This window comes from Mumia flava (assembly GCF_002797495.1).
Taxonomy (GTDB): domain Bacteria; phylum Actinomycetota; class Actinomycetes; order Propionibacteriales; family Nocardioidaceae; genus Mumia; species Mumia flava.
Genome location: NZ_PGEZ01000001.1, coordinates 2660772 through 2776114, shown reverse-complemented (window position 1 = coordinate 2776114; position 115343 = coordinate 2660772). Strand labels below are relative to the sequence as shown.

Annotated in this window: 101 protein-coding genes, 4 tRNA genes and 1 pseudogene (2 of these 106 cut by a window edge); 27 read left to right on the top strand and 79 right to left on the bottom strand. The window is 71.7% G+C overall.

The window, feature by feature from the left end; translation table 11 throughout:
- From rplF to rpsJ, 17 genes and pseudogenes are all read right to left on the bottom strand, one after another.
- Positions 1-33, bottom strand: partial view of a 50S ribosomal protein L6 gene (gene rplF / locus CLV56_RS12935; RefSeq protein WP_039345443.1) — the start only. It extends 510 nt beyond the left edge of the window; only the first 33 of its 543 coding nucleotides appear in the window; its start codon is at positions 31-33; its stop codon lies beyond the left edge, outside the window.
- Between the two features lie 16 nt (positions 34-49).
- Positions 50-457, bottom strand: a complete 408-nt coding sequence (rpsH, locus tag CLV56_RS12930; RefSeq protein WP_039345440.1) for a 30S ribosomal protein S8 — start codon at positions 455-457, stop codon at positions 50-52.
- Positions 458-529: 72 nt separating this feature from the next.
- Positions 530-715, bottom strand: a complete 186-nt coding sequence (locus CLV56_RS12925) for a type Z 30S ribosomal protein S14 (RefSeq protein WP_039345438.1) — start codon at positions 713-715, stop codon at positions 530-532.
- Between the two features lies 1 nt (position 716).
- Positions 717-1286, bottom strand: coding sequence for a 50S ribosomal protein L5 (gene rplE / locus CLV56_RS12920; RefSeq protein WP_039345436.1), 570 nt, complete (start codon positions 1284-1286; stop codon positions 717-719).
- Entirely contained in the window at positions 1286-1654 is a 369-nt protein-coding gene (rplX, locus tag CLV56_RS12915; protein ID WP_039345433.1) for a 50S ribosomal protein L24, read from the bottom strand. Before rplX ends, rplE begins: the two co-directional genes overlap by 1 nt.
- Positions 1654-2022, bottom strand: coding sequence for a 50S ribosomal protein L14 (gene rplN, locus CLV56_RS12910; RefSeq protein WP_039345429.1), 369 nt, complete (start codon positions 2020-2022; stop codon positions 1654-1656). The genes rplX and rplN overlap by 1 nt, the downstream gene beginning before the upstream one ends.
- 85 nt (positions 2023-2107) lie before the next feature.
- Positions 2108-2380 (bottom strand): 30S ribosomal protein S17, encoded by a 273-nt coding sequence (rpsQ, locus tag CLV56_RS12905; RefSeq protein ID WP_039345427.1) that lies wholly within the window; start codon positions 2378-2380, stop codon positions 2108-2110.
- Positions 2377-2601 carry a 50S ribosomal protein L29 gene (gene rpmC / locus CLV56_RS12900; RefSeq protein ID WP_039345424.1) on the bottom strand — a complete coding sequence of 75 codons (225 nt, stop codon included), beginning with the start codon at positions 2599-2601 and terminating at the stop codon, positions 2377-2379. Before rpmC ends, rpsQ begins: the two co-directional genes overlap by 4 nt.
- Positions 2601-3020 carry a 50S ribosomal protein L16 gene (gene rplP / locus CLV56_RS12895; RefSeq protein ID WP_039345422.1) on the bottom strand — a complete coding sequence of 140 codons (420 nt, stop codon included), beginning with the start codon at positions 3018-3020 and terminating at the stop codon, positions 2601-2603. The genes rpmC and rplP overlap by 1 nt, the downstream gene beginning before the upstream one ends.
- A 3-nt stretch (positions 3021-3023) precedes the next feature.
- The gene (gene rpsC / locus CLV56_RS12890; RefSeq protein ID WP_039345419.1) at positions 3024-3851 is read right to left on the bottom strand and encodes a 30S ribosomal protein S3; all 828 of its coding nucleotides are present in this window, start codon (positions 3849-3851) and stop codon (positions 3024-3026) included.
- Positions 3851-4282 (bottom strand): 50S ribosomal protein L22, encoded by a 432-nt coding sequence (gene rplV, locus CLV56_RS12885; protein ID WP_100414932.1) that lies wholly within the window; start codon positions 4280-4282, stop codon positions 3851-3853. The genes rpsC and rplV overlap by 1 nt, the downstream gene beginning before the upstream one ends.
- A gap of 32 nt (positions 4283-4314) precedes the next feature.
- Complete coding sequence (rpsS, locus tag CLV56_RS12880; protein ID WP_039345416.1) at positions 4315-4596, bottom strand: 30S ribosomal protein S19; 282 nt, start codon at positions 4594-4596, stop codon at positions 4315-4317.
- Positions 4597-4609: 13 nt separating this feature from the next.
- Positions 4610-5440 (bottom strand): 50S ribosomal protein L2, encoded by an 831-nt coding sequence (gene rplB, locus CLV56_RS12875; protein ID WP_039345413.1) that lies wholly within the window; start codon positions 5438-5440, stop codon positions 4610-4612.
- 21 nt (positions 5441-5461) lie between these two features.
- Positions 5462-5767: a 50S ribosomal protein L23 gene (gene rplW, locus CLV56_RS12870; protein WP_039345410.1), complete on the bottom strand. Its 306-nt coding sequence runs from the start codon at positions 5765-5767 to the stop codon at positions 5462-5464.
- A 59-nt stretch (positions 5768-5826) separates the two neighbouring features.
- Positions 5827-6426 (bottom strand): annotated as a pseudogene (rplD, locus tag CLV56_RS12865) (50S ribosomal protein L4); the annotation flags it as partial.
- Positions 6423-7082 carry a 50S ribosomal protein L3 gene (gene rplC / locus CLV56_RS12860; protein WP_039345405.1) on the bottom strand — a complete coding sequence of 220 codons (660 nt, stop codon included), beginning with the start codon at positions 7080-7082 and terminating at the stop codon, positions 6423-6425. The pseudogene rplD and the gene rplC, both read right to left, overlap by 4 nt.
- A 13-nt stretch (positions 7083-7095) precedes the next feature.
- Positions 7096-7404 (bottom strand): 30S ribosomal protein S10, encoded by a 309-nt coding sequence (gene rpsJ / locus CLV56_RS12855; RefSeq protein WP_039345402.1) that lies wholly within the window; start codon positions 7402-7404, stop codon positions 7096-7098.
- Positions 7405-7819: 415 nt separating this feature from the next.
- Between rpsJ and CLV56_RS12850 the strand changes: the two genes are divergently transcribed.
- The 4 genes from CLV56_RS12850 to CLV56_RS12835 all read left to right on the top strand — a co-directional run bounded on the left by CLV56_RS12850 (position 7820) and on the right by CLV56_RS12835 (position 13002).
- Positions 7820-8791 (top strand): class I SAM-dependent methyltransferase, encoded by a 972-nt coding sequence (locus CLV56_RS12850; RefSeq protein ID WP_039345399.1) that lies wholly within the window; start codon positions 7820-7822, stop codon positions 8789-8791.
- A gap of 115 nt (positions 8792-8906) precedes the next feature.
- On the top strand, positions 8907-9431 hold the full coding sequence (locus CLV56_RS12845; RefSeq protein ID WP_100415157.1) for a nucleoside deaminase: 525 nt from the start codon (positions 8907-8909) through the stop codon (positions 9429-9431).
- Positions 9431-10303 carry an FAD binding domain-containing protein gene (locus tag CLV56_RS12840; protein WP_039345397.1) on the top strand — a complete coding sequence of 291 codons (873 nt, stop codon included), beginning with the start codon at positions 9431-9433 and terminating at the stop codon, positions 10301-10303. Before CLV56_RS12845 ends, CLV56_RS12840 begins: the two co-directional genes overlap by 1 nt.
- Complete coding sequence (locus CLV56_RS12835; protein WP_039345395.1) at positions 10300-13002, top strand: molybdopterin-dependent oxidoreductase; 2703 nt, start codon at positions 10300-10302, stop codon at positions 13000-13002. The genes CLV56_RS12840 and CLV56_RS12835 overlap by 4 nt, the downstream gene beginning before the upstream one ends.
- Positions 13003-13167: 165 nt before the next feature.
- Here the strand turns inward: CLV56_RS12835 and CLV56_RS12830 are convergent, their stop codons facing one another.
- A complete protein-coding gene (locus CLV56_RS12830) occupies positions 13168-14265 on the bottom strand; it encodes a sulfotransferase family protein (RefSeq protein WP_039354846.1) in 1098 nt (365 codons plus the stop codon).
- A 168-nt stretch (positions 14266-14433) separates the two neighbouring features.
- On the opposite strand from CLV56_RS12830, the gene CLV56_RS12825 reads away from it, so the two are divergent.
- Entirely contained in the window at positions 14434-15480 is a 1047-nt protein-coding gene (locus CLV56_RS12825; RefSeq protein WP_039354849.1) for a sulfotransferase family 2 domain-containing protein, read from the top strand.
- Between the two features lie 40 nt (positions 15481-15520).
- On the opposite strand, the gene CLV56_RS12820 is transcribed toward CLV56_RS12825, so the two are convergent.
- Positions 15521-19030 carry a bifunctional glycosyltransferase/CDP-glycerol:glycerophosphate glycerophosphotransferase gene (locus CLV56_RS12820; RefSeq protein ID WP_170224791.1) on the bottom strand — a complete coding sequence of 1170 codons (3510 nt, stop codon included), beginning with the start codon at positions 19028-19030 and terminating at the stop codon, positions 15521-15523.
- A gap of 172 nt (positions 19031-19202) precedes the next feature.
- Between CLV56_RS12820 and CLV56_RS12815 the strand changes: the two genes are divergently transcribed.
- Genes CLV56_RS12815 through CLV56_RS12790 form a run of 6 tightly spaced genes read left to right on the top strand, consistent with a single transcriptional unit; the run spans position 19203 to position 28440 of the window.
- Positions 19203-19964: a 2,3-dihydro-2,3-dihydroxybenzoate dehydrogenase gene (locus CLV56_RS12815; RefSeq protein WP_211288062.1), complete on the top strand. Its 762-nt coding sequence runs from the start codon at positions 19203-19205 to the stop codon at positions 19962-19964.
- Entirely contained in the window at positions 19961-21205 is a 1245-nt protein-coding gene (locus tag CLV56_RS12810; RefSeq protein ID WP_100414930.1) for an isochorismate synthase, read from the top strand. The genes CLV56_RS12815 and CLV56_RS12810 overlap by 4 nt, the downstream gene beginning before the upstream one ends.
- Positions 21202-22893 (top strand): (2,3-dihydroxybenzoyl)adenylate synthase, encoded by a 1692-nt coding sequence (locus CLV56_RS12805; protein ID WP_245857804.1) that lies wholly within the window; start codon positions 21202-21204, stop codon positions 22891-22893. The genes CLV56_RS12810 and CLV56_RS12805 overlap by 4 nt, the downstream gene beginning before the upstream one ends.
- A complete protein-coding gene (locus CLV56_RS12800) occupies positions 22893-23774 on the top strand; it encodes an isochorismatase family protein (protein WP_211288061.1) in 882 nt (293 codons plus the stop codon). The genes CLV56_RS12805 and CLV56_RS12800 overlap by 1 nt, the downstream gene beginning before the upstream one ends.
- Complete coding sequence (locus CLV56_RS12795) at positions 23771-27796, top strand: non-ribosomal peptide synthetase (protein ID WP_100414929.1); 4026 nt, start codon at positions 23771-23773, stop codon at positions 27794-27796. The genes CLV56_RS12800 and CLV56_RS12795 overlap by 4 nt, the downstream gene beginning before the upstream one ends.
- Entirely contained in the window at positions 27787-28440 is a 654-nt protein-coding gene (locus CLV56_RS12790; protein ID WP_100414928.1) for a 4'-phosphopantetheinyl transferase family protein, read from the top strand. Before CLV56_RS12795 ends, CLV56_RS12790 begins: the two co-directional genes overlap by 10 nt.
- A gap of 15 nt (positions 28441-28455) precedes the next feature.
- On the opposite strand, the gene CLV56_RS12785 is transcribed toward CLV56_RS12790, so the two are convergent.
- Positions 28456-30957 carry a YncE family protein gene (locus CLV56_RS12785; protein WP_100414927.1) on the bottom strand — a complete coding sequence of 834 codons (2502 nt, stop codon included), beginning with the start codon at positions 30955-30957 and terminating at the stop codon, positions 28456-28458.
- Positions 30958-31076: 119 nt separating this feature from the next.
- On the opposite strand from CLV56_RS12785, the gene CLV56_RS12780 reads away from it, so the two are divergent.
- The 3 genes from CLV56_RS12780 to CLV56_RS12770 are packed head-to-tail and all read left to right on the top strand — an operon-like array spanning position 31077 to position 35166.
- Positions 31077-33653 (top strand): alpha/beta fold hydrolase, encoded by a 2577-nt coding sequence (locus CLV56_RS12780; protein ID WP_100414926.1) that lies wholly within the window; start codon positions 31077-31079, stop codon positions 33651-33653.
- Positions 33650-34282, top strand: a complete 633-nt coding sequence (locus CLV56_RS12775) for a DUF98 domain-containing protein (protein WP_100414925.1) — start codon at positions 33650-33652, stop codon at positions 34280-34282. Before CLV56_RS12780 ends, CLV56_RS12775 begins: the two co-directional genes overlap by 4 nt.
- Complete coding sequence (locus CLV56_RS12770) at positions 34264-35166, top strand: glycoside hydrolase family 16 protein (RefSeq protein ID WP_211288060.1); 903 nt, start codon at positions 34264-34266, stop codon at positions 35164-35166. Before CLV56_RS12775 ends, CLV56_RS12770 begins: the two co-directional genes overlap by 19 nt.
- 19 nt (positions 35167-35185) lie before the next feature.
- Here the strand turns inward: CLV56_RS12770 and CLV56_RS12765 are convergent, their stop codons facing one another.
- Genes CLV56_RS12765 through CLV56_RS12740 form a run of 6 tightly spaced genes read right to left on the bottom strand, consistent with a single transcriptional unit; the run spans position 35186 to position 43852 of the window.
- Positions 35186-36325 carry a glycosyltransferase gene (locus CLV56_RS12765; protein ID WP_245857905.1) on the bottom strand — a complete coding sequence of 380 codons (1140 nt, stop codon included), beginning with the start codon at positions 36323-36325 and terminating at the stop codon, positions 35186-35188.
- Positions 36326-36330: 5 nt separating this feature from the next.
- Positions 36331-37311 (bottom strand): glycosyltransferase family 2 protein, encoded by a 981-nt coding sequence (locus CLV56_RS12760; RefSeq protein WP_039353715.1) that lies wholly within the window; start codon positions 37309-37311, stop codon positions 36331-36333.
- Positions 37308-39419 (bottom strand): hypothetical protein, encoded by a 2112-nt coding sequence (locus CLV56_RS12755; RefSeq protein ID WP_100414923.1) that lies wholly within the window; start codon positions 39417-39419, stop codon positions 37308-37310. The genes CLV56_RS12760 and CLV56_RS12755 overlap by 4 nt, the downstream gene beginning before the upstream one ends.
- Positions 39416-40729 carry a lipopolysaccharide biosynthesis protein gene (locus CLV56_RS12750; protein WP_100414922.1) on the bottom strand — a complete coding sequence of 438 codons (1314 nt, stop codon included), beginning with the start codon at positions 40727-40729 and terminating at the stop codon, positions 39416-39418. Before CLV56_RS12750 ends, CLV56_RS12755 begins: the two co-directional genes overlap by 4 nt.
- A complete protein-coding gene (locus CLV56_RS12745) occupies positions 40726-43008 on the bottom strand; it encodes a glycosyltransferase (protein ID WP_170224790.1) in 2283 nt (760 codons plus the stop codon). The genes CLV56_RS12750 and CLV56_RS12745 overlap by 4 nt, the downstream gene beginning before the upstream one ends.
- Before the next feature lie 10 nt (positions 43009-43018).
- Positions 43019-43852, bottom strand: coding sequence for a glycosyltransferase family 2 protein (locus CLV56_RS12740; RefSeq protein ID WP_100414920.1), 834 nt, complete (start codon positions 43850-43852; stop codon positions 43019-43021).
- 195 nt (positions 43853-44047) lie between these two features.
- Here CLV56_RS12740 and CLV56_RS12735 point away from each other — a divergent pair, with 195 nt between their 5' ends.
- Positions 44048-44725 (top strand): FadR/GntR family transcriptional regulator, encoded by a 678-nt coding sequence (locus CLV56_RS12735; protein WP_039353695.1) that lies wholly within the window; start codon positions 44048-44050, stop codon positions 44723-44725.
- A gap of 14 nt (positions 44726-44739) precedes the next feature.
- Here the strand turns inward: CLV56_RS12735 and CLV56_RS12730 are convergent, their stop codons facing one another.
- From CLV56_RS12730 to CLV56_RS12665, 14 genes are all read right to left on the bottom strand, one after another.
- A complete protein-coding gene (locus CLV56_RS12730; protein ID WP_170224789.1) occupies positions 44740-45867 on the bottom strand; it encodes an enterochelin esterase domain-containing protein in 1128 nt (375 codons plus the stop codon).
- A 53-nt stretch (positions 45868-45920) separates the two neighbouring features.
- Complete coding sequence (locus tag CLV56_RS12725; RefSeq protein WP_039353698.1) at positions 45921-46736, bottom strand: ABC transporter ATP-binding protein; 816 nt, start codon at positions 46734-46736, stop codon at positions 45921-45923.
- A complete protein-coding gene (locus tag CLV56_RS12720) occupies positions 46736-47782 on the bottom strand; it encodes a FecCD family ABC transporter permease (protein WP_245857803.1) in 1047 nt (348 codons plus the stop codon). Before CLV56_RS12720 ends, CLV56_RS12725 begins: the two co-directional genes overlap by 1 nt.
- Positions 47779-48822: a FecCD family ABC transporter permease gene (locus CLV56_RS12715; RefSeq protein WP_100415155.1), complete on the bottom strand. Its 1044-nt coding sequence runs from the start codon at positions 48820-48822 to the stop codon at positions 47779-47781. Before CLV56_RS12715 ends, CLV56_RS12720 begins: the two co-directional genes overlap by 4 nt.
- Entirely contained in the window at positions 48819-49715 is an 897-nt protein-coding gene (locus tag CLV56_RS12710) for a hypothetical protein (protein ID WP_100414917.1), read from the bottom strand. Before CLV56_RS12710 ends, CLV56_RS12715 begins: the two co-directional genes overlap by 4 nt.
- A complete protein-coding gene (locus CLV56_RS12705; RefSeq protein WP_039353701.1) occupies positions 49715-51754 on the bottom strand; it encodes a hypothetical protein in 2040 nt (679 codons plus the stop codon). The genes CLV56_RS12710 and CLV56_RS12705 overlap by 1 nt, the downstream gene beginning before the upstream one ends.
- On the bottom strand, positions 51751-52743 hold the full coding sequence (locus CLV56_RS12700) for an ABC transporter substrate-binding protein (RefSeq protein ID WP_245857802.1): 993 nt from the start codon (positions 52741-52743) through the stop codon (positions 51751-51753). The genes CLV56_RS12705 and CLV56_RS12700 overlap by 4 nt, the downstream gene beginning before the upstream one ends.
- Before the next feature lie 129 nt (positions 52744-52872).
- Entirely contained in the window at positions 52873-53784 is a 912-nt protein-coding gene (locus CLV56_RS12695) for a cation diffusion facilitator family transporter (protein ID WP_039347142.1), read from the bottom strand.
- A 201-nt stretch (positions 53785-53985) separates the two neighbouring features.
- The gene (tuf, locus tag CLV56_RS12690; RefSeq protein WP_039347145.1) at positions 53986-55179 is read right to left on the bottom strand and encodes an elongation factor Tu; all 1194 of its coding nucleotides are present in this window, start codon (positions 55177-55179) and stop codon (positions 53986-53988) included.
- Between the two features lie 78 nt (positions 55180-55257).
- Positions 55258-57366 carry an elongation factor G gene (gene fusA, locus CLV56_RS12685; protein ID WP_039347147.1) on the bottom strand — a complete coding sequence of 703 codons (2109 nt, stop codon included), beginning with the start codon at positions 57364-57366 and terminating at the stop codon, positions 55258-55260.
- A 74-nt stretch (positions 57367-57440) separates the two neighbouring features.
- The gene (gene rpsG, locus CLV56_RS12680) at positions 57441-57911 is read right to left on the bottom strand and encodes a 30S ribosomal protein S7 (RefSeq protein ID WP_039347150.1); all 471 of its coding nucleotides are present in this window, start codon (positions 57909-57911) and stop codon (positions 57441-57443) included.
- Positions 57911-58285: a 30S ribosomal protein S12 gene (gene rpsL / locus CLV56_RS12675; RefSeq protein ID WP_039347154.1), complete on the bottom strand. Its 375-nt coding sequence runs from the start codon at positions 58283-58285 to the stop codon at positions 57911-57913. Before rpsL ends, rpsG begins: the two co-directional genes overlap by 1 nt.
- 199 nt (positions 58286-58484) lie before the next feature.
- A complete protein-coding gene (locus tag CLV56_RS12670; RefSeq protein WP_245857801.1) occupies positions 58485-61397 on the bottom strand; it encodes an FAD-binding and (Fe-S)-binding domain-containing protein in 2913 nt (970 codons plus the stop codon).
- Entirely contained in the window at positions 61394-62686 is a 1293-nt protein-coding gene (locus CLV56_RS12665; protein ID WP_039347160.1) for a hydroxyacid-oxoacid transhydrogenase, read from the bottom strand. Before CLV56_RS12665 ends, CLV56_RS12670 begins: the two co-directional genes overlap by 4 nt.
- Before the next feature lie 151 nt (positions 62687-62837).
- Between CLV56_RS12665 and CLV56_RS20630 the strand changes: the two genes are divergently transcribed.
- Positions 62838-64028, top strand: coding sequence for a hypothetical protein (locus CLV56_RS20630; protein WP_039347163.1), 1191 nt, complete (start codon positions 62838-62840; stop codon positions 64026-64028).
- Here CLV56_RS20630 and CLV56_RS12655 read toward each other — a convergent pair.
- The 3 genes from CLV56_RS12655 to rpoB form a co-directional block, all read right to left on the bottom strand.
- Complete coding sequence (locus CLV56_RS12655) at positions 63951-65204, bottom strand: acyltransferase family protein (protein WP_157805156.1); 1254 nt, start codon at positions 65202-65204, stop codon at positions 63951-63953. The two genes, CLV56_RS20630 and CLV56_RS12655, sit on opposite strands and share 78 nt — an antisense overlap.
- A 146-nt stretch (positions 65205-65350) precedes the next feature.
- On the bottom strand, positions 65351-69229 hold the full coding sequence (locus tag CLV56_RS12650) for a DNA-directed RNA polymerase subunit beta' (protein ID WP_039347166.1): 3879 nt from the start codon (positions 69227-69229) through the stop codon (positions 65351-65353).
- An 83-nt stretch (positions 69230-69312) separates the two neighbouring features.
- Positions 69313-72774, bottom strand: a complete 3462-nt coding sequence (gene rpoB, locus CLV56_RS12645) for a DNA-directed RNA polymerase subunit beta (RefSeq protein WP_039347170.1) — start codon at positions 72772-72774, stop codon at positions 69313-69315.
- Between the two features lie 297 nt (positions 72775-73071).
- Between rpoB and CLV56_RS12640 the strand changes: the two genes are divergently transcribed.
- Positions 73072-73788, top strand: a complete 717-nt coding sequence (locus tag CLV56_RS12640; RefSeq protein ID WP_245857799.1) for a class E sortase — start codon at positions 73072-73074, stop codon at positions 73786-73788.
- Positions 73789-73797: 9 nt separating this feature from the next.
- On the opposite strand, the gene CLV56_RS12635 is transcribed toward CLV56_RS12640, so the two are convergent.
- The 20 genes from CLV56_RS12635 to CLV56_RS12540 all read right to left on the bottom strand — a co-directional run bounded on the left by CLV56_RS12635 (position 73798) and on the right by CLV56_RS12540 (position 90966).
- Positions 73798-74523 (bottom strand): hypothetical protein, encoded by a 726-nt coding sequence (locus CLV56_RS12635; protein ID WP_039347173.1) that lies wholly within the window; start codon positions 74521-74523, stop codon positions 73798-73800.
- Positions 74520-75134: a hypothetical protein gene (locus CLV56_RS12630; protein WP_039347176.1), complete on the bottom strand. Its 615-nt coding sequence runs from the start codon at positions 75132-75134 to the stop codon at positions 74520-74522. Before CLV56_RS12630 ends, CLV56_RS12635 begins: the two co-directional genes overlap by 4 nt.
- On the bottom strand, positions 75101-76381 hold the full coding sequence (locus tag CLV56_RS12625) for an MCE family protein (protein WP_039347179.1): 1281 nt from the start codon (positions 76379-76381) through the stop codon (positions 75101-75103). The genes CLV56_RS12630 and CLV56_RS12625 overlap by 34 nt, the downstream gene beginning before the upstream one ends.
- Positions 76378-77469 carry an MCE family protein gene (locus tag CLV56_RS12620; RefSeq protein WP_100414912.1) on the bottom strand — a complete coding sequence of 364 codons (1092 nt, stop codon included), beginning with the start codon at positions 77467-77469 and terminating at the stop codon, positions 76378-76380. Before CLV56_RS12620 ends, CLV56_RS12625 begins: the two co-directional genes overlap by 4 nt.
- Positions 77469-78662 (bottom strand): MCE family protein, encoded by a 1194-nt coding sequence (locus tag CLV56_RS12615; RefSeq protein ID WP_157805155.1) that lies wholly within the window; start codon positions 78660-78662, stop codon positions 77469-77471. The genes CLV56_RS12620 and CLV56_RS12615 overlap by 1 nt, the downstream gene beginning before the upstream one ends.
- A 41-nt stretch (positions 78663-78703) precedes the next feature.
- A complete protein-coding gene (locus tag CLV56_RS12610; RefSeq protein ID WP_039347266.1) occupies positions 78704-79675 on the bottom strand; it encodes an MCE family protein in 972 nt (323 codons plus the stop codon).
- Entirely contained in the window at positions 79672-80778 is a 1107-nt protein-coding gene (locus tag CLV56_RS12605; protein WP_100414909.1) for an MCE family protein, read from the bottom strand. The genes CLV56_RS12610 and CLV56_RS12605 overlap by 4 nt, the downstream gene beginning before the upstream one ends.
- Complete coding sequence (locus CLV56_RS12600; RefSeq protein WP_039347182.1) at positions 80775-82094, bottom strand: MCE family protein; 1320 nt, start codon at positions 82092-82094, stop codon at positions 80775-80777. The genes CLV56_RS12605 and CLV56_RS12600 overlap by 4 nt, the downstream gene beginning before the upstream one ends.
- Positions 82094-82921 carry an MlaE family ABC transporter permease gene (locus CLV56_RS12595; RefSeq protein WP_039347185.1) on the bottom strand — a complete coding sequence of 276 codons (828 nt, stop codon included), beginning with the start codon at positions 82919-82921 and terminating at the stop codon, positions 82094-82096. Before CLV56_RS12595 ends, CLV56_RS12600 begins: the two co-directional genes overlap by 1 nt.
- A gap of 2 nt (positions 82922-82923) precedes the next feature.
- The gene (locus CLV56_RS12590; protein WP_245857797.1) at positions 82924-83703 is read right to left on the bottom strand and encodes an MlaE family ABC transporter permease; all 780 of its coding nucleotides are present in this window, start codon (positions 83701-83703) and stop codon (positions 82924-82926) included.
- On the bottom strand, positions 83700-84674 hold the full coding sequence (locus CLV56_RS12585) for an ABC transporter ATP-binding protein (RefSeq protein ID WP_039347188.1): 975 nt from the start codon (positions 84672-84674) through the stop codon (positions 83700-83702). Before CLV56_RS12585 ends, CLV56_RS12590 begins: the two co-directional genes overlap by 4 nt.
- Before the next feature lie 70 nt (positions 84675-84744).
- A complete protein-coding gene (locus CLV56_RS12580) occupies positions 84745-85773 on the bottom strand; it encodes a DUF6801 domain-containing protein (protein ID WP_039347191.1) in 1029 nt (342 codons plus the stop codon).
- 294 nt (positions 85774-86067) lie between these two features.
- Positions 86068-86463, bottom strand: coding sequence for a 50S ribosomal protein L7/L12 (gene rplL, locus CLV56_RS12575; protein ID WP_039347195.1), 396 nt, complete (start codon positions 86461-86463; stop codon positions 86068-86070).
- 57 nt (positions 86464-86520) lie between these two features.
- On the bottom strand, positions 86521-87105 hold the full coding sequence (gene rplJ, locus CLV56_RS12570) for a 50S ribosomal protein L10 (RefSeq protein ID WP_039347198.1): 585 nt from the start codon (positions 87103-87105) through the stop codon (positions 86521-86523).
- Between the two features lie 290 nt (positions 87106-87395).
- Positions 87396-88205, bottom strand: a complete 810-nt coding sequence (locus CLV56_RS12565) for an SCO4651 family lipoprotein (protein WP_039347200.1) — start codon at positions 88203-88205, stop codon at positions 87396-87398.
- 127 nt (positions 88206-88332) lie between these two features.
- Positions 88333-89043: a 50S ribosomal protein L1 gene (gene rplA, locus CLV56_RS12560; RefSeq protein ID WP_039347203.1), complete on the bottom strand. Its 711-nt coding sequence runs from the start codon at positions 89041-89043 to the stop codon at positions 88333-88335.
- A gap of 80 nt (positions 89044-89123) precedes the next feature.
- Positions 89124-89552: a 50S ribosomal protein L11 gene (gene rplK / locus CLV56_RS12555; protein ID WP_039347205.1), complete on the bottom strand. Its 429-nt coding sequence runs from the start codon at positions 89550-89552 to the stop codon at positions 89124-89126.
- 78 nt (positions 89553-89630) lie between these two features.
- Entirely contained in the window at positions 89631-90557 is a 927-nt protein-coding gene (gene nusG / locus CLV56_RS12550) for a transcription termination/antitermination protein NusG (protein WP_100414908.1), read from the bottom strand.
- A 32-nt stretch (positions 90558-90589) separates the two neighbouring features.
- Entirely contained in the window at positions 90590-90817 is a 228-nt protein-coding gene (secE, locus tag CLV56_RS12545; protein WP_039347208.1) for a preprotein translocase subunit SecE, read from the bottom strand.
- Positions 90818-90893: 76 nt separating this feature from the next.
- Positions 90894-90966: transfer RNA gene (locus tag CLV56_RS12540), tRNA-Trp, on the bottom strand.
- A 186-nt stretch (positions 90967-91152) separates the two neighbouring features.
- Between CLV56_RS12540 and CLV56_RS12535 the strand changes: the two genes are divergently transcribed.
- Complete coding sequence (locus tag CLV56_RS12535; protein WP_211288143.1) at positions 91153-92178, top strand: adenosine deaminase; 1026 nt, start codon at positions 91153-91155, stop codon at positions 92176-92178.
- A gap of 167 nt (positions 92179-92345) precedes the next feature.
- Here CLV56_RS12535 and CLV56_RS12530 read toward each other — a convergent pair whose 3' ends face one another.
- The 4 genes from CLV56_RS12530 to CLV56_RS12515 all read right to left on the bottom strand — a co-directional run bounded on the left by CLV56_RS12530 (position 92346) and on the right by CLV56_RS12515 (position 93884).
- Complete coding sequence (locus CLV56_RS12530; protein ID WP_039347211.1) at positions 92346-93377, bottom strand: UDP-N-acetylmuramate dehydrogenase; 1032 nt, start codon at positions 93375-93377, stop codon at positions 92346-92348.
- A gap of 93 nt (positions 93378-93470) precedes the next feature.
- Complete coding sequence (gene rpmG / locus CLV56_RS12525; protein WP_039347214.1) at positions 93471-93641, bottom strand: 50S ribosomal protein L33; 171 nt, start codon at positions 93639-93641, stop codon at positions 93471-93473.
- A gap of 44 nt (positions 93642-93685) precedes the next feature.
- Positions 93686-93759, bottom strand: a tRNA-Met gene (locus CLV56_RS12520).
- Between the two features lie 52 nt (positions 93760-93811).
- Positions 93812-93884: transfer RNA gene (locus tag CLV56_RS12515), tRNA-Thr, on the bottom strand.
- Between the two features lie 105 nt (positions 93885-93989).
- On the opposite strand from CLV56_RS12515, the gene CLV56_RS12510 reads away from it, so the two are divergent.
- Both CLV56_RS12510 and CLV56_RS12505 read left to right on the top strand, forming a co-directional pair.
- Positions 93990-95159 (top strand): serine hydrolase domain-containing protein, encoded by a 1170-nt coding sequence (locus CLV56_RS12510; protein ID WP_039347217.1) that lies wholly within the window; start codon positions 93990-93992, stop codon positions 95157-95159.
- A gap of 129 nt (positions 95160-95288) precedes the next feature.
- Entirely contained in the window at positions 95289-97358 is a 2070-nt protein-coding gene (locus CLV56_RS12505; RefSeq protein WP_039347220.1) for a CARDB domain-containing protein, read from the top strand.
- Between the two features lie 59 nt (positions 97359-97417).
- Here the strand turns inward: CLV56_RS12505 and CLV56_RS12500 are convergent.
- Positions 97418-97499, bottom strand: a tRNA-Tyr gene (locus CLV56_RS12500).
- 97 nt (positions 97500-97596) lie between these two features.
- On the opposite strand from CLV56_RS12500, the gene CLV56_RS12495 reads away from it, so the two are divergent.
- Entirely contained in the window at positions 97597-98091 is a 495-nt protein-coding gene (locus CLV56_RS12495; RefSeq protein ID WP_039347223.1) for a YajQ family cyclic di-GMP-binding protein, read from the top strand.
- A gap of 25 nt (positions 98092-98116) precedes the next feature.
- Here CLV56_RS12495 and rnhA read toward each other — a convergent pair whose 3' ends face one another.
- The 11 genes from rnhA to CLV56_RS12440 all read right to left on the bottom strand — a co-directional run bounded on the left by rnhA (position 98117) and on the right by CLV56_RS12440 (position 107611).
- On the bottom strand, positions 98117-98566 hold the full coding sequence (rnhA, locus tag CLV56_RS12490; protein ID WP_039347226.1) for a ribonuclease HI: 450 nt from the start codon (positions 98564-98566) through the stop codon (positions 98117-98119).
- A gap of 124 nt (positions 98567-98690) precedes the next feature.
- Entirely contained in the window at positions 98691-100145 is a 1455-nt protein-coding gene (locus tag CLV56_RS12485) for an NADH-quinone oxidoreductase subunit N (RefSeq protein ID WP_100414906.1), read from the bottom strand.
- Positions 100142-101653, bottom strand: coding sequence for a complex I subunit 4 family protein (locus CLV56_RS12480; protein ID WP_039347229.1), 1512 nt, complete (start codon positions 101651-101653; stop codon positions 100142-100144). Before CLV56_RS12480 ends, CLV56_RS12485 begins: the two co-directional genes overlap by 4 nt.
- Positions 101650-103482, bottom strand: coding sequence for an NADH-quinone oxidoreductase subunit 5 family protein (locus CLV56_RS12475; protein WP_100414905.1), 1833 nt, complete (start codon positions 103480-103482; stop codon positions 101650-101652). The genes CLV56_RS12480 and CLV56_RS12475 overlap by 4 nt, the downstream gene beginning before the upstream one ends.
- On the bottom strand, positions 103479-103811 hold the full coding sequence (gene nuoK, locus CLV56_RS12470) for an NADH-quinone oxidoreductase subunit NuoK (protein WP_100414904.1): 333 nt from the start codon (positions 103809-103811) through the stop codon (positions 103479-103481). The genes CLV56_RS12475 and nuoK overlap by 4 nt, the downstream gene beginning before the upstream one ends.
- Positions 103811-104314 carry an NADH-quinone oxidoreductase subunit J family protein gene (locus CLV56_RS12465; protein WP_039347232.1) on the bottom strand — a complete coding sequence of 168 codons (504 nt, stop codon included), beginning with the start codon at positions 104312-104314 and terminating at the stop codon, positions 103811-103813. Before CLV56_RS12465 ends, nuoK begins: the two co-directional genes overlap by 1 nt.
- Positions 104311-104892 carry a NuoI/complex I 23 kDa subunit family protein gene (locus CLV56_RS21440; RefSeq protein ID WP_039347235.1) on the bottom strand — a complete coding sequence of 194 codons (582 nt, stop codon included), beginning with the start codon at positions 104890-104892 and terminating at the stop codon, positions 104311-104313. The genes CLV56_RS12465 and CLV56_RS21440 overlap by 4 nt, the downstream gene beginning before the upstream one ends.
- Entirely contained in the window at positions 104889-105842 is a 954-nt protein-coding gene (gene nuoH / locus CLV56_RS12455) for an NADH-quinone oxidoreductase subunit NuoH (protein ID WP_039347238.1), read from the bottom strand. Before nuoH ends, CLV56_RS21440 begins: the two co-directional genes overlap by 4 nt.
- Positions 105835-106584: an NADH-quinone oxidoreductase subunit C gene (locus CLV56_RS12450; RefSeq protein WP_039347242.1), complete on the bottom strand. Its 750-nt coding sequence runs from the start codon at positions 106582-106584 to the stop codon at positions 105835-105837. Before CLV56_RS12450 ends, nuoH begins: the two co-directional genes overlap by 8 nt.
- Before the next feature lie 2 nt (positions 106585-106586).
- Entirely contained in the window at positions 106587-107246 is a 660-nt protein-coding gene (locus CLV56_RS12445; protein ID WP_100414903.1) for an NADH-quinone oxidoreductase subunit B, read from the bottom strand.
- Positions 107237-107611, bottom strand: a complete 375-nt coding sequence (locus tag CLV56_RS12440) for an NADH-quinone oxidoreductase subunit A (protein ID WP_039347245.1) — start codon at positions 107609-107611, stop codon at positions 107237-107239. Before CLV56_RS12440 ends, CLV56_RS12445 begins: the two co-directional genes overlap by 10 nt.
- A gap of 92 nt (positions 107612-107703) precedes the next feature.
- On the opposite strand from CLV56_RS12440, the gene CLV56_RS12435 reads away from it, so the two are divergent.
- From CLV56_RS12435 to rarD, 6 genes are all read left to right on the top strand, one after another.
- Positions 107704-109734 (top strand): S8 family peptidase, encoded by a 2031-nt coding sequence (locus CLV56_RS12435; RefSeq protein ID WP_100414902.1) that lies wholly within the window; start codon positions 107704-107706, stop codon positions 109732-109734.
- A 77-nt stretch (positions 109735-109811) separates the two neighbouring features.
- The gene (locus tag CLV56_RS12430; RefSeq protein ID WP_039347248.1) at positions 109812-110477 is read left to right on the top strand and encodes an HAD family hydrolase; all 666 of its coding nucleotides are present in this window, start codon (positions 109812-109814) and stop codon (positions 110475-110477) included.
- 97 nt (positions 110478-110574) lie between these two features.
- Entirely contained in the window at positions 110575-112179 is a 1605-nt protein-coding gene (locus tag CLV56_RS12425; RefSeq protein ID WP_211288059.1) for a M20/M25/M40 family metallo-hydrolase, read from the top strand.
- Between the two features lie 176 nt (positions 112180-112355).
- Positions 112356-114257: a 2-oxoacid:acceptor oxidoreductase subunit alpha gene (locus CLV56_RS12420; protein ID WP_039356347.1), complete on the top strand. Its 1902-nt coding sequence runs from the start codon at positions 112356-112358 to the stop codon at positions 114255-114257.
- On the top strand, positions 114254-115336 hold the full coding sequence (locus CLV56_RS12415) for a 2-oxoacid:ferredoxin oxidoreductase subunit beta (protein ID WP_039356344.1): 1083 nt from the start codon (positions 114254-114256) through the stop codon (positions 115334-115336). Before CLV56_RS12420 ends, CLV56_RS12415 begins: the two co-directional genes overlap by 4 nt.
- Positions 115321-115343, top strand: the 5' end (the start) of a protein-coding gene (gene rarD / locus CLV56_RS12410; protein WP_342745035.1) for an EamA family transporter RarD. The gene runs 922 nt beyond the window's last position; the window shows 23 of its 945 coding nt (coding positions 1-23); its start codon is at positions 115321-115323; its stop codon lies beyond the right edge, outside the window. The genes CLV56_RS12415 and rarD overlap by 16 nt, the downstream gene beginning before the upstream one ends.

Genomic DNA, 115343 nt, shown 5'->3' with positions numbered 1-115343 from the left:
GACGGTCACCGGCTGCTTGCCAATGCGTGACATCTGTTCCGTCCTCCCGTCACCAGACGTAGGCGAGGACTTCTCCGCCCACGCCCTTGCTCTTGGCCTGGCGATCGGTGAGGAGGCCCTGGCTGGTGGAGATGATCGCCACTCCCAGGCCGCCGAGCACCTTCGGCAGGTTGTTCGACTTGGCGTACACGCGCAGTCCGGGCTTGCTGATCCGGCGGATGCCGGCGATCGCCCGCTCGCGGTGGTTGCCGTACTTGAGGGTGATCGTGAGCGTCTTGCTCACCTCGCCCTCCGACGGGTCGGCCACCGCGTACTCGCTGATGTAGCCCTCTTGCTTCAGGATGTCCGCGACGCCGGCCTTGAGCTTGCTGTAGGGCATGCTCACCTCGTCGTGGAAGGCCTGATTGCCGTTGCGGACACGCGTCAGCATGTCCGCGATCGGATCGGTCATCGTCATGGTGGTGTTTCCACTTTCCTGCCACGGTTTCCGCGCGTGCGCGGACCTGCGGCGATCAGGGTCGAGTTGGGATTACCAGCTGCTCTTCGTGACGCCCGGGAGCTCACCGCGGTGAGCCATGTTCCGCAGGCAGATCCGGCACAGGCCGAACTTGCGGTACACGGACTTCGGGCGGCCGCAGCGCTGGCAGCGGGTGTAGGCGCGCACGGCGTACTTCGGCTTGCGCGCGGCCTTCACCTTGAGGGAGGTCTTCGCCATGTCAGTTCTCCTTGAACGGGAAGCCGAGCTTCTTGAGGAGCGCGCGCCCCTCCTCGTCGTTGGTCGCCGTGGTCACCACGGTGATGTCCATCCCGCGGCTCCGGTCGATCTTGTCTTGATCGATCTCGTGGAACATGACCTGCTCGGTGAGACCGAAGGTGTAGTTCCCGTTGCCGTCGAACTGCTTCGGCGACAGACCGCGGAAGTCACGGATACGGGGCAGCGCGATCGTCAGCAGACGGTCGAGGAACTCCCACATCCGGTCGCCGCGCATCGTCACGTGCGCGCCGATCGGCATGCCCTCGCGCAGCTTGAACTGCGCGATCGACTTGCGGGCGCGGGTGACCTGCGGCTTCTGGCCGGTGATCGCGGCCAGGTCGCGGATCGCACCCTCGATCAGCTTCGAGTCGCGCGCGGCCTCGCCGACGCCCATGTTGACGACGATCTTCGTCAGACCGGGCACCTGCATGACGTTCTCGTGCGAGAACTCCTCGCGCAGCGCCGGGAGGATCTCCTCGCGGTAGCGCGTCTTGAGCCGCGGCGTGACCTTCTCGATGGTCTCGGCGCTCATCAGATCTCCTCTCCGGTGCGCTTGGCGATGCGCACGCTGCGCTGCGCCGTGTACGTGGACCCGTCGGGCCGCTTCTTCGTGACCTCGTCGCGGCGGAAGCCGATCCGGGTCGGGACCTTCTCGCCGTCGACCTCGACGAGCAGCGCGACGTTGGAGACGTGGATCGGCGCCTCCTTGGTCACGATGCTGCTGGTCGCGCCGGGCTGGATCGCGCGCTGGTGGCGCTTGATGCGGTTGACGCCCTCGACGATGACGCGCTCGGACTCGGGGAACACCCCGATGACCTTGCCCTCGACACCGCGGTCCTTGCCGGCGAGCACGCGCACGTGGTCGCCCTTCTTGATCGTGAGGCTCTTGCGGTCGCTCATCACAGCACCTCCGGAGCGAGCGAGACGATGCGCATGAACCGCTTGTCGCGCAGCTCGCGGCCGACGGGGCCGAAGATGCGCGTGCCGCGGGGCTCACCATCGTTCTTCAAGATGACGGCGGCGTTCTCGTCGAACCGGATGTAGGAGCCGTCCGGACGACGGCGCTCCTTCGCGGTACGGACGATGACGGCCTTCACGACATCGCCCTTCTTGACGTTCCCGCCCGGGATCGCGTCCTTGACGGTGGCGACGATGGTGTCGCCGATCCCTGCGTATCGACGACCGGAGCCGCCGAGCACGCGGATGCACAGGATTTCCTTGGCACCCGTGTTGTCGGCGACCTTGAGTCGCGACTCCTGCTGGATCATCGGTTCTCTCCTGTTGTCTCGCCGGTTCTCGCGGTGGAGCCGCGAGCCTGACGGAACGAGTGGTTTCTATGCCTGGAAAGGCGTCTTACTTGGCCTTCTCGAGGACCTCGACGAGCCGCCAGCGCTTGGTCGCGGAGAGCGGACGCGTCTCGGCGATCAGCACGCGGTCGCCGATGCCGGCCTCGTTGGCCTCGTCGTGCGCCTTGAGCTTGCTGGTGCGGCGGAGCACCTTGCCGTACAGCGCGTGCTTCACGCGGTCCTCGACGCTCACGACGACGGTCTTGTCCATCTTGTCGCTGACGACGAGGCCCTCACGCACCTTGCGGCGGTTGCGCTCGCCTGCGGGGTTGTTCGTCATGCCTCTTCGCTTTCGATGATGCCGAGCTCGCGCTCCCGGACGACGGTGTAGATCCGCGCGATGTCCTTGCGGACCGTACGCAGCCGAGCGTTGTTCTCGAGCTGACCGGTCGCGGCCTGGAAGCGCAGGTTGAACAGCTCTTCCTTGGCCTCGCTCAGCTTGGTCGCGAGGTCGTCGGCACTCAGCTCGCGGAGGTCGTGAGCAGTGGTGCTCTTCGCCATCAGAAGTCACCTGCCTCGCGGGTCACGATCTTGCACTTCATGGGGAGCTTGTGGATCGCGCGACGCAGCGCCTCGCGGGCCACCGGCTCGGAGACGCCCGAGAGCTCGAACATCACGCGGCCGGGCTTCACGTTGGCGATCCACCACTCCGGGGAACCCTTGCCGGAACCCATGCGGGTCTCGGCCGGCTTCTTGGTCAGCGGACGGTCGGGGTAGATGTTGATCCACACCTTGCCGCCACGCTTGATGTGACGGGTCATCGCAATACGCGCCGACTCGATCTGGCGGTTGGTCACGTAGTGACCCTCCACCGCCTGGATGCCGAAGTCTCCGAACGCCAGCGACGTGCCGCCCTTGGCGGCGCCGCGACGCTTCGGGTGGTGCTGCTTGCGGTGCTTGACCCTGCGCGGGATCAGCATGGTTCAGCTCTCCGTTCCGTTGGCCGCGTCCGCCGGAGCGGCAGCGGCCTCACTGCTCGCGGGAGCGGCCTCGGCGGCCTGCTCCTGCTGACGGGCGGGACGCTCGGCGCGCTGACCGTCACGCGCCGGACGGCGACCACGACCGGGGCGCTGGCGACCCGGAGCGGCGGCACGGGCAGCGGCCTGGGCCTCGCGCTCGGCGCGGGTCCCGGCGACCTCACCCTTGTAGATCCAGACCTTCACGCCGATCCGGCCGAAGGTCGTCCGGGCCTCGTAGAAGCCGTAGTCGACGTCGGCACGCAGCGTGTGCAGCGGGACCCGGCCCTCGCGGTAGAACTCGGAGCGCGACATCTCCGCGCCGCCGAGCCGACCCGAGCACTGGATCCGGACGCCCTTGGCGCCGGCACGCATGGTCGACTGCAGCGCCTTGCGCATCGCGCGGCGGAACTGCACGCGACCCGCGAGCTGCTCGGCGACACCCTGGGCGACCAGCTGCGCATCGAGCTCGGAGTTCTTGACCTCGAGGATGTTCAGCTGGATCTGCTTGCCGGTGAGCTTCTCGAGGTCCGCGCGGATGCGGTCGGCCTCGGCGCCGCGGCGACCGATCACGATGCCCGGACGCGCGGTGTGGATGTCCACACGCACGCGGTCACGGGTGCGCTCGATCTCGACCCGGCTGATGCCGGCGCGGTCCATGCCCTTGGTCAGCATCCGACGGATCTTGATGTCCTCGCCGACGTAGCTGCCGTAGAGCTTGTCGGCGTACCAGCGGCTCTTGTGGTCGGTGGAGACGCCGAGACGGAAGCCGTGCGGGTTGATCTTCTGTCCCACTAGCGGTTCCCACCCTTCTTGTTCTGGCCCGCGACGACGTCACGGGGCTGCACGACGACCGTGATGTGGCTCGTGCGCTTCAGGATGCGGTTGGCGGCGCCGCGCGCCCGGGGGCGCCAACGCTTCATGGTCGGGCCCTCGTCGACCCTCACGGTCGAGACGACCAGGGTCGAACGGTCGAGGCCCTCGGTGGTCTCGGCGTTCGCGACCGCGCTCGCAACCAGCTTGTAGACGTCGCTCGCCGCGCCCTGCGGCGCGAACTGCAACAGCGCCAGCGCCTCGTCCACGTCCAGGCCACGAACCAGGTCGACGACCCGTCGCGCCTTCTGCGGAGTGACGCGGACGAAGCGTGCGACCGCGAAGGCGCCGGGCTCGTCGCCGAGCAGGCTCTCGCGCCGGGCGCTGACGCCCTTACGCTCCAATGTGCTCATCTCTTCGAACTCTTCCCTCGTTGTCGCCCGCGTCAGCGGCGGCGGCTCTTCCGGTCGTCCTTGACGTGTCCGCGGAAGGTACGCGTCGGTGCGAACTCGCCCAGCTTGTGGCCCACCATCGCGTCGGTGATGAACACCGGCACGTGCTTGCGGCCGTCGTGGACCGCGACGGTGTGGCCGATGAAGGACGGGAGGATCATCGAGCGGCGCGACCAGGTCTTGATCACCTGGTGGGTGCCGGCCTCGTTCTGAGCCTCCACCTTCTTGAGCAGGTGGTCGTCGACGAACGGCCCCTTCTTCAAACTGCGTGGCATGTCAGGTTCTTCCTCAGCGCTTTCCGGTCTTGCGGCGACGGACGATCAGCTTGTCGCTGGCCTTCTTCTTGCGGGTGCGGCCTTCCGGCTGACCCCACGGCGACACCGGGTTGCGTCCACCCGACGTCTTGCCCTCGCCACCGCCGTGCGGGTGGTCGATCGGGTTCATCGCGACACCGCGCACGGTCGGGCGCTTGCCCTTCCAGCGCGAGCGGCCGGCCTTGCCCCAGTTGATGTTCGACTGCTCGGCGTTGCCGACCTCGCCGATGCTCGCGCGGCAGCGCACGTCGACGTAGCGCATCTCGCCGGACGGCAGCCGCAGCTGTGCGCGGGTGCCCTCCTTCGCGACGAGCTGGACGCGAGCGCCGGCCGAGCGACCCATCTTGGCGCCGCCACCGGGACGGAGCTCGATCGCGTGCACGACCGTGCCGACCGGGATGTTGCGCAGCGGCAGGTTGTTGCCGGGCTTGATGTCGGCGGCCGGGCCGGCCTCGACGTTCATGCCCTGCCTCAGGCCCTCGGGCGCGATGATGTAGCGCTTCTCGCCGTCGGCGTAGTGCAGCAGCGCGATCCGCGCGGTGCGGTTCGGGTCGTACTCGATGTGCGCGACCTTCGCCGGGACGCCGTCCTTGTCGTAGCGACGGAAGTCGATGACGCGGTAGGCGCGCTTGTGACCGCCACCCTGGTGCCGGGTGGTGATCCGGCCCTGGTTGTTGCGGCCGCCCTTCTTGGGCAGCGGCTTGGTCAGGGACTTCTCGGGCGTCGAGCGCGTGATCTCGCTGAAGTCGGCCACCGACGAGCCACGGCGGCCCGGGGTGGTCGGCTTGTACTTACGGATTGCCATGCGTACTCAGTCCTCGTTCCCTCAGGCGCCCGGCGCAGCGAAGATGTCGATGCTCTGGCCCGGGGCGACGCTCACGATCGCCCGCTTGACGGCGGCACGCTTGCCGACGCCGAAGCGGGTGCGACGCGTCTTGCCCTTGCGGTTCTGGGTGTTCACCGCCGTGACCGTCACGCCGAAGACCTTCTCGACGGCGATCTTGATCTCGGTCTTGTTGGCGTCCGGCCGCACGATGAACGTGTACTTGTTCTCGTCGAGCAGGCCGTAGCTCTTCTCGCTCACGACCGGCGCGATCAGGACGTCGCGCGGATCCTTGTGCAGCGTGCTCACTTGTCGTCACCGTCCTTCGCGGTCGCGGCGGCGCTCAGCTTGACGGTCTCGGCCTCGCCGCTGGAGCGCAGCGCGACGAACGCGTCGAACGCTGCCTTGGTGAAGACCACGTCGTCGCTGAGCAGCACGTCGTAGGTGTTGAGCTGGTCGGCCGTCAGCAGGTTCGCGCCCGGCACGTTGCGCAGGCTGCGCACCGTGACCTGGTCGTCGCGGTCGACGACCACCAGCACCCGCGGGCGGGCGGTGATGTCGCGGAGCGCGGCGAGCGCCTGCTTGGTCGACGGCACGTCGCCGTCGATCAGGCTCTCGACCACGGTGAGGCGGCCGTTGCGGACCCGGTCCGACAGGGCACCGCGGAGCGCGGCGGCCTTCATCTTCTTCGGGGTGCGCTGGTCGTAGCTGCGCGGCGTCGGCCCGTGGACCGTGCCACCGCCGGCGAACTGGGGCGCGCGGATCGATCCCTGACGGGCGCGGCCGGTGCCCTTCTGGCGGTACGGCTTGCGGCCGCCGCCGGCGACCTCGCCGCGGGTCTTGGTGTCGTGGGTGCCCTGGCGCGCGGCAGCGAGCTGGGCGACGACGACCTGGTGGATCAGCGGGATGTTGGTCTGCGCGTCGAAGATGTCCTTGGGGAGATCGACGTCGAGGACGTTCGCGGTCACTTCGCGGCTCCCTTCTTGACGCCGGTGCGGATCATGACGACCCCGCCCTTCGGCCCGGGGACAGCACCCTTGATCAGGATGAGGCCCTTCTCGGTGTCGACGGCGTGGACGGTCAGGCTCTGGGCGGTGACGCGGTCCGAGCCCATGCGGCCGGCCATCCGCAGCCCCTTGAAGACGCGGCCCGGGGTGGCGCAGCCACCGATCGAGCCCGGCTTGCGGTGGTTGCGGTGCGCGCCGTGCGAGGCACCGACGCCGGCGAAGCCGTGGCGCTTCATGACGCCCGCGAAGCCCTTGCCCTTCGTGGTGCCGGTGACGTCGACGAAGTCACCGGCGGCGAAGATCTCGGGGCTGAGCTCCTGGCCCACCTCGTAGTCGGAGACGGCCTCGGTGCGGATCTCGGCGAGGTGACGGCGTGCGGTGACGCCGGCCTTGCCGAAGTGCCCGGACTGCGGCTTGTTGACCTTGCGCGGGTCGATCTCGCCGAAGCCGATCTGGACCGCGGTGTAGCCGTCGGTCTCGGCCGTGCGGATCTGCGTCACCACGTTGGTGTCGGCGGCGATCACGGTCACGGGGACCACGCGGTTGTTCTCGTCCCACGTCTGGGTCATGCCGAGCTTGCGCCCGAGCAGCCCGACGGGTGCGTTCTGCTTGCTCATCAGTGATCGGTCCTCAGAGCTTGATCTCGATGTCGACGCCGGCAGGCAGGTCGAGGCGCATCAGCGAGTCGACGGTCTTCGGCGTGGGGTCGATGATGTCGATCAGGCGCTTGTGGGTGCGCATCTCGAAGTGCTCGCGGCTGTCCTTGTACTTGTGCGGCGAACGGATGACGCAGTAGACGTTCTTCTCCGTCGGCAGCGGCACAGGACCAGCGACCGTGGCGCCCGTACGGGTGACGGTGTCGACGATCTTGCGCGCCGAGGTGTCGATCACCTCGTGGTCATAGGCCTTGAGCCTGATGCGGATCTTCTGTCCCGCCATGCTCTCGCTTCGTCCTTCTCTTCGTCCTGCCTCGGTCTCTCCACCTCGAGGTCCGAGGTGAAGCTGTGCTCCCCTCCGACCCCCGAGGTCGGGCGTGTCGCGCGCGCTGAGCACGCGCGTATCCGTCACACCTCTGGAGTTTGATGGTTGGGCCCAGTCCGTCAGCCGCGCTCTTCGGCGCGATCGCCGTCCTCCTGGCCAGGCTCGGCCGCAGAGCAGCCGTACCGGAGCAACTTTCCAAGTTTGACAGACCCGACCCCGCGATGCCAAATCCAGGCCCGCTCGATCGGGAGAGATGCGTCTCACCCGGAGTTCTCGACCATCGTACGGGACCGCCCAAGCGCGCGGGACGGCGGACGTGTCCGGACTCCGTCGCCGGCGCGCCGCCGGCACCGCGAGCGGCTAGGCTCGACCGATGCCGAACGCGTTCCGAGGTGTTCGCGCGGCCACCGGGCGGATCCGCCGGGTGGCCGCCGGCCTGACCGACCCGGTCTCGCGTCCCGCCTACCTGGACGCCCTGCGTCGCGCTGCACGCTCGCGCCGGACGGGCACGCCGCCCGGAGGGTGTCGCGTGTGCGGGTCCCCGCGCGTGCGGAGCCGGACGATCACGTCGGCGCACTTCAGCGACCGCACGATCCGGATCGTCGAGTGCCGGGTCTGCGGTTTCATCGGCATCCCGAAAGGTCGCAGCAGCTACCACGACGTCACCGACCTCGACGAGATCCGGGTGAGGACCTCGGGGACCGTCCGGGTCGGCACGCACGAGACGCCGGGCCGCGAGTACCAGATGGCGCGCATGGCGGTCGACATCCTCGCCCGCCGCGACCCCGTCGACGTCCTGGTGTACGGCGCCGGCCGCAGCGTCGACAACGTCCACATCGCCCGCCTCGACGGCGTGGACCACGTGGCGATCGGCGACATCGTGCGGCTGCGCGACGACGCCGACTTCGTCGACGTGGGCCGCCCCTCGTCGGGTCGCCGCTTCCACGTGGTGATCGCGAGCGAGGTGGTGGAGCACTTCCGTGAGCCTCGGGCCGACTTCGACACCCTGTTCTCGTTCGTGGCCTCGGACGGGCTGCTGGTGTGCGGCACGAACGTCTACGGCGGCTGGAGGCTCAGCAAGGACCGCTACCCGTTCTTCCACGACCACACGGCCTACTACTCGCCCGAGTCCCTGCTGAGGATCGCGACGCGCGCCGGCTACCGGATCGACTTCCGTCCGACCGGCCTGTCCCGCGGACGCAAGCGCTACGTGCTGCTGTCGCGGTCCGAGCGGGTGATGAGCCGGGTCGCGTGCTACTTCGGCACCCGCACCTACGCACCCTCGGAGGCGCGCCCCGAGCCCGAGCCCGGCACCCCGCGGGCGCCTCGTCGAGAGACCTCGTGAGCCGTGATCCGGACAAGGCGAGGATGACGGACGGGCACGTACGGCAATCTGGGGGTTACGCGGATGGAGTCGGGGCTTAACGCCTGTCTCCGATGCTGTGCGGATGGAGAGTGCGATGACGAGCAGACAGCCCGACCACCGTACGGCCGGGACTCCGGCCGCGGCGACCCGTACGACCCGGGCCCTGCTCGAGCGTGCGGTCGCGCTCGCGGAGTCCAACGTCGCCGAGGGCGGCGGGCCGTTCGGGGCGGTGATCGCGGTCGGCGACCGGGTCGTCGCCGAGGCCGGCAACCGGGTCACCCGTGACCTGGACCCGACCGCGCACGCCGAGGTCACGGCGATCCGAGCCGCGTGCCGTGAGCGCGGCGACTTCCGGCTGGACGGAGCGGTCCTCTACTCCTCGTGCGAGCCGTGCCCGATGTGCCTGGCCGCCGCGCTCTGGGCGCGGCTCGACGCGGTCCACTTCGCCGCCGACCGGCACGACGCCGCGCGCGGCGGCTTCGACGACCTGGCGTTCTACGAGGAGCTGGCCCGGCCCCGCGAGGGCTGGAGCCGCACGGTGGTCCGGCAGGTCCTGGTCGCGGGGGCGGTCCGTCCGTTCGACGCCTGGCTCGCCACCGACCGCCGGACGGAGTACTGATGGACCTCCTGGACGTGGAGGCGCACGAGCTGGTCACCGACCGCGGTCAGCTGTCCGACGTGCGGCCGGGCGACGCGTGGCTCGCGGGCGGCACCTATCTCTTCTCCGAGCCGCAGCCCGGCCTGCGGCGGCTGCGGGACCTGACCGCGATGGACTGGCCGGCACTCGTCGTGGACGACGACGGTCTCGAGATCGCGGCGACGTGCACGCTGGGGACCCTGGCCGCTGCCTGCGGCGACCCCGCGCCGCTGCTGCGGGCGGGGGGCGTGAGGGCCGCCGGCCCGACGGCGCTGCCCGACGGGTGGACCCTCCCGGCGCTCGCCCGGCAGTGCCTCGACGCCCTGCTCGCCGGCTTCAAGGTCTGGAGCAGCGCCACCGTCGGCGGCAACGTCTGCCTCGGCCTCCCCGCCGGCGCGATGACCTCGATGCTCGCGGCGCTGGACGCCGAGGTGCTCGTCTGGCGTCCCGACGGCACCAGCCGTACGACGCGCGTCCCGGACCTCGTGATCGGCGACGGCGTGACGTCGCTGGGGCCGGGTGAGCTGGTCCGGTCGTTCCGGGTCCCTCTCCCCTCGTGCACCGCGCCGGTCGGCTTCCGCCGGGCCTCGCGTGCCACCCGGGGGCGCTCGGGCGCGGTGCTGATCGCGCGGCGCGACGGTGACGAGGCGGTCCTGACCGTGTCCGCTGCGGTGCCCCGACCACTCGTCCTGAGACTGCCGGCCGACGCCGACGCGGACCTGGTCGCCGAGCGCGTCGACGAGCGCGTCGGTGGCGCGTGGCTGGACGACGCGTACGGCGCGGCCGACTGGCGTCGGCACTGTGCGCGCCGTCTCGGCGCCGAGGTGGTCGCCGAGGTCGGAGCAGCGCGATGAGCATCCGGGTCAACGGCGCCGAGGTCGACGCACACCCCGAGGCGGGCCGGTGCCTGCGGACGTTCCTGCGCGACGTCGGGTGCGGCGACGTGAAGAAGGGGTGCGACGCCGGCGACTGCGGCGCCTGCACGGTGCTCCTCGACGACGTCCCGGTGCACTCCTGCATCACCCCGGCGGTGCGCGCCGTGGGCCGCGACGTCACCACCGCCGCGGGCCTCTCCCCCGGCGAGGACACCGCCGACGTCGCGCGCCGGTTCCGCGAGGCGCAGGGCTTCCAGTGCGGGTTCTGCACGTCCGGGATGGTCACGACCGCCGCGTGCCTCTCGGAGGCCGACGGCGACGACCTCGAGCGGCTGCTCAAGCAGAACCTGTGCCGCTGCACCGGGTACCGCGCGATCCGCGACGCGATCGCGGGCCGACGCAACACCGAGCCCGACGACGTCGAGGGTCCGGTCGGTCGGAGCATCGGCTCGGCCGCAGGACCGGACCTCGTGCGCGGCCGGGCTCGGTTCACCCTCGACGACCCGCCCGCCGGGCTGCTGCACGCGGCCGTGGTACGCTCGCCCCACCCGCACGCCCGGATCCTCGAGGTCGACACGGCGGCCGCGCTCTCCCGACCGGGCGTCGTCGCCGTGCTGACGCACCACGACGTCCCGGACGTCGCCTTCTCCACGGCCCGGCACCACCACCGCACCGACGACCCCCTCGACACCCGGGTGCTGGACTCCCGCGTCCGTTTCGTCGGGCAGCGCGTGGCCCTGGTCGTGGCGGAGACCCCGCAGGACGCGCAGCGAGCCGTACGCGACGTCGCCGTGCGCTACGAGCCGCTGCAGGCGGTGACCGATCCCGAGGCGGCACGCCGGCCGGGAGCGCCTCTGCTGCACGCGGACGCGCCGGACGACGCCGGGATCGCCGATCCGGCCCGCAACGTCGTCGCCCGGATCGACTCCGAGATCGGCGACGTCGACGCGGCGCTCGCCGGCGCGGCCCACCTGGTCGAGGCCACGTTCTCCACCGGCCGCGTGCAGGCGACGCACCTGGAGACGCACGGCGCCGTCGGCTGGCTCGAGGGCGAGACGCTCGTGGTGCGCACCAGCAGTCAGGTTCCCTACCTCGTCCGCGACGAGCTCGCGCTCCTGCTCGGTCGCGACCCGACGACCGTGCGCGTGGAGACCACCCGGGTCGGCGGCGGGTTCGGGGCCAAGCAGGAGATGCTGGTCGAGGACCTGGTCGCGCTCGCGGTGCTGCGGACCGGACGGCCGGTCCAGCTCGAGCTGTCGAGGACCGAGCAGCTGACGGCGACGACGACCCGGCACCCGATGCGGATCCGGGTCCGCGCCGGCGCCGACGCCGACGGCCGGCTGTGCGCCCTCGACGTCGACGTGCTCTCCGACACCGGCGCCTACGGCAACCACGGGCCGGGGGTGCTCTTCCACGGGTGCAACGAGTCGATCGCGATCTACCGCTGTGCCGCCAAGCGGGTCCGCGGCGAGGCCGTCTACACCAACACCGTGCCCGCGGGGGCGTTCCGCGGCTACGGCCTGGGGCAGGTCGTCTTCGCCCTCGAGCAGGTCGTCGACGAGCTGGGGCGCAGGGCCGGGCTCGACCCGTTCGAGACGCGTGCACGCAACGTCGTCCTGCCGGGCGACCCGATGGTCGCGTGGTCGACGGAGCCCGACGACGTCGTGTACGGCAGTCACGGTGCGCTCGAGTGCCTGCGGCTCGCATCAGACCGGCTCGAGAGCCACGCGCCGCCGCCCGGTCCGCAGTGGCGGGTCGGGCGCGGCGTCGCGCTGGCGATGATCGACACGATCCCGCCCCGCGGACATCGAGGCGAGGCCACCGTGCGGCTCCTGCCCGGCGGGACGTACGAGGCGCGGTGCGGGACGGCCGAGTTCGGCAACGGGAGCACGACCACCCACCTCCAGCTCGTGGCCCAGACGCTCGCCACCACGACCGCGCGGGTCCGGCTCGTGCACGGCACCACCGCGTCGGTCGGCCACGACACCGGCGCGTTCGGCTCGACCGGGATCGTCGTCGCCGGCGCCGCGCTGCAGGCGGCGGCGCGCGATCTGGCGGAACAGCTGGTCGCGGCAGCGGCGGCGCGGGTCGGCGGCGACCCGGGGTCCGCTCGGCTCGAGTCCGACGCGGTCGTCGTCGACGCGACGCGGGTCCCGCTCGCCGACCTCGTCGCGACGGACGACGGGCCACTCGTCGGGCGCGGGCACGCCGACGGCTCGCCGCGCTCGGTGGCGTTCAACGTCCAGGCGTTCGAGGTGGCGGTCGACGTCGAGTCGGGCGAGGTCCGGATCCTCGGCTCGGTGCACGCCGCCGACGCCGGGGTGGTCCTGAATCCTGAGCAGTGCCGCGGGCAGATCGAGGGCGGCATCGCCCAAGGGATCGGCACCGCGCTCTACGAGGAGGTCGTGGTCGGCGCCGACGGAGTGGTCCGGACGCCGGTGCTGCGCACGTACCACGTGCCGCAGATCGGGGACGTGCCGTCGACCGACGTGCTGTTCGCGACGACGTACGACACGGTCGGACCCCAGGGCGCGAAGTCGATGAGCGAGTCCCCGTACAACCCGGTCGCTCCGGCCCTCGCGAACGCGATCCGCGACGCCGTCGGGGTCCGGATGACCGAGCTGCCGATGTCGCGCGACCGGGTCTGGCGCGCGATCGCGGCGCAGTCGCAGTCGTAGCCGGATGCGTCTCGACATTGCGGCGCTGTGGACCGGCATCTCGACATTCCCGTTGCCCGAGCACCGTCGATGTCGAGACCCACGTCGATGTCGAGACCCACGTCCCCCGGTCCGGCGGCGCGCACCACCGTCCAGACCCACCGACGCGACGGCCCGGGCGCCGTTCTAGGAGCGGATGCGACGGGCCGCGGCCCGGAGGCGGGCCCGTACGGTCCGGGACTCGGCCTCGCGTCGCGCACGGGTCGCGGCCTTCTCGGCCCCCTGGCGCGCACGCTCGGCGCCCGCGGCGCGGGCGGCCCGCTCCCCTGCCTTGCGCGCGGCCTGGGTGAGGTCGAGCGCGTCGGTGAAGTAGCGGTCGTAGTCCTCGCGGAGGCGGTCGAACGCGGCCGGGTCCCCGTCCGCGCCCGTCGTGAGCGGCTCGAAGGCGTCCCAGGTCCGCTGCGCGAGGTCGGCCAGGGCGACGGGGACGTCGAGGTCGTCCCAGGAGACCGTGACGCGACGCAGACCCGGGTCGATGAAGTCCTCGACCGGGTGCGGCGAAGCATCGGCCGGCGGCTGCAGCCGCAGATCCAGCTGGTCGGCGACACGGGTGAGCTCCGGACGCCAGTCGGCGAGCAGGTCCTGGTAGCGCACGAAGACGCGGTCGTACGACCGCGAGGCCCGCTCGGCCTCCAGCGCGGCGTTCAGCCATCCCGCGACCTGGCGGATCGCGCCGGCACGACGCTCGGCGGGGTCGGTGACCTGGAAGTAGTAGGTGTTGCGGCTGCCGGAGACCTCCGCGGGGTGCCGCAGCATCGTGAGGAAGCGCGGCTTCACCCCGAGGTCGTCGCACGCCTCGGTCCACAGGTCGACGAAGTGCACGGTCCGCGGGTCCTTGAGCACGACCTGGTCGTGCTCGTCGAGCGCCGAGCCGATCCACGCGCGCACCTCGGCCCGGACCTCGCCCTGGGCGTACGGGCGGAGGCGGTCGGCGATCCGCGGCGTGGGGTCGAGGTCCCCGACGCGCGCCTCGGTGAGGATGCGGTGCTGGAGCCCGACCATCCAGCTCGGCTCGAAGTGGCCACGAGGATTGCTGTCGTCGGCCGAGATCGCCGGGCCCGGGACGGCGACGCCGGACATGCTCAGGGCGCCCGCGATCGAGCTGGTCCCGCTGCGACCGGGGCCGAGCACGATCACCACCCGCGCGTCCTCACGTGAGCTCGTCTCACGTGAGCTCGTGTCACGCGAGCTCGTCTCACGAGCATCGGTCGGCTGGTCGTCCATGGAGGTCCTCGGGTCGTCGGGCGGACGCGGCGATCCTACCCATCCCACACCCCGACCACGGCCTCGGTCGAGCCTCGCACGCACCCGCAACGTACTGTTCACCAACCGGTCGCCGAACTGTCGCTTGCCGCGCGTGACCGCCGGGTCGGGACCCAGCATGCTTGACCCATGAGTCCCTCGCCGCTGGCCCGCAACGCGTTCATCCTGCCCGAGCACCGCATCGAGTTCGTCTCGATCGCCAAGAACGCCTGCACGAGCCTCCAGTGGATGCTCGCGGACCTGGCGGGCGAGGACCTCGCGGCCTTCCGGGGCAGCACCCGGGCCGAGGTCTCGCCCCGGATGACGATCCACGACCGGTCCCGCTACCGCCACGTCCTGCGTCCGGCCGAGCTCGACGACGACCAGCAGGCTCAGGTCCGGCCCGACAACGGCTGGTTCTGCTTCGCCGTCGTCCGCGACCCGCGCGTGCGCGCGTTCTCGGCGTGGCAGTCGAAGTTCCTCCAGCGCGATCCGATCTACATGAGGCTGTACGGCGGCGAGCCGTGGATCCCCCGCATCCCCCAGCGTCCCGAGGACGTCCTCGAGGACTTCGCGTCCTTCGTCCGCGTGTTCGCCTCGGATCGGGGCCACCGGCTGCACGACGATCCCCACTTCCGGCTCCAGACCTCCCGGATCGACGACCAGGCGGCCGGATTCAGCCGCGTCTACGACGTCAGCGAGCTCGGCGAGCTGACCTCGGACCTCGCAGCCCACCTCGTGCGGATCGACAAGCCGGCAGAGCCGACGCTCGGCCGGGAGAACGACACCGCGCTCGCCGTGCACGGGGCGCTGTTCGCCGACGGGGTGCGCGAGCTCCTCGAGCAGGTCTACGCCCCGGACCTCGCGGCCTACGGTGAGCGTTGGGACTTCGACCGTGTGCTCGCGCGGGAGCCCGTCTGGGCGCCTGAGGCCTTCCGCGACATCGCGTCGCGCGCGACGATGGGCGAGCGGATCGGGGACCTGGCGCGGATCGCGAACGCGCTGCGGGCCGAGAACCGCGACCTCGCGGACCGCCTCGCCCGGGCCGAGGCCCGGGTCGAGCGCCTGCGCAGCGCGAAGGAACAGCTCCGGTCCGCGCGGGAGCAGCAGGCCGACCGTCTGAGGACGCTGGAGCGGCGCGACCCGCTGACGCTCCTCGCGCGCGGCTCGCGCAAGGTCCGCCGACCCGGCGCGTAGGGCCGCCGCCCCGGCGTCGCCGAGCGGGGGTGACCCGCCCTCAGCGCAGGACGGCGTCCAGCACCCGTCCTGCGGCCTTGCCGTCGTCCCACGGCGCGAACCGCTGCCGGAGCTCGGCGTACGCCGCTCCGTGGCGATCGTGGTAGGTGGCGTGCTCCGCGACGTCGCCGGCGAGCTCCTCGACGTCGACGTGCAGCGCGCTCGGCGCGATCTCGGCGAGGTCGTGGTACGCGGGGCGGGTCTTGAGGTGGTCGGCGAGATCCGGGGTGAAGAAGTACAGCGGCTTGCCGGTCACCGGCACGTCGAACATCAGCGACGAGTAGTCGGTGACGACCACGTCGACAGCGACCACCAGCGGGGCGACGTCCGGGTGGTCGGTGACGTCCACGACCTGGGCGGACCGGCCGATCCGGTCGGCGGCTCGGGCGTTCAGCGGGTGGCCGCGGTGGAGCACCACCCAGTCGGGTCCGAGCGCGGCCGCCAGTCGCTGCAGGTCGAGCCCGTCGTAGCGCTTCGCTGCCCACCCGACGCGCAGGGTCTCCCGGTAGGTCGGCGCGTACAGCAGGACCCGACGGTCGCCCGGGATCCCCAGGGCATCCCGCACCCGTGCGGTGTCGTGGCCCGTCGCCGACACGAGCAGGTCGTTGCGAGGGGAGCCGACCTCGAGGATCGTGCCGTCGAAGGCCAGGTCCTCCCCGAAGAGCTTGGTGCAGAACGGGCTCGACGACAGCAGCAGGTCCCAGGTCGCGGCCTCCTCGCGGATCTCCTCGAGGACCGTCGGCGACTCCTTCTCGTGCCGGGCGGCGGCCAGCCCGATCAGCGAGAACGGCGTGCCGTGCCAGGTCTGCACGTGGGTCTGGTGCGGGTGGGCGGGGTACTCCCACATCCCCGAGGTGCTGTTGTTCACGACGAGCCGCGACCGCGCGAGCTTCTCGTACCACGCACGGGAGCCGTCGAGCACCGGCGTCGTGCCGGGCGGCACCGGGACCGACAGGTCCCGCACGCCCCAGTAGACCTGCAGGTCCAGGCCGCGGCGCTCGATCTCCCGCTGCAGGGCGAGCGCGGAGTCGGCGGCCCGGTGCCCGTCGTCGGTCCTGAGGAAGACGGCGTCCTCGGGACGGACCACCGAACGGCGCCCGTGATGCTCGAGCATCTGGCGCCGCGCCCAGCCGCCGCGATCCTCGAGCGGGATCGGGGCCGTGATCTTCACACCGACGTCCTGGCCGGCGATCCTCAGCACCTCGACGTCGGCAGCCTGCTGACGGCTGATCGTCCGGAAGGCGGCCATCGCCGACGCCGACGCCGCGACCGGGATGGGCCGGGCCGCGACCACCGACCCCGCCGCGTCGCGCACGATCGTCCGGGCACGCAGCAGGTAGAGCCCCTCGGACCACGGTCGACGCACGCCGTACGCGTCGGTGCGGGCAAGGTCGAACGTCACCGACGGCCGGCCGTGGTGCGTCGCCGGCTCGTGCCACTGCGGGTTCGTGTCGTCGACCCGGCACAGGGCGAGCTCCACCGACCGCGATCCGAGCGCGACGACGGAGAAGCGGACGCGCAGGTCGGCTCCGACCCGAGCGTCGGTGACGGTCACCGCGTCGGCCGCCTCCTCCACCAGGAGCCAGCCGTTGGCGCTCGGACGCGCGGCGAGCCCGTCGGCCTGCTCCGGCAGGATCGGCTCCACCTGGTTGCCCCAGGCGACCGGGCCCTCGCGTCCCGCCAGGTCCATCCGCAGCCGCCACATCGCCCGCGGGGAGGGGTCGGGGACCTCGAAGCGCGCCCGGACCCGGTCCTCGCCCAGCACCTCGACGGGAGAGACCTCCTGGCACAGGAGCACCGACTCGCGCAGCCGGGCGGTCCCGACCGGGTCGGAGGCGAGCCGCTTGCGGTCCGACGGGCTGGTCAGGCGGGCCTCGACCGTGAGCGTACGGTCCTCGACGTCGACCCGCTCGGCGATCAGGCGCGGGCGACGGAGTTCGATGCCGACGTCCTCGCCGGGAGCGAAGACCGGCGCGACCTGGAGGTCGTCGCCGACGATCCGCGGGGCCAGCGCGGACAGCGGGCCGCCGCGGAGCACGCCGCGGACCCGGTCGACGACCTCGCCCGACTCGGTGGTGATGCCGACCACGAGGTCCCACCGCTCGGGACGCCTCCCCTTCTTGAGCGGCGCCACGACGTCGTAGGAGATCTCGACCTCGAACCCGACGTCGCCGAGGTGGTGGTGCGGGTCGCTGCTGGTCGCCATCGCCTGCGGGGACGGGATGCGCCGCACGACCAGCGGTGCGCGCCGTGAGGTCTCCACGTTCTCCAGCCAGATCGACAGGCGCTGGTCGGCAGGTCGCCGGAACGGGAGGTAGGCCCATCCCGACAGCACCAGGGAGTCGGTGTCGGTCCACAGCCCGTCGTTGATCTGCACCCGCGGTCGCGCCTCGAGCGTCAGCTCGCGGTCGATCTTGGCGAGGCTCGGCCAGTCCTCGGGGACGGCGGCGCCGTCGAGGAACACCTTGCGCCGACGACGCACGACCGGGAGGTCGTCACGGTTCTCGGTGTACCAGCGCTGGATCGCCGGGATCATCTCCGGTCGGCCCTCGCAGAGAGCGCGGTAGTGCACCCGCCGCTCCTGCGGGAGCGTGCGCTTGACCCGGTCCGGCGCCTTGCCCCAGTAGTGCCGCGCCGCCCGGACCACGACCTCGTCGAAGGCGTGGTCGATGCCACGGACGTGCTTGACGTGCGTCCACAGGTCGCCCTCGAGCGTGCGCTGGAAGAAGATGTCGAGCAGGTCCCGCTCGGAGCCGCCCGCGAGCTCGCGGTAGACGACGTCCATCATCTCGAGCTTGTCGGTGATCGTGCGCAGGTCGGACTTCTGCTGGGTGATCGAGCTCTGCTCCGACCGGACCCGCCACTTGTACGTCGGGATCCGCAGGACGTCGACGCTCGCGGCGGCACGGTAGGCCCGGAACATCGGCACGATGTCCTCGTACAGCTTGCCCTCGGGGAACGACAGGTCGGCGCCGTCCCAGAAGTCGCGTCGGTACACCTTGTTCCAGGTGACGGTGTCGTAGAGCAGCGTGGTGTGCTTCGCGAGGCTGGTCGCCGTCCGGTCGGCCTGGTGCGACAGCTTCTGGTTCCACGACTGCCACGAGGACTGATCGTCGAAGCGGTACACGTTGCCGGTGACGAAGTCCGAGCCCGACGTCAGCAGGCTCGAGACCTGACGACGATAGGCGTCGTCGTACAGCAGGTCGTCGCTGTCGATGAAGGTGAGGAGCTCGCCGGTCGCCTCCTTGACACCGTTGTTGCGGGCGTTCGACAGACCGCCGTTGGGCTGGTGCAGCACGCGGACCCGCGAGTCGGACGCTGCGTAGTCGTCGCAGATGTCCCCGCAGGTGTCCGGCGACCCGTCGTCGACCAGGACCAGCTCCAGGTTGCGGTACGACTGGCCCAGAACGCTGTCGACCGCCGAGCGGAGGTAGCGCTCGACCTTGTACACGGGCATCACGACGCTGAGCAGCGGGTCGGCACTCGGACGGGCTGGGGGGACTGAGGCCATGCGGGCACAGTAGGGCGCGAATGATCCGTACAGGCTTCGGTCGGACGAACGCCTGACCAACGCCAGGTGAACGGCGCTCCGGGCCGCCTGCCGGACGGAGCAGCCGACGGTCCGACGACCAGCAGATGAGACCAACATCTGATGAAGCAAAGCCTTGCCTTACCATCGAAGGGTGAGCTCCTCCACCCTCATCACGGGCGCCGCCGGAGGGATCGGGCGTGCGGTCGCGCGCCGCGTGCTCGCCGCCGGCGGACGCGTCGCTCTGCTGGACTCCGACCACGAGCAGCTCGAGCGGGTCGCCGCCGAGCTGGGCGCGGGCGACCGCGTCGCCACCCTCCCGACCGATGTGACCGACGCCGAGGCCGTCCAGCGGTCGCTCGCCGCCGCGACCGCCCGGTTCGGCACCGTCGACCACGCGGTGTGCGCTGCCGGGGTCCTGCGACCGGCGACGGTGCTCGACGGCTCGCCGGCCGACTGGGAGCACCACTTGCAGGTCAACGCGACCGGGACCTTCCACACCCTGCGCGCCGTGGTCCCGCCGATGATCGACCGGCGCCGGGGCGCGGTCGTCGTGGTCGGCTCGAACGCCGCTCAGGTCCCGCGCCGCTCGATGGCGGCCTACGCGGCCTCGAAGGCCGCGGCGGCAGCGCTGACCCGCTGCCTCGGGCTCGAGGCCGCCCCGTACGGCGTGCGCTGCAACGTCGTCGAGCCGGGCTCGACCGACACCGGGATGCAGCGTGACCTGTGGCGCGATCCGGACGACGGCGCCCGGCGCGCCGTCGACGGCGACCCGGCCGAGTTCCGGCTCGGCATCCCGCTCGGGCGGATCGCCGAGCCCGACGACGTCGCGGGCGTGATCACGTTCCTGCTGTCCGACGACGCCCGCCACGTCACGCTCCAGCGCGTCCTGGTGGACGGAGGGGCGAGCCTGTGACCCGGCCCGAGCCGCAGCACCAGGCCGCGCGCCAGGAGCGGGACACGACGCCGACGGCGGTCTTCGGGAGCCTCGGCGGGTTCCTCGTCGGACACGGCCGGGCGGACCTCGTCACCTCGGCCCGCAGCGACGACCCGACGCTGCCGGCCCGGGTCGGGGCCCGTCTGCGCGCACGAGCCGCGGACGGAGGCGGTCTCGTGCCGACGGCTCTGGGCACGCTGAGCTTCCGGCACGACCGCCCGGCGGCATTCGTCGTCCCGGCCCACCTCGAGCGCGTCGACGCGGTCACGCTGACCGAGCGGATGGACGACGGTGGCTGCGCACGACCGGGTGCGTTCGACGGCGCGCCGCGTGCGCTGGTCGAGCACCTGCTCCCCGACGACGCCGCCTACCGCTCGGCTGTGCGCAGCGTGCTGGACGAGCTCGACGAGCCGCGCTGCGGGCGCGACGGTCCCGCCCGCGACGGCGGGCTGCGCAAGGTCGTGCTGGGTCGCTGGCTCGACGTCGTCACCGCTCCCCGGGTCACGGCGACCGCGCTGCTGTCACGGCTCGTCCGGCGCGCCGGCCACGCCTACGCGTACCTCCTCTCCCCCGACGCCGTCGCGGGCAGCGACGCGACCCTGGTCGGCGCGAGTCCGGAGCTGCTGGTCTCGCGCCGCGGCCGTACGGTGCGGTCGGTGCCGCTCGCGGGCTCCGCGCCGCGCTCCGACGACCCGGGCGAGGACCGTCGGCGGGCTGAGGCGCTCGTGCGCTCGGCCAAGGACCGCCACGAGCACGCCTTCGTCGTCGACGCGATCGCCGAGGCTCTCGGGGGACCGTGCCGCGCGCTCGACGTCCCCGCGTCCCCCCACCTGATCGCCACCGACCGGATGTGGCACCTGGCCACCGACATCCGCGGCGAGCTCGCCGCAGGTGCGAGCGCCGCACCGTGCGCGCTCACGCTCGCCCAGCTCCTCCACCCGACCCCCGCGGTCTGCGGGACGCCGCGCCACCTGGCCGCCGACGCGATCGAGCGCCTGGAGCACCAGGAGCGAGGCGTGATGACCGGAGCGACCGGGTGGGTCGACGCCCGCGGTGACGGCGAGTTCGCCCTCACCATCCGGTCGGCGCTGATCGACGGTGACCTCGCCCGCCTGTACGCCGGCGCGGGGATCGTCGCGGGCTCCGAGCCGGCCCGGGAGGCCGACGAGACCGCCGCCAAGCTGCGCACCGTCCGCGACGCGCTCGAGGCCGCCCGATGACTCCCCGACCGATGACTCCCCGACCGAGCCGACGCAGCCCGTTCGCGCCGTGCACCCCGTACCCGCCCGACGTCGCCGCGCGCTACCGCGCCGCCGGGCACTGGCGGGACGACACGCTGGGCGACCTGCTGTCCGAGACCGCCCGCCGGCACCCCGGTGCCACCGCCCTGGTCGGGCCGTCGGCCCGCTCACGGCACACCCGGGTCCGGCTGACCTACCAGGCCCTGGTCGACCGCGTGGAGCGGGCCGCCGCGGTCCTCGCGTCGCAGGGTCTCGCGCCCGGGGACCGGGTGGTCGTCCAGCTGCCCAACGTCGCCGAGCTCGCCGTCGTCGTGATGGCGCTCTTCCGGCTGGGGGCGCTCCCCGTCTTCGCGCTCCCGGCGCACCGTGAGTCCGAGCTCGTCGCCTTCTGCCGGATCACCGACGCCGCCGCGCACGTGGTCGCCGGACAGGGGTGGGGCCACGACTACCTCGCGACCGCCGCCCGCGTCGCGGACACCCTGCGCGCGGAGCACCGCGACCCGCCGGTCGTGATCGACGTCGAGCGGTGCGACCTCGAGGCCGCGGACCCGGTGCCGCTGCGCCGCAGCACCCCGCACGGCGCACGTGCGTCCGAGGCGGTCGCGTTCCTGCAGCTCTCCGGCGGCACCACGGGGGTCCCGAAGCTGATCCCGCGCACGCACGCCGACTACCTGTACTCGGTGCGCGAGTCGGTCCAGATCTGCGGGGTCGACGCCACGACGGTGATGCTGGTGGCGCTCCCGGCCACGCACAACTTCCCGATGAGCTCACCCGGGATGCTCGGAGTCTGGATGGCCGGCGGGACGGTCGTGCTCGCCGGCGACCCCAGTCCGCGCACGGCGTTCGGGCTGATCGCCGCCGAGGGCGTCACGACGGCCCCCCTGGTCCCGCCCCTGGTGCAGGCGTGGCTCACCCGTGCCGAGCGGGACCGCGCCGCGCTGCACAGCCTGCGCACCCTGCTCGTCGGCGGGGCCCGCCTCCCCGACAGCGTCGCCCGCCGGGTCGGGCCCGAGCTCGGTGCGCAGCTGCAGCAGGTGTTCGGGATGGCGGAGGGCCTGGTCTGCTACACCCGCCTCGGCGACCCCGCGGACCTCGTGGAGACCACCCAGGGTCGACCGATCAGCGAGGCCGACGAGATCCTCGTGGTCGACGACCTCGGCACTCCGGTCGCCGAGGGCGACGAGGGCGAGCTGCTCACCCGCGGTCCGTACACGATCCGTGGCTACTACGGCACCGACGACCGGTCCTCGTTCACCTCCGACGGGTGGTACCGCACCGGGGACCGGGTGCGTGTGCTGCCGAGCGGTCACCTGCGGGTGACGGGCCGGTCGAAGGACCAGATCAACCGAGGCGGCGAGAAGATCGCGGTCGCCGAGGTCGAGGACGCCCTCCTGCGCCACCGGGCCGTCCACGACGCGGCCCTGGTCGCGGTGCCGGACGCCTACCTCGGCGAGCGCACCGTGGCGTTCGTCGTGGGCGAGCCGCTGGCGAACGACCTCACCGCGGGCTCGCTGACCGCCCACCTGCGGACGATCGGCCTGGCGGGGTTCAAGATCCCCGACCGGATCGAGATCGTCGACCGGTTCCCGACCACGGGGGTCGGCAAGACCAGCCGGGCCGAGCTCCGCCGTGCGCTCGCCCGCGGCTACACCGAGAGGAGCCAGTGATGACCCTGCCCCAGACCGTCTCCTACACGCCGGACGAACCGACCTGGTCGAACCGGCTGCCGTGGCGGCTCGACCCGGCACGCTCGGTCCTGCTCGTGCACGACATGCAGCGCTACTTCACCCGCGTCTTCGCGCCGGACTGCGTGGCCTACACCGACGCGGTCCGCCACTGCGCGGTCCTGCTCGACGCGGCACGTCGCGCGGGCGTCCCGGTCGTCTACACCGCGCAGCCCGGCGACCAGCCGGCGCACGCGCGCGGGCTCCTCGCCGACCGGTGGGGACCGGGGATCGGCGCGGACCCGGACCAGACCGACATCGTGACCGCGCTCGCGCCGCGCCCGGGCGAGACGGTGCTCACCAAGCACCGCTACAGCGCGTTCGCGCGCACCGACCTGGCGGAGCGGGTCCGCGCCGCCGGTCGCGACCAGCTGATGGTCTGCGGGATCTACGGACACATCGGGATCGCGGCGACCGCGACCGACGCGTTCATGCTCGACATCGCCCCGTTCGTCGCGGCCGACGCGGTCGCCGACTTCAGCGCGGCCGACCACACGCGCGCGCTGCACCACGTCGCCGCGACCTGTGGTGTCGTGCTCACCACGGCCGACGCCGTCTCGGCCTGGACACCACCGTCGGCGTGGGACGACTGGCTCGCGACCCGGCTCGGCCGGCTGCTCGACGACGAGGCGGCCGGCGCCGCGCTCGTCGCCGAGCCGTCCCGCAGCGTCTTCGACGCCGGGTTGGACTCGGTCCGCGCGTTCGACCTCCTGGACGAGCTCGCGGACCTCGGGGTCGACGTCGACTTCGTCGACTTCGCGACGAGCGGCTCGACGGGGTTCCTGCTCACCCGCATCGCCCGGGCGGGCGTCGCGACCCCGTGACCGGACCGGTGCAGGACCAGCCCGAGGGCGCCTGGTTCCCGCTGACCTCGGCACAGCAGGGCCTGTACTTCGCCCAGCTCCTCGCACCCGGCAGCCCCGCGTACATCACGGCCGAGGTCGTCGAGGTGGCCGAGGGCCTCGACGTCGCGCGGCTGACCGACGCCCTCGCCCGGACCTACGCCGACCACGAGCAGCTGCGGGTGCGGGTGCGCGTGGGACCGGACGGACCGCAGCAGCAGGTCCTCCGGCCGGGTCCGGTCGTGGTGCCGGTGCACGACGTGACCGACGAGGCCGACGCCCGATCCCGGGTCGGTGCCGCGATCCGTCGCCCGATGGACCTGGAGGCCGGCGAGGTGACCAGGACGGCGGTGCTGCGCTTCGGCGACGGACGGTGCTGGTGGCTGCACGCCGCCCACCACCTCGTCGTCGACGGGTTCGGGTTCGTCCAGCTCGCCCGCCGGGTGGCCGCGTACTACCGCGGCGCGACACCCGACCCGGTGACCGCCGGGGTCGCGGACCTGGTCACCGACGACGCCGCCCTCGCCGAGGTTCGGGAGGCCGACCGACGGCACTGGGAGGAGCGGACCGCGGACGCCACCGGCCCGTCGAACGTCGCGGGCCAGGTCGCCGAGGTCGCCGATCGTGCGTTGCGGGTCACCCTGGACCTTCCGGACGCGGTGCAGCAGGCCCTCCTCACGCAGGCGCGCGGCCTCGGCGCACGCTGGACCGAGGTCGTGGTGGGGGCTCTCGCCGCCTACCTCGCGCGGCTGGTCGAGCCGGGCACGACGGCGGTCCGGGTCGGTCTCCCGCTGATGAACCGCGCTGCGGCCGGTGAGCGCCCGCCGGCACGGGCCCGCACCGTGTGCACGGCCACGAACGTCCTCCCCGTGACCGCCCCGACCGACGTCAGGGTCGGCGACCTGGTCGGCGTGATCGCCGCCGAGATCGCCGACGCCGGCGCGCACGCGTGCTACCGGCAGGAGGACCTCGCTCGGACCCTGCGGCGACGCGGCGTCCCGGCGCCCTTCGGCCCGCAGGTGAACCTCGTGCCGTTCGCGCCGGTCCTCGACCTCGGCGACGCCCGCGGACGCATCCGCAACGTCACCGCGGGCCCGGTCGAGGACATGACCTGGTGCCTGCGCGGCGTCCTGGGGCGGGGCCCGGTGGCGCTCGAGATCGACGCCAACCCACGTCTGTACGACCGGGCGAGCACCGAGGCCCACGCCCACCGGATCGCCGCGTGGCTCGGGCGGTTCGCCGCGGCTGCGCCCGAGACCAGGATCGTCGACCTCCCGCTGCTGCCGCCGCAGGAGCACCACCTGGTCGTCGAGACGTTCAACGACACCGCCCACCCGGTCGCACCCCGCACGCTCGCGGAGGCGTTCGACGAAGCCGTCGGCGCCGGTCCCGACGCCGTCGCGCTGGTCTGGCGCGGACGGACGCTCACGTACGCCGAGCTGTCCGCCGAGGCCGACCGGGTGGCGGACGCGATCGAGCAGGCCGGGGCCGCCCACCCCGGCGCCGTGGTCGGGGTCGCGCTCGAGCGCTCGCCCGCGCTGTTCGCCGCCGTGCACGGGGTGGTCCGCTCCGGCGCCGCCTTCTGCCCCCTCGAACCGGGTCTGCCGCCCGCGCGGATCGCCGCGATGGTCGAGGACGCCGGGATCTCCGTGGTCGTCACCTCCGACGGGTCCGACGGCGCGCTGCCGTCCGGCGTGCACCGGATCGACATCGCAGGCCCGCCGTACGCGGAGGAGCCGCGCTCGGTGGAGCGCCGCGGGCGTCCGCCCGGCCGTCGCGCCGGCCCCGACGACCCCGCGTACGTCCTGTTCACCTCCGGATCGACCGGACGGCCGAAGGGCGTCGTCGTGAGCCACCGCGCGATCGACAACCGGTTGGCCTGGATGCAGCACCATCTCCCGCTGGCGCCGGGCGACCGGGTCCTGCACAAGACCCCGATCTCGTTCGACGTCTCCGTCTGGGAGCTGTTCTGGCCGCTGCAGGTCAGGGCCGGAGTCGTGGTGGCCGAGCCGGGTGCGCACCGCGACCCGCGTGCGCTCGCGGACGTCGTCGTCAGGGAGCGGGTCGACGTGCTGCACTTCGTGCCGTCGATGCTGCGGGTGCTCCTCGCCGACCGGCGGGCCCGCGAACGGCTGCAGGGCGCTCGGGTGCGGCACGTCGTCTGCAGCGGGGAGGCGCTGACGCCGGACCTCGTCGAGGGCGCGGCGACCGTCTTCGGGACCGCTCCGGTCAACCTCTACGGACCGACCGAGGCAGCCGTCGACGTCACCGTGCACGACACCGACCCGCGCCGGGACCGCACCCTGGTCCCCATCGGACGGCCGGTCTGGAACACCCGTGCCTACGTCCTCGACCCGGCCGGTCGTCCCCTCGGGATCGGGATGGCCGGTGAGCTGTGCCTGGCCGGCGTGCAGCTCGCCGACGGATACGCCGGTCGGCCGGACGCGACGGCCGCGGCGTTCGTGCGCCATCCGCTCGCGGGCGGCAGCCGCCTGTACCGCACCGGCGACCGCGCTCGCTGGCGTCACGACGGGACGCTCGAGTACCTCGGCCGGCTCGACGACCAAGTGAAGATCGCGGGTCAGCGGATCGAGCTCGGCGAGGTCGAGCAGGTGCTCGGTGCCGTCGCGGAGGTCGACGACGTCGCCGTCGTCGTGGTCCCCCGCGCTGCGGGCGCCGACGAGCTCGTCGCCTGCTACGTGCCGACGCGGCCCGCTGACGTCGTCGCGGCGGGCGGACCGCCCCCGGCCGGCACGACCTCCGACGACCACGCCACGTCCGACGAGCGCGCCGTGCGGGCGCTCACCCGTGCGGCGCGGGCGAGTCTCACCGACGCGATGCGCCCGTCCCGCTACGTGCCGCTGGCGGCGGTCCCGACCACCGCCAGCGGCAAGACCGACCGACGCGCTCTCGCCTCGACCGCCGCCCGCGCACCGGTCCCCCGACCGACGGCCGTGCCGCAGGACCGGACCACCGAGGAGGTGTGCCGTGCAGCCGGTCGCCTGCTCGAGACGAGCGTGGGCCCCGACGACGACCTCTTCGCGCTGGGCACCACCTCGCTGCTCGCCTTGCGGCTGCTCGGCGAGATCGAGGACGTCACCGGAGCGACGCTGCGGCTGTCCGACCTGTTCGAGAACCCACGCCCCTCCGCGCTCGCTCGCCTCGTCACCGCGACCCCGGACCGCGCGCGCGGCACGGACCGGCGTCACGACCTCGCCCGGATGATCACGCTGCGACCCGGGCGGTCCGGCCCACCTCTGATCGCGCTCCCGCCGGCAGGCGGCCTCGGCTGGTGCTACACGAGTCTGCTGCGCCACCTGCCACCGGACCTCCCGGTGCACGCTCTGCAGGCACCCGGCCTGGACGGCGCTCAGGACGAGGAAGGCGGCTGGCCGGAGAGCCTGACCTCCTGGGCGCGACTGATGCTCTCCGACATCCGGTCGCGCGCCGGCGACGGCCCTCTCCATCTGGTGGGCTGGTCCGTCGGGGGGATGGCCGCGCACGAGGTGGCGCGGCTCGCCCTCGCGAGCGGTGGCGAGGTCGGTGCCGTCGTCCTGCTGGACGCCTACCCCTCGGACCAGTGGCAGCACCTCGGTGCGCCGACCGAGACCGAGGCCCTCCGCGGTGTGCTGCGGATCGCCGGTCTGGAGGAGCGCGCCGACGAGAGTCTCGACCGCGCGCGCACCGTGGAGATCCTCCGCGAGGGTGCGAGCGCGCTGGCGGCGCTGCCGCCGCAGACGCTGGAGGCGAGCATCCGCAGCGTGCACGCGTGCGCGGCGATGGTCCGCAACGCCCGGCACGAGGTCCTGCACCACGACCTCGTGCACGTCACCGCAGCGGCACCGCGGGAGGAGCACTGGTTGAGCGCCAAGGCCTGGGAGCGGTACGTCGACGGCACGGTCGACGTCCGTAGGCTCGAGGCCACGCACCCCGACCTGGTCCGCGAACCGCACGTCGCGAGGGTGGGCGCGATCGTCACCGAGGAGATCGAGCGTTGGAGCTGAGCAGCCGCGTCGCGAGCACGGCCTCGGTCCTGGCCACGGCTCCGGACGCTCCCGACTGGCTGACGCCGCTCGAGCGGGACCGCTGGTCGGCCCTGCGGCGCGCCGACGACCGGGACGCGTTCGCGGCCGCGCACGTGCTCGTCCGCCAGGTCGCCGGCGAGGCTCTCGGACGCGACCCCCGGCGCCTGGTCGTCATCCAGTGCTGCGCGACCTGCGGCGGCCCGCACGGTCGCCCCCGGATCGACGGCGAGTCCCGGCTGCACGTGAGCCTGGCCCACACCCGCACCCACGTGGCCGCGCTCGCCGCCGACGAGGCCTGCGGCATCGACGTGGAGGATCTGGGTCGGCTGCGCGGTCGGGCGCTCCCGGCCCGGGCCCTGACCGCGCAGGAGCGGGCATGGGTGAGCGGCGCGGACGATCCCGCGAGGCGCTTCGGGATGATCTGGGTCCGCAAGGAGGCCCTCGTGAAGGCGGGCGCGATGACGATCGACGAGCTCGGCGAGGTCACGGTCGTCGGCGGCGACGGACAGTGGGCCCGCTGCGTCCGGGACACGTCCGTCGAGTCCCTCGACGCCGTCGGCGCGCTGGTCGCGGCGACGGCGCGGCGGGTGGCCGAGCCCGAGGCCCGACCACCCGCCGCGTAGCGAGGCTCCGCCAGGTCAGCGCCGCACCTTGAGGCGCAGCACCTGCTTCGCGCTCGTGTGCTTCACGCTTCCGTGGTAGCGCACGACGACCTTGTACGCCTTCTTGCGGGGCTTGAGGCGCGGCAGCCTCACGACCTTCTTGCCCCGCTTCAGGCTCGCGCGCACCGTGCCGCGCTTGCCCTTGACGGACACGCTGATGCGCCCGACCGGTCGCTGGGCCTGGCCCTTGACGACGACCTTGACCTTGCCGCGCCGCTTGCGCGTCGCCTTCTTCTTCACCTTCGTCGCGACCTTGGAGGCGCCGAAGACCCGGACCCGCCACCCGCTCGACGACGCGCGGTTGTCGGCGTCCCCTGCGTAGGCGACCCGGAGACGCTGGTAGCCGAGCGGGCCTCGCGCGGCGTACCGCACGGTCGCCTTGCCGTTGCCGCCGAGCTTCGCCGACCCGAGGGTGGTGCTGCGGCCGTTGCGGGCGCCGAGGACCCGCACGGTCCCGGTCGGGTCGTCGCCGCGCACGGCGACCCGTACGGCGCCGCGCTTGCCGAGGCGCACGCTCTTGGCGCCCGAGACACCGATGGTGGTGGCGACCGGGTTGCGGGGCGCCGCGGCGACCGCGAAGTCGGCCGTCTTCACCGAGCGAACCTCGTCGCCCGGCTTCAGCGAGCCCGTGAGCAGCCGCAGCGAGTGCGTGCCGGCCCCGAAGGCGGGCGTGCTGCCGCGGGCCCCCGAGGTCGATCCGTCGGGGAGCGCGACGTCGAACGAGAACGAGCCGTCGTCCCCGACCTCGATCGTCTGCCAGATCGTCCGGTTGCCGCTCCCGGAGGTGTGGGAGTACGCACCGTCGTCGATCTTCACGGCGATCGTGGACCCGCTGGAGCCGTCCCGGACCAGCCAGTTCTCACCCGACAGACGCACGGTGCCACCGACCTGGGCGTCGGCCGCGTCGAGCGTCACCGTCGGCTCGGCGGCCTCGTCCTCCGCGGCGGCCACCGTGAAGTCGGCCGTCTTGACCGAGCGGGTGGTGTCGCCGGTCTTGAGCGAGCCGGACAGCAGCCGCAGGGAGTACGTGCCCGGTTCCGCGGCCGGAGCGCTTCCCCGAGCACCGGCGTCGGTGCCGTCGGGCAGCGGCACGTCGACGGAGAACGAGCCGTCGTCCGCCGCGTCGACCGTCTGCCAGATGCTCAGGTTGCCGCTGCCCGCGACGTGGGAGTACGCCCCGTCGTTCAGCTTCACGGCGATCCGCGACCCGCTGGAGCCGTCGCGGACCAGCCAGTTCCGGCCCGTCAGCCGGACGGTGCCGCCGAGCTCGGCGTCGTCCGCCGCGACGCTGACGCTGGCCTCGGCCGGCTCGGGGTCCGGGTCCGGATCCGGGTCGGGATCCGGGTCGCCGGAGCCGGTCGGTGCGATCCGCCAGACCCGGGAGCGGTTGCCGTCCGCGGCCACGCTGTCCTCACGGTCGACGGCGTAGATCACATCGCCCACGGCCACCACGTCGTTGGGGGCGTAGCCGACGTCGATCGCGCCGACCCGCGCGCCGGTGTCGGCGTCGGTCACGAGGACCTGGCTGCCGCCGAAGACGGCCGTGAAGACCAGCCCGGCGTCGTGGTCGACGGCGACGTTCAGTGCAGCCGCGCCGGCGTCGACCGTCTCCAGGACGGTGCCGGTCGACAGCTCGACGGTGCGCAGGTCGCGCGAGTCCTGGCTCGCGACGTAGGCGCGGTCGCGGTCGAGGTCGACGGCGATGCCGGAGGCGCGCTGTCCTCCGGTCTGGGACACCACGCGGGTCTGCCTCGCGAGCGAGTCGAGCTCGACCAGCGCCCCGTTGTTCAGGTTGACCGTGTAGAGCAGCGCCGTGTCCTCGTCGACGACGAGGTCGAGCGACATCGGCGAGAAGCCGGCGGTCACCCCGCTGATCGTCTCGACCACGTCGTACGTCGTGGTCGAGATCTTCGTGATCGTGCCGCCGAGCGGGTCGGAGACGTAGGCCACGTCGCGGTACGGATCGATCGCGATGTCACGGCTGTGCCCCGCCTCGACGGTGGCGACGCGGTCGCCGCTGTCCTGGTCGAAGACGACGACGGCGTCCTCGCGGGTGGTCGACGTCCACACGGTGTCGTTCTCGTCGTCGACGGCGACGCCGTACATCCCCTCGACCCGCTCGCTCGCGGTCCCGGCGCCGAGCTCACGGGCCTCGATCGTGCGGCGGACCTCGAGCGTGTCGGGGTCGAGCGCGTTCAGCTCGGACTCGGCCGCCCGCGGGACGCCGTCGACGAACGCGTGCGCGGTGCTGGTGACCCAGAGGAGGTCGTTGGTCTCGGAGTAGGCGGCTTGGTAGTGGTACTTCCCGGCGACCGCACTGGTGACGTCGTAGGAGGTGCCGCCGACGTCGACGGTGGCGGCGGTCGCGGGCGCCGCCGCGACCAGGGCGCCGCCGGCGAGCGCGCCCGCCAGTGCCCCGGCCACCGTCACGCGGAGGCCTCGCGGCCGTACGCGGAGGGAGTTGCTGGTGCGTGTCATGACTTCCAAGGTGTCCTTTCACGGATCGCGTGAGGAGAAGTCCTCGGGAGGACCGTAACATCTGATGAAGGGTAGGCTAAGGTAACTTCGATCTGTCTCAGCCATCGGGAGAGCCCCACGTGTCCAGCACCGCCGTTCCCTCCGCGGTCGCCACGCCGGCCGGACCCCTCGACGCTTCGCCGGACCGCCGGCCGCTGCTGGACCGCCTCCACGCGGTCGTGGAGCGCCACGGCCCTGCCGACGCCGTCGTCGCGCACGACCACCGCCTCACCTACGCCCAGCTCGCCCGGCTCGCGACGGCGCTGGCGCGGCGCACGTCCCGCGGCGAGGGCCCCGTCGCCGTCCTGGCGGAGCAGGATGTCGCCGGGATCGTGGCGATGCTCGGCGTCGTGCTGTCCGGCCGCCCGCTGGTCGCCCTCGACGCGACCCTCCCCGACGACCGCCTCCGGGCGATCCTCGACGGCGCGGCCGCGACCCAGATCGTCGCGAGCGAGGCGACCCGCCACCGCGCGCGCGACCTGGCCGGCTCCGAGCCCACGATCCTGTCGGTGCACCCGAACGACCCGGCGGCACCGGACCCGAGCCCGGCCGCGTGGCCCACGGCCGTCGGACACGCCGACGACCCCGCCACGCTGGTCTTCACCTCCGGCTCGAGCGGCGCACCGAAGGGCGTCGTGCTCAGTCACGCGACCGTCGCGAACGGCGCACGGCTGTCGGCCCGTGCGATGGGCATCGTGCCGGGCGACCGCGTCGCGCTCGTGCTCCCGAGCGCGTTCGCCGCCGGCCAGGAGGTCGTCTTCATGACCCTGCTGAACGGCGCGACCCTGGTCTGTCACGACCCGCGTACGCACGGCACCCGCTCCCTGCCCGCCCTGCTCGAGCGGGTCACCACCCTCCACGCCACCCCCTCGCTGCTCCGGTCGCTGACCGCTGCGGTGCCCGCCGGCACGACCTACCCGACCGTCCGGCAGATCTCGACCTGCGGGGAGCCGGTGCACGGACGCGACGTCGCGGCAGCCCGCGCGGCGCTGCCCGCGGCACGGTTCTCGAACTACCTCGGCTCGTCCGAGACGGGCCACCTCACGTTCTTCCACCTCGAGCCGCACGAGCCCGCTCCCGAGGGCATCGTCCCGGCGGGCCGCCCCGTCGAGGGCAAGGAGGTCCTCGTGCTCGACGAGGCCGGCGCAGCCGCACCGGCGGGCACCGTGGGCCGGATCGTGGTCCGGTCCCACCACCTCGCGAGCGGCTACTGGCGCGACCCCGCACGGACCGCCGCCGCCTTCGGCACCGAGCCCGACGGCCGTACGTCGTACACCTCGGGGGACCTCGGCCGCCTGTTGCCCGACGGATCGCTGGTCCTCGGCGGACGGGCGGACTCGGCCGTCAAGGTCCGCGGGTACCTCGTCGAGCCGGCCGAGGTGGAGGCCGTGCTACGCGACGTGCCCGAGATCGTCGACGCGGTCGTCCTGGCCCGCGGAACCGGCCGCGAGACCGCACTCGTCGCCTACGCCTGTCCCGACCCCGACCGCCGTACGCCGTCCGTCGCCGCCCTGCGCGCGGCGCTCGCCGCACGTCTCCCGGCCTGGATGGTGCCGCAGCACGTCGTCCTGCTCGCCGACCTCCCCCGCACCGAGCGCGGCAAGGTCGACCGGCAGGCGCTGCCCCGGCCGCCGACACGCGCCCTCCGTCCGGGCCCCGCCGACCAGTGGGAAGCGCTGCTCGCCGGGATCTGGTGCCGGTGCCTCGAGCTGGAGGAGGTCGGACGCGACGAGAGCTTCACCGCGCTGGGAGGCGACTCGCTCGCCGTCGAGGAGATGCTCGACGCGGTCCGCGACGCCACCGGCGTGGACCTGCCGACCTCGGCGCTCGGCTCCGCGGCGACGCTGCGCGAGCTGGCCGCGCTGGTCGCCTCCCGGACCCGGCGTCGCCGGCGCACCGCGGCGGCCGGCGACCCGGCCGTCCTGCTCCGCCTGAGCTCGGCGGGCGACGCGGCGCCGGTCGTCTGCCTGGCCGGAGCCGGCGGGACCGGCCTGCTGTTCTCCGACCTCGCCCGTCTGGTCGGCACCGACCGGCCCGTCCACGCGCTGCAGACCCACGGGCTGGAGAACCTCGGGATCCCCGACTGGTCCGTGGCGGCCGCCGCCCGCCGCTACCACCGACACGTCGACCGGCTCCACCCCGACGGACCGCTCGTCCTGGTCGGCCACTCGCTCGGCGGGCTCTTCGCGCTCGAGCTCGCCCACCGCCTCCAGGCCGCCGGGCGACCGACCCCGCTGCTCGTGCTGCTCGACACCGTGCTGCCGCCGTCGGCGGCCGTCGCCTCCGGCGACCCCGCCCCCCGGATCAGGATCGCGGGCGGCCGCGAGCAGACCCGGACCGAGCTGTGGCGGACCCGCCTCCAGCTGCTCGGCGCCGGGCTCTACCCGTACTCCGTGCCGACCCGCAACGACGTGTTCTTCCAGCACGGACTACGGCTGACCGACCGCTACCGGCCGCGGCCGTGGGACGGCCCCACCGAGCTCTTCCTGACTCGCGAGAACATCGACGACCGACGCTGGTGGGACCAGGTCCTGGTCGGACCGCGGCGGGTGCACGAGCTGGAGACGAACCACGTCGGCATCCTCAAGCCGCCCTACGTCGACGCCGTCGCCGCGCGGATCGGCGACGCCGTCGCCACGTGGGAGGACGCCCGATGAGGACGTCGACCGAGCCGAGTGCGCGCGGAGCGTCCGACGACATCCCCGGGCTGGGACGGGTCGAGCAGCTGGTGCTGCGCGGCGACGGCCTGACCACGACGTCGCTGGAGATCCTCACCGGGACCCCGATCGACGTGGTCGTCGACGAGCACTGGCTCCTCCCGCTCCACGACGCCCTGGAGACGCTCGCAGACCAGGGCTCCGGGTACACCGGGACCAGCGCCCACCAGACGGGCGAGGCGGTCCGGGACGCGTACGACCTGCTCGACGCCCACGGCGACGAGACGCTCCTCGTACGCGAGATCGGGCACCGCGGCCGCGACGGCCGCCGGTACGGCGCGTCGCGCGCCGTGATCGTGCTCGACCGGCTGCCGGTCGACGTCGCCCGCCGACTCGCGTCCAGCGACGAGCCGATCGGACGCGCGCTCGCCGCGAGCGCCGTGACGGTCGATCGCGAGCTGCGCCGCTGGGGCCTCAGTCCGTGCGGCCCGCGGGCACGGCGGTTGTCGGGCGCGGTCCGCGCCGGCGACCCGCTGCCGTCGCGGCGCTACCTGATGCGGCGACGCGACGACGGCCGGCCGATGGCCGGGTTCACCGAGTGGTTCGCCCCGTGCGTCTTCGGCCGGTGATCCGCGTGCCGGCCCCTGCTCCGGGTCACCCACGCCAGACGCGCCGCCGCTCCGGCCGACTCCGTCCCCGCGTCGCCGCGGCGACGGCGGCGGCGCTCGCCGCGGTCCTCCTCGTCGGCTGCACCGCGTCCGGGGCCGACGAGCCGGCCGCACTGGTCTGGTCGGACGAGTTCGACGGCGATGCCGGGGCACCGCCGTCGACCGGGCGCTGGCGCATCCTGACCGGCGCCGGCGGTTGGGGCAACGACGAGCTGCAGGCCTACACCTCCGAGGCCGACAACGTCGCGCTGGACGGCGAGGGCCACCTGAGGATCCGCGCCCTCGCCGAGCCCACCCTCGACGCCGAAGGACGCCCGGCCGCGTACACCTCCGCGCGGATCGAGTCGCTGCAGGCGTTCACGTACGGACGGATCGAGGCACGGATCAAGGTCCCGGCGGGTCAAGGGCTGTGGTCGGCGTTCTGGACCCTCGGCCAGGACCACGAGTCGGTCGGCTGGCCGCGTTCGGGCGAGATCGACGTGCTCGAGACGTTCGGCGACACCCGCGACCTGCACGCCAACGCGCACGCGGCCTCGCGCGAGCCCGCCGACGGCGGCCGCTGGCAGGCCCTGGGAACCACGACGCTGGACGAGCCGCTGGCCGACGGGTGGCACGTCTACGGCGTGGACTGGACCGGCGACGCGCTGGTCTTCACGCTCGACGGGACGGAGCACCATCGGATCCTGCGCGCGGACCTGAGCGGCGAGCAGCGCTGGCCGTTCGACGGCCCGCAGGTCCTCCTGCTGAACCTCGCCGTCGGCGGCAGCTGGCCCGGGCCGCCCGACGACTCGACGGTGTTCCCGGCCGAGCTGCTGGTCGACTGGGTGCGCGTGCACGCCGACTGAGCCGAGGCCGCGTCGGGGCCTACCACCGCTCGGCGAGGAACGCCGCCCACTCGTCCAGCACGCGAGGCTCGTCGTGATGCTCGATCAGCCGGCGGGCCCCGGCGCCCAGCTCGGCTCGTAGCGCCGGGGAACCGACCAGCCCGTCGAGGGCCGCAGCGAACCCGTCGACGTCACCGACGTCGACCAGCACGCCGCTGCGGCCCGGGCGGACCAGCTCACGCACCCCCGCGCCCGCATCGGTGCTCACCGTCGGCAGGCCCGCGCACATCGCCTCCGCGATCACCAGCCCCATGCCCTCGTGGACGCTCGACAGCGCGTGCACGGAGCTGCGCGCGAACACGCCCTGCAGGTCGTCGGTCGGTCCGCACAGCCGCGCGGGCACCCCGAGGCGGTCGATCTGGCCGGCCAGCGGGCCGCGCAGCGGCCCGTCCCCGTAGAGGTCCAGGCGCCACCCCGGATGCCGCGGCGCCACCCGGGACCACGCCTCGATCATCACGTGCAGGGCCTTCTGGTCGTCGTAGCGGCTCCCGGAGACGATCACCGGCTCGCGCCGCTCGACGAGCCCGTCCCGGCCGAGCCCGGTGACGTCGACGGGATTGCGCAGGGTGACCGTCCCCGCGACGCCCGCACGCTCGAACGCCCGCCGGTCGGTCTCGTTGAGCAGTCCGACCGCGCCCGCGCGCCGGGCGAGCCGGCGCAGCCGCGCGACGTCGCGGTGCAGCAGCGCCGCCTCGTACGAGTCGTGGTACTGCACGACGAACCGTCGGCCACCCAGCCCGGCGGCGGCGAGGTACTCCGCGGAGCGCAGCTGCGTGGCGACCACCACCGCATCCGGCCGTGCGGCGAGGTAGTCGCGCAGCCGGACGACACCGCGGTCGAAGGCCCCGACACCGCCCCCCTGCCCGCGCACGCGCAGCTTGGCACGGCGCCACGGTGTCGTCGGCGAGTACAGCAGGGTCGGGGACGCGCCGACGAGCACGTGCTCGTCGGCGAGTCCCCGGCTCGGCATCACGTACGGATCGGCGTCGGGGAACAGTCCGAGCAGCTCGACCCGGACCCCGCGGTCGGCGAGGCCGTCACCGACCTGCCGCAGCACCCGCTGCACGCCCCCGAGCGCGTCCAGGCTGTCCATCGCGAGCACGAGGTGCCGGTCGGCCATCGCGCTCACCGGACCCTCAATGCACCGGAGTACAGCCTCGGCGAGGTGCGCAGGACCGCCGCCGCCCGCGCCAGCGGCCACGATCCTCGTGCCGCCAGCACGGCGAGGTCGCGGGTCCGTACGAGCGCGCGGGCGTCGCGCACGGCCCGGCTGTTCAGCGGGGCGCGACCGTCCGCGTGCTGCGCCCGCAGCGCCATGTTGGCGAGCGGGAGGATCACCTCGCGGTAGCGGTAGCGACGGAACGCGGCGCGCAGCTGCGGGTCCCGGTCCCCGCTCAGCGCCCGTTCGACGTCGGCCAGCTGGGCGAGGAGATCGAAGGTGTGCGGGCCGAACCGGCTCGAGAGCGACCCCGCGCTGCGGCGGTACCGGTAGAGCGGCTCGTCGACGACCGCGACCCGCTCCGACGCGAGCGCCAGACGCAGGACGGTCCCGAGGTCCTCGTACGCCACTCCGTCCGGGAACGGCGCGTCACCGAGACCGGTGCGGCGAAAGATCCGGTTCGCCGGATATCCACGCACGCGTCCGTCGAGGAGCGCGATCGCGAACGCACGCCCGGTCAGGACGTCCGCACCGAGCGGCTCCTCGACCGGACCCTCCGGAGCGCCGCCGCCGAAGCGCAGGGTCCGGCACGTCGCGGAGTCCGCACCGGACGCCTCCAGGGCCCGCACCAGCCGCTCCACGAGCCGTGGGGCGGCGACGTCGTCGGCGTCGCAGAACCAGACGAGGCTCCCGCCCGACGCCGCGAGCCCGGCGTTGCGCGCGGCACCCGGCCCCGCGTTCGCCGGCATCCGGACGATCGTCGGGTCCAGCCCGCCACGGCGCGCTGCCTCCACGGCGATCCGCACCGAGGCATCACCGCCGCGGTCGTCGACGAGGACCAGCTCGTCGACCCTGCGCGTCTGGGCCGCGATCGAGCGGACGCAGTCGGCCACGTACGCCTCGACGCGGTAGACCGGCACCACGACGCTGACGCGCTCAGCGGTCATCGTGCCCGCCACGTCGCAGCAGGCGTGTCGGTGAGCCCGCCCGGAAGGTAGCGGAGCACCAGCACGCCGTCCTCGGCGAGGACGACGTCCCACCCGGAGCGCGTCACCAGCAGGTCGCGCATCCGGTCGAGCGTCCCCGGAGGGTAGAGGCCGTAGTAGTCGGCGTAGGCGTCCATCGCGTCGGAGAAGATCAGATACGTCGGAAGCGCGGCGCTGCTCCGGATCGACCGCTCCAGCAGCACGGCGTCGACGACCGAGGTGAAGTCGAGGTCGGCCGCCTCGATGGCGTAGGCGGAGCGGTCGAAGTCCCACTGGTCCTCCAGCCGCCACGCGTACGCGCCGGTGGCGCGGTCGGGCCACCGCGGGACCGCCGCCGACAGGTACGCGTCGCCCGGCACCTCGTCGAGGAGCAGGCGCGACGTCCGGACCTCCGCCTCCGAGACCCGGTCGAGGAACCACGAGTCGTACGTCGCCTGGGCGCACACGGCCGCCAGCAGACCCAGCCACACGACCCCTGCCGTGAAGCGCACCCAGGACGCCCGCAGCAGAGCGACGACCGCGCCGGCGATCGCGACCGCGCAGCCGGGCACGGTGAACAGCATCACCCGCAGGACCGCCTCGCCCCCGTAGCTCTGGGCGAGCAGCAGCGCGAACGGGCTGAACGCGACGATCGCGGTGATCACCCAGCCCTCGCGGCGCCGCAGTGCCGCGACGGCGAGCACCGCGGCAGCCGATCCCCAGACGGCGAGGGCGGCTGCGCGGGCCACCGTGGAGTCGAGACGTTGCTGGTCGGACGGATCGACGCCGATCGTCGTCCGTGCATTCTGGACCGCGTCGCCGAACCCGCTGAAGATCCCGTAGTGCGCGACCGCGTCGTAGTGCAGGGCGAGGTAGCCGAGCGCGAGGGCGGCCATCGCGGCGGGCAGCCACCACCGTCGGCGGAGCACGAGGGTGAGGAGCAGGGTCGCCCCGAGCACCCAGTACGGGGTCAGCTGGTGGGACACGACCAGCGCCGCGTACAGCCCGAGCGCCGCCCAGGCCGCCGAGCGCGGAGCCTCACGGTCCACGACGAGCGCGAGCACCGCGGTCGCGAGCACGATCGCGACCGCCTGCGGCGCGAAGTAGTCCTGCCCGACCCAGTTCACCACGACGGCGACCAGACCCGCGGCCACGGCCACGTCCCGTGACCCGCCGAGCGCCCGCGCCAGCGCGGCGACCGCGAGCCCGAGCGCGAGCTCGAGCGCCGGGGTCGTCCACCGCGCCAGGTCGATCGCCGCGATGCCCGAGGCGTCCGACAACCACGCCGCCCCGGCGAAGAAGCCCGGCCACGCCTGGTACACGTCCAGCCCGCCCAGCACCGAGCCGCGGCTCTGCATCAGGTCGACGACGCCGAGGTGCTTGTAGGTCCAGTGGTAGACGGGGACGCTCGACGCGAGCGTGCCGGTGCCGCGCACGACCACGAGGAGCACGAGGGCCGCCAGTGAGGCGAGCCCGGTCCGTCCAGCGCGCAGCGCGAGCCCGAAGCCGACCAGACCGGCGGCCACAGCGATGCCGAACGGCCACCCGACGACCGCGAGCAGCCCGCCCGCACGGGCGTCGGCGTCGAGCGCACCCAGGACCGCGACCACCCAGGCGGCGAGCGCGACGGCCAGGCAGACCGCCACCGCGGACGTGGTCCGGCTCGGACGGACCGGCCCTCGGAGCAGGCGTCGACGACCCCCTCCCCAGCCGATCAGCGTCGAGCGGCGACGCAGCACCGTCCGTACGCTCACCACCACCACCGCGGCGCCGGCGAGGACGGTCAGGAGGCCCGGGGCCCACAGACCCAGCCACAGGGCGAGGCTGCCGCACGCGATCGTGGTCGCCAGGCCGACCGCGGGGACGAGCAGGGCGTAGCGCGACGCCGCGGCCGGGCGCAGGCTCAGCAGCAGGACGCCGGGGACGAGCAGGTACAGCCCGAGGACAGCCGGCCCGACGGGCCGACCGACGGCGACCGAGGCGGACGCGACCGCCCCGACCACGGCGCACGCCGCGGCTGCGACCACCGGACCGGCCGCCGCTGCCGGCGGGACCGACGCGACGTCGCTGCGGTCGAGCACGGTCGTCATCGCAGCGCCCTCCGATCGGCCGGGACGGTGGACCCCGCACCGACGGCGGGATGCCGGCCGGGTGCGTCGTCGCGCGAGGCCCCGGTGATCCGTCGCACGGCGAGCATCGTCGGGACGGCGACGATCGCGGCGCACGCCGACTCGGTGGCCAGCATCGCCACACCGACGCCGGTGACCCCGAGCGCGTCGACGAGCAGCAGCGTGCCCCCGATGATGCCGACGACGGCCACCACCTGGACGGCGACGAGCAGACGCAGCCGGCTCTCCAGCCGGCACAGCAACGCGTACGCCCCGACGAAGGTCTGCGGCAGCAGGGCCGCTCCGGCGACCTGCAGGTAGCGGCCGGACTCCGCGGCGTAGTCGACGCCGACCAGCCGCAGCATGAGGGGTCCGATCAGTGCCAGCCCTGCGGCGCCGGCCAGCCCGAGCGCGACCAGCATCCGGGCGAGCTGCCGCAGCGCCGCTCGGGGGTCGGCCCCGGGCTGGGCCGCCTCGGCGATGAACGAGGAGCCGCACGCCGCGATCATCATCGTCACCGCCACCACGATCACCTGGGCGACGTTGAAGTGGGCCGCGCTCTCGGGACCCAGGCGGTCGAGCACGATCAGCGGCAGGCACAGCGGCGTCACCGTGCCGACCAGCATGAGCGCGAGCACGGCGCCGTGGTGCGACAGCAGCAGCCGCACCCTCGGCAGGGTGGGGTCCGCGGCGGCGACGGCGCGGCTCCCGCGGGCCAGCGCCCACACCAGCGTCGTCGTCGTGGCGACCAGCGCGAGCAGCGTCCAGGATCCGTAGATCGCGACCGCACCCGTACCGGCGAGCGGGACGAGAACGGCGAGCTTCGCGACACCGAACCCGACGTTCTTCGCCGCGACCGCACGCGGCTCGCGCAGCCCCACCGCGATCGGGTCGGCGAGCGCGAACAGCGCGAGGGCGACGACGACCGCAGGGAAGGCGACGCGCTCGACCGACGCGTCGAACATCGCCGGCGACGGGTCGATCGCCGCGAACACGCAACCGATCAGCATCCCGCTGAGCCCGACCGCGCCGATCCCGCCGGCGATCAGCGCGCGCACGCGGTGGCCGGACGCAGGGAGGAACCGCTCGTACATCCCGCCGAGCGACAGGCACGCCAGCGTGCCGAGCATCGTCGCGGTGGTGACGACGGTCGAGGCACGACCGACCTCCGCCGTCGCGAACGTCCGCTCCGCCGCGTACCAGTAGGCGAACCCGAGGATGCTCGTCGCGGCCGACGAGAGCAGCAGGACGCCTGCGTTGCGCTCCATCCGCGACCCGGGCAGGACGCTCACCGCCCGGCCTCGCAGCCCACCGAGGCGGACGGCCGCTGCCGCCGCGTCGCCGCACGGGACCGGACGTACAGCCAGGGCCCCGCGACGTACCCCCGCACCTCGGCCCGCACCACGTCGGCAGGGTACGCGGCGGTGCGCGACTCGTTCTTCGGCGATCCGGGGTCGAGCAGCAGACGCGCCGCCGCGGGGAGGACGCGCAGCACCCGCAGAGCCGTGGCCGGCCGGGTCACGACGAGCTTGGTGACCGAGGCCGCCATCCCCGACCCGTAGCCGAACATCTGGGTGCGCAGCGCGTCGAGCGAGTCGCGGTGGTGGTGGCGGACGACGGCAGCCGGGAGGTAGAGGACGGTCTCCCCCTCGAGGTAGAGCGTGCGGAGGATGTCGAGGTCCTCTCCACCCCGGGTCGGCGTCCCGGCGCCGAGCGCGACGTCGAACCCCCCGACGCGGCGCAGCACGTCGGCACGGAACGCCATGTTGTTGCCGGACCCCATCTCCCCCGCGCCGTACGGGAACGCGACGCCGCGCCGACCCGGGCGGGCGGCGCCGCCGAGCGGGCGCTGCGCCGGCGTCCGCGCGGACCAGTACGTGGCGGCGAAGCCCTTGCCGAAGCCGCCGGTCTCCTCGAAGAGCAGCTGGGCCGACGTGTCGAACCCGGCCGGAACCACGAGGCCGGTGACGCACGCGGGGCCCGAGGCCAGGTCGGGCCCGAACCCGCGGAGCAGCGCCGAGACCCAGTCGGCGTCGGGCCGGGCGTCGTCGTCGGTGTAGGCGACGATCGCGCCGCGAGCCGCCGCCAGACCGGTGTTGCGGGCCTCGGACAGCCCGCGGCGGGGTTCGTCGACGATCCGCACGCGGGCGTCGGTGACCGGCGCGAGCAGACGGCGGACGGTGCCGCGCGCAGGGTCGTTGTCCACGACCACGACCTCGAGGTCGGGGTGGTCCTGGGCCAGCACGAGGTCCACGGTCGCGCGCAGGCGCGGGTCCTGTCCGAGCGAACAGACGACCACGGTGATCGACGCGTCGACGGGCGGCATGCCCCACGGCCAGCGCTCCGGGCGGGTCGTGGGTGAGTCTCCGACCACGTCCTTCACCTGCTCGCGGAGCCGCGGCGGGGTTGCCCGGTCCAGCCTGACGAAGGCGGTCGGCCAGCCGTGGTCGCGTACGAGCACCGCCGCCTCGCCGCGCGCGTTGACGGCCCCGTCCCCCGGGGCCTGGTCAGCGTCAGCCCCCAGCTCGAGGTCGGTGCAGGCGATCGGGACGAACCCGCGTGAGTCGGCACCCGCTCCCGGGTCGGCTCCTCCACGCGCTCGGAGCGCCGGCGTCGCGTGCGAGCGCGTACCGAGGCCGAGGGCCCGGCTGCCGAGGTACCCGGCTGCCGTCGCCAGCACGGCCGCGGCGAGCACGACGGCTCTCGACGGCCCGGCGACGTCACCGCGCCGCAGCGGCGCGACCAGGTGCGTGACCACGCCGGTGGGGACGACCCGGCGCAGGTAGTCGCGCTCCGACGCGAGCGCCGTCCCGGGGCCGGCCATCCTGGCCAGCCGAGCCTTGGAGCGCCCCTCGTGCCAGCCGCGACGCAGGACGTACCCGAGGCGAGCGCGCTCGGACGGTACGTCGTGGTCGACGACGGCGCCGGTGATCCGCACGATCCGTCCGTCGGGGACGGCCCCGGCGATCCGGATCGCCAGCTCGGTCTCCTCGCACCCCACCGGGAGCGCGCCGACCCGTCCGAGCTCCTCGCTGAACCCGCCGACGCGGTCGAGCGCGTCCGCGCGGACCGCCATGCTCGCCCCGATCGGGTTGCGGACCTGGGCCCCGTCCCCCGGCAGGCCCCGGTAGTCGCAGCCCACCACCCAGCCGAGCTCGACGGGGAACCAGCGTGGCGCGTCGTCGACCCACCGCGCTCGGACGGCACCACCGACCGCCACGACGTCGTCCTCGGCGAACGCGTCGCGCATCGCCGCCAGCCATCCGGCGCGCGGGCACGCGTCGTCGTCGAGGAAGGCCACGACACCACGCCCGACGGAGCGTGCGGCCCCGGTGTTGCGGGCGCCGGACAACCCGGGTCTGCCCTGCGACGCCACCACCTCGCAGTCCAGCGACGCACGGCACGCGCGCAGGAGCCCGGGGTTGTGGTCGATGACGACCACGAGACGGTCGTCGTCACCGAGCTGGGCGCGCACCGCCACGACCGCGCGCCGCAGGGCGGCCAGCCGACGCTCGGTGTACGCGCAGATCACGACCGTGACCGGTGGCGCAGACGGGGATGCGGGGGTCACGAGGGCCTCGTCACGCCGCGCGGTCGACGGGGACGTCGCCACCGCGGTCGACGTGAGCGGCCGTGGGCTCGACGACTGCGGGCGCGCTCGCCACGACCGCGGCCGCCGCTGCCAGGTCGGCACCGCGCATGCGGCGGCGCTCGGCCATGATCGTCCGCAGGACACGCATCCCGTCGCGGACGGCGTGCAGGTTGCTCGTGCCGTGGATCCGCGCCAGCTCGTGGCTCGGCACCTCGACGACGCGCATCCGCGCCGCCGCCGCCCGACAGTTCAGGACGGTCTCGATCTCGAACCCGTCCCCCCACAGCATCACGTCGTCGCGCGGTGCCGGGTCCGGCAGGTCGAACGTCGGCACCAGGTCGCGCCAGAACGCGTTGTAGCCGTAGCAGAGGTCCGTGTAGCCGGTGCGGAACAGCCGGTTGACGAGCCCGGTGAGAGTCCGGTTGCCGAGCGCCCTGATCGTGGTGAGGTCGACGCTGCCGCCGCCGGGCAGGGCTCGCGATCCCTTGGCGACGTCGGCACCGCTGACCAGAGCGTCGACCATCGGCGCGATCTCGGCCGGGTCGGCCGAGCCGTCGGCGTCGAACATCACCACGATGTCGCTGGTCGCCGTCGCGAACCCGCACGCCAGGGCGTTGCCCTTCCCGCGCCGGCTCTGCTGGACCAGCACCGCCTTCGGCATCACCCGCGCGACCACCGCCGCGGTGTCGTCGGTCGAGTGCCCGTCGACGACGACGACCTCGTCGACGGGAGGTAGCTGCGGCAGGACGACCTCGAGGTTGCGTGCCTCGTTGTAGGCCGGGACGACGACGGTGACGGTGGGCGCGGAGGGTCGCGAGGTCATGCGGCAGTTCCTTCGACGGGTCCGCCTGCACGGCGGAGATATGATCAGATGTTGATTAGCCTTGCCTAACCAAACTCTTTCATCTGATCTTGTTGCTGTCCAACACCCGTCCGAGAAGTGACGCAGGTCACCGATCCCGCCCGAGCCGCTACGATCGGCCCGAACCCTCGACGGACCGGCCAGGACGGGAGAACCGTGAACGAGACAGGCGGGCTGGGGACCGAGCGGGCGCGCGAGACCGTGCGCGTCCTGCGGGACAACATCACCAGCGGGCGCTGGCCGGTGAACTCCCGCATCCCCACCGAGAGCGAGCTCGCGGCCGAGCTCGGCGTCGGCCGCAGCACGATCCGCGAGGCCGTCCGTGCCCTGGCCAACCTCGGCATGCTCGAGCCGGCCCGCAGCCGCGGGACGTTCGTCCGCGCGCGCAACCCGGTCAGCTCCGTGCTGTCCGACGTCGTCACCCAGCACACCATCGACGACGTGCTGGCCGTACGCCGTGCGCTCGAGGTGGAGGCGGCCGAGCTGGCAGCGAAGAACCGCACCGACGACGACCTCGCGCTGCTGCGCTCCGCCCACGAGAGCGACGTCGCCGGCGCGAGCGCGCAGCAGATCGAGCGCGGGCTGACCCCGGGACAGTTCCACGCGCTGCTGTTCGCCGCCGCGCGCAACCCGTTCCTCGCCGAGCTCTACGCGGGGATCACCGCCGGCCTGCGGACCTGGATGCGGGACGGCTCGGTCGCCCACGCCGCCGACACCGCGCAGCGTCACTCCGACCACGCCGCGATCCTGGACGCGATCGCGGCACAGGACCCCAGCGCTGCCGCGGCAGCAGCGGCCGCGCACGTCGCCCGGGACCTCGTGGTCGGCGACTGAGCCAGCCCGGGCACTCACGTACCGAGCGCCCACACGAGACCCTCGGCGATCCCCGAGCGCCAGCAGGCGTAGTCGTGCCCGCCCTCGAACTCGACCGACCGGAACGGCGCACCGGTGCGCTCGAGCGCGGACACCAGGCGCCGGTGCGGCTCCACGAGCACCCACTCCTGCGAGCCGACCTCGAGGTAGGTTCGCGGGAGCGCCGTGCAGCGTTCGAGATCATCGACGAGGTCGTCGTGCCACAGTGACGCGGACTGTGAGACGACCGCCCCGACGGCGTCCGGACGGTGCAGGCCGGCACGCAGGGCACTGAGTCCGCCCAGGCTCTGCCCCGCCACGACCACGGACTCCGCACCGTGCGCGACGTTCTCCTGCTCGCGCGCCCAGGGCAGCAGGTCGTCGGCGAGGTAGTCCTCGAACCCGCCGTCGTCGCTCAGGTCCCGCCAGCGCTCCTCCCGGCTCCCGGAGTCCAGGAGGAACCCGTGGACCGGGGGGATCCGTCCGTCCGCGATCAGGTTGTCCAGCGACGTGGGCAGGTCCTGGGTCGACGTCCAGACGTCGCCGTCGAGCGCGACGACCGCGCCCGACGGCCCCCCGCTCCCCGCGTCACCGGGTGGCCGGTAGACCCAGACCGTCCGGCCACGCGGTCCGATCCGCCGCTCGACCGTGCCGGGCGGGACGCCCGGTCGGCGCTGGAGCCAGCTTTCGGCCGGTGCTCGTGGTCCCGCTGCCACCGACTGGACGACGCCGGCGCGGTTGCGGCAGGTCGACGGGTTCGTAGGGTCGCTCCGACCCCGGTCGAGCGCGGCCCGCAGCGCGACGTGGTCACCGGCCAACCAGGGAGCATGCTGCCCGGGGAACCGCGGGAGGAAGGCGTACGACCCGCGCCAGCGGGAGGAGACCTGGTACGACAGCGTCCACAGGTCGGTCCCCTCGATACGGCGCATCAGACTGCGACCGAGATCCGTCTCGTCGGTCAGCCTGTTCACGAAGAGCAGCACCTCGACCGCGTCGGCGTCCGACCAGACGAAGGTCACGATCGCGTCGTCGCCCTCGGCAGCCCTCTCGACCCAGGGGGTCGGCACCCGCGCGGCGTACGCCTCGAGCGCCGCCGCGCCGCCGCGTTCCAGCAGGCGCGCCACCAGGGGAGACTCCACCACACGCGCCGGGGTCGGACGTGGGACCTTCGGAGGCTTCAGTCGCATCGTCGGCTCCGGGCGAGCGGGACCACGAGCGGCGTCCGCGTCTCCGGATCGGGCACCACCCGGCAGGGGAGCGCGAAGACTCGCTCGAGCAGCTCGGCGTCCACCACCTCCGCTGGAGTCCCCTGCGCGACCAGCTCGCCGTCGTGCATCACCACCACGTGGTCGGCGTAGCGAAACGCCAGGTTGAGGTCGTGAAGGACCGCCACCACGGTGGTCCCGCTCTCGACCAGGTCGGCGCACAGGTCCAGGACCTCGACCTGGTGGGCCAGGTCGAGGAACGTCGTCGGCTCGTCGAGCAGCAGCAGGCTGGTCTCCTGGGCGAGAGCCATCGCGATCCAGACCCGCTGCCGCTGCCCACCGGACAGCTCGTCGACCACCCGGTCGCGCAGGTCGAGCACGCCGGCGCGCCGCATGGCGGACTCGACCGCACGCTCGTCGGCGCGGCTCCACTGGCGCAGCAGGCTCTGGTGCGGGAACCGGCCTCGCGCCACGAGGTCCTCCACCACGATGCCGTCCACCACCACGGGCGCCTGAGGCAGCAGACCGAGCGTCCGCGCGACCTCCTTCGAGCTGCGGTCGGTGATCGGCCGGCCGTCGAGGAGCACCGTCCCCTGGACCGGGCTCAGGATCCGGGCGAGCGTCCGCAGGAGCGTCGACTTGCCACAGGCGTTGGGCCCGACCACGGCGGTGAACCGCCCGGTCGGAAGCCGGATGTCGAGGTCGGCGAGCACCGCACGCCCGTCGTACGCGACCTGGAGGCCCCTCCCTTCGAGCCGGACCTCCGCGGTGGTCCTCACGGTCGTCATCACGCCCTCCGTCCTTCGATCACGAGCAGCCAGATCAGGTACACGCCGCCGAGGCACCCGGTCACGACCCCCACCGCGAGCTGCGTGGGCGCGAAGAGCCGCTGCGCGACGGCGTCCGACGCCAGGACCAGCGCCGCGCCGACCAGGCAGGACGTCCCGAGCCCGAGCCCCCCGGTCCAGGTCAGCCGACGCGCGAGCTGCGGCGCGGCCAGCGCCACGAAGGCGATCGGCCCGCAGACCGCGGTCGCGACCGCGACCAGCGCCACCCCGACGACGAGCGCCGCTCGACGCACCCGCAGGACTCCCACACCGAGCCCGCCCGCCAGCTCGTCACCGGCCCGCAGCACCTCGAGCGGCCGCGCGAGGACGACGGCCGGCGGCAGGAGCAGCGCCAGCGCGACGCCGATCACGGCAACGTCGCTCCACCCCGTGGCGTTCAACGAGCCGGCCAGCCACTGGGCGGCGTCCTGGGCGGACGCGAGCGATGCCCTGACCACGAGCAGGGTGTTCAGGGCCTCCAGGATCAGTCCGACCCCGAGCCCGACCAGGACGAGCCGGAACCCGCTCATCCCGCCGCGTCGGGTGAGCCGGACCACGAGGGCCGCGACGGCCAGCCCGCCGACGACCGCGGCCACGCCCACCATGCCCGGCCCCGAACCGACGAGCACGATCATCACGAGCGCCCCGGTCGCCGACCCGGTGGTGAACCCGATCACGTCCGGGCTGCCCAGCGGGTTCCCGGTCAGGGTCTGGATGATCGATCCGGACGCCGCCAGCGCCGCCCCGACCAGGATGGCGCAGACGACGCGCGGCAGCCGCTGCTCCTGCACGAAGTAGACCGCGAGCGGGTCCGCACCCTGGCCGAGCACGGCACGCACCGCATCGGCGGGTGCGATCGGGTAGTCGCCGAGCAGAAGCACCGCACACGTGGCGCCCATCACCAGCGCCACAGCCAGGCCCGCGGCGACGGCGACGGTCCGCACCTCCCACCGCAGCGCCACAGCACCGCGCCGGAGCACCAGCCGGCGCGTCGGCGTGCCCCTCACAGCGCCTCGATCCGTGGTCGGACCACGATCGCCAGGAAGAGCGGCCCGCCGAGCAGAGCGGTCACGATCCCGACAGGTACCTCCTGAGCGACCACGATGCGCGCGAGCACGTCGGCGACCAGCAGCACGACCGGCCCCAGCAGCACGCAGGCGGGCATCACCCAGCGCTGGTCCGAACCCAGCCACGCGCGAGCCAGGAACGGGACGCCGAGGCCGACGAAGGCGATCGGCCCGGCGGCGGCCGTCGCGCTCCCGCACAGCAGCACGATCGCGAGGAAGGCCAGCCCCCGGGTCCGCCGCGCCGACGCGCCCAGGGCACGGCCCGCTTCGTCGCCGAGAGCGAGCGCGTTCAGGCTGGGGGCGATCACGACCGCCGTCACGACCCCCAGAAGGACGAACGGCGCGATCAGGGCAGCGACGTCGTACCCGCGGCCCTGCAGACTGCCGGCGATCCAGAACCGGAACTCGTTGAACGCCTGCTGGTCCAGCAGCACGACACCCTGCACGATCGCCGTGACGGCGGCGGTGAACGCGATCCCGGCCAGCGCGAGCCGAGCCGGGGAGGCGGACCGGCGCCCCACGCTCCCCAAGGCGTAGACCGCGGCTGCGGCCAGACCGGCCCCGAGCCAGGCGGCCGACAGCGAGAGCAGCGCGGCGGCGACGCCGGTGAGGGCGAACACGAGCACGACCGCCAGGCTCGCGCCGGCGTTGATGCCGAGCAGACCGGGGTCGGCGAGCGGGTTGCGGGTCAACGACTGGGCCAGCGCACCCGCGACTCCCAGGGCCACGCCGACCAGCAGTGCCACCACCGTGCGCGGGACGCGCAGCTCCCGCAGGATCAGCGCTGCGTCGCTCCCGTCGTCGCGCCACAGCACCTGCCACGCACGCCCCGGACCGAGGTCGCCGGAGCCGACCAGCACGCTGAGCACGCACGATGCGACCACCAGGACGACCAGGCCGAGCAGGATCGTGCCTCGTGTCCGAGCTCCGCGCCGCGTCGGTGGTGCGGGAGCCGGCCTCGGCCGCTCGAGCGTCGTCACGGCCCTCGGTGCGGCGAGCTCGGGCCGGCCCGTCGCAGGGACCAGGTCCACAGCACGGCGGCGAGGACCAGCAGCGCGACGAACCCGACGGTGCCGACCACCGGGAAGTCGTCGGACGCGTCCGTCCCGGCGGCCGCCACGACCGGGGTGGAGGCGGGCTCGGGCGCTGTGCTCGGTTCGGCGGTCGCGGCGCTCGTCGGCGTCGCCGTCGGCTCGATCGTGACCACCCCGCTGCCCAGCGCGCTCGACGACGCGTCGCCCGTGGTCGCAGCGGCCGTACCCGCACCGGACCCGGAGGCTGACCCCGATCCCGAACCGTCCGAGGACGCGGACGACCCGCTCGCCGCGCTGCCGCCGGTGGACGACCCTGCCGCCGCTCCCCCGCCGCCGGACGAGCCGGCCTCTGCGCCGGATCCGCCCGGGGCGGCGACCACGGTGAAGGTGGAGCCTCCGCGGTTCGAGAAGCCCTTCACGCCGAGGTAGTTGCCGTCCTCGTCGAGCATCTCCGCGCTCGCGAGGTAGCGGAGCCAGTGCTCGCCCGCTGGCAGGTCGCCCGGGAGGACGAACGACCCGGAGGCCGTCCCCGACGCGCTGATCTTCTGCTGGTGGTAGACGCAGGCACCGTGGACCGCCTGCTGGCTGCACGCCTCGCCGTCGTCGATCTTGATCGACACGATCTCCCCGGCGGGGAAGCCGCTGACGGTGAAGCGGATGACGTCACCGGCACGCAGCCGGGAGGGAGAGACGCTCGACGACGTCCCGGCCGTGTCCGGGCTCGCCCCGCCCGGGGGAAGTGCGGACACCGGGGACCAGACCGCAGCGACCGTGCTCAGGGCGACGGCACCCAGGGCGCAGGCCGCGACGGCGGCCCGCAGCGAGGTTGTCCTCCGCATCACGAGACTCCTTCCGCCGGGATCTCCAGCCGGCGTCGTAGGGACAGGCGGGCGGCACCCGCCAGGACGAGCACGAGCGCGCCCGCCAGGAGCAGGACCCAGTCCGCGGGGGCGAGCCACGGCTCGGAGGGAGCAGCGGCCACCGGGGCCAGGGTCACCTCGGTCGGGGTCGCCGCGGGCGCGAGCCCGACCGGGTCCGCCACCCCGGGGACGCTGACCGGCGTCCAGCCGACCAGGGCTCCGGCGGCGTCCAGCACCGCCAAGGTGTGGTCGCCGGCGGGGAGCGCCGCCACGTCGACGGTGAAGCTCCGATCCTGATCGAGCTGGATCCAGCCGACACCGATCGGCTCGGAGTAGGCGTACAGGTAGATCCACGCGCCGGGCTCGGCCTCGGCGACCGTGACGGTGATCAGAGTCCCGTCCCGCACCGCTTCGAGGTCACCTGCGTTGCGGGCGGTGAACCCTGCGTCGTCCGGGAACGGAGCCGACGGTGTCGACGTCGGCATCGGCGTCGTGGTGGCGGCGGTCGTCGTCGGGACGCTCGTCCACGGTGTCCCGCCGGGCGGGCTCGAGACGCCCGGTCCGGGGTGCGACCCGCTGCCGCCCGAACCGCTCCCGTCTCCAGAGGCGCCTCCAGAGCTGCCGCCCGGACCAGCACCCGAGCCGCCGCCCGAGCCACCATCGCCGTGGCCCGGCTCGTCCTCGTCGAGGTCGTCGGCAGCGCCCGCCGGGATCCGCAGCGGTGCCCAGCCGAGCAGCGTGCCCACCTCGTCGCGGGCGCCGGACTGAGCCACGAGCTGATACGTTCCCGCAGCGAGCGCGTCCGCGCTGAGGGGTGCTCGGATCGCGCCGTTCGCGTCCGTGCGGAACCAGCGCTCACCCCACACCAGGCGTGGCGAACCGTCGGCCGCGTACGCGCTGAGGTACACCCAGTCACCGGCGCCGCGGCCGGGGACCGTCACCTGGACCGCACGCGGCGACCTCGACGCCTCGACGCCGCCGCGGCTGGAGCCGACCAGCTCGCTGCGGGCATCGAGAGGGTCCGGCACGCCCGTCGGGCGGTAGCGGCCGACCGTGAAGGCCGCGGACTGCAACGTCCGCGACGCGTCGCCGTCGGCGAGCGACCCGGTCAGCAACCGCAGGGTGTGCGCTCCCGTCGGGAAGGCCGGCGTGCTCCCGGACACACCGCTCGTCGTGCCGTTCGGGAGGTCGAGGTCGACCGCGAACGTCCCGTCGTCGGGATCGGCCTCGACGATCGCCCAGATGGTCCGGTTCACGTGCAGCGTGGAATCGAGCCGGCTGTAGGCGCCGTCGTCGATCTTGATCGCGATCACTGATCCGCCCGAGGCCGGATGACACCATCCCGTCCCGGTCACGCTCAGCGGTTCACCGAGGTCGACCGCGTCATCGGCCAGGGTCACCGTCGGCTCGGGCGTGGTCGGGACGCACACGTCGCCGCCGCCGTCGCCGCCGTCACCGTCGCCGCCGTCACCGTCGCCGCCGGTTCCGACGGTCAGGGGGTCGCTGAGGAGCGACCGCGGGACGTCGCCTGCCGCGAAGCGTCCCGACAGGAGCCGAACCGTGAGTCGCTCGCCGTCGACGAGCCCTCTCGGCGCATCGATCTCCACCTCGAAGGATCCGTCGGCGTCGATCGACTCGACTCCGGCGCCGGCGTCCGGGTCGGGGGGCGCGATCAGGGTCCAGATCGTCGGGTCCTCGACCACGCCGGGGTACCGGACGATGGACGAGCCGTTGCGCACGTGGTCGCGGTCGCCGGCCAGCTTCACGGCGACGACCGATGCGGCTGAGCCGTCGGAGATCGTCCAACCCTCACCACGGATGCGGATCGTCGCGTCGTCGCCGGCGTCGATCTCGCTCTCGACCCAGGCCGTGGCGGTCCGGCCCGATGCATCCGTGACGCTCAGCTCGTGCGCGGGCCAGGACGGAGCCGCCGCCGCGGGAGGAAGGGCCACGACGACCGTGACTCCGACCACTGCCACGAGCGCCGCGAGCGCGGGGACGATCCTGCGGGTGCTCATCCGACGAGTGCCTCCTCGACGTCGGTCACGATCCGGGTCATCAGGAGCGGACCTCCCGTCGAGGTCCACGCGGACCCGTCGACGGGGATCACGTGGCCGCTCTCATAGGCGGTGAGCCGGGTGAACCCGGGTGCTTCGAGCGCGTCGGCGAGCGCCGCCTGGGAGGCAGCGACGTCGGTGCCTCCGCCCGCCTGGGGGTTGTTGACGCTCGAGCCCCCCAGCGTGCCGAAGAACATGTAGTCGGCGTCGATCTCCGCGAGGTTCTCCAGCGAGACCGGCTCCGAGTGCCCGCGGCCTCGACGGTCCTGACCGGCAGGCCTGGCGAGCCCGAGGTCGGTCAGCGCCCGACCCGGGGGAAGCTCGGTCAGGATGAGGGCGGGCGCCCCGCCCTGCCAGCGCACGATCGAGAACGTGTCGTCTGCGAAGGCGTCGAGCTCGCCGGAGACCCTGTCCACCAGCGTCTCGTACTCCTCGACGACCTCGTCGCCCCCCTCGGTCCTCCCGAGGGCCTCGGCGACGAGCGCGAAGTTGGACCGCCAGTCGCCGCCGGCGAATCCGGTCACGACCGTCGGGGCGATGTGGCGCAGCGCCTCGATCGCCGCGGCGTTGTTGTTGATGCCGGTGCCGTCCACGAGGATCAGATCGGGTGCGGTCGCCCCGATCGCCTCGAAGTTGGGCTGACCGATCGAGCCGATCACCGGGACGTCGGCGGCACGGTCGGCCAGGTACGAGGGCACCGCGGCCTGTCCGCGACCGGAGACCGTCCCGACCGGGACGACTCCGAGCGCGAGAGCGCCGTCGAGAGTCGGCTCGCTCAGGGTGACGACGCGCTCCGGGGCTTCGGGGACGGCGACCTCCGTCCCTTCCGCATCGACGACCACCCGGGTCGGGCCCGAGACCGCGTCCGAGCTCCCGCCCCCGCACCCGGCCACGGCCGCCAGGCCGATCACCAGGGGCGCGATCCACATGACGGCTCGACGTACCAGCACCTTGCACTCCTTCCGACTTAGGCAAGGGTAGCCTTCATCAGATTAAAAGGGGCCAGCGGGACCACCCGCTGAGACGTCGCCCGGGTTGTCGGCCCCCGCCCGTCCGCGATGACATCGCGAGGTCGGCGCTCAGTGGTGGGTGTGACGCTCCGTGCGCGCGTGCTCGGCCGGCTCGAGCTGGAAGGTCGAGTGCGCGACGTCGAAGTGGTCCGCCAGGCACCCGCGCAGCGAGTCGAGCACCCCGTGGCCGCCGTCGGACGCGAGCACGGCGTCGTCGACGACGACGTGGGCCGACATCACCGGCATCCCCGACGTGATCGTCCAGACGTGGAGGTCGTGCACGTCGACCACACCCTCGACCTCGAGAACGTGGCGACGCAGGTCGTCGAGATCGACGTGCGACGGCGTGGACTCCAGGAGCACGTCGACGACCTCACGCAGCAGGCTGATCGCACGCGGGAGGATGAGCGCCGCGATCAGCAGCGAGGCCACCGGGTCGGCTGCGTACCAGCCCGTCGCCCAGATCACGCCCGCGGCGACGATCACGGCGACGGAGCCGAGCGTGTCGCCGACCACCTCGAGGTACGCACCCTTGACGTTCAGGCTCTCCTTCGCACCGGCACGCAGCACGAGCAGCCCGACGACGTTCGCGACCAGGCCCAGCGCGCCGGCGGCGAGCATCACGGGCGAGTCCAGGTGGGGAGCGTCGCCGAGGCGGTCCACCGCCTGGTAGACGATCCACGCACACAACCCGAGCAGCACCAGGCCGTTCAGACCCGCGGCCAGGATCTCGGTGCGGTGGTAGCCGAACGATCGCCGGTCGGTGCTCGGGCGCTGCGCGACGGTGACCGCGACCAGCGCCATCGCCAGCCCGAACGTGTCGCTCAGCATGTGGCCCGCGTCGGCGAGAAGGGCGAGGCTGCCGCTGAACCACGCAGCGACCACCTCCACGAGGAGCACGGTCACGGTCAGCGCGAGGACGAGCGCCAGCCGCGGCCGCTGCGCGGCCGACCTGGTCCCGTGTGCGTGATCGTGTCCCACGCGAGCCACGATACGCGGCCCCCTCGCCCGTCCGGGCCGGGTCCGCCCAGTCGCGAGTCACCGCCGGCGCGGTCGCGAGTCACCGCCGGCGCGGCCGCGAGTCACCGCCGGCGCGGCCGCGAGTCACCGCCGGCGGACGCACGAGGGCCCCGCCCTGCCGGAGCAGGAGCGGGGCCCTCGTCAGCGAGCCGAAGGATCAGCTCACTTGTTGATCTTCGTCACGCGGCCGGCGCCGACGGTACGGCCGCCCTCGCGGATGGCGAAGCGCAGGCCCTCCTCCATGGCGATCGGCTGGATGAGCTGCACCGACATCTCGGTGTTGTCACCCGGCATGACCATCTCGGTCCCCTCCGGAAGGGTCACGACGCCGGTGACGTCGGTGGTCCGGAAGTAGAACTGCGGACGGTAGTTGTTGAAGAACGGCGTGTGACGGCCGCCCTCGTCCTTGCTCAGGATGTAGACCTGGCCCTCGAACTCCGTGTGCGGAGTCGTGGTGCCCGGCGCGATCACGACCATGCCGCGCTCGACGTCCTCGCGCTTCGTGCCACGGAGCAGGAGGCCGACGTTCTCGCCCGCCTGGCCCTCGTCGAGGAGCTTGCGGAACATCTCGATGCCGGTGACCGTGGTGGTCTGCTTGTCGTCGCGGATACCGACGATGTCGACGGTCTCGTTGAGCTTGACGACACCACGCTCGATGCGACCGGTGATGACCGTGCCGCGACCGGTGATCGTGAAGACGTCCTCGACCGGCATGAGGAACGGCTTGTCCGTCTCACGCTGCGGCTCGGGGATGTACTCGTCGACCGCGTTCATGAGCTCCATGATGGAGTCGGCCCACTTCTCGTCGCCGTTCAGCGCCGGGAAGGCAGCCACGCGCACGACCGGCACGTTGTCACCGTCGAACTCCTGCTCGTTGAGCAGCTCACGGACCTCGAGCTCGACGAGCTCGACGAGCTCCTCGTCGTCGACCATGTCGCACTTGTTCAGGGCGACGACCATCGCGGGAACGCCGACCTGACGCGCGAGCAGCACGTGCTCACGGGTCTGCGGCATCGGGCCGTCGGTGGCGGCGACCACGAGGATCGCACCGTCCATCTGAGCCGCGCCGGTGATCATGTTCTTGACGTAGTCGGCGTGACCCGGGCAGTCGACGTGCGCGTAGTGACGGTTCTCGGTCTGGTACTCGACGTGAGCGATCGAGATCGTGATACCGCGCTGGCGCTCCTCAGGAGCCTTGTCGATCTGATCGAAGGCCGAAGCCTCGTTCAGCTCGGGGTACTTGTCGTGCAGCACCTTGGTGATCGCCGCGGTCAGCGTCGTCTTGCCGTGGTCGATGTGACCGATGGTGCCGATGTTCATGTGCGGCTTGGTCCGCTCGAACTTGGCCTTAGCCACTTGGGGCTCCTCCTCGATGGATAACTTCTACGTGCGCCGTGCGGTTGAGCTGATCGAAAGCCTATGCGAGGCCCGCGATCACTCGCCCCTGGCCTTCTTGATGATCTCGTCCGCGACGTTCTTAGGAACCTCGGCGTAGGAGTCGAACTCCATGGAGTACGACGCCTGGCCCGACGTCTTCGACCGGAGGTCGCCGACGTACCCGAACATCTCGGACAACGGAACGAGCGCCTCGACCACACGGTCGCCGGAACGCTCCGCCATCTGCTGGACCTGGCCACGACGCGAGTTGATGTCGCCGATGACGTCGCCCAGGAAGGACTCCGGGGTGGTGACCTCGACCTTGAACATCGGCTCGAGGAGCACCGGGTCTGCCTTGCGTGCCGCCTCCTTGAACGCCTGCGAACCGGCGATCTTGAAGGCGAGCTCGGACGAGTCGACGTCGTGGTACTGACCGTCGGTCAGCGTCACCTTGACGTCGACCATGGGGTAGCCGGCGAGCACGCCGAACTCCATGGCTTCCTGCGCGCCCTCGTCGACGGCGGGGATGTACTCCCGCGGGACGCGACCACCGGTGATCTCGTTCGCGAACTCGTAGCCGCCCTCGCCGCCGACGATCGAGCCGGTCGGCTCGACGCTGATCAGCACCTTGGCGAACTGGCCCGAGCCACCGGTCTGCTTCTTGTGGGTGTAGGAGACCTTCTCGACCTTGCGCTTGAGGGTCTCGCGGTACGCCACCTGCGGCTTGCCGACGTTGGCCTCCACGCGGAACTCGCGCTTCATCCGGTCGACCAGGATGTCCAGGTGGAGCTCGCCCATGCCGGCGATGATCGTCTGGCCCGTCTCGTCGTCCGTGTGGACGGTGAAGGTGGGGTCCTCCTCCGCGAGCCGCTGGATCGCGACGCCGAGCTTCTCCTGGTCGCTCTTCGTCTTCGGCTCAATGGCGACCTGGATGACCGGTGCCGGGAAGGTCATCGACTCCAGGACGACCGGGCTGGACGAGTCCGACAGCGTCTCGCCGGTGGTGGTGTCCTTCAGGCCCATCACGGCGACGATCTGACCGGCGCCGACCGAGGCGATCTCCTCACGCTTGTTGGCGTGCATCTGGTAGATCTTGCCGATCCGCTCCTTGCGGCCCTTCGTCGGGTTCAGCACCTGGGTGCCGGCCTCGAGACGGCCCGAGTAGAGACGGATGTAGGTCAGCTTGCCGAGGTGCGGGTCCGCAGCGATCTTGAACGCCAGCGCCGAGAACGGCTCGTCCTCGGTCGGCTCGCGCCGCATCTCGGTGTCCTCGTCGCCCACCTTGTGGCCGTGGACGGCGCCGACGTCGATCGGCGACGGCAGGTAGTCGACGACCGCGTCGAGCAGGGGCTGGACGCCCTTGTTCTTGAAGGCGGTGCCGCACAGGACCGGCACGATCGCGTCGGCCAGCGTGGCGCGACGGATCGCCGCCTTGAGCGTGTCGACGTCGAAGTCCTCACCGGAGAGGTAGAGCTCCATGAAGTCGTCGTCGGCCTCGGCGACGGTCTCGAGCAGCTTCTCGCGGTACTCGGCGGCCTTGTCGGCGAGCTCGGCCGGGATCTCCTCGACCGCGTAGTCCTCGCCCATGGCGGTCTCGCCGCGCCAGGTGAGCGCGCGCATGCCGACCAGGTCGACGACGCCGAGGAAGTCCGACTCCGCGCCGATCGGCAGCTGCAGGACGGCAGGGTTGGCGTTCAGGCGGTCGACGATGGTGTCGACGCAGTAGAAGAAGTCCGCGCCGGTGCGGTCGAGCTTGTTGACGAAGCACATCCGCGGCACGTGGTACTTGTTGGCCTGGCGCCACACGGTCTGCGACTGCGGCTCGACGCCGGCGACACCGTCGAAGACCGCGACCGCGCCGTCGAGGACGCGCAGCGACCGCTCGACCTCGACGGTGAAGTCGACGTGGCCGGGGGTGTCGATGATGTTGATCTGGTGGTTCTTCCACCAGCAGGTCGTCGCGGCCGACGTGATCGTGATGCCGCGCTCCTGCTCCTGCTCCATCCAGTCCATCGTGGCCGCGCCCTCGTGGACCTCACCGATCTTGTAGGTGATGCCGGTGTAGTACAGGATGCGCTCGGTCGTCGTGGTCTTGCCCGCGTCGATGTGCGCCATGATGCCGATGTTGCGCACCGTGGTGAGGTTGGTGGTGATGTCTACGGCCACCTTGACTGACTTCCCTTGCTCTCGAGATCGGTGAGGCGAACGGGTCCGGGCCGGCTAGGCGGCCCGGAGCACGATCACCAGCGGTAGTGGGCGAACGCCTTGTTGGCTTCGGCCATCTTGTGCGTGTCCTCGCGCTTCTTCACGCTGCCACCGAGGCCGTTCGAGGCGTCGAGCAGCTCGTTCATCAGGCGCTCGGACATGGTCTTCTCCCGACGCTCGCCGGAGAACCGGACGATCCAGCGGAGCGCGAGGGTGTTGGCGCGCGAGGCGCGCACCTCGATCGGCACCTGGTAGGTCGCACCGCCGACGCGGCGGGACTTGACCTCCAGGGTGGGCTTCACGTTGTCGAGCGCACGCTTCAGCGTGATGACCGGGTCGGTGCCGGTCTTCTCGCGGGTGCCCTCGAGGGCCGTGTAGACGATGCGCTGAGCGACCTGCTTCTTGCCGTCCACGAGCACCTTGTTGATCAGCTGGGTGACCAACGGGCTCGAGTAGACGGGATCAGCCTCGATCGGGCGCTTCGGCGCGGGACCCTTGCGCGGCATCAGCTCTTCTCCTTCTTCGCGCCGTAGCGGCTGCGAGCCTGCTTGCGGCTCTTGACGCCCTGGGTGTCGAGCGCGCCGCGGATGATCTTGTAGCGGACACCCGGGAGGTCCTTCACACGACCACCGCGGACGAGCACGATCGAGTGCTCCTGGAGGTTGTGGCCCTCACCGGGGATGTAGGCCGTGACCTCGATCCCGCTGCTCAGCCGGACGCGAGCAACCTTGCGCAGCGCGGAGTTCGGCTTCTTGGGCGTGGTGGTGTACACGCGGGTGCACACGCCACGGCGCTGCGGCGAACCCTTCAGGGCGGGCGTCTTGTTCTTCGCCACCTTGTCCTGACGGCCCTTGCGGACCAACTGCTGGATCGTTGGCACTACATGCTTCTTTCTGCTGTCCGGCTCTTTGTCTGTCGTTGCGTCGTGCTTCATCCCGCCGTCGCACCGGCGCGCCTCGGGCGCACCGCCACCGACGACGTGCGATGGTGGGTGCTGCCGTTCACGAGCGCAGTCCAGCGCCGCGACGACACGCGAAGCGGTGCACGCGGACACGAGTCCCACGGCACAAAGTCCAAGCCTACCGGGTGGCCTGTGGGCGGTCAAAACGGGTGGCCCCGTCCTGAGCGCGGTCGAGCAGCTCCGCGAGGTGGAGGGCCCGGGTGCCGGCCAGGTCGTCGAGCTGGGTCCGGCAGGAGAACCCGTCCGCCAGCACCACCGTACCCGGTGGGGCCGACTCCACCGCGGGCAGCAGCTGGTGCTGCGCGACCGCGACCGAGACCTCGTAGTGTCCCTGCTCGACCCCGAAGTTGCCTGCCAGGCCACAGCACCCGCCGAGCCGACGCACGCTCGCGCCGGCGCCCTCCAAGAGGTCCGCGTCAGCCTTCCAGCCCAGGATCGATGCCTGGTGGCAGTGCGGCTGCGCGACGATCTCCGTCCCGCCCAGGTCGGGCGCCTCCCACCCCGGTGTCACCGCCAGCTGCTCGGCCAGCGTCCGCACCCCGGCGGCGACCTCGGCCGCGCGCGGGTCCTCGGTGAGCTCCAGCGCGTCCTGGCGGAGCACGGTCAGGCAGGACGGCTCCAGACCGACGACCGGCACCCCGGCCACCACGTACGGATGAAGCGCTGCCACGGTCCGCTCCACGTGCCGGCGTGCTGCGTCGAGCTGGCCCGTGCTGATCCACGTCAGCCCGCAGCACGCCTGCTCGTCGAGCACCTCGACGGCGTAGCCCGCCCGCTCGAGCACCCGGACCGCCGCGAGGCCGGGCGAGGTCGCGAAGTAGTTGGTGAACGAGTCCGCCCAGAGCAGCAGCCGCGGGCGCGCCACCTCCGCGCCGGCCGTACGACCGGGGCCGACGCCCGGGACCGGGCCACCGCGGGCCGTACGCCCCGCGCGTCGCGCCGACGAGCGCCACGTCCGTGACGCGAAGCGCGGGATGCTGCGCCGACGGTCCACCCCGGCTCCCCACAGGGCGAGCGAGCGCAGTCCCGGTGTCGCGAGCAGCACGTTGACCAGCCAGGCGAAAGGCGACGACAGGCGCGCCCAGCGCGGCAGCCAGCCGAGCGCGTAGTGGCTGCGCGGCCGCAGCCGGCGGCGGTACGTCTGGTGCAGCACCTCGGCCTTGTAGGTGGCCATGTCGATCCCGGTCGGGCAGTCCGAGGCGCACCCCTTGCAGGACAGGCACAGGTCGAGCGCGTCGTGCACGGCCGGGTCGCGGAAGCCGCCGTCGAGCAGCCGCCCGTCGACCATCTCCTGGAGCACCCGCGCGCGCCCGCGGGTCGAGTCCTTCTCGTCGCGCGTGGCCTGGAACGAGGGGCACATCACACCGCCCGACGCCGTGTTGTCGGCGATGCACTTGCCGACGCCGGTGCAACGGTGGACGGCGGACCCGAGGTCGCCGTCGTCGTGCACCAGACGCAGAGCGAGCCGCTCGCGAACCCGGCCGGTCCCCGTGCCGCGCAGGTCGGCGTCGAGCGGTCGGGGGTCGACCAGGACGCCCGGGTTGAGCACGGCCTGCGGATCGAGGGCGTGCTTCACGGCACCGAACACGTCGATCGCGTCCCGGCTGTACATCAGCGGGAGCAGCTCCGAGCGCGCCCGGCCGTCACCGTGCTCGCCGGACAGCGACCCACCGTGCCCCGCGACCAGCGCCGCCGCATCGGTGAGGAAGTCGCGGAAGACCCTCGCTCCGCCGTCGTCGGCGAACGGGAAGTCGATCCGGACGTGGACGCACCCGTCCCCGAAGTGGCCGTAGGGCACCCCGTCGAGGCCGTACTGGCCGAGCAGCGCCTCGAACTCGCGCAGGTACGTGCCGAGCCGCTGCGGCGGCACCGCGGTGTCCTCCCAGCCGGCGTAGGCCGGGCGGGACAGGGAGCGCGCCGCCAGCCCGGCGCCCTCCTCCCGGATCCGCCAGAGCGCCGCCTGCTCGCCCGCCGCCGTCACCAGCCGCGAGGAGGAGGTCGTCACGTCGGCCAGGACGGCGGCCGCGCGCGCCTCGAGCTCGCGCGGGTCGTCACCGACCAGCTCGACGAACATCCAGCCACCGCCGAGGGGCAGCTCGGGGATCGCGCCGTCGCCCCGCTGGGCCCGCACCACGTCGACGATCCGGGAGTCCAGTCCTTCGCACGCCGTCGGACCGTGCGGCAGGATCGCGGTGACGTCGTCGGCCGCCTGCGCCATCGTCGGGTAGCCCAGCGCCAGCAGGACCCGCGACGGCGGGTCCTGGACGAGTCGCACCTCGGTCTCGAGCATCACCGCGAGCGTGCCCTCGGTGCCGGCCAGGAAGGTCGCCACGTCGAAGCCGTTCTCCGGGAGCAGGTGCTCGAGGCTGTAGCCGGAGACCTGGCGCCCGAACCTGCCGAACTCGGTGCGGATCGTCGACAGGTTGGCCGCCACGACCTGGCGCAGCCCGTCCAGCGCCGGCGAGGTCGGCTCGACCCCGCGCCGCAGGCCGAGCCGCTCGCCGCCCGCCGTGAGCACGTCCAGCGCGACCACGTTGTCGGCCGCGCGGCCGTACGCCAGGGCGCGCGAGCCGCACGCGTTGTTGCCGATCATCCCGCCGACCGTGCACCGGGTGTGGGTCGACGGGTCGGGCCCGAACCGCAGCCCCTGGGACGCCGCGGCCCGCTGCAGGGTCGCGTGCACCGTGCCCGGCTCGACCCGGGCCGTACGGCGCTCGGGGTCGACCTCGAGCACGCGGTTCAGGTGGCGCGTGAAGTCGATCACGATCCCGGCGCCGACGGCGTTGCCGGCGATCGACGTCCCCGCGCCGCGCGAGGTCAGCGGGACCCCGAGGGTACGGGCGACCTCGGCGACCGCGAGCACCTCCTCGACGTGCCTCGGGCGGACGACGGCCTGCGGCACCACGCGGTACAGCGATGCGTCGGTGCTGTAGAGCGCTCGCGTGAGGCGGCTGTCGTCGACGTCGGCGACGCCGGCGGCCCGCAGGGCCGCCGCCACCTCCAGACCGGCCTCGACGGCGGGAGCGTTCACCACAGCGTGATCGACCTCTCGACGATCCCCGCGACGTCCTGCTCGCTCACCGGCTTGGGAGCCGTGGCGAGCAGCCGCTGCTGCTTCATCGTGCCGCTCACGATCGCGTCCACGTCACCGGGGCCGAACCCCACCGCGCCGATGCCGTTCGGGATCCCGATGTCGCGCATCAGCGCGGTCAGCACCGACGGCAGCACACCGGAGGGATCGGCGACGTCGACCTCGACCGTCGGGTCCAGCATCCGCGCCGCGTCCAGGTGCCGCTGCGGGTCGGCGTCGAAGGTGAACCGGAACGCCTCGGGCGCGGTCAGCGACACCGCCATCCCGTGCGGGACCATCGGCTCGGCGCTCGGGTAGCCGTCGGGGCGGAAGTCCCGCACGAGACCCGCGATCGGGTAGGCGTTCGCGTGCGGGACGTGCACGCCGGCGTTGCCGAACCCCATCCCGGCGAACGTCGCCGCGAGCGCCATCTCGTGCCGGGCGGTCCCGTCGTCACCGTCGCGCACCGCCGTCCGGAACGATCCCGCGAGCAGCCGCATCGCCTTCTCGGCCCACACGTCGGAGACGGGGTTGGACCCGCAGTACGGGACGCGCTGCTCGGGCTGCTTGCGCTCGTACGACGTGTACGGACGGGCCGTCCAGCTCTCCAGGGCGTGGCACAGGATGTCCATCCCGGCTGCCGCGGTGACGCCGGACGGCTGGGACATCGTGAGCTCGGGGTCGACGATCGCGAGCTCCGGGCGCAGCCGCGGGTGGCTGATGCCGGTCTTCACGTGCTGGTCGAGGACGTCGAGGACGCAGATCGTCGTGCTCTCGCTGCCCGTGCCCGTGGTCGTCGGGAGAGCGACCAGCGGCAGCAGCGCCTTGGCCGGGGCCCGCCCCGCCCCCACCGGCGCGTTGATGTAGTCCATCAGGTCGCCGTCGTTGGTGGTCAGGAGGTTCACCGCCTTCGCGGTGTCGATGCTCGAGCCGCCACCGAGTGCCACGACGGCGTCGAACGGGCCACGGTCACGGGCGAACGCGATCGCGTCGGAGAGGCTGGCGTCGGTCGGCTCCACGTGCGTCGACGCGTACGTGACCGTCTCGATCCCGGCGTCCGAGACCTGCTTGACGATCCGCTCGGGCGCTCCCGTCGCCGCCACACCGGCGTCGGTGACGAGCAGCACACGGCGCGCTCCGAGCGACGCGAGCTCGAAGCCGAGCTCGGAGCTGGACCCCGGGCCGAACTTCAGGCGGGGCGAACCGTAGGTGAATACGGACTCGGCGTTCGCGGGCGCGTACAACGACATCGACGTCTCCTCGGGTCGGGGTGTCTCGGCTGAGGTGACGGGCGGGTGCGGTCGGCCCGTGCTGCATGGACGAGAATACGACGTGGCGGGCACGGACGGTCGTCGTCTCACGTTGCCCTAAAGTGAGGGGGCTGGACACGGAGGTGGATGGATGAACCGGTCGGTGACGGCAGCTGCCGCCGCCGCGGCGCTCGCGCTCGGCTTGACCGCCTGCAACGGTACGCAGGCGTCCCCGCAGGATCCGACGACGACCACGTCGCGCTCGGGCAGCTGGGTCGACGTCGGCCAGCACGAGACGTTCTCGGGCAGCCCGGTCGCGCTCGGCCTGGTCGTCCCCGACGGCGCCACCGAGGTGGGTGCCCTGGTACGTCGGCGCAGCCCGCAGATGCTCACGGCGTACGCCGACGTGGTCGCCGAGGCCGAGCGCCGCGCTCGGATCGAGGACGAGATCGAGCAGGCGCAGGATCCCGAGCCACCGACCGAGACCGCGACCGAGCCCGTCAACCCGCTGCCGACGGAGGACTCGTTCGCGATCCTCGAGGAGCCGCCCGAGCCGGACACGACCACGGCCCTGCTCCGGGTCGACGGTGATCCGGGCGAGGTGTTCTCCGAGGTGCTGGCCACCATCGCCGACGAGCTCGACGGGCTCGAGCTCGACCCCGACCGGTGGTCGCAGTTCTGCACCGCCGCCGACGGCGTGTACACGGGGTGCCGGATCAACGTGACCGGACGCAACAGCGACGACCTCGGGGTCCGCTACACCGTCACCCTGGACCCGGGCGCGGCCGGCAGCGAGTTCGCGCCAGCGGGGTCGCAGGGTCGGCCGGTGATGACGCTGACGGCGAGGGCGACCGACCCGCCGGACGTCCAGGCCGCCTGGGACGCCCTCGAGGCCGACACGGAGGTGCCGGGTGAGTCGGAGCCTCCGCAGCTCACCCCGACGACGCCGGCGCCCACCGAGACCGCTCCCCTGCCCGAGCGCCCCGAGGTCGAGGGGACCTGGGAGGACCGGCCCGTCTCCAAGCCGGTCCCGGCCGATGCCACGATCGTGACGGACGGATGGCAGCTGCGCGAGGACACCGCTCTGCTGCTCTCCGGCGACGCGCCGGCGTTCGCCTCGCTGCTGGTCGAGCGCGGCGCCGACGCCGACGCGATCGCACGCGGCTACGTGCTGGCGTACTCCGATGCCGGCGAGCCGAAGCGCGACGTCATCGAGGACCGGACCGAGATCAGCACGACCTACCGCGCGGTGACGAAGAAGGGCTCACCACAGGTGTCGGCGACCTTCACCCAGTCGGGCCGCGGCAACTACGTCGCGCTCTTCTATACGCCGGCGGGCTGACGCCACGTCCACGTACCCACCACCCGTGGACGGTGCGTCGCCGGTCCGGGAGCCGGCGCCTCGACGGTCCTCCTCACGGCGCTCGTCCTCACGGAACAGCCACGGCAGCCGCGGCGAGATCACCGGGCCGACCAGACGGTCGATCGGCGCGCTCATCAGGGCGGTGCCCAGCAGCGCGGAGCCGACCAGCACGACCGGGACCGCGAGCGCACCCGAGGCCGCGGCCAGGTCGAACACGCCGGCCGCGTCCAGGGCGAGCAGCACGAAGCCGTGCAGGACGTAGGCGTTCATCGTCCGGGTGCCCCACTCGCTGCGTCGGCCTGAGCGCCGTGGGGTCACGGCGAGCACCGCGGCACTCAGCAGGAAGCCGAGCACGAGCAGCCCCGAGCGGGTGAGCACACCGCCCATCGGCCCCGCCTCCAGCGGGGCATCGGCGTAGGCGTCGCGCCAGTAGAGCCACGACATCGTCCACGCGTCGTTGCCGACCATCACCCAGCCCAGGCTCGCCACCAGCACGACGGCGCCGGCGACCCGGACGGCCGTGTGGCGGAGCAGCTCGAGGTGCTCCGGTCGCAGGCAAAGGCCGGCGACGTAGAACGGCAGGAGCCCGAGCACGCGGTGCACCGCCACGACGTCGTCGACCTGCCACAGGCCGGCGACGACGCTGACGGCCAGCGCCACGGCCAGCGGGGCGCGCAGCGTGCTCCACAGCGGCGTCGAGAGCCGCCACAGGGCCAGAGCGATCAGGAACCACGTCGTCCATGCCGGATCCAGCAGGTTCGGGGCGAACGGGTCGCCGTCCAGCCACGACCGGAACGCGTCCAGCCCGACGTTCAGCGCGACGTACGGGATCAGCAGGCCGGTGACGAGCGTACGGACCTGGCGAGGGGACCCCGCCCAGGACCGCGACACGTAGCCGGAGATCAGCACGAAGACCGGCATGTGGAACGCGTAGATCCACGTGTACGCGCCCCGCGCGCCGGAGGCGTCGAGCAGGAAGGACAGCGCGTGGCCGGTGACGACCAGCAGCATCACGAGATAGCGCGCCTCGTCCAGCCACGGGTCGCGGCGTCGCGCGGCGCGCGCGGTCTGTTCGGGCGCGCTCGGCGCGGGGGAGGTTGCCGGAGCCTCGGCGGGCTCCGTGCGGGGTCGCGGACTGCTCGTCGTGATACTCATGGCGCTTCCGACGCAACCGGGCCTCCCTGAGAAAACCCTGAGCCGACGATCAGAAGGCCCTGACCACGCGCGACACCGCCCGTGACGCACGAGGGCCCCGACCCCCGCGCGCTGCGGGAACCGGGGCCCTGGTGGCCGGAGCTCGATCAGCCGGAGAAGCTGCCGAAGTCGAAGTCGTCCAGCGCCACCGACTGGTCGCCCGAGCCACCGAAGTCGTAGTCGTACGACTCGTAGCCGGTGACCGCGTAGGCCGCCTGACGCGCCTCCTCGGTCGGCTCGACCTTGATCTGGCTGTACCGCTCGAGGCCGGTGCCCGCCGGGATCAGCTTGCCGATGATGATGTTCTCCTTCAGACCGCGCAGCTGGTCCGACTTGCCCTGGATCGCCGCCTCCGTGAGGACGCGGGTCGTCTCCTGGAACGAGGCGGCGCTGAGCCACGACTCGACCGCGAGCGAGGCCTTCGTGATGCCCATCAGCACCGGGCGGCCCGAGGCCGGGGTGCCGCCCTCGGCGACCACGCGGCGGTTCTCCTCCTCGAACTTCGCACGATCGTGCAGGTCACCGGGCAGGAGCGTGGTGTCGCCCTGCTCGATCACCGTGACCCGTCGCAGCATCTGCCGGACGATGATCTCGATGTGCTTGTCGTGGATCGCCACGCCCTGGCTGCGGTAGACCTCCTGGACCTCGTCGACCAGGTGCTCCTGCGCCCGGCGCACACCGAGGATCCGCAGGACCTCCTGCGGGTCGGGGGTGCCGTGCGTGAGCTGCTGGCCGACGCCGACCTCGTCGCCGTCGGCGACGAGGAGACGGGACCGCTTGGTCACCGGGTACTCGTGCGGCTCGGAGCCGTCGTGCGGGACGACGACGATCTTGCGCGACTTGTCGCTGTCGTCGATCTGCACCCGGCCTGCGGCCTCGGTGATCGGCGCACGGCCCTTCGGCTGCCGAGCCTCGAAGAGCTCGACGACACGGGGCAGACCGTGCGTGATGTCGTCACCGGCCACACCACCGGTGTGGAAGGTCCGCATCGTCAGCTGCGTGCCGGGCTCACCGATCGACTGCGCCGCGATGGTGCCGACGGCCTCGCCGATGTCGACGAGCTTGCCGGTGGCCAGCGAGCGGCCGTAGCACTTCGCGCAGGTGCCGGTCCGCGCCTCGCACGTGAGGACGGTCCGCACCTTGATCTCCTCGACGCCGGCCTCGACCAGGGCCGCGATCTCGACGTCGCCGAGGTCACCGCCGCCCGGGACCAGGACCTCGCCCGTCTCCGGGTGCTCGATGTCGACCGCGGCGTTGCGGGCGTACGACGACGTCTCGGCGTTCTCGGCCAGTACGAGGCGGCCGTCGTCCAGACGATCGCCGATGCGCTTCGGCAGACCGCGCTCGGTGCCGCAGTCCTCCTCGCGGATGATGACGTCCTGGCTGACGTCGACCAGACGCCGGGTCAGGTAGCCCGAGTCGGCCGTCCGCAGTGCGGTGTCGGCCAGGCCCTTGCGCGCACCGTGGGTCGCGATGAAGTACTCGACGACCGACAGGCCCTCGCGGTAGTTCGACTTGATCGGGCGCGGGATGATCTCGCCCTTCGGGTTGGCGACCAGGCCACGCATCGCGGCGATCTGACGCATCTGCATCATGTTGCCGCGGGCACCCGACTGGACCATCATCCAGATCGGGTTGTCCTGGCTGAAGGTGTCCTCCATCTGGGCCGAGACCTCGTTGGTCGCCTGGGTCCAGATCTCGATCAGCTCGCTGCGCCGCTCGTCGTCGGTGATCAGACCGCGCTGGAACTGCTTCTGCACCTTCGCGTCCTGGTCCTCGTAGGTCGCCAGGATCTGCTGCTTGCGCTCCGGGGTCACGACGTCCTCGATCGAGATCGTCACGCCCGAGCGCGTCGCCCAGTAGAAGCCGGTGTCCTTGAGCCCGTCCAGCGACGCAGCGACCTCGACCTTGCTGTAGCGCTCGGCGAGGTCGTTGACGATCGTGCCGAGCTGCTTCTTGCCGACCTGGTAGTTGACGTACGGGTAGTCGACCGGCAGCGCCTCGTTGAAGAGGACGCGTCCGAGCGTCGTGTCGAACGTGAACGGCTCGCCCTCGACCCAGCCCTCCGGCGCGGGCGCGCCGGCCGGCGGCACCAGGTCGTCGAAGCGGATCCGGATCTTGCTCTGCAGCGAGATCTCGCCTCGGTCGAACGCCATCCGGGCCTCGGCGGCCGACGCGAACGCGCGGCCCTCGCCCGCGTGTCCCTCACGCTCGAGCGTGAGGAAGTACAGGCCGATCACCATGTCCTGCGTCGGCATGGTCACCGGTCGGCCGTCGGCCGGCTTGAGGATGTTGTTCGTCGACAGCATGAGGACGCGGGCCTCGGCCTGCGCCTCGGCCGACAGCGGCAGGTGCACGGCCATCTGGTCACCGTCGAAGTCGGCGTTGAAGGCCGAGCAGACGAGCGGGTGGATCTGGATGGCCTTGCCCTCGATCAGCTGCGGCTCGAAGGCCTGGATGCCGAGGCGGTGCAGCGTGGGCGCACGGTTCAACAGGACCGGGTGCTCCGCGATGACCTCCTCGAGCACGTCCCAGACCTCGGCGCGCACGCCGCGCTCCACCATCCGCTTCGCGGACTTGATGTTCTGGGCGTGGTTGAGGTCGACCAGCCGCTTCATCACGAACGGCTTGAACAGCTCGATCGCCATCTGCTTCGGCAGGCCGCACTGGTGCAGCTTGAGCTGCGGGCCGACGACGATGACCGAACGGCCCGAGTAGTCGACGCGCTTGCCGAGGAGGTTCTGGCGGAAGCGACCCTGCTTGCCCTTGAGCATGTCGGAGATCGACTTCAGCGGACGGTTGCCCGGACCGGTGACCGGGCGCCCGCGGCGGCCGTTGTCGAACAGCGAGTCGACGGCCTCCTGGAGCATCCGCTTCTCGTTGTTGACGATGATCTCCGGCGCACCCAGGTCGAGCAGGCGCTTGAGCCGGTTGTTGCGGTTGATCACGCGGCGGTACAGGTCGTTCAGGTCGCTCGTGGCGAACCGGCCGCCGTCGAGCTGGACCATCGGACGCAGCTCCGGCGGGATCACCGGGACCGCGTCGAGGACCATGCCGGCCGGCTTGTTGTCGCCGGACATGAACGCGGAGACGACCTTGAGGCGCTTGAGCGCGCGGGTCTTGCGCTGCCCCTTGCCGGTCGCGATCGTCTCGCGCAGGCTCTCGGCCTCGGCCTGCAGGTCGAAGTCCTGAAGGCGCTTCTGGATCGCCGCGGCGCCCATGTAGCCCTCGAAGTACTTGCCGAAGCGGTAGGTCATCTCGCGGTAGAGCAGCTCGTCGCCCTCGAGGTCCTGGACCTTGAGGTTCTTGAAGCGGTCCCAGACCTCGTCGAGGCGGTCGATCTCGCGCTGCGCACGGTCGCGCAGCTGCTTGGCCTCGCGCTCCGCGGCGTCCTTGACCTTGCGCTTGGCGTCGGCCTTGGCGCCCTCGGCCTCCAGGGCCGCGAGGTCCTCCTCGAGCTTCGTCATGCGCTGCTCGATCGAGCTGTCGCGGCGCGACTCGAGCTGCTTGCGCTCGACGTCGATCTTCGCCTCGAGCGAGGGCAGGTCGCGGTGACGCGCGTCCTCGTCGACGGAGGTGATCATGTACGCGGCGAAGTAGATGACCTTCTCGAGGTCCTTCGGCGCGAGGTCGAGCAGGTAGCCGAGCCGGCTCGGGACACCCTTGAAGTACCAGATGTGGGTGACCGGGGCGGCCAGCTCGATGTGTCCCATCCGCTCACGGCGGACCTTCGACCGGGTCACCTCGACGCCGCAGCGCTCGCAGATGATCCCCTTGAAGCGGACACGCTTGTACTTGCCGCAGTAGCACTCCCAGTCCCGGGTGGGACCGAAGATCTTCTCGCAGAACAGACCGTCGCGCTCGGGCTTGAGCGTGCGGTAGTTGATCGTCTCGGGCTTCTTCACCTCACCGTGCGACCAGGCACGGATCTCATCGGCGGTGGCGAGGCCGATCTTGAGCTGATCGAAGAAGTTCACGTCGAGCACGTTGTCTTCTTTCCTTCGTGGTGCGAAATCTGTGGGGAGGGGCTGAACGTGCCGCCCGGCCGGACCGGCCGGGCGGCGGCGGCTCAGACCTCTTCGACGCTGGCGGGCTCTCGACGCGAGAGGTCGATGCCGAGCTCCTCGGCCGCCCGGAACACATCGTCCTCGGAGTCGCGCATCTCGACCGTCGAGCCGTCGGACGACAGCACCTCGACGTTCAGGCACAGCGACTGCATCTCCTTGACGAGCACCTTGAAGGACTCCGGGATGCCCGGCTCCGGCACGTTCTCGCCCTTGACGATCGCTTCGTAGACCTTGACGCGGCCCAGGATGTCGTCCGACTTGATGGTGAGCAGCTCCTGCAGCGCGTACGCGGCGCCGTACGCCTCCAGGGCCCACACCTCCATCTCACCGAAGCGCTGACCGCCGAACTGCGCCTTACCGCCCAGCGGCTGCTGGGTGATCATCGAGTACGGACCGGTCGAGCGCGCGTGGATCTTGTCGTCGACCAGGTGGTGCAGCTTGAGGATGTACATGTAGCCGACCGAGATCGGACCCGGGAACTGCTCCCCGGTCCGTCCGTCGAACAGGTACGCCTTGCCGTCCGGCCCGACCATCCGCTCGCCGTCGCGGTTCGGGAGAGCCGACGACAGCAGACCCTGGATCTCGTCCTCGCGCGCACCGTCGAAGACCGGCGTCGCGACGTTGGAGTCCATCGGGGAACGGTCGGCGCCGATCGAGCGCAGCCGCTCGGCCCACTCCTCCTGGCTGTCGCCGACGTCCCAGCCGGACTTGGCGATCCACCCGAGGTGGGTCTCGAGGACCTGACCGACGTTCATCCGGCCCGGCACGCCGAGCGGGTTGAGCACGACGTCGACCGGGGTGCCGTCCGCGAGGAACGGCATGTCCTCGACCGGCAGGATCTTCGAGATGACGCCCTTGTTGCCGTGACGTCCGGCGAGCTTGTCGCCGTCGGAGATCTTGCGCTTCTGCGCGACGTAGACGCGCACCAGCTGGTTCACGCCCGGCGGCAGCTCGTCGCCGTCCTCGCGATCGAAGACCCGGACGCCGATCACGGTGCCGGACTCGCCGTGCGGGACCTTGAGCGAGGTGTCGCGGACCTCGCGCGCCTTCTCACCGAAGATCGCGCGGAGCAGCCGCTCCTCCGGGGTCAGCTCGGTCTCGCCCTTCGGGGTGACCTTGCCGACCAGGATGTCGCCGTTGGAGACCTCGGCGCCGATCCGGATGATGCCGCGCTCGTCGAGGTCGGCGAGCATCTCGTCGCTGACGTTCGGGATGTCGCGGGTGATCTCCTCCGGGCCCAGCTTGGTGTCGCGGGCGTCGACCTCGTGCTCCTCGATGTGGATCGAGGTCAGCTTGTCGTCCTGGACGACGCGCTGCGAGAGGATGATCGCGTCCTCGTAGTTGTGGCCCTGCCACGGCATGAACGCGACCAGGAGGTTCGAGCCCAGCGCCATCTCGGCGTCGTCGGTGCACGGACCGTCGGCCAGCGGGCTGCCCTTCTCCAGGCGCTGCCCCTCCGTCACCAGCGGGCGCTGGTTGATGCAGGTGCCCTGGTTGGAGCGGCGGAACTTGTCCAGGCGGTAGGTGACGTACGTGCCGTCGTCCTGCATGACCTCGACGTAGTCGGCGCAGACCTCGGTGACGACGCCCGGCGCCTTCGCCGTGGTGACGTCGCCGGCGTCGACCGCGGCGCGGTACTCCATGCCGGTGCCGACCAGCGGCGCGTCGTTGCGGATCAGCGGGACCGACTGACGCTGCATGTTCGAGCCCATCAGCGCGCGGTTGGCGTCGTCGTGCTCGAGGAACGGGATCAGCGCCGTCGCGACCGAGACCATCTGGCGCGGCGAGACGTCCATGTAGTCGACCTCGCCGGCCGGGACCAGCTCGGCCTCACCGCCACGCTGGCGGACCAGGACGCGGTCGTCGACGAACGTGCCGTCGTCGCCGATCGGCGAGTTCGCCTGCGCGATGACGAAGTGGTCCTCGTCGCTCGCGGTGAGGTACTCGATCTCGTCGGTGACGCGACCCTCGACGACCCGGCGGTACGGCGTCTCGACGAACCCGAACGCGTTGATCCGGCCGTACGACGCGAGCGAGCCGATCAGACCGATGTTCGGGCCCTCGGGCGTCTCGATCGGGCACATCCGGCCGTAGTGCGACGGGTGGACGTCACGGACCTCGTACCCGGCGCGCTCGCGCGACAGACCACCGGGGCCGAGCGCGGAGAGACGACGCTTGTGGGTCAGCCCGGCGAGCGGGTTGTTCTGGTCCATGAACTGCGACAGCTGCGAGGTCCCGAAGAACTCCTTCAGCGCCGCGACCACGGGGCGGATGTTGATCAGGGTCTGCGGCGTGATCGCCTCGACATCCTGGGTCGTCATCCGCTCGCGCACGACCCGCTCCATCCGGGCGAGGCCCGTACGGAGCTGGTTCTGGATGAGCTCGCCGACGCTGCGCAGACGGCGGTTCCCGAAGTGGTCGATGTCGTCGGCCTCGACGTAGGTCGAGCCGGCCGCCATCTCCAGCTCGGTCTCGCCGGCGTGGAGCGCGACGAGGTACTTGATCGCCGACACGATGTCGTCGATCGTGAGCGTCTGCTGGTCGAAGGCCTCGGCGGTGCCGAGCTTCTTGTTGATCTTGTAGCGACCGACCTTCGCCAGGTCGTACCGCTTGGAGTTGAAGTAGTAGTTGTCGAGGAGCTGCTGCGCGGCCTCGGTCGTCGGCGGCTCGCCCGGACGGAGCTTGCGGTAGATGTCGAGCAGCGCGTCGTCCTGGCCGGAGGTGTGGTCCTTCTCCAGGGTCGCGCGGATCGAGTCGTACTGGCCGAGCTCCTCGAGGATCTGGGCCTCGGAGAGGCCGAGCGCCTTGAGCAGGACCGTGACGCTCTGCTTGCGCTTGCGGTCGAGACGCACGCCGACCTGGTCGCGCTTGTCGACCTCGAACTCGAGCCAGGCACCGCGCGACGGGATCACCTTGGCGGTGAAGATGTCCTTGTCGCTGGTCTTGTCGGGCATCCGCTCGAAGTAGACGCCCGGAGAGCGGACGAGCTGGGAGACGACGACACGCTCGGTGCCGTTGATGATGAACGTGCCCTTGTCCGTCATCAGGGGGAAGTCACCCATGAAGACGGTCTGGCTCTTGATCTCGCCGGTCTCGTTGTTCATGAACTCGGCGGTCACGAAGAGCGGCGCGGCGTACGTGACGTCGCGGTCCTTGCACTCCTCGACCGAGTTCTTCGGCGGCTCGAAGCGGTGGTCGCGGAACGACAGCGACATCGTCTCCGAGAAGTCCTCGATCGGGGAGATCTCCTCGAAGATCTCCTCGAGGCCCGACTTCGTCGAGACGTCGTTGCGTCCCGCCGCGAGCTGCTGGTCGACCGAGGCCTTCCAGGTGTCGTCCCCGATCAGCCACGAGAAGCTGTCGGTCTGGAGCGACAGCAGCTCGGGCACCTCAAGGGGCTCGGAGATCTTGGCAAAGGAGACGCGGCGGGGATTGGTGGTGGCGACAGTGCGCGAGGAGGCCAAGAGGGGTCCTTCCGAAGGCTCGCAGTTCCCGGGTGCGGCACCGTCCGAACCCATGCCAGAAGACCCCGGTCAAGGGGGTGGGTGCAGGGTGCAGGCAGCGCAAAAAAGTAGTCTAGACGCCGATCCGGGCAGATTTCAACCCAGGCCGTCAAGCCTTCGCCGACGATGATGCGCGAGGACGGGCCTCAGGTCAAGCAACACCGCTGATTCGTTGTGGATCCGCGCGTCGGACCGGCCGCCGGAACCCGGGTGACACCGGGTACCGTGACACACGTAACACCGAGGAGAGGTCCAGTCGTGAGCGTGTCCGAGCCCCCGCCGTCACGCGGCAGCCAGCCGCCGCCGCGCCGCGAGCGGCCCGAGCTCAAGCCGACGCCGAGCCTGCGTCCGGGCAAGATCGCGAGCCTGGTGCTCACGCTCGTGATCGTGGCCGGACTGGGCTGGGTGGCGTGGACCTACGTCGGGACGAACGTCGTCGCCCAGCACCGCGCGGCCGAGGCGATCGTCGGGGCGACCGCCCAGTGGGCGGACGACCGCGGCGGGGACGCCCGCAACGACCCGGTGCGGATGGGCGAGACGATCGCCGTGCTGCGGATCGAGCGGTTCGGCGACGACTTCGAGGTCCCGGTCGTCGAGGGCATCGACGACTCGGCTCTGACCTCCGGCGTGGGCCACTTCCCGGACACGCAGCGGCCCGGGGAGGTCGGCAACTTCGCGGTGGCCGGCCACCGGATCACCAACGGGCAGCCGTTCTCGGCCTTCCCCGACCTGCGCCAGGGCGACCTCGTCGAGGTCGAGACCCGCACGCACGTCTACACCTACGAGCTCCGCGAGGACGGCACCGACACCGTCGTCGACTTCTCCGAGATCTGGGTGCTCGACCCGGTGCCGGGGAAGCCGGATGCGAAGCCCCGCAAGGCCCTGATCACCCTCACGACCTGCTCGGAGATCTTCCACACCGACGACCGGTCGGTCGCCGTCGGTGAGCTCGTCGACACGCGACGGGCCGGCTGAGCGGAGCGATCAGGTCGTCGTGAGCTCGGCCACCAGCCAGGTGCCGTCGACCTTCTCCATCCGCAGCACCACCGACAGGGCAGCCGGTGAGCCCGGCTTGCCCGCCAGAGTCCGTTCCTGGTCGACGAACGCGAGCAGTCGGACCTCCGAGGGGCTGCACTCCTGTCCGCAGGACAGCGGCGCGATCGAGTCCTCGACGATGCCGGCCGTGACCACGAGCTCACGCTGCTCGGCCAGCGAGGACACCTGCGGAGCCAGCTCGGAGTACTCGGCGGCGAAGTCGTCGGTCATGAACTCCGTGGCGCCCTCGAGGTCCTCGTCGATCGTCTCGTGCGAGTACCCGAGGATCTCCGGAATCGCCGCGACCGCCGCGGTGGTGGCCTCGGCCTCGACGTCGACGCGGTCCGTCGCGTCGTTCTCGACGCCGTTGACCGTGAAGAAGGCGATCGCGGCGTACGCGACCGCGACCACCGCCACGACCACGGACACGATCACCAGCGCGCGGGTGCGTCGCCCCCACGGACGGCGTGGCGGCTTCGCGGACGGCGCCGCGGCATCCGGCGCCGCGGTCGCCGGCGCAGCGTCATCGGGAGCAGCGTCATCGGGAGCGCCGTCGCGCGGCGTCGCGTCGGCGGAAGACGCATCGGCCAGCCGCGCGTCCGCCTCCTCCGGAAGGGCACGCTCGGCGCTCGCCGGACGGCGCTTCTCGCCGGCGATGCGTCGACGCGGACTCACGGCGCCTCCTCGGTCGGGTCGGGCTGGTCGGTCGGATCCGGGTCCTCGGTCGGCGCCGGCGTCGCCGGAACGTCCTGCGCACCGGGCAGCGCACTCGCCCCGACCTGCTCGAAGGTGTCGACGAGCCACTCGCCGTCCGTCAGCACCAACGAGATCCGCCACCGCAGACGCGGCTGCCCGTACTGGACGTTCGCCGGCGTCGTCGTGACGTCGATCGCCGCAAGCACCTCGGCGGAGTCGCCGTCGAGACTCTCGATGCCGACCTGGCGGACCTCGCCCTGGGCCTTCACCTTCGTCTCGGCGAACGCGGAGAGCAGATCGCGGGTGGAAGCCTCGAACTGCTCGGCGAGCTCGTCGGTCAGCAGCGGCGTCACCCGCTCGACGTAGGGGTCGAGGTCGGTGACGTCGTAGGTGTTCACAGCAGACGCGAACCGCTCCGCCGCCGACCGCACGTCGGACTGCACGGCGGTGTCGGCGTAGGCCGGAACCTGCGGGCCGCGGACGAGCAGCACCGTCCCCACGACGACACCGGCGAGGGCGAGCGCCCCGAGCAGTCCGAACAACCAGGCGGTTGGGCTCAGCGAGCGACGGCCGGTCCCATCACCATCCACTTCCAGGACTCCTTCCCGAGATCGGCGCCTGCCGGGATCGTGCTGTGCTCGTCGAGAACGAGCTGCTTCGTCGCCACATCGTACGTGCCGAGCGTCACCGGCTCGTCGGGCGTCGCGGTCGTGGACGCCGGGGCGGTCCGGCTCCCCGATCCCGCCTTGCCGGTGCCCCGCGGCTGCTTCTCCTTGCACGTGTACGCGGGGTTCCACTGCGACGGCGTCCGGTTGTAGGGCGTGCGACGGCGCGGGTCTGGCGCGTAGCCCGCGAAGCACGGCTCGTTCGCCGGTTGAAGCGACAGGCTCAGACGCACGCTGGCCAGGCCCGTACGCGAATCAGTTGCGATGATCGAGTAAGCACTCTCCACGCCGTAGGGAGCAATCGCGAGCACCGCCTGGACGCCGTCGAGCTCAGCCACTACCACCTCATTCAGGTCGATCGCAGTGCCGAGCAGCCGCGCCACGCCCGCAGAGTTCTCCGACAGAAACGTCCGCAGTTCTGCGGCAGTCGCAGGGCCGGTGTCGAGCACCGTCCGCAGGTCTGCGTCCGAGGACCGCACCGCCGACGTGAGCCGACTCAGATTCGTGGCGAACGTCCGGATCTCGCTCTGCGACTCCACCTGCGTCTTGAGCACGGTGTTGGACTCGCGGATGAGGGCGGCGGTCACCTCGTACTTCTCCTCCGCGGTCGTGATGAAGGAGCTCGAGGAGTCGATAATCGTGCGAAGGTCGTCCGACGAGCCCTTGAACGCCGTTCCGAGCTCCGTCACGACGGTGCTCAGGTCGTCGGCGTCGACCGACTCCAGCAGCGCCGAGACGTCAGTCAAGAGCGTGCGCGTGTCGATCGGCACCTGGGTGCGCTCGCGCGGCAGGGTCGTGCCCTCGACCAGGTACGGCTCGGAGTCGGTGGCTGGCTGGAAGTCGAGGTACTGCTCGCCGACCGCCGACTTGTTCGCGACCACCACATCGGTGTCGGCGGGGATGTCCACCTCCTCGTCCTCGATCCGGACCTCGACGTCGACGCCGTCGACGGTGAGCCACATGTCGGAGACCTGGCCGACGCTCACGCCCCGGTACGTCACATCGGCGCCGGTGAAGATGCCGCCGGAGTCGGCCATCTCGACGACGACCGAATAGCCGTCCGCACCCCACAGCCGGTCGATCTTGGCGTACTGGGTGCCGACGTAGGCAAGCCCGAGCAGGGTCAGTGCGAGGAATGCGATCAGCTGGATCTTGACCTTGGACGTGATCACGGTGCCACCGCGCTCTCCGCCATGACCGAAGCGAGGTCGTTCCCGCGCAGGTACTGCTTCAGGGAGCGTCGCTCGGCCTTGGTCATCCGCTTGATCGTCTGATAGAAGTCCGTGTCGAAGTCGACGGACACGTTGGTGTAGTCGCCCATCTGATAGCTGGTCGCCTCCGAGACGGTCTCGCCGAGCAGCGCGTCCGGGAACGGGAACGTCGGGAGGACCTCGAGGGCGCTCACCAGGGAGTCGCCGGACTCGGCCAGCTCCGCGAGGATCGGGTCGAGCTGGCGCAGGTCCGAGAGCACCGCCTGCTTCGACCGGACGATCACGTCGGTGCCGACCGTGCTCAGCTTCTCGAGTGATCCAAGCATCCGAACCAGGTTGGCGCGCTGAGCGTCGATCGTCTGCAGCGCCTCCGGCAGATCATCGAGCGCGGTATTGATCGCCTCCTGCTGCTGGTCGGTCGCTCGGGCGAGCTGGTCGATCTGCTCGATCGCCGTGACGATGTCGTCCTTGGAGTCCGAGGCGGTCTCCATGAACTCGTCGAGGCGCCGGAGCACGGTGCGGGTCTCGGCCTCCCGCCCGCCGAGAGCCTCGTTCATCTCGGACGAGATGAGCTGGGCCTTCTCCAGCGCGCCGCCGTTCAGGACGAGCGAAAGCGCGCCGAGCACCTCCTCGATCTCGGGCGTCTGACGCGTCCGCTCGAGCGGGATGCGGTCACCGTCGCCGAGTGTGCCTGAGCCACCGTCCGGCGGCGAGTCGAGCGAGACGAACTTCTCGCCGAGAATGCTGGTCTGGCGGATCGAGGCGATCGCGTCGTCTGGGAGCTCCACATCGTCTCTGACCGCGACCGTGACCACGGCCTGCCAGCCGTCGAGCTCGACATCGGTCACCCGACCGACCGACACGTCGCCGACCTTGACCGCGCTCTGCGGCACCAGGTCGAGCACATCGGTGAACTCGACCTCGACTGTGTAAGGATCGTCGCCGAGATCGGCTCCGCCAGGCAGCGGGAGGTCGCCGGCACTGCTCAAGGTGCACCCGCTGAGCGCCATCGAAGCGACGACGGCGACGGCGATCGGCCGCGCGCGCATCACGCCACCCCCATGGCGTCGGCGAGCCCGCCGTCTGCGGACGGCGGTACAGCGTCGGACCCGTCCGCCGGAGGCGTGTCATTCTCGCCCGAGGGAACTGGCCGGGTCTCCTCGTCCTGACCGGCGCCCGGAACCTGGAGCGCCATCCACTCGAGAACCTGACCGACCGCGCTGCATGTCTCGCGATACTCCGGGTTCTGGTCCGATGCGGCGAAGCAATATGTCTGCACGTAGAGGGGTTCAGTCATCTGGAACCACCGACCGTCCTCGCCCCTGATCGTTGCGCGGGCGTCGATGGTGCCGAGCGTCGGGTTGTAGGCCGCTGCCAGGTTCGCGAGCGCGTCGGGCCCTCGCTGGAGCAGCTTCTTGAGATTGCGCCGCTGCGCGGCGAGCGACCCTGTGACCTCGGCGAGCCCGTCGACGCTTCGCTTGAGGACTTTGCGGTTGTCCTTCACGTAGATCTGGACGTCGGACAGCGTCCCGGCGAGCGTGCGCAACGCCAGCTGCAGGTCGTCGCTCTCGTCGGCCAAGACGGTGGAGACATCCGCGAGGCTCGCGTTGAACTTGCGCACCGCTGCGTCGTTGGTCTCGAGCGCTGCGACCAGCGCCTCGATCTTCTCCACCGAGCCGAACAGCTCCTCCTTGGTGCCGTCAGCGGTCTCCGTGAGCCGCGCGAGCGACCGGATGCTGCGGCGCAGCTCCGGCCCCTTGCCCTCGAGGTTGTCGGCCGACGACTCGAGCAGCCGGCTGAGGTCCCCCTCGGCGTTCGCCCCCTCCGGCCCGAGCAGCGTTGCCATCTCGTCGACCGCCGCGATCGTCTCGTCCAGCTCGGTCGGCACGGCCGTGCGCGACTGGTCGAGAAATGCCCCGTCGTCGAGGGTCGGGCCCTCGCCGGAATAGGCCGGTGTCAGCTGAACGAAACGGTCGCCCACGACCGAGGGCGAGACGATCACCGCCTGCACGTCGGCGGGGATGTCGTACTGCGCGTCCCAGGACATCGTCACCCGTACGGAGGTGCCCCGTGGGTCGAGCGACTCGACCTCGCCGACGTCGACGCCCAGGATCCGCACCTTCGACCCCTCGTACAACGAGATAGTGCGGTCGAAGTCGACGACGAGCGTCTTCTGCTCGTCGCGGGGCAGAACGAAGGCCGTCAGGGCCGCAACGAGCCCTGCGCCCAGGATCCCGGCCACGAGCACCGTCAGAATGCGGCGGAATCGGCTGCGTGGCGCGCTCACAGGCTGCCCACCCCCAGGATGCTCAGCAGGTTGTACATATAACCGTCCAGCCACGGACCGTTCGCGGTGGAGTTCGCCACCAGCGTGTAGTAGGCAGGAAGATGCTCGATCGCCGTGTCGATGTCGTCGCGGTTCCTCTCGAGCACCTCGACCACCCCAGCGAGCCTCCGTAGCGCCGGTTTGAGATCGTCCTGCGTATCGGCGATGAGACCTTCGATTTGCACCGACATCTCTTGGACGCCGACCAGCACGTCGTGGATGGCCTGACGGCGCTGCGAAAGAGCCTCGAACAGCACGCCGCCGTCCTCGAACAGCGTCACGATCTGGTCGTTGCTCGCCGCGAGGACACCAGAGAGACCGTCGACGTTCTCCAGCAGCCTCTCGATCTGCTCGTCACGTGACGCGAGCGTCTCTGACAACGACGTCACGCCCTCGACCGCCTGCTGAAACTCGTCCGGCGTGCGCTCGGTGACGTCGCCCAGAGTGCTCATCGCGTACGCGAGCTGCTCGGTATCGATCTCGGTGGTGGTCTCGGTGAGGTCGGAGAACGCCATCACGATGTCGTAGGGAGGCCGTGTGCGCTCCGCAGGGATGACCTCGCCCTCGGCCAGCGGCTCAGCGCCTGCGGGGTCGAGACTGACGTACATCGTGCCGAGCAGCGTCTTGATCCGCACCGAGGCGGTCGTCTCGTCGAGCAGGCGGTCAGACTCATCCTGCATCCGGAACGAGACCCGGACGGTGTCGCCCTGCAGCTCGAGGTCCTCCACCTCGCCGACCAGCACACCGGCCATCCGGACATCGTCGCCGGCCTTGAGGCCGCCGACCTCGGTGAAGTCGGCTGCATACGTCGGACCGCCACCGATCAGCGGTAGGCGGTCAGCCTGCGCGGCCACGGCGAGAAAGGCGAAGATCAAGGCAAGGCCGACGAACCCGACGACGACCGGGTTGCGCTCACGGATCGGTTTCATCGCACGCACCGTTGCTCACCCTCTCCCTCGACCCGGATCCGCGTTGTTGTACTGAACGTGCGTTCTTGCCCCCATCCGGGCACGCCGCGCAGGGCGGGAAGGCGTCCGTTCACCGCGAGGTCGCAGATGTAGAAGTTGAAGAACGAACCGTACTGACCGGTCGCCCCGAGACGATCGATCTTGATCGGCAGAATCGTCAGCGTCCGGTCGAGCGCCTTGCGGTTCTTCTTCGTCCCGATCTGGGCGGTCCAGGCGCGCAGGTGTTTGAGGTCCGTGCTCAGGTCAGGCCGCACGTCCTCTACGAGCCCCGCAGTCTGCTTCGTCAGCGTCGCGATGTCGTCGAGCGAACCGGTGAGAGCACCGCGGTCGGCGTTGAGGCCGCTGATCAGCTGCTGCAAGGTCTGAATCGTCGTCGTCAGCTCGGTGTCGCGCTCGTTGAATGAGGACAGCACGGTCGTGAGGTTGTCGATCACGTCGCCGATCAGCTCGTCACGGTCAGCAAGCGTGTTCGTCACCTGCGCCGTGCTGTCGAGCAGCGACTCGACCGTGCCTCCCTCACCCTGGAGTACCTGGATGAGCTCGTACGTGAGCTGATTGGTGTCCTCGGGCGACAGCGCTTGGAACAGCGGCTTGAACCCGGCGAACAGGACGGTCAGGTCGAGCGCCGGCGCAGTCCGTGCCAGCGGGATGATCTCGCCCGGTTCGAGGGGAGTGGTGTCGCCATCCGCGCCCTCGCTCAGCGACAGGTAGCGCTGCCCGATCATGTTCCGGTAGCGCAGGTCGGCGTGGGTGCTGCGGGTCAGTGCGACGTCGGTGTCGACGGAGAAGGTGACCTCGGCGGTGGAGTCCGATGCCACCTCGACCTCGTCGACGGTGCCGACGCGGACGCCTGCGACCCGGACGTCGTCTCCCTCGACGAGACTGGTCACGTCGGCGAAGACCGCCCGGTAGCGATAGGTGTCGCTGAACGTGACGTTGCCGATCACCACCACGAGAGCGGCGGTCAGGAGCCCCGTGATCGCCATGAAGATGATCAGCTTGACCAGGGCACCCGTCGTCTTGCGGTCAAGACGAGGGTCGAGCTTGCGGCGGCGGTTCGTCATCCGAGCGTCACCTCGGCTCCACGCAGGGCGGGACCGACCAGCGCCGGCGCGACGTCCGGCACGTCGTCGACGGTGGTGCCGAGGGCAGGGGCCAGCAGTGCGTCGATCTGCTCCTCCTCCAGTGCTGTGCCGACCGGGCTCAGACGTGTCGTCGGCGACGCGAGCGGCTTGGTCTTGCCGAGCTCACCCGTGATGCCGAGCGCCTCCAGAGCCGAGTCCGGAAGCCCGTCGGCCGGGTTGGCGGCGGACAGACCGGGGTCGGGCAGACCGGAGCAGGTCGGATCGAACGACCCCGGGCCCTCGGCCACCCCTGGAGTCTCGGCCGCGTCGTCGTTGTCGTACTCCCGCGAGGTGCGCGGCACAATGTTGATCGTGGCGTGGACGCGGTGGTCGCGGACGACGCTGTCGATCGTCGGCTTCAACGTGTCGAGCCCCTCGAGCACGCACCCGATCGTGGGCGAGTACTCCGCCAGCAGGTCGAGGGTCGGCTGCGACTCGCGCGTCAGCGTGATGAAGTCCTCCCCGGTGGTCTGGAGGAACGCGTCGGCAGTAGCGGCGAAGGCCGTGGTCTCGACGAACAGCGACTGCAGCTGCGCACGGCGCCCGACCAGCGTGTCGCCGGTGACCACGGCGTTCCGCAGCGTGGAGCCGATCTCGGGCATGACCTCGGCGTACGTCTGCGCCGCTTCGCCGAGCGCGGTGACGTCCTCCATGATCTCCGGCGCCAGCGGCGTGATCTTCTGCAGATAAGCTTCGAGAGTCTCGATGCTCTGCCCGATCGTCTCCCCCTGCCCTTCGAGAGCTTCCGACAGCGCCGTGAGCGTGTAGGACAGCTCGGCGGGATTGAGTGCTTCCAGCAGCGGGTCGAGGTCGATCAGGAGCGTCTCGATCTCGGCCGGGAGCTCGGCTTGCACGATCACGTCCCCCGCCTCGATGGCCGTCCCAGCCGACTCGGTGACCGGCTGGAGATCGACGAACTTCTCGCCGAAGAGAGTCTTGGGCACGACCAGCGCCTCGACGTCGGACGGGATCTGCGCCTGGTGGTCGGGGTCGATCCGCAGATGGATCTCGGGCTCGCCGCTCTCGATCGTCACGTCCTCGACTCGACCGACGATGACTCCACGGAGCTTCACGTCGGCGTTGTCGTTGAGCTGCAGGCCCGCGCTGCGCGCCTGCACCGTCACCGGCACGTCGCCGCTGAACGCCTTCGTGAAGACCGCGTACGTTGCGAACACCGCGCCGACCATCGCGGCCAGCATGACGACGCCGAGCAGCCGGACGACCACGGGCTTGTCGAGAGTCTGCGTACGTGCCATCAGCCGGCCAGCCTCACCGTCGTCGTCGTGCCCCAGATCGCCATCGACATCATCAGGTCGACCACGTTGATCAGGACGATCGAGGTCCGGACCGCACGGCCGACCGCCACACCGACGCCGACCGGGCCGCCGGACGCGAAGTAGCCGTAGTAGCAGTGCACGAGGATCACGACGATCGCGAACACGATCACCTTCACCAAGGACCAGAGGACGTCCTCGGGCGGGAGGAACTGGTGGAAGTAGTGGTCGTACGTGCCCTCGCTCTGCCCGTACACCGCCGTGACGGTGAAGCGGGTCGCGGCGTACGAGGCGTAGAGCCCGACGAGGTACAGCGGGATGATCGCGAGCATCCCGGCGATCACCCGGGTCGTCACGAGGTACGGGAGCGACGGGATCGCCATCACCTCGAGCGCGTCGACCTCCTCGCTGATCCGCATCGCGCCGAGCTGCGCGGTGAAGCCGCAGCCGACGGTCGCGGCGAGCGCGATCCCGGCGACCAGGGGCGCGATCTCGCGGGTGTTGAAGTACGCCGAGAAGAAGCCCGAGAAGGCGCCGGTGCCGAGCTGGTCGAGCGCGGTGTAGCCCTGCAGGCCGACCTCGGTACCGGTGAAGAAGGCCATGGCCGTGATGACGCCGATCGTGCCTCCGATGACCGCGAGAGCGCCGCGGCCGAACGTGACCTCCGACAGCAGCCGGAGAATCTCCTTCGGATAGTGGATGAGCGTCCGCGGCACCCAGGCGAGGACGCGCAGGTAGAACGCGAGCTGGCGCCCGAGGAGATCGAGGCCGGTCAGGGGTCGCCGAGCGGCGCTGCGCAGGTCGGACATCGCTAGAAGGCCTTCTGCGGGACGAGCTGGAAGTACAGCGCGCTCATCACGAAGTTCGCGAGGAAGAGCAGGAGGAACGTGATGACGACCGACTCCATCACTGCCTGACCGACGCCCTGGGGCCCACCGTCCGCGTGCATGCCCTTGTAGGCGGCCACGATCGCGGCGATGAACCCGAACACGAGCGCCTTCGCCATCCCCTGCCAGAGGTCGGGCACCTGGGCGAGCGCGGTGAACGACGCGAGGTACGCACCGGGCGTACCGCCTTGGAGGACCACGTTGAAGTAGTAGCCGCCGAGCACGCCGACGACGCTCACCATGCCGTTGAGGAAGACCGCGACCAGCATGCAGGCGATGATCCGCGGCACGACGAGGCGCTGGATCGGGTCGATGCCGAGCACCATCATCGCGTCGAGCTCTTCACGGATCTTGCGGGCACCCAGGTCGGCCGCGATCGCCGAGCCGCCGGCCCCGGCCACGAGCAGCGCGGTGGCGATCGGACCGGCCTCGCGAAGCACCGCGAGCACAGCAGCCGACCCGGTGAAGGACTGGGCGCCGAACTGCTGGATCAGACTGCCCGCCTGGAGCGCGATCACGGCGCCGAACGGGATCGCTACCAGCGCGGTCGGGATGATCGTCACCGAGGCGATGAACCACGCCTGCTGGATCATCTCGCGAAATTGGAACGGGCGACGGAACATCGCCAGCACGGCATCCGCGCCGAAGGCGAAGAGCTTGCCGGCCGTGCCGATCGGGCGGGTGATGACGGCGGCGGCGCTCACGCAGCACCGCCGGCCCCGACGGCCAGCCCGGCCGCGGCCGACTCCGAGGCGAACGAGCCCGGCGGCGGCGTGACGCCGTTGCGGCGGCACCACTCCCCCGGCGGGGACTGGGTGCGACGGAGCAGTCCGCTCGAGGGAGCGAGCTGGAGCGGGATCGGGGGAAGGGCCGGCATCGCGTACTGCGACTCGCCGGCGAGCTCGTCCTCGTCCTTCTCCTCGCTCATCCCGATCGGACCCTGGCGCTGGGCGTTCAGGAACTGGCTGACGACCGGCTCCGAGCTCGACAGCAGCATCTCGCGCGGCCCGAACATCGCCAGGTGACGGTGGTAGAGCAGCCCGATGTTGTCCGGGACCGTCCGGGCGGTGTTGATGTCGTGCGTGACGATCAGGAACGTCGCCTCGATCTGGGCGTTCAGGTCGATGAAGAGCTGGTTGATGTAGGCCGTCCGGACCGGGTCCAGACCGGAGTCCGGCTCGTCGATCAGCAGGATCTCGGGCTCGAGGACGAGGGCGCGAGCCAGCCCTGCTCGTTTGCGCATCCCGCCCGAGATCTCGCCAGGGAGCTTGGTCTCCGCGCCGGCGAGGCCGACCATCTCCATCTTCTCCATGACGATCTCGCGGATCTCGGTCTCGTTCTTGCGCGTGTGCTCGCGCAGCGGGAACGCGACGTTGTCGTACAGCGTCATCGAGCCGAACATCGCGCCGTCCTGGAACAGCACACCGAACAGCTTGCGCACGTCGTACAGCTCCCGCTCGCTGCAGGTGGCGATGTCGGTGCCCTCGATGAACACGTGCCCCTCGTCGGGCTTGATCAGGCCGATGATCGTCTTCAGGAAGACGGACTTGCCCGTGCCCGACGGGCCCAGCATCACGCTGATCTCGCCGGCCGGGAGCGTCAGACTGACATCACGCCAGATCATCTGCTTGCCGAACGCCTTCGTCAGGCCCTCGACACGAACCTCGGTTCCCATGAGCCGTTTTCTCCTTCGGGGGGACAGGGTCCCCGGGATGTCTCCCGGGGACCCACCAGGATGAACCTGCTCAGGCCTTCGATCGCCGCCGGTTGCGGATCCCGAGCGCGACCCGGCCCACGACGGCCGCAGCGAGCACGGCGATCAGGCCGAGTCCGAGCGGTGAGCCGGTCGCCGGCAGCGCGGTCGTCGTGTACGAGGCCACGTCCGAGCTGTCACCGCCCGAGCCGCCGTCACCGTCGTTGCTGTAGTCGGCGCCCTCGGGGTTGTTCGGGTCCTCGGGGTTGTACGGGTCGTAGGGTGGCTCCTCGTCCGAGCCACCGCCGCCGTTGCCACCGTTGTCGCCACCGCCGCCGTTTCCGCCGTTGCCACCGTCATCCGGCTCCTCGCCAAGCGGGCACTCGATCTGAGTGCATCCTTCGCCGACGGCGATCGTGCCGATGATGCGGTCCGCCGGCTCGTCGGAGTTGCGGACACAGTTCAGGACCGCGGGCACACTCGGTGTACCGACCGTACCGAGGACCGGCGGGTCCAGGAGTGCGTCGAGGACGAACCTCTTGGGCATCTGGACATAGATCAGACCGTTGCCGTCCGGAAGGTCGGGAACCGTGATGGCTTCGACGGTGCCGGCAGCCGGGATCGTGTGGGACCCACTGTTCGGGAGGGTCGTCCAGTCGGACTCGAGGCCGACGACCTGGGGCTGCAGCTCACCGACCACCTCGCCGCCGACTGCCACGCCCTGGATGAACACCGTGGACGATGCGGTGCCTGCCACCCGGTCGACCTCCATGTCGTCTCGGACACGGTCTACCAGCGGTGCAGGCATCACGAGGTCGAGCTCTGCCCGGGTCTGCGGAATCGTGTCTCCGCTCGCGACGGTGTCGGGAAGGGTCGTCCGCGCATTCACCAGGAACTCGCGAGGACCACCCATCGCGGCGTCGACGGCGAAGTGCTCGGCCGTGCAGGTGTACGAAACCTGGTTGATCGATGCAGCGGCTGCACTGGCCGGCGCGGCGACCGAGACCTGCAGGCCGGCGACAGCCAGGCCCGCGGCGGCGGTGAGGCCGAGGCCTCGTCGGATGTGAGCGCTGAGGCTCATCGGTTCTCCCTCCCAAGCGAACCCATGGACGTCGCGGGTTCACCACACGGCTACCCCCGAGTAACAAGGTGGACTGTAACCGGAAGTTTCACTGTGGCACAACCCACAATCTACTGTGCGACATCTCACAACCGAATCCCACGGGATTCAGGTCACGAGTTGGCAACACGGAGCAGCCGCCGAGGGTCGGGATCGAGGCCGTCGGGGCACCGCCGGCCTCCACGGACACGACGACGGGCGCCCACCCCGCAGGGTGGACGCCCGTCGTGCAGATGGCTCCTCAGAGCCGCGCGGTCACTTCAGGGTGACGCTGGCGCCGGCGGCCTCGAGGGCCTCCTTCGCCTTGTCCGCGGTCTCCTTGTTGACGCCCTCGAGGATCGGCTTCGGCGCGCCCTCGACGAGATCCTTGGCCTCCTTGAGGCCGAGGCTCGTGAGGCCACGCACCTCCTTGATGACCTGGATCTTCTTGTCGCCGGCCGACTCGAGGACGACGTCGAACTCGTCCTTCTCCTCGGCAGCAGCGGCGCCGGCGTCGGCGCCACCGGCGGCCGGGGCCGCGGCGACGGCCGCGACCGGAGCCGCGGCGGTGACGTCGAAGGTGTCCTCGAACTGCTTCACGAACTCGCTGAGCTCCAGGAGGGTCATCTCCTTGAAGGCGTCCAGCAGGTCCTCGGTGCTGAGCTTCGCCATGGTTGGCGTCCTTTCTGGTCGGGGACCCCGAGGGGGGTCGATCGTGTGTGTCGGGCCCTAGCCCTCGGAGCCCTCGGCGTCGGCCGGGGCAGAGTCGGCCTCGGCCGGAGCCGAGGCGCTGGACGGGTCCTGCTCGACCTTGGTCTGCAGGGCGCCCACGGCACGCGCCGCCTGAGCGAGCGGTGCCTGGAACAGCGAGGCGGCCTTCGAGAGGTTCGCCTTCATGCCGCCCGCGAGCTTGGCGAGGAGGACCTCGCGCGACTCGAGGTCGGCCAGCTTCTTGATCTCGTCCGCATCGAGCGCGCTCCCGTCGAGGAAGCCGCCCTTGATGACGAGCTTGTCGTTCGCCTTGGCGAAGTCACGCAGACTCTTCGCGACCTCGACCGGGTCACCCTTGATGAAGGCGATGGCCGTCGGGCCGTTCAGCAGGTCGTCGACACCGTCGACACCCGCGTCGCGAGCCGCGATCTTGGTCAGCGTGTTCTTGGCCACGGCGTAGTTGACGTTCTCACCGAGCGAGCGGCGCAGGTCCTGCAGCTGCTTCACGGTGAGACCGCGGTACTCGGTCAGCACGGCGCCGTTCGAGCTGCGGAACTCCTCCGCCAGCTCGGCAACCGCCGCGGCCTTGTCCGGTCGCGCCATGGTTCTCCTTCGTGTCGTACCCGCCAGGACGGCGGGCACCCGATCCGTACGAAGGCCACCGGCGCACGAGGACTCCGGAGATGACGAACGCCCCGGCGCAGAGCACGGGGCGTGACGCACGAGTGTGCGTGAGCTACGTACCTGCGCAGGCCGCCCGCGTCTGCGGGACCTTCGATCCATGGCGCAAGCGCCACGAACCACCGGCGGTCTTCGGTCAACGACCAGATTACGGGACGACCCGTACGGATCCCAAATCGGGGTCCGTACGGGTCGTCTGGGTGGAGCGCGACTCAGCCGCCGAGGGCGCCGAGACCGGGAACCTGGTCGAGCTTCATCGTGTCCTTCTTCGCGGGAACCTCCACGTCGACCGGCTCGCCCCAGTCGGAGTAGGTCATCTCGGCCTGCGCGCCGGTCAGCTCGAACAGCACCTTGCGCGGCAGGTCGTCCGGTCCGAGCCAGTAGGAGTACACGATCTCCTTCGGCAGACCCGCGCCGAGCGAGCCGTCGCCGAGCTTCGCGGTGTCGACGGTGACGTCGTAGCGCACCGCCTCCACGCCGTCGAGCTGCTCGGTCTCACCGGTGTTCTCGACGTCGGTGATCGCACCCTCGAGCATCTCGAGACCCTTCGACGGGTCCATCTGCTCCTTCATCTGCCCGAACGAGCCGGTCAGCTGCTGCGCCGTCGGGTCGTCGGGATCGGCCTTGATCCACTTCTCCCCCGTCATCGCCGGCAGACGGAGGTAGACGAGCCCGCCGGTGAAGATCAGGTCGATGTCCTGACCGGCGGCGGCCATCGACATCGCCATCTCGACGTCGTCCGGGTCCTCGGCGATCGCGACGTCGCCGGTGCCCTCGATCGACTGGCCGCCGATCTCCATGGACATCTCGACGTGCGCCGAGGTCGCGTCGCTCTGCGCGGCGGCGACGGTCGAGGCGAAGCTCGCCGGGGTCAGCGCGTCGCCGTCGGATCCCGCCCCGTCGGCCGACGCAGCAGCCGGTGCCGGATCGTCACCACCGGCGACGTCGGAGCTGTTGGAGCAGCCGGCGGTCAGGACGAGCGCGGTCGCCGCCAGCGCGGCGGACAGGGATCGGATACGCATGCGTTCACGGTACCCGGGCCGAGGTGCAACACGCGATACACCCCGAGTTGCAGGGACGACGAGGGCGCCGCTCCCGAGGTCGGGAGCAGCGCCCTCGTACGGCGACGGTCGGTGACCGTCGGAGTCGTCAGTCCTCGTCGGAGGCGACGTTGCGGGTGCGGTTCGGGTCGACCGGGACACCGGGGCCCTGCGTCGTCGAGACCGTCACCTTCTTGATGTAGCGGCCCTTGGAGCTGGCGGGCTTGAGCCGCAGCACCTCCTCGAGCGCAGCCGCGTAGTTCTCGGCGAGCTTGGCCGCACCGAACGACGCCTTGCCGATCACGAAGTGGAGGTTCGAGTGCCGGTCGATGCGGAACTCGATCTTGCCGCCCTTGATGTCGGAGACGGCCTTGGCGACGTCGGGCGTCACCGTGCCGGTCTTCGGGTTCGGCATCAGGTTGCGCGGGCCGAGGACGCGGCCGAGGCGACCGACCTTGCCCATCATGTCCGGCGTCGCGACGACGGCGTCGAAGTCGAGCCAGCCCTCGGTCACCTTCTCCACCATGTCGTCCGACCCGACGAAGTCGGCGCCGGCCTCACGCGCGGCCTCGGCCTTGTCGCCGGTCGCGAACACGAGCACACGGGCGGTCTTGCCGGTGCCGTTCGGGAGGTTCACGGTGCCGCGGACCATCTGGTCGGCCTTGCGCGGGTCGACCCCGAGTCGCATCGACACGTCGACGGTCGAGTCGTAGTTCTTGGAGCCGGTGTCCTTGACGATGTCCATCGCCTCGAACGGGCTGTAGAGGCGATCCTTGTCGATTCGCTTCGATGCGGCCGAGTAGGCCTTGCTGTGCGTCATGCTGGTTCTTCTCTCTCTACCAGTCGTGGTCCTCGGGCCCAGCTGGCCCTGCCACTGAGGGTTCGGTCGGGGTCAGGTGCTCAGTCGACGGTGATGCCCATGGAGCGGGCAGTGCCCTCGACGACCTTCATCGCGGCGTCGATGTCGTTCGCGTTGAGGTCCGGCATCTTGGTCTGCGCGATCTCGCGGACCTGGTCCTTGGTCAGCGAGCCGACCTTGTCCTTGTGCGGGACGGCCGAGCCCTTCTGGAGGCCGGCGGCCTTCTTGATCAGCTCGGCGGCCGGCGGCGTCTTCGTGATGAAGGTGAACGACCGGTCCTCGTAGATCGTGATCTCGACCGGGACGATGTTGCCGCGCATGGACTCCGTCGCGGCGTTGTACGCCTTGCAGAACTCCATGATGTTGACGCCGTGCGGACCGAGGGCGGTACCGACCGGCGGGGCGGGCGTCGCGGCGCCCGCCTGCAGCTGCACCTTGACGAGCGCTGCGATCTTCTTCTTCGGAGGCATGAATCTGTTTCCTTCTCGTGGTGACGGTGGGCCTGCCGCGGCCCTCCCACTGGTGTTGCTGGATCGCCCGGCCGGGGCTCAGACGCGCTGGATCTGCGCGAAGCTGAGCTCGACGGGGGTCTCCCGTCCGAAGATCTCGACGAGCGCCCGGACACGCTGGGCGTCGACGTTGATCTCGGTGATCGTGGCGTGCAGGGTCGCGAACGGACCGTCCACGACCATGACCGAGTCCCCGACGGAGAAGTCGGTGAACTCGACCTTCGGCGCGCTCGCCGGCGCCTGCGACGCGGCCCCCTCGGCGGCCGGCTGCTCGACCGCGACCTGCGCCTCGACGGCCGGAGCGAGCATGCTCTCGACCTCGGACAGCGTCAGCGGCACGGGCTGGTGGGCGTTGCCCACGAAGCCGGTGACCGACGGCGTGTTGCGCACCGTCGACCAGGACTCGTCGGTGAGGTCCATCCGGACGAGGACGTAGCCGGGGAGCACGGTGCGCTTGACGAGCTTGCGCTGACCGTTCTTGATCTCCGCGACCTCCTCGGTCGGGACGACGACCTCGAAGATGAAGTCCTCCATGTGCATGGAGGTGATGCGGTTCTCGAGATTCGACTTCACACGGTTCTCCATGCCGGAGTACGTGTGGACGACGTACCAGTCGCCGAACTGCGTGGCGAGCTGCTCGCGGAACTCGGCGAGCGGGTCGGAGGCGATCTCGGGCTCGTCGTCGACCGGCTCCTCGAGGTCGGCCTCGGAGACGTCCTCACCGAGCGCGTCGCCGGGCTCCTCGACGGACTCGTCGCCCGTCTCGTCGTCGGCCTCCGAGCGCTCCTCGAACGTCGTCAGCGGCTCGGGGTCGTCGCTCTCGGTGGCATCGGCTGCCGCGTCGAGCCCCTCGGTGACCTCGGCGACCTCGAGCTCCTGCTCCTCGTCGTCGAGCGGAGCACGATCGCCGGGCTCGGCGGCGTCGCGCAGGACGGCGTCGTCGAGCTCGTCGTAGGGCTGAGACACGGTGCCCCTTTCTGTGTCGTCGGTGGTGCGGGTCAGGAGAAGAGCCAGAACACGAGCTTGCCGAACCCGTAGTCGAGGCCCGCGATGATGCCCATCATCACGACCACGAACACCAGCACCACGAAGAAGTAGTTGATCAGCTGCGGACGGGTCGGCCAGACGACCTTGCGCAGCTCGGCGACGACCTGGCGGTAGAACGTGAGCGGAGAGGTCCGCTGCGGACGCCGACTCTCGGTCGGTGCGCTGGAGGTCTCGCTCATCGCTGATGCGCTCCTTGGTCCTGGTCGTCTCTGGTCTTCTCTTCGTGCGCCCGCCGGGCGGCGGACCCTGCTCTCGCAGGGCAGGAGGGACTTGAACCCCCAACCTTCGGTTTTGGAGACCGATGCTCTGCCAGTTGAGCTACTGCCCTTCGGTGTCGTCCTTCGTGCAGACCTTCGACCCCCGCGCCGACCGGCCCCAGGGCATGCCGACACAGTGGATCTTTCCACCGGTCGTCAAGTGTACGGGGTGGGCCAGCGCGGCGTCGAACCGGATGGCAGCATGGCGCCATGCCGATCCCGCCGCCGTCGTGCGCGGCCCGACCCCCGAGGTGCTGATGCGGCCGATCGACGCGCTCCCGAAGGCTCACCTGCACCTCCACTTCACCGGCTCGATGCGTCACGGCACGCTGGTCGAGCTGGCCGAGCGGGACGGCGTACGCCTGCCCGCGGCGCTGGTCGAGGAGTGGCCGCCGCTGCTCCGCGCGACCGACGAGAAGGGGTGGTTCCGCTTCCAGCGGCTGTACGACACGGCGCGGTCGGTGCTGCGGACCCCCGAGGACGTCGCGCGCCTGGTCCGAGAGGTCGCCGAGGACGACACCGCCGACGGTGCGGTGTGGACGGAGATCCAGGTGGACCCGTCCGGGTACGGCGCGAAGTTCGGCGGGATCACCGAGTTCACCGATCTCGTCCTGGACTGCGTACGCTCCGCCGAGGCCGCGACCGGGCTGCGGATGGCCGTCGTGATCGCCTCCAACCGGACCCGGCACCCGCTCGACGCACGCACGCTCGCACGGCTGGCCTCGCAGTACGCCGACCGTGGAGTGATCGGGTTCGGACTCTCCAACGACGAGCGGCGGGGCGAGACCGCGTCGTTCGGGCGCGCGTTCGACATCGCCCGGCGCGGCGGGCTGCACAGCATGCCGCACGGCGGCGAGCTGCGCGGGCCGGACAGCATCGCGGCGGTGCTGGAGCACCTGCACCCCGATCGGATCGGCCACGGCGTCCGCTGCGTGGAGGACCCCGCGGTGCTGCGCAGGATCGCCGAGGCCGGCATCACGCTCGAGGTCTGCCCCTCGTCCAACGTCGCGCTCGGGGTCTACGACACGCTCGAGGAGGTTCCGGTCCGGACGCTGATGGACGCCGGCGTCGGCGTCGCGCTCGGCGCGGACGACCCGCTGCTGTTCGGGGCGCGACTGGCCGGGCAGTACGCGGCGCTGCGGGCGGCGCAGGACTTCTCCGACGCCGAGCTCGCGGAGCTGGCTCGGATGTCGATCCGCGGTTCGTACGCACCGCCCGAGCTGGCGGCGAAGGCGCTCGCCGACATCGACGCCTGGCTCGCCGCCCCCGACGACCGCGCCTGACGCGCCACCGCCCCGACCGCATCCGTCACAGGTCACCGCCGAGGGAGTGGGCCGCAGATCGGTGCAGGGTGACGGATGGGCGGCGCGGTCATCCGTCACAGGTCACCGCCGAGGGAGTGGGCCGCAGATCGGTACGGGATGACGGACACCACCTCGGGCGGGCGGAGTCAGAGGGTGGCGCCGACGAGCACGGGCTCGTTCTGCAGCACGACGCCGAACTTCGCCTCCACACCCGCTCGGATCTCGCGCGCCAGCGCCAGCAGCTCGTACGCGGTGGCGCCGCCGCGGTTCGTCAGCGCGAGGCTGTGCTTCGTGGAGATGCGGGCAGCGCCCTCCCCGTACCCCTTGCCGAAGCCGGCGCGCTCGATCAGCCACGCCGCGCTGGTCTTCACGGTGCCGTCGGGCTGGGAGTAGCGCGGCGCGTCCGCGGGGAGCGTCTCCGCGACCTCGACCGGCAGCAGGGGGTTGGTGAAGAACGAGCCGGCGCTCCAGGTGTCGTGGTCGGCGTCGTCGAGCACCATGCCCTTGCCGGCCCGCAGCCCGAGCACGGCCTCGCGGACGTCGGCGAGCGGAGCCCGCTCCCCCACCTCGATCCCGAGCGCCCGCGCGAGCTCGGCGTACCGCACCGGGGCGCTCTGCGTCCCCAGCCGCAGCTGGAACGTCACGTCGAGCACGACGAAGCGGCCGGGCTCGGCCTTGAAGCGGCTCGTCCGGTAGCCGAATCCGCAGTCGGCGGCCGAGAAGGTGACCACGCGGCGCTGCACCCGGTCGTACGTCCGGACGCGGGCGATCGTGTCGGAGACCTCCTGGCCGTAGGCGCCGACGTTCTGGATCGGAGTGCCGCCGACCAGCCCGGGGATGCCCGACAGGCACTCGATCCCGACCCAGCCGACGTCGACGGCGTGCGCGACCAGGTCGTCCCAGGTCTCGCCGGCCGCGACCGTGAGCGTGGCGCCGCTGCACGGGTCGGAGTCGACGGTCAGACCGCGGTTGCGGACCAGCACGACGGTGCCGTCGAAGCCCTCGTCGGCGACGACGACGTTGCTCCCGCCGCCGAGGACGAGGACCGGCTCGTCGGAGGCGTCCAGGCGTCCGATCGTCTCGACGGCGTCCTCGAGGTCGACGACCTCGACGATGTCGCGGGCCGGGCCGCCGATCCGCAGGGTCGTCAGCGGGGCGAGGACGAAGAGGTCACGCATCCGGGCACAGGCTCCTGGGAACGACGACGGGGTCCGCGCCGCGACGGCGAGGACCCCGGACGGTGTCGAGGCTGACGAGCAGCAGGCTGATGGTCAGCGGGTCTCGCGGTGAACCGTGTGACGCCGGTCGTTCGGGCAGAACTTCTTGAGCTCGAGACGATCGGGGTCGTTGCGGCGGTTCTTCTTCGTGATGTAGTTGCGCCGCTTGCACTCGGTGCACGCCAAGGTCACCTTGGGGCGGATGTCAGAGCTCTTGCTGGCCACGAGACTGCCTCATTCTTCGCTGGAACTTGCTGCTGTCGACTTTGTAGCGGGGGCGGGACTCGAACCCGCGACACCACGATTATGAGCCGTGTGCTCTAACCACCTGAGCTACCCCGCCATGCGTCCACCCGCACCTCCACCTGCTCGGCGGGGGCACGGGTGGGACTCAGAGCCCCTTTACGGAATCGAACCGTAGACCTTCTCCTTACCATGGAGACGCTCTGCCGACTGAGCTAAAGGGGCGAATCGGCGAACCGAGAAGCAAAGATACACGGCCGCCGACGGGAACCGAAATCCGGGGTCGCCGCGAGATCTGAGTCACCCACGGGACCGGGGGACAATGGTCCCATGCCCCTGAACCGCGTCGCCTCCGCGCTCGCGCTGGCGCTCGCGCTCGCCGCCTGCTCGGCCCCCGACGCGCCCGAGATCACGAGCTCGCAGGACACCGCGTCGCCCTCGTCGGACACCCCGACGGGACCGCCCGTGCCGGGCTCGGAGTGGGACCGTACGGCGCCCGCCGACGCCGGGTTCGACCCCGACGCGCTGGCACGGCTCGACCGGCGGTTCGGATCGCAGCGGACGAACTGCTTCGCCGTCGTCCGCGACGGCGAGCTGGTCCACTTCACGACGTTCGACGGCGAGGCGCCGGACGCGATGGGGCCGGCGTTCTCGGTGACGAAGTCGTTCACCTCGGTCCTGGTCGGGATCGCGGCGGACCAGGGTCTGCTGGACCTCGACGACCGGGCGGCGCGGTACATCCCGGCCTGGCGGGACACGCCGGCGGGCGCGGTGACGATCCGGGACCTGCTCGCGAACGTCTCCGGTCGGCACTGGGACGTCGAGACGGACTACCAGGAGATGGCGCTCCAGGCGCGTGACAAGACGGCCTTCGCCGTCGGGCTGTCCCAGGACGCTGCGCCCGGGACCGTGTGGCACTACAACAACGCGGCGATCCAGACCCTCGAGGCGGTGCTGTCGGCGGCGACCGGCGAGGAGCCGGCCGAGTACGCCCGCCAGCACCTGCTGCGTCCGTTGCAGATGTCGCGGACCTACTGGGGCACGGACCGGGCGGGCAACACCACGACGTACGCGGGGGTGAACGCGTCCTGCCTCGACCTCGCACGGTTCGGGCTGATGATGATGCGCGACGGTGCGTGGGGCGACCAGCAGATCGTCTCGGCCGACTACGTCGAGGAGGCGACGGGCGGCTCTTCGTCGGACCTCAACGCCGCGTACGGGCTGCTGTGGTGGGTCAACCGCAAGGGCACCGTGCTCGGCGCGCTCCCGGCCACCGGAGCCGAAGAGCCCGGCACGGGCGGCGCCACCCGGCCGGCCGCGCGACGCCTCGCACCGCAGGCCCCGCGGGATGCGTTCTGGGCGCTCGGGCTCGGCAAGCAGATCGTGGCCGTGATCCCGTCGGAGGGGATCGTCGCGGTCCGGATGGGGACCACGCCGGACGACCCGGACGCACTGTCGCCCGACGACTTCACGTCCGCCGTGCTCGATGCGCAGCGCTGAGGTCGCGTCTCAACGGTGCCTCGGCGTCATCCGCGAGGTGGACGCGGATCACCAGCCTGGACGATGCGACCCGCGTCGCCGGTCTGCGAACGTCGGGAGGTCTGTCTCCTCGACGTCGGAGGTACCACCGTGGTCCCGATCCCGCGCGCCGGCGCTGCGCTCGCCGCGCTGCTCGCCACCACCGCCCTCGTGGGCGCGACGCTGGGCGCGCCCGCCCAGGGCGCCGAACGCGGTGCGGAACGCAAGCACAAGCGACCCGACCTCGTCGTCACGAAGGTCGCCGACCCGCCCCGGACCGTGCTCCGCGGGAAGTCGATCCGCGTGCGCGCCATCGTCCGCAACGCCTCCAGGAAGGCGAAGGCTCGCAGCACCACGGTCGGCATCTGGATCTCGACCGACCGTCGTCGCAGCGGCCAGGACCGCCTCCTCGGCAAGGCGGGACTGAGGGCGCTCCGCGCACGCAAGCGCACCACCGTCTCGCGTACCGTCAGGGTCCCGTCATCGACCCGGCCGGCGCGGTACTACGTGATCGCGTGCGCCGACCCGGGACGCCGGGTCAAGGAGAGGCGTGAGGGCAACAACTGTCGCGCCAGCCGGTCGCGGATCTCGGTCACGGCGCCCCGGCCGAAGCCCAAGCCGCCGAAGCCCGATGGCTTCGCCGGTCCGCCCAGCGCCACCGTCGATGCGTTCGTCCGTTCCGGCGACGCGTACTGGTATCCGCGCGACGTGCCGACCGCACCGGGCCGTACGGCGGCCGTCACCGTGGACGAGTCGCGTGCGGTCACGAAGACGATCGACGAGTCGGGCGGTGAGATCGCCGTCACCACAGCCACCGGGGACCGGATCACTCTCGCCGTGCCGAAGGACGCGCTGTTCGGGCCGGTGACGATCACCGCAACCCCGATCGCCTCCCTCGCGGGGACGGCAGCCGTCGGGTCGCGTCCGATCGGGCTCTCGCTGGCGCCGGACGGGCTGACGATGCTCGAGCCCGCCACGATGACCGTCGTCCCCGCGACCGGCGGCACGGCACGCCCCGCCGTAGCCGTGATCGGGCAGAACGACGGGTCGCAGACCGAGCCCGGGCTGCTCCTGCCCGACCCGGACCGGCTCGCGGTCGCCGTGTCGCACTTCTCGACCGCGAGCATCGTGCTGGCGTCCGTCACGGGTGGGGCGGCGTCGCCGTCGAGCTACTTCTCCCCGGCCGATTACCAGGCATCGCTGTCGACCCAGATGAACGACCTCATGCGGCAGAACCGCGACCACCTGCTCGATTCCGGCGAGCCGCTCGACGGTGTCCACGAGGAGCTGCAGCGGTTGAGCGACGAGTGGTACGAGAACCTCGTCCGGCCCAAGCTGGCGTCGATTCGCACCGACTGCGCAGCAGCCGAGAAGTACGCGAACTTCGTCCTGGGCTCGATCAGGAACTTCGAGCTGCTGTTCAACACCGCCCGGGAGGGCTGGAAGGACGCAGTCTTCGAAGCGCTGAGAGTGGGCGCGCGCAACTGCCTCGACGAGATGCGGCCGTGCCGGGTGATGAACCGTCACGACCTGATCCGTTGGCTCGGGCTCTCGCGGCAGATCCAGCTGTTCGGCTACGAAGCACCGGAGTTCACCTGGTGCCACCCCGTCAACGGCACGATCGAGATGACCTACGACGAGATTCAGGACGGGCCGACGTCGTCCGGTCTCGACCGTCGGGTGCAGACGCGGATGCGCTGGTACATCGGATACAGCGACGACGCGCGGATCACCTGGTCGGACGACGGGACGCTCGCGAACCTCTCCGACAGCCCCGGCGACGACGGCGACGTCTGGTACGTCGCCGACTACGCCCAGGACGGGCACTACAAGTGGTGTGCTGACGACTGGTGGTCCCAGCGGGCGAGCGGCGACGGAGTGGACCCCCACGAGTTCGCCGTCTCCCTCAGCCCGGGCACGGGCTGGGGCGCGATCCGATGGGCACAGCCCCTCGAGGCGAAGACCCGCACGAGCAGCTGCGGCGGCGCGATCACGGAGCGAGTCAGCGACCTCGCGGTCGCCGGCGGGAGCAGCCTGCTGGGGGTCACCGACTCCCGATGGTTCCCGGAGCAGAGGTTGGTGACGCTGACCGGATCAGCGAACGAGGCCAGCCCTCAGCGCACCCTGCAGGGCCAGTTCACCGCCCGCCTCTGGGTCGACCGGCCGCCTGATCTGGGGTGACCAGCAACGCGACAGGGGCGGGACCGCACACGCGGTCCCGCCCCTGTCGGCGTCTCCCGTGGCAGGTAGAGGATTCGAACCTCTGAAGGCTACGCCGGCTGATTTACAGTCAGCTCCCTTTGGCCGCTCGGGCAACCTGCCGGGTGGTCGTTACTCTGAGCGAGCAACGCACACGACTCTAGCGCAGCGATCCCAGCCGGCTGAATCCGGGGGACGCTGCCCACCCGGAAGGACGGACATGGCCGCGGACTCCTCGTTCGACATCGTGAGCAAGCTCGACCAGGCGGAGGTGGACAACGCGATCAACCAGGCCGCCCGGGAGATCTCGACGCGTTACGACTTCAAGAACACCGGCGCGTCGATCGAGCGCAGCGGCGATCACGGCGTGGTGATCCGGGCCAACGCCGACGAGCGCGCGCTCGCGGTCCTGGACGTGCTCAAGGACAAGCTGGTCAAGCGCGGCGTCTCGCTGAAGACCCTCGAGGCGAGCGACCCCAAGCAGTCCGGCAAGGAGTCGGTGATCAACGGGACGTTCTCCGAGGGGATCAGCCAGGAGCAGGCGAAGAAGGTCTCCAAGCTGATCCGCGACGAGGGCCCGAAGGGCGTCAAGGTCCAGATCCAGGGCGACGAGCTGCGGGTCACGAGTAAGAAGCGCGACGACCTCCAGGCCGTGATCGCCCTCGTCAAGGGTGCCGAGCTGGACTTCGCGGTCCAGTTCACGAACTACCGCTGAGTCACGAGGTCCGCCGGTTCACGAGCTACCGCTGAGCCTGCGCCTCGCGGGCGCCGAGGCCGGCGAGCTCGTCGGCCCGCTCGTTGCCGGGGTCGCCGGAGTGGCCCTTCACCCAGTGCCAGCGCACCTCGTGCCGCGCGGCCGCCTCGTCGAGCCGGCGCCACAGGTCCTCGTTCTTGACCGGCTTCTTGGCCGACGTGCGCCAGCCGTTGGCCTTCCAGCCGGCCAGCCAGGACAGGATCCCGTTGCGCACGTAGCTGCTGTCGGTGTGCAGGTCGACCTCGGCCGGGCGGGTCAGCGCCTCGAGCGCCGCGATGGCGGCCATCAGCTCCATCCGGTTGTTCGTGGTCGCGGGATCACCCCCGTGCAGCTCCTTCACGTGGTCCCCGGAGCGCAGCACGGCGCCCCACCCTCCGGGGCCGGGGTTGCCGAGGCAGGCGCCGTCGGTGTGGATGGTCACGGTCGCGTCAGGCACAGCGGCAGCGTAGTCGGGACCCGATCGCTCGCTGCTCGCGCGGTCTCGGACGGTGGGTCTCGATCGCTCGCACGCTCGCGCCTCGACCAGCGGATCGAGAGACAGGCTCGACCGGCGAAGAGCGTCAGGGCAGGAGCGGTCCGAGCAGCATCGTCGGGTACAGCGACGTCGCGACCAGGGCGAGCAGGCCGAGCACCACGATCGCCTCGGTGATCGCGACCCCGCCGCGCCGGGGCCGCACGACCGTCACCTCGCCGCCGCCGGTCGCGGCCTGCGGGTCGTCGGGGTCGGTACGCCACCGCTCGCGGGGCGCGAACACGACCACCACGAGCCGCAGGTAGTAGACCAGCCCGGCCGCGATGTTGAGCGCGATCGCGACCGCGAGCCACGCGTACCCGCCGAGGATCACCGGCTGGATGACGAGGTACTTCGCGAGCAGGCCGATCACCGCGGGCGGGAACCCCGCGAGCGTCAGCAGCGCCATGATCAGGGCCGCGCCCGTGACGGGGTCGCGACGCGCCAGACCGGCGAGGCGGTCGTAGTCCGTCCCGCCGAACCGCCGTACGACGAGGGCGGCCACCGCGAACGCCGTCAGGTTCGCGAGCGCGAACACCGCGAGATAGCGCAGCGGCGCCGCCGAGACGACCGGGCTGTTCACACGCAGCGCGACCAGCGGAGCGAGCAGGAACCCGGCCTGCGCCACCGACGACCAGGCGAGCATCGAGACCATCTCGCGCTGCACCAGCGCGCCGATGTTGCCGACGGTCATCGACAGGGCGGCGACGACGGCGATCACGACGTCCCAGCGCGGCTGGAGCGAGAGGAACGGGTACGCGAGCACGACGAGCAGGGCCGCGAGCGCACCGCCCTTGGAGACGACCGAGAGGTACGCCGCGACCGGGATGGGTGCCCCGCGGTAGGCGTCGGGGATCCAGAGGTGGAACGGCACGGCGCCGACCTTGAGCAGCAGACCGACCAGCGTCAGGACCACGATCGCGCCCAGGACCTCGGGGCCGACGTCGGTGCGGTCCTGGCTCTGGAGGCTGGTCAGGACGCCGTCGTACGTGAGCGTGCCGGTGACGCCGTAGAGCAGCGAGATCCCCATCAGCGTCACGGCGCTCGCCGAGACGGACAGGACGAAGAACGTCCACGCCGACCTGATCCCGCGCAGGCTCCCCGACCTGATCCCGACGAGCACGATCGACGGCAGCGCCAGCAGCTCCAGCGCGATCACCAGGGTCACGAAGTCACGCGCCACGGCCAGCGTCAGCGCACCCGACGCCGACAGCAGCAGGAGGAACGACAGCTCACCGGGAGGGACCGCGGGATCGTCGTCGAGGACCTGGCACAGCGCCACCACCACGGCGGTCGAGACCAGCAGGACCCACGAGAACCCGAGGGCGACCCCGCCGGACGAGCCGGTCGCGCCGAGCCAGCACCCTGCGCCGACGAGCGCCGCCGCCGAGATCCCGCCGGCGGTCCGCCACCCGGCCTGCGCCACGAACGCGTCGGTCAGCAGCACCACGATCGCCCCGACCGCCACCACCAGCGGGACGCCGATCACGCTCCACTCGATCACGGGGCACCTCCGAGGATCGCCGGGATGCTCGGTTCGATGATGCCGACGAGGAGCCCCGGCGCGAGGCCGAGCAGCAGCACCCCGACCACGAGGACGGTCGCGATCCCGCGCTCCGAGCCGGACAGGTCCAGGTCGTCGGGCGACGGCGTCGGGACCCCCTGCATCGTGGTCCGCAGCACGCGCAGGACGTACGCGCTGGTGAGCAGCACGCCGACCAGCGCAACGACGAGCAGCGTCCCGGCCAGCCCGGCGGCGAGGACGCCGCCGGACGACGTCGCGGCGTCGTACGTGCCGCGCAGCGCCATCATCTCGCCCCAGAACCCGGCCAGGCCGGGAAGACCGAGGCTCGCGATCGCTGCGAACGCGAGCACGACGGCGAGCGCGGGCGTCCGGGCGTACAGGCCGCGCCCGATCACGCTCAGCTCCGCGCTGCCGAAGCGACGCTTGAGGGCACCGGCGTTGAAGAACAGCAGGCCGGTGATCACCCCGTGCGCGACGCTCGCGAACACCGCGGCGGCGACGCCGATCTCGCTCATCGTCGCGACCGCGAGGACCACGAAGCCCATGTGCCCCACGCTGGAGTAGGCGATCAGCCGTTTCAGGTCGTCCTGGCGCAGACAGGCCAGCGCGGCGTACACGATCCCGATCACGCCCAGGATCGCGAGCCACGGTGCGAGCGTCGCAGTCGGGTCCGGGAGCACCGAGGCCAGGACCCGCAGCAGGCCGTACGTCCCGAGCTTGAGGAACACCGCCGCCAGCAGGACCGAGCCGACCGTCGGCGCCGACGCGTGGGCGTCGGGCAGCCAGATGTGCAGGGGCCAGACCGGCGTCTTGACGGCCAGCCCCACCGCGATCGCACAGGCCGCGAACAGTGCCCACCCGCCCGCGAGCGGTACGTCGCGCGCGGCCAGCTCGGGGATCTGGAGGGTGCCCGCCGACGCGGCCACGGTCACGAACCCGACCAGCATGAACGCCGACCCGGCCACGGTGAACACGAGGAACCGCGTGGCCGCCCGACGGCGGCCGCGTGGGTCGTGCGGATCACCCCAGCGGGCGATCACGAACCACATCGGGATCAGAGCGAGCTCGAAGAACACGAAGAACAGCAGCAGGTCCAGCGCCGCGAACACCCCGAGCGCGGCGGCGAGCACCACCATCACCAGGGCGACCAGCGCCGGCGTGGAGTTCTCCCCGGCCGGCGGGTCGTCGGTGAGCGCCCAGCACACCAGCGCGGTCAGCAGGCTGGTCATCAGCAGCAGCGGGAAGGAGATGCCGTCCATCCCGAGGTGCCAGTGCATCCCGAGGGACCGCACCCAGAGCACGTCGACCTCGCCGGCGTACGCCTTGTCCCCGCGGTTGAGCCACGCCAGGACCAGCGCGAGCGCGCTCAGCAGCGAGACCGCCAGGCCGAGCCGGGCCGCGACCCGGTCGGTGATGATGTCGCGGACGACCACCATGACCAGGGCCGCGACGGCCGGGAGCAGGACCGCGATCAGCACGCCGCTCATCGGACCACCGCCCCGACCGCCACGAGGAGGACGCCGACCGCGAGCACCGTGGCGTACGCCTGGGCGTTGCCGGACTGCGCGCGGCTCATCAGCCGTCCCGTCGTCATCGTCAGCCAGCCGACCGCCCGCGGGTAGAAGTCGACGATGTCGCGGTCCGTCGCCACGACGCCGTCCCCGGAGCGTGCCGCGGCGCGCGACGTCCACGCCCACGCGTCGTCGCTCGCCGACTCGGCGCGCGAGCGACCTGGCCGCAGGCCCACGAACGCCACCGGGTCCGAGCCCTCGCGCAGCGCCCGCCAGCACAGCCAGCCCACGCCCACCACGATCACCATGGTCACGAGGCCGGCGAGCGGGTGCAGGGGCATCGCGAACGAGAGCAGCAGGGTCGCGGCGGCGAGCAGCAGGAGCGGCCCGGCCATCGCGCCCGGCGCCTCGTGCCCGGGGCCGACCGTGACCGGCGCCGCGTGCTTCGCGGTCGTGGCCGCGTGCGTCGCCGCCGGTGCCGCGTGCTTCGCGGAGGACGCGACACGATCCTGCTCGTCGGCCGCCTCCACCGGCGTGAAGAAGACCGACCACCACGTCCGCGCGCAGTAGACGACCGTGACCGCCGCGGTCACCAGGCCGACCACCAGCACGATCACCGCCACCAGCGGCGAGACCGGTGCGTCGTGCCGGATCGCGTGCCAGGCCGAGTCGAGCACCGCGTCCTTGCTGAAGAACCCCACGGTCGGCAGCAGCCCGGCGAGCGCGGCGAACCCGATCGTCGCCGTCGCGAACGTCAGGGGCATCGACCGGCGCAGCCCGCCCATGTCGCGCAGCGCGGTCGACCCGATCGCGTGCGCGACCGAGCCGGCCGCCAGGAAGAGCAGGGCCTTGAACGCGCCGTGCGACAGCAGGTGGTCGATGCCCGCGTCGTAGCCGCCGACCGCGAGCGCCGCGAACATGTACGCGAGCTGGCTGACCGTCGACCATGCCAGGACCCGCTTCAGGTCACCGGCGGTGAGCGCGAACAGAGCCGCCATCAGCATCGTGATCACCGCGATCGCGGCGAGCACCGTCGTCGTCACCTCCGACGCGACCACCACCGGGTAGAGCCGCGCGAGCAGGAAGACGCCGGCGGCGACCATCGTGGCGGCGTGGATCAGCGCCGAGATCGGGGTCGGACCCGGCATGGCGTCCGGGAGCCACGAGTGCAGCGGGAACTGCGCCGACTTCGCCACGGCGGCCAGCACCAGCAGCAGACCGATCCCGGTCAGCGAGCCGACGTCCTCCCCGTCGGCCATGGCCGCCAGGACGCCGGATATCTCGTACGTGCCGAACGTCGCACCGATCGCGATGATCCCGACGAGCAGCCCGAGGTCGCCGATCCGGGTGAGCAGGAACGCCTTGACGGCGCCCGACCGGGCGTCCGAGAGCTCCCAGTGGTGACTGATCAGGAGGTAGGAGCACAGGCCCATCACCTCCCAGCCGATCAGCAGCACCCAGAGGTTGTCGGCGACCACGACGAGCGCCATCGCCACGAGGAACAGCTGGATGATCACGGTGTACGAGCGGTAGCGCGGGTCGCCGGCGAGATAGGCCGTCGAGTAGACCTGCACGAGGAGTCCGACCCCGGCCGCCAGCAGCAGCACGACCGCGCTGAGGTGGTCCACGTAGAACGACAGCGAGACGCCGAGCAGGTCCCCGCCGTCGACCAGCACGGTGCGCGCGCCGGCCGGCGGGCCGTACGGTCCGGTGACGTCACCCAGGCGCGGAAGAGCGACGAGCGCGGCGATCACCGCCAGCAGACCGGTGATCGCCACGGCCGAGAACGCGTGCCGCTGGTTCATCGCAGCCCACCGTCCTCGACCACGTCGGCCGGCTCGGTCGGCTGCTCGTCCACGTCGACCTGACCGGCCGCGCGGAACAGCGCGAGCACGATCGCGAGGCCGACCCCGATCTCGGCGGCGGCGAGCGCGACCACGAACAACGTCAGCGACTGGCCGGTGTGCACCTGGTCGGCCCACCAGGTGTCGAACGCGACCAGGTTGAGGTTGACGGCGTTCAGCATCAGCTCGATCCCGAGCAGCACCATCACCGCGTGCCGGCGCGCCAGCACGGCGTACAGGCCGAGACCGAACAGACCGCAGGAGATGGTCAGCGGCAGCAGCAGCGGCATCAGCGGCTCCCCCGACGCGTCAGCACGATCGCCCCGATCAGCGCAGCCAGCAGCACGAGCGACAGCACCTCGAACGGCAGCACCCAGGTCCGGAAGATCGCCTGACCCAGCGCGTCCGCGTCCCCGACGACGACGGCGTCCGGGTCGATCTCCTCGCCGGCGAAGCCCGCCCACAGGATCGCACCGAGGCCGACCGCGCTCGCCGTCGCCGCGAGCGCCGCCAGCGGGCGGTTGCGGGTGACCTCGGCCGAACCGGGGCCGGTCGGGGCGCGCGTCAGCATGAGGGCGAACAGCAGCAGGACGATCACCGAGCCCAGGTAGATCAGCACCTGGACCCAGGCGACGAGCTCGGCGGCCAGCACCACGTACATCCCGGCGACCGCGCCCAGGCTCACCACCAGCCACAACGCGGCGTGCACGATCCGGTCGGTGGTGACGGTCAGTGTCGCGGCGACCAGCGCCACCACCCCGAACGCGCCGAGCACCAGCGTCGCCGCGGTCACCGGCCGTCTCCCTCGCCGGGCTCGCTGCCCTCGGCCTCGGCCGTACGCTTCGCGGCCCGCTCGTCCGCCTCCCGACGAGCGGCCTTCTCGGCCGAGGCGATCTCCTTCGGCTCCTCCGCGGCCGGGTCGAGCGGCTGGGGCGGCGGCACGGTCCACATCCACTCCCGCAGCCGCTCCTTGTCGTGCGTCAGGTCGCGGATGTCGAGCTCGGCGTACTCGAACTCGGGCGACCAGTGCAGCGCGTCGAACGGGCAGACCTCCACGCAGATGGAGCAGTACATGCACAGCGAGTAGTCGATGTCGAACTGGTCGAGCATGTTGAAGCTGCGCTCGCGCCCGCCCTCGGTGACCGGGGGCGCCGTCTCCTTGTGGGAGTCGATCGTGATGCACCACGCCGGGCACTCGCGCGCGCACAGCATGCAGACCGTGCAGTTCTCCTCCTGCAGCGCGATGACCCCGCGCGACCGGGGCGGCAGGTCGGGCTTCACGTCCGGGTACTGCTGGGTGACGGCGCGGCGGGTGAGGTTGCGCCAGGTCACCCGCAGCCCGTCGAGCAGACCGCGTCCGAGGCCGTTCACAGCAGGACCACCACCGTCGTCAGTGCGAGCTGGGCCAGCGCGAGCGGGACCAGCACCTTCCAGGCCAGGGCGTTCAGCTGGTCCTCGCGCAGCCGCGGCCACGCCACCCGCGCCCACACCACGCCGAACGCCACCACGAACGTCTTCACCAGCACCCACAGCCAGCCGATCTCGTCCGACGCCGGGCCGCGCCAGCCGCCGAGGAACAGCGTCGTCGTGAGCGCCGCGAGCACCACGATCCCGGCGTACTCGGCGAGCAGGAACATCGCGAACCGGATGCCGCCGTACTCCGTGTAGGGCCCGAAGACCAGCTCGCCGTCGGCCAGGGGCATGTCGAACGGCGGGCGCTGGAGCTCGGCCAGCCCGGCGACGACGAAGACGACCAGGGCCGGCAGCTGCCACAGCAGCCAGGACCACTCCCACGCCCCCACGATGCCGATCAGCGACAGCGTGCCGGCCGCCATCGCAGCCGACACCGCCGCCAGGACCATCGGGAGCTCGTAGCTCATCAGCTGCACGGCCAGGCGCAGGCCACCGAGCAGCGAGTACTTGTTCGCGCTGGCCCACGCGCCCATCAAGGTGCCGAGGACGCCGACGCTCATCACGGCGAGCGCGAAGAACAGCCCGAGGTCGAGGTCGACGCCGACCACCGTCGGGCCGAGCGGGATCACCACGAAGACGGCGAGGTACGGGACGAGGGCGACCGCGGGCGCGAGCGCGAAGATCCTCCGGTCGGCGGCGGCCGGGACGACGTCCTCCTTCTGGACGAACTTCACCCCGTCGGCGACCAGCTGGGCCCAGCCGTGGAACCCACCCGCGTACATCGGACCGACCCGCGACTGCATGTGCGCCATCACCTTGTGCTCCATCTGCCCCACCAGCAGCGGCAGGGTCAGGAACGCCACCAGCACGAGGACGCAGCGCAGCAGGATCTCGAGGACGTCAGCCATCGGTGCCTCCGTCGCCGGGCGGCTCCTTGGGTGGTACGGCGCGGCGCGCGCGGCGCGGCCGCGCCGGACCGGACGGCGTGGTGGCGTGCGCCAGCGGGTCGGGTGCATCGCTGCCGCGCTCGCGCGGCCCCCACTGCTCCGGCTCCGGGACACCGGGCGGGCGGGTGCGGCGCCGGCTCGGCGAGGCGACGTCGGCGTCGGACTCGCCCGGCTCCTTCGCGCCCGGCCACGGCTTCACCACGCGCGAGGCCAGCACGAACTCCTTGCGCAGCGGGTGCCCCTCGAAGGCGTCGGGCAGCAGCAGCGCCTCGAGCGGACCCGCGGAGTCGAACCCGATCCCGAACATCTCGTGCGTCTCGCGCTCGTGCCAGGCCGCTCCGGCGTACACGGTCGCGAGCGAGTCCACGACGAGCGCGTCGCGCGGGATCCACGTCTCCACGACCAGGTGCCGCAGATGGGTCCGGGCGACGCCGGGCGACAGCCCGGCGAGGTGGCAGACCACGCGCATCCCGCCGGCGAGCGAGGCGTCGGCGGGGTCCGGGCTCGGGGCCCCCGCCTCGTCGACCGCGCTCAGCCAGTCGAAGTACGTCAGGTGGGCCCGGTCGCGCAGCGCGACGATGCTCGAGCGCCACCACCCCGACGGGACGGTCAGCGTCGGCCGGCCGAACTCCTCGCGCAGCCGCGCCCGGTCGCCGCCGATCACCCGGGCGAGGTCCAGCACCTCCTGCGTCCACGTGGCCACGCTCAGCCGCCCTGGTCGTCGGGGACGGGCGGGCGGAGCAGCGAGGAGAACGACCGGCGCAGACCGGTCCGGCCGTAGCGCTGGGCCAGGTCCTCGCCGGCGATCTTGTCCTGGAGGCGGACGATCCCCTGGAGCAGCGCCTCCGGGCGCGGCGGGCAGCCGGGCACGTACACGTCGACCGGGATGATCTGGTCCACTCCCTTCGTGACGCTGTAGGAGTCCCAGTAGGGGCCGCCGGAGTTGGCGCAGGAGCCGAACGAGATCACGTACTTCGGATCGGGCATCTGGGCGTACAGCCGCTCGATCGCCGGCGCCATCTTGTCCGTGACCGTGCCGGAGACGACCATCAGGTCGGCCTGCCGCGGGCCGGGAGCGAACGGGATCACGCCGAGCCGGATGAAGTCGTGCCGCGCCATCGAGGTCGCGATGAACTCGATCGCGCAGCAGGCGAGGCCGAAGTTGAACACCCACAGCGAGTAGCGGCGGCCCCAGTTGAGCAGATAGCGGACCGGCTTCGGGGCGAGCGCCGACCCGACGCCGAGGTCGGTGTCGGGGGCCCGACGCAAGGAGGGGACCCCGAGGTCCACGGCGCCGGCGGTGCTGAGGACCTCACCGGGCACGGGCGACGGGCCGGATGCGGACGACGGTCGGGTCACGTCCACGACAGCACCCCCTTGCGCCAGGCGTACAGCAGCCCGATCGCGATGAACCCGATGAACACCGCCATCTCCACCGCCGCCTCCCAGCCGATGTCGGCGAAGACGACCGCCCAGGGGAAGAGGAACACGGCGTCGACCGCGAAGATCACGTAGAGGAACGCGAAGACGTAGTAGCGGACGTTGCTCTGCGCCCAGCCGGAGCCGACCGGGTCGACCCCGGACTCGTACGTCAACAGCTTCGCGGGGTCGTCGACGCGGGGGCGCAGCAGGCGGTTCACCCCGAGCATCCCGGCCGCCAGCAGCACGCCGACCCCGAAGATCGCGGCGATCCCCGCGTAGCTCGCGAGGTAGTCGGGGTAGTCCGGCATGCGCCAGAGTCTAGGGGGTGCGGGACTCCTCGTGGCGAGACGCGCGTGGGGTCGGCGCCGGGGTGCACCCCGCCGTACGTCATCCTTCCGTCATGTCCTCACGCACACGCATCGTCGGCGCTGCCGCGGCCGCCCTGCTGATCGCCGGCCTGGCCCCGGCGTCCGCCGAACCCAGCCCGGACGCCGCCCGCGTCGCCGACCCTGCCCCGGCCGCCGAGACCGCCGCTGCGAAGGCCGGTGACGTCCGGGTCGACACCGACACCGCTCCCGACCAGGTCGGCGGGCTGATCGTCACCTACGACGACACCGCCGTACGGTCGGGACTGCGCACGGCCACGCGCCGGGGCGCCGCGGCCGCCGGCGTGTCGGCCGAGGACACGACGGTCGCGATCACCGACGACGTGGACGCCGTCCGGTTCGACCAGCCGGTCACGGAGGCCGAGGCCACCGAGGCCGCCGAGCAGGTCGCCGACCTCGACGGGGTCGCGTCGGTCGAGCTCGACCGGATGCGGACGATCGCGGCCGCACCCGTCCCGAACGACCCGCAGTTCAGCGCCCAGTGGAACATCCGCGGGACCTACGGCACGCACGCCAACGCCGCGTGGCCGGCGACCCGGGGACGCAGCTCCGTGGTCGTCGCGGTGATCGACACCGGCCGGTCGGCCCACCCCGACCTCGACGCGGGCACGGTGGCCGGCTACGACATGATCTCGTCCCGCACGGTTGCGCGCGACGGCAACGGCCGCGACCCGAACCCGCGCGACGAGGGCGACTGGTACGGCGCGAACGTGTGCGCCCCGAACACGCCGGCGCGGACGAGCAGCTGGCACGGGACCCACGTCGCGGGGATCGTCGCGGCCCGCACCGACAACGGCATCGGCATCGCCGGCAACGCCCCGGGCATCCGGATCCAGCACGTCCGTGCGCTGGGCCGCTGCGGCGGGTACGACTCCGACATCGCCGCGGCGATCCGGTGGGCCGCCGGCGTCAAGGTCCCGGGGACGTCCCGCAACCGGACCCCGGCCAAGGTCATCAACCTCTCGCTCGGCGGACGAGCGAACTACTGCCCGAGCACCTACCGCTCCGCGATCGCCGCGGCGCGCAGCCGGGGTGCCACGGTCGTGGTGGCGGCGGGGAACGAGAACATCAACACGGCCTCCTTCACCCCGGCGAACTGCGCGGGCGCCGTGGTGGTCGCCGCCACGAACCCCGACGGCAAGGTCGCGGCGATGGGCAACGGTGTGCCGTACTCGAACTTCGGGGCGGCCGTCGACCTCTCGGCGCCCGGTGGCGACGCGATCCTGGGTCGCGCCGTGCTCTCGACGATGAACACCAGCGACACGACGCCGGGCAACCCCACCTACGCCCAGGACGCCGGCACGAGCATGGCCGCGCCCGCGGTCTCGGCCGCGGCTGCGTTGATCCGCTCCCACGGCGCGTACTCCCCGGCGGTCGTCGAGCAGGCGCTGAAGGGCGCGGTCCGCCCGTTCCCCAGCACCTCGGGCGGGACCCGCTGCGTCCCGGCGGACTGCGGGACGGGGATCCTCGATCTGAGCCGCCTCCCGCTGTCGACGAAGGCGCCCGCGGCCCGTGGTCGTCGCGCGGTCGGAGCGACGCTCACCACCAACCGCGGCTCCTGGATCGGCGGACCGACGTCGTTCAGCTACGGCTGGACCCGGGACGGGCGCGCGATCGCCGGTGCGCGCGGCGCGCGCTACGTGATCAAGCCGTCGGACGCCGGCTCGGTCGTGCGCGCCCGCGTCGCCGGACGCCGCGGTGCGGTCGCTCCGCTGTGGCGCGCGTCGAACGGCTTCTCGGTGCCCAAGCTGGGGAGCCGGACCGGTCTGGCTGCCAAGCCGAAGCGGGCGCGCTACGGGCGTACGAAGGTCAAGCTGGTCGCCCGGGTGAAGGTCGGCGCCGGCGCCGTCAAGGGCAAGGTCGTGCTCCGCGACGGGAAGAAGAAGATCGGGAAGGCCAAGCTCAAGCGGGGCAAGGCCGTGGTGCGTCTCGGCAGCCGCAAGCTGCGCCGCGGCAAGCACCGGATCACCGCGACGTTCGTCCCCGCGAACGCCCGCAGCTACAAGCGGTCGACGTCGAAGAAGGTCGTCGTCCGGGTCCGCTGAGCCGGCGCGTGGCTCCCGGCGCGCCCGGGAGCCACGCACGGTCCGGAACGGTCGGTGGGCGGCGGTACGTTCGACGTATGGCACCCGACCTCAACCCCGTCGTGTTCGATCTCGGCAACGTGCTGATCGGCTGGGACCCGCACCCGGCGATCGCCGCCGAGGTCGGCGACGAGCGGGCGAGCCGGTTCCTCGCCGACGACGACTTCGACTTCTCCGCGTGGAACCACGCGCAGGACGCCGGGCGCGGGTGGGACGAGGCCGAGCGGGTCGCCTCGGTGGACTTCCCGCAGTACGCCGACGAGATCGTGGCCTACCGCCGGCACTTCGACGCGTCCCTGCTCGGCACGATCGACGGGACCGAGGAGATCGTCCGTGAGCTGCACGCGGCCGGCATCCGGCTCTACGCCCTGACGAACTGGTCGGCCGAGCTCTTCGGCAACGCGCTGCGCCGCTTCGACGTGCTGCACCTCTTCGACGACATCGTCGTCTCCGGTCAGGAGCGGGTCGCGAAGCCCGATCCCGCGATCTACGCCGCGCTGGCGCGGCGCGCGGGACGGCCGCTGCGCGGGATGGTGTTCGTGGACGACACCCCGCGCAACGTCGCCGCCGCCCGGGAGGCCGACCTGGACGCGGTCGTCTTCACCACCCCGGACGCCTTCCGATCCGACCTGATCGCGCGCGGCTACCCGCTCGCCCCGCACGCCCCCACGGCTCCGCTGTCGGACTTCCCGGCGAAAGCCTGAACTCCGGTGGCCCGGTACGGCCCGATCGCCTAGCGTCAGGGGCGTCCGGCGCTCTCGGGCCCGCAGGCCGGCTCTCCCGACGAAGGGTGATGCCACCGTGTCACGCAGATCATTGAGGGCGATCGGAGCCGGAGCCGCCACAGCGGCCCTGGTCGGCGCCGTCCTCGCGACGCCCCCGGCGTCCGCAGCCCCCAACAACAACTCCGTCAAGAAGCTCACCAAGGCCGTCACGCCCGAGGGGGTCCTGGAGCACCTCGAGGCCTTCCAGGACATCGCCGACGCGAACGGCGACCGAGCCGCCGGACGCCCCGGCTACGACGCGTCGGTCGACTACGTGGTCGGTCAGCTCGAGGGCGCCGGGTACGACCCCGTGGTCCAGGAGTTCGACTTCCCGTACTTCGAGGAGAACTCCGAGCTGATCCGGGTCTCCCCCGATCCGACGGACTTCGTCGACGGTGTCGACTTCCTCCGCAACAACTTCGACTCCGGCGTTCCGGAGGGGACGGCCACCGGTCCGCTCGTGCCGGTCGACGTCGTCGTACCGGCCGCGGACCTGCCAGCGAACAGCAACTCCAGCGGTTGCGAGGCGGCGGACTTCGCCGGGTTCCCCTCGGGGGCGGTGGCCCTGATGCAGCGTGGGACCTGCGGGTTCGCGGTCAAGGCGCTGAACGCCCAGGAGGCCGGCGCCTCCGCGGTGATCATCATGAACGAGGGGCAGCCGGGCCGGACCGGGCTGGTCGGGATGATCGGTGACGCGACCGGGCTCGCGATCCCGGCCGTGTTCGCCACGTCGGCCACCGGCGAGAACCTCTACTCCACTCCGGGCGCGACCGTCACCGTGACCGTCGACTACACCCAGGAGACCCGCAGCGCCTACAACGTGTTCGCCGAGACGGCGGCCGGTGACGACGGCAACGTCGTGATGGCGGGTGCCCACCTCGACAGCGTCCAGGACGGGGCCGGCATCAACGACAACGGCTCGGGCAGCGCGGCGCTGCTGGAGACGGCGATCCAGATGAAGAAGGTCAAGCCGAACAACACCGTCCGGTTCGCCTGGTGGGGCGCCGAGGAGGAGGGGCTGCTCGGGTCGGAGTACTACGTCGAGAACCTCAGCGCAGCGGAGGCCGACGACATCGCGCTCTACCTCAACTTCGACATGGTCGGGTCTCCGAACTTCATGTACGGGATCTACGACGGCGACAACTCGAGCGGGACCGCTCCGGACGGGTTCATCCCGCCGGGCTCGGCCGAGATCGAGGACGTCTTCGAGAAGTACTACGCCGACGCCGGCCTGCCCTCGCAGGACACGGAGTTCTCCGGTCGTTCGGACTACGGTCCGTTCATCGCGATCGGGATCCCCGCCGGCGGGCTGTTCACCGGCGCGGAGGGCGTGAAGACCGAGGCGGAGGCCGCGCTGTACGGCGGCGTGGCGGGAGCGTCGTACGACCCCTGCTACCACCAGCCCTGCGACAACCTCACCGGTGAGGGCCAGGACGAGGCTCTGTACGACGAGCTCGCCGAGTCCACCGAGCTCGTCGGCAACGTCAGCGTCGACGCGCTGGACGCGAACTCCGATGCGATCGCCACCGCGGTGATCACGTTCGCGTTCGACACCTCGACCGTCAACGGGGTGCGCAAGCCGGGCAAGTCGCACGGCGCAGGCAAGAGCGGGCAGGCGTTCGAGAACTCCTCCCCGAGCTGACCGACCGCGGACGGCCGGATCCCCGAACCGGGGGTCCGGCCGTCCTCATGTCTCGCACTCCGGTCAGGGGTCGTCTCGGGATTCGGGACTTCCCAGAGTGTGGAGTCGCCGGGATTCGTTGCGCGGATCGCCTAGGCTGACCGCAAGGGGTCACGTTCGAAGAGAAGGGCCAGACTGTGACCAGCGACAGCTTGAGGGTGGAGCGGCTCGATCGGGTCGTGATCCGCTTCGCCGGCGACTCCGGTGACGGCATGCAGCTCACCGGTGACCGGTTCACATCGGAGACGGCCTCGTTCGGCAACGACCTGTCGACGCTGCCGAACTTCCCGGCCGAGATCCGCGCGCCGCAGGGCACGCTCCCGGGGGTCTCGTCGTTCCAGGTGCACTTCGCCGACCACGACATCCTGACTCCCGGTGACCGGCCGGACGTGCTGGTCGCGATGAACCCCGCGGCCCTGGCCGCGAACCTCCCGGACCTGCGTCCCGGCGGCGTGGTGATCGTCGACAGTCATGACTTCACCAAGCGCAACCTCGCGAAGGCGGGCTACACGACCTCCCCGCTGGACGACGAGTCGCTGGACGACTACCGCGTCCACGCCCTCGATCTGACCGGCACCACGGTCGAGGCCGTCGCCGAGTTCGGGCTGAGTCGCAAGGACGCGGCGCGGTCGAAGAACATGTTCGCCCTCGGTCTGCTCTCGTGGATGTACGGACGCCCGACCGACGGGACGATCGACTACCTCGAGACGAAGTTCGCGAGCAAGCCCGCGATCCGCGACGCGAACGTCACGGCGTTCCGTGCCGGCTGGAACTTCGGCGAGACCACCGAGGCGTTCGCGGTCCGCTACGAGATCGCACCCGCGCCGATGCCGACCGGCCGCTACCGCAACATCACCGGCAACACCGCGCTGGCGTACGGCCTGGTCGCCGCGGGCCGGACGTCGGGTCTGCCGCTCTTCCTCGGCGCCTACCCGATCACCCCCGCCTCCGACGTGCTGCACGAGATGAGCAAGCACAAGAACTTCGGCGTCACGACGTTCCAGGCCGAGGACGAGATCGCCGCGATCGGCGCCGCGCTCGGTGCGTCGTTCGGCGGCCACCTCGGCGTCACGACCACGTCGGGCCCCGGCATCGCCCTGAAGACCGAGACGATCGGGCTCGCGGTGATGCTGGAGCTGCCGCTGCTGATCGTGGACGTCCAGCGCGGCGGGCCCTCGACGGGTCTGCCGACGAAGACGGAGCAGTCCGACCTGCTCCAGGCGATGTACGGCCGCAACGGCGAGGCGCCGGTCCCGATCGTCGCGCCGGCCTCGCCGGCCGACTGCTTCGACGCCGCCGTCGAGGCCGCCCGGATCGCCATCACCTACCGGACCCCCGTGATGCTGCTGTCCGACGGCTACCTCGCGAACGGCTCCGAGCCGTGGCAGATCCCGGACGCCTCGACGCTCCCGGCGATCGACCCGGCGTTCGCGACGGGTCCCAACCACACGACGACCCACGACGACGGGACGTCCACCGAGGAGTTCCTCCCGTACCTGCGCGATCCCGAGACGCTCGCCCGGCCGTGGGCGCCGCCGGGCGTGGCCGGTCTCGAGCACCGCATCGGCGGGATCGAGAAGGCCGACCGCACCGGCAACATCTCCTACGACCCCGACAACCACGACCGGATGGTGCGGCTGCGGCAGGCCAAGATCGACGGCATCGCGGTCCACGACCTCACCGTCGACGACCCCGACGGCCGAGCGCGGATCCTCGTGCTCGGCTGGGGATCGACGTACGGCCCGATCGGCGCCGGTGTCCGGCAGGCGCGCGAGATGGGCGTCGACGTGGCCCAGGCCCACCTGCGCCACCTCAACCCGTTCCCGGCCAACCTCGGCGAGGTCCTGCGGGCCTACGACCAGGTGATCATCCCGGAGATGAACCTCGGCCAGCTCGCCACCCTGATCCGCGCCCGCTTCCTGATCGACGCACAGAGCTACAACAAGGTCAGCGGCATGCCGTTCGGATCCGACGAGCTCGCCGAGCACATCGCCAAGGCAGCCAAGAGCCTCGACAACGCTGACGGAGGCACCCGATGAGCACCCCCACGACTCTCCCCACTCCCACGCTGGCCCGCGACGGGCTCGCCGGGATCCCGACGGCCGGCGGGCCGCAGACCGGCAAGGAGTTCTCCTCCGACCAGGAGGTCCGCTGGTGCCCGGGCTGCGGCGACTACGCCGTGCTCAAGGCCGTGCAGGGCTTCCTCCCGGACCTCGGTCTGCGTCGCGAGAACATCACGTTCGTCTCCGGCATCGGCTGCTCGAGCCGCTTCCCGTACTACCTGGACACCTACGGGCTGCACTCGATCCACGGCCGCGCGCCGGCGATCGCGACCGGACTGGCCACCGCCCGCCCGGACCAGTCGGTCTGGGTCGTCACCGGCGACGGCGACGCGCTGTCGATCGGCGGCAACCACCTGATCCACGCGATGCGCCGCAACGTCAACCTCACGATCCTGCTGTTCAACAACCGGATCTACGGTCTGACGAAGGGCCAGTACTCCCCCACCTCCGAGACCGGCAAGGTCACCAAGTCCACACCGCTGGGCTCAATCGACACCCCGTTCAACCCGATCAGCCTCGCGCTCGGGGCCGAGGCCACGTTCGTCGCGCGGACGATCGACTCGGACCGCAAGCACCTCACGGCAGTGCTGGCCGAGGCCGCCGCACACCGCGGGACGTCGCTGGTCGAGATCTACCAGAACTGCCCGATCTTCAACGACGGCGCGTTCGACGCGATCAAGGACCGCGACACCAAGGACCACGCCGTGATCCCGCTCGAGCACGGCCGGCCCGTGCGGTTCGGGCCCGACGGCGAGCACGGACTCGTGCGCGACCACGCGACGGGCACGATCGGCGTGGTCGAGGTCGCCGATGTCGACGAGACCACGCTGCTCACCCACGACGCGCACGCCGAGGACCCCTCGACCGCGTTCGCGATCAGCCGCCTCACCGACGCGGGCTACCTCAACCGCGCACCGATCGGCATCTTCCGCCAGGTGGAGCGCCCCACCTACGACGACCTCGCCCGCCAGCAGGTCACCACCGCCACGGAGGCCGGCGGGCCCGGCGACCTCCAGCAGCTGCTCGACGGCAACGACACCTGGACGGTCGCCTGACCACGCC

Coding starts and splice junctions, on each gene's coding strand:
- CLV56_RS12535 (WP_211288143.1), top strand. CDS start 91,153: ATGCGGCCGATCGACGCGCTCCCGAAGGCTCACCTGCACCTCCACTTC.
- rplN (WP_039345429.1), bottom strand. CDS start 2,022: ATGATCCAGCAGGAGTCGCGACTCAAGGTCGCCGACAACACGGGTGCC.
- rpsH (WP_039345440.1), bottom strand. CDS start 457: ATGACGATGACCGATCCGATCGCGGACATGCTGACGCGTGTCCGCAAC.
- rplP (WP_039345422.1), bottom strand. CDS start 3,020: ATGCTGATCCCGCGCAGGGTCAAGCACCGCAAGCAGCACCACCCGAAG.
- CLV56_RS12705 (WP_039353701.1), bottom strand. CDS start 51,754: ATGAGCACCCGCAGGATCGTCCCCGCGCTCGCGGCGCTCGTGGCAGTG.
- CLV56_RS20630 (WP_039347163.1), top strand. CDS start 62,838: ATGAACCGGTCGGTGACGGCAGCTGCCGCCGCCGCGGCGCTCGCGCTC.
- CLV56_RS12820 (WP_170224791.1), bottom strand. CDS start 19,030: ATGGCCTCAGTCCCCCCAGCCCGTCCGAGTGCCGACCCGCTGCTCAGC.
- CLV56_RS12845 (WP_100415157.1), top strand. CDS start 8,907: ATGACGAGCAGACAGCCCGACCACCGTACGGCCGGGACTCCGGCCGCG.
- nuoH (WP_039347238.1), bottom strand. CDS start 105,842: ATGGCTGACGTCCTCGAGATCCTGCTGCGCTGCGTCCTCGTGCTGGTG.
- CLV56_RS12830 (WP_039354846.1), bottom strand. CDS start 14,265: ATGGACGACCAGCCGACCGATGCTCGTGAGACGAGCTCGCGTGACACG.
- CLV56_RS12605 (WP_100414909.1), bottom strand. CDS start 80,778: ATGACGAACCGCCGCCGCAAGCTCGACCCTCGTCTTGACCGCAAGACG.
- CLV56_RS12740 (WP_100414920.1), bottom strand. CDS start 43,852: ATGACCTCGCGACCCTCCGCGCCCACCGTCACCGTCGTCGTCCCGGCC.
- CLV56_RS12480 (WP_039347229.1), bottom strand. CDS start 101,653: ATGAGCGGCGTGCTGATCGCGGTCCTGCTCCCGGCCGTCGCGGCCCTG.
- rplV (WP_100414932.1), bottom strand. CDS start 4,282: ATGAGCACATTGGAGCGTAAGGGCGTCAGCGCCCGGCGCGAGAGCCTG.
- rplX (WP_039345433.1), bottom strand. CDS start 1,654: ATGAGCGACCGCAAGAGCCTCACGATCAAGAAGGGCGACCACGTGCGC.
- rpsS (WP_039345416.1), bottom strand. CDS start 4,596: ATGCCACGCAGTTTGAAGAAGGGGCCGTTCGTCGACGACCACCTGCTC.
- CLV56_RS12440 (WP_039347245.1), bottom strand. CDS start 107,611: ATGCCGGACTACCCCGACTACCTCGCGAGCTACGCGGGGATCGCCGCG.
- CLV56_RS12665 (WP_039347160.1), bottom strand. CDS start 62,686: ATGTCGTTGTACGCGCCCGCGAACGCCGAGTCCGTATTCACCTACGGT.
- CLV56_RS12725 (WP_039353698.1), bottom strand. CDS start 46,736: ATGACGACCGTGAGGACCACCGCGGAGGTCCGGCTCGAAGGGAGGGGC.
- rpsQ (WP_039345427.1), bottom strand. CDS start 2,380: ATGACGAACAACCCCGCAGGCGAGCGCAACCGCCGCAAGGTGCGTGAG.
- CLV56_RS12610 (WP_039347266.1), bottom strand. CDS start 79,675: ATGAAACCGATCCGTGAGCGCAACCCGGTCGTCGTCGGGTTCGTCGGC.
- rplE (WP_039345436.1), bottom strand. CDS start 1,286: ATGAGCGCCGAGACCATCGAGAAGGTCACGCCGCGGCTCAAGACGCGC.
- CLV56_RS12825 (WP_039354849.1), top strand. CDS start 14,434: ATGAGTCCCTCGCCGCTGGCCCGCAACGCGTTCATCCTGCCCGAGCAC.
- CLV56_RS12850 (WP_039345399.1), top strand. CDS start 7,820: ATGCCGAACGCGTTCCGAGGTGTTCGCGCGGCCACCGGGCGGATCCGC.
- rpmC (WP_039345424.1), bottom strand. CDS start 2,601: ATGGCGAAGAGCACCACTGCTCACGACCTCCGCGAGCTGAGTGCCGAC.
- rplC (WP_039345405.1), bottom strand. CDS start 7,082: ATGAGCAAGCAGAACGCACCCGTCGGGCTGCTCGGGCGCAAGCTCGGC.
- rplB (WP_039345413.1), bottom strand. CDS start 5,440: ATGGCAATCCGTAAGTACAAGCCGACCACCCCGGGCCGCCGTGGCTCG.
- CLV56_RS12475 (WP_100414905.1), bottom strand. CDS start 103,482: ATGAACCAGCGGCACGCGTTCTCGGCCGTGGCGATCACCGGTCTGCTG.
- CLV56_RS12580 (WP_039347191.1), bottom strand. CDS start 85,773: ATGAGCCTCAGCGCTCACATCCGACGAGGCCTCGGCCTCACCGCCGCC.
- rplL (WP_039347195.1), bottom strand. CDS start 86,463: ATGGCGAAGCTCAGCACCGAGGACCTGCTGGACGCCTTCAAGGAGATG.
- CLV56_RS12800 (WP_211288061.1), top strand. CDS start 22,893: ATGACCCTGCCCCAGACCGTCTCCTACACGCCGGACGAACCGACCTGG.
- CLV56_RS12620 (WP_100414912.1), bottom strand. CDS start 77,469: ATGCGCGCGCGGCCGATCGCCGTCGCCGTCGTCGCTTCGATGGCGCTC.
- rplJ (WP_039347198.1), bottom strand. CDS start 87,105: ATGGCGCGACCGGACAAGGCCGCGGCGGTTGCCGAGCTGGCGGAGGAG.
- CLV56_RS12785 (WP_100414927.1), bottom strand. CDS start 30,957: ATGACACGCACCAGCAACTCCCTCCGCGTACGGCCGCGAGGCCTCCGC.
- rplA (WP_039347203.1), bottom strand. CDS start 89,043: ATGACGCACAGCAAGGCCTACTCGGCCGCATCGAAGCGAATCGACAAG.
- CLV56_RS12655 (WP_157805156.1), bottom strand. CDS start 65,204: ATGAGTATCACGACGAGCAGTCCGCGACCCCGCACGGAGCCCGCCGAG.
- CLV56_RS12585 (WP_039347188.1), bottom strand. CDS start 84,674: ATGGGAACCGAGGTTCGTGTCGAGGGCCTGACGAAGGCGTTCGGCAAG.
- CLV56_RS12835 (WP_039345395.1), top strand. CDS start 10,300: ATGAGCATCCGGGTCAACGGCGCCGAGGTCGACGCACACCCCGAGGCG.
- nuoK (WP_100414904.1), bottom strand. CDS start 103,811: ATGCCGCTGCTGCTGCCGCTGACCATCTCCTGCGGTCTGTTCGGTCTC.
- rpsJ (WP_039345402.1), bottom strand. CDS start 7,404: ATGGCGGGACAGAAGATCCGCATCAGGCTCAAGGCCTATGACCACGAG.
- secE (WP_039347208.1), bottom strand. CDS start 90,817: ATGAGCGAGACCTCCAGCGCACCGACCGAGAGTCGGCGTCCGCAGCGG.
- rpsG (WP_039347150.1), bottom strand. CDS start 57,911: ATGCCGCGCAAGGGTCCCGCGCCGAAGCGCCCGATCGAGGCTGATCCC.
- CLV56_RS12435 (WP_100414902.1), top strand. CDS start 107,704: ATGTCCTCACGCACACGCATCGTCGGCGCTGCCGCGGCCGCCCTGCTG.
- CLV56_RS12415 (WP_039356344.1), top strand. CDS start 114,254: ATGAGCACCCCCACGACTCTCCCCACTCCCACGCTGGCCCGCGACGGG.
- CLV56_RS12840 (WP_039345397.1), top strand. CDS start 9,431: ATGGACCTCCTGGACGTGGAGGCGCACGAGCTGGTCACCGACCGCGGT.
- CLV56_RS12755 (WP_100414923.1), bottom strand. CDS start 39,419: ATGACGACCGTGCTCGACCGCAGCGACGTCGCGTCGGTCCCGCCGGCA.
- CLV56_RS12760 (WP_039353715.1), bottom strand. CDS start 37,311: ATGACCGCTGAGCGCGTCAGCGTCGTGGTGCCGGTCTACCGCGTCGAG.
- CLV56_RS12805 (WP_245857804.1), top strand. CDS start 21,202: ATGACTCCCCGACCGATGACTCCCCGACCGAGCCGACGCAGCCCGTTC.
- CLV56_RS12765 (WP_245857905.1), bottom strand. CDS start 36,325: ATGGCCGACCGGCACCTCGTGCTCGCGATGGACAGCCTGGACGCGCTC.
- CLV56_RS12710 (WP_100414917.1), bottom strand. CDS start 49,715: ATGCGGAGGACAACCTCGCTGCGGGCCGCCGTCGCGGCCTGCGCCCTG.
- CLV56_RS12600 (WP_039347182.1), bottom strand. CDS start 82,094: ATGGCACGTACGCAGACTCTCGACAAGCCCGTGGTCGTCCGGCTGCTC.
- CLV56_RS12510 (WP_039347217.1), top strand. CDS start 93,990: ATGCCCCTGAACCGCGTCGCCTCCGCGCTCGCGCTGGCGCTCGCGCTC.
- rplK (WP_039347205.1), bottom strand. CDS start 89,552: ATGCCTCCGAAGAAGAAGATCGCAGCGCTCGTCAAGGTGCAGCTGCAG.
- CLV56_RS12495 (WP_039347223.1), top strand. CDS start 97,597: ATGGCCGCGGACTCCTCGTTCGACATCGTGAGCAAGCTCGACCAGGCG.
- CLV56_RS12430 (WP_039347248.1), top strand. CDS start 109,812: ATGGCACCCGACCTCAACCCCGTCGTGTTCGATCTCGGCAACGTGCTG.
- CLV56_RS12530 (WP_039347211.1), bottom strand. CDS start 93,377: ATGCGTGACCTCTTCGTCCTCGCCCCGCTGACGACCCTGCGGATCGGC.
- CLV56_RS12565 (WP_039347200.1), bottom strand. CDS start 88,205: ATGCGTATCCGATCCCTGTCCGCCGCGCTGGCGGCGACCGCGCTCGTC.
- CLV56_RS12775 (WP_100414925.1), top strand. CDS start 33,650: ATGAGGACGTCGACCGAGCCGAGTGCGCGCGGAGCGTCCGACGACATC.
- CLV56_RS12595 (WP_039347185.1), bottom strand. CDS start 82,921: ATGTCCGACCTGCGCAGCGCCGCTCGGCGACCCCTGACCGGCCTCGAT.
- CLV56_RS12925 (WP_039345438.1), bottom strand. CDS start 715: ATGGCGAAGACCTCCCTCAAGGTGAAGGCCGCGCGCAAGCCGAAGTAC.